The organism is Nostoc sp. (genome assembly GCF_036917095.1).
Lineage (GTDB): Bacteria > Cyanobacteriota > Cyanobacteriia > Cyanobacteriales > Nostocaceae > Nostoc.
On the sequence record NZ_JBALFH010000003.1, the window covers coordinates 1 to 94,391 of the forward strand.

The window sequence follows — 94,391 nt, forward strand, 5'->3', positions numbered from 1 at the left end:
GCTTCGGTTTCAATCAACGAACCGCACAATCTGGGCGTGCGACTTTCACCGCACCCAGCTTCCGATGTTCTCAGCTTGCGCTTTTGCTCATGTGTTTGTAATCGTGGCAACTCTCATGAATTGCTTCAAGATTATTTCTCTTCCAGTTGGCGTGATTTCCATCGATGTGATGCAGATGAATCCGTTCCTCATCAGTGAATTTCAAACCGCAGGAAGCACATTTATGGTTTTGCTTCTTAAGGGCTTTAGAGGTTTCACCGTCGTAGAGTTTACTGTTACGTTCGCTCCAGTAGGCAGTGTCTCCGTCGTAAGGGGATTTTATTCCTTTGACTGAGATGTGTTTGTTTTCGGAGTTAGGAACTGATGGGAACGCCTTTTTAACTAGCTTTTCGCTAGATTGGCGTGTCTGTTTTGATTCCTTGTTGAATACCTTGTAAGTTCTATGGCTTAGGAACCAAAGGGAATGCCTTGATCCGTCCATCTTACAGAACTTGTGGTAATTCCTCCAACCTCTAACTACCGGGGCTAGTTTCTCAGCCTTTGTGGTAGCACCATAATTCGAGTTGTTGACGATGTTTTTTACTTTCTTACGGAATGTTTTGAAGTTATCCACTGAGGGGGTACTTCTGAATCTTCCGTTTCTCTGGACTTTAAAGTGCCATCCGAGGAAATCAAACCCATCTGTCGTGGCGGTAACTTTGGTCTTCTTTTGGCTTACATTCATTCCGCGATGGCGGAGGAACTCGCTGATTCTTTCAAGTATTTCTGTTGCATCATCTTCGGGTCGGAGTATGATAACCATGTCATCCGCGTATCGGATTGATGGCTCGACAATTTTCTTTTCTGGAGTGTTGTCTGTGATACTTTTACCGCAGCTGTATTCGTTGTGGTATCTGTGTATACTCTCGATTCCGTTTAGCGCGATATTTGCTAATAGTGGGCTGACCACTCCCCCTTGAGGTGTTCCCTGTTCGGGGAATTCTGGGTTTACTCCAGCCTTGAGGCATCGGAATATTCCGAGTTTTAAGCCTTTAGGAGCAATGAGTTCATCCATTATTGCTGAGTGATTAATCCTGTCGAAGCACTTTTCAATATCGAGTTCGATTACTCGTTTTTCTATTCCTTTGCAGGAAGAGCGTAGGTTATTGTAGATGTATCTTTGTGCATCATGAGCAGAGCGCCCAGTTCTGAACCCGTAACTCCTGGCGTGGAAAGTGGCTTCGTGTGCTGGTTCGAGTGCGTATTTTGCGAGGCATTGCCAAGCTCTATCTGCGATGGTTGGTATTTTTAGCATTCTGGTTGTCCCGTCCTTTTTGGGGATGGGGATTTCCCGTAGTCCTTGATGTTTCCAATTTCCGTTGTTCATTTTCAGTAGTTCTTCAAGGTTGAAGCGTTCTTCAAATGAGAGGGATTTCTTCCCATCAATACCAGCCGTCTTTTTACCAGCATTTAGCTGAGATACTTGTCTAATTGCAAGAAATCGAGCCGAGGTAGATTTTAGAATAAGCTTTTGGAGTAACCTAGCTTTCCGCTTGTCTCCAACTTGAACAGCTTTAAATACGCGCTTTTGAAGGCGGAAAAGATTTCTGCGGAATTTCTTCCACGGTAATGCTCTCCAAGATTCACTAGTATGTTTACTGTGTCTAATCATTTTCTCTTCTAGAGTTTGTATTTTCTGAACACCTCAGACCAATTACGGTCTGTCCTACCCGAATCAGAGGAGTTCCGTATCTCGTCTTACCTACCTGGGGTTCGACTTTCCCCAAGACCTTTGATTCGTTTTTATTCGTTCCCTCGGTGAGATTGATTGTTCCGTTAGATGTAGCCAATTCAACTACTGGATTCCCTAGACTCTTTGCCGATACTATGGAATTGTTCGGCGGGAATGCACTCCAGTGAGGTCAGGGGGTTTTGCGTTGCGCCCTGCCTGCTGGTAAGTCGCTTTTATAGGCTCTGTTTCATCATGGGAACTCCCTGTTAGCGCCAGTGTCAACCCGCAACGGTCGTCTGATTGCACCCTGTTCCCAGCTTCACTCTACAAGAACCGAGCTTGTTCGGTGTGGGCAGATAAGGAGTCAATTCTGAGTCTGAATGGTAGGGCTTTCACCTACATCAAACCGAGAGTTCAGCCTTTAGTGACAGTAATCTGCTGTCAGACTGGATTAGTTATTTACGGACTGAATGCCGTGATTCACTAATCAACGAATCGCACTTCCATTACAGCCCACACACCAAAACCGTGCTGTTGCCAGTGTGTAATAAAAAATTGTAATATTTCCTGGGTGACTTCTTTGACCCAATCTTTAGGTATAGCCCCTCTAGGTGAATACCTCATAACTGCTGGGTTGCTCGAAATGGGAGCAAGTTCATCTAGGTCTTGAGGAGTATAGGGTCTTAGTAATAGTCTTGCAGTTTCTATCTCAGGCATGGTATCAGAGTAGGAAGACAAACGCTACTTTAAACAAGCGTATTTTTTTACAAACATTAATATAATGCTCTTACTATGAGCATCTACCAATCTCTCAAAAAATCTTATACGCAACATCGTCGGAGTGAAAATGACTGGCGGTTGTTTTTGCGTTTAGTGCCTTATGCGCGTCGTAGCGGACGACTGTTAACGCTGTCGATGTGCCTACTCGTACCGCTGGCGCTAGCTAATGCCGTACAACCACTGTTGATTGGCCAAGCTATCTCCCTGATTCGCAATGAACCAAGCACTTACGAATTTCTCAGGAATCGCCCCTTGTCAGAAGGGTTAAATATCCTAGAGGGATTATTAGTGATTGCGATCGCAATCGGATTGATTTTGACAGGTTTCCAAGGTTATATAGTCCAAAAGCTAGGGCAACAAATTACCGCAGCAATTCGCCAAGACTTATTCCAGCATGTGACATCTCTAGCAGTACGCTTTTTTGACCGCACGCCCGTAGGTAAATTAATTACCAGAATCACCAGCGATGTGGAAGTGTTAGGCGATGTCTTTTCTACTGGGGCAATTGGCATAGTGTCCAATTTGTTTTCCATGCTGGTGACTTTGGGTTTCATGTTTTCCATTCAATGGCAACTCACTTGCTTGCTGCTATTGATGCTGATACCAGTTAGCTGGGTGATTGTTTCCTTGCAGAAACAGTACCGCCAAGCCAATTACAAAGGTCGGGAAGAACTTTCTATACTGAACTCACAACTACAAGAAAATGTACTTGGCATTAACGTAGTGCAGTTGTTCCGCAGAGAAAAATTTAATGCTGAATTGTTTCGCGCCACGAACCAACAGTACACTCAGCAAATGGATAAAACCATCTTTTATGATGCAGCGGTTTCAGCAACCTTGGAATGGATTGGACTGATTGCGATCGCAGGTGTTTTGTTGTTGGGTGGTTGGTTACTGTTGGGAAAAAGCTTGACTTTTGGAATATTATCTGCATTTGTCTTGTATGCCCAGCGATTATTCGATCCTTTAAGAGATTTTGCGGAAAAATTTACGGTAATTCAAGCTGGTTTCACAGCCATTGAACGCGTAGGCGATGTATTAGATGAACCGATAGAAATCCGCGATCGCGCCAATGTGCGCTTCTCAATATTTGATGCTAAATTCGGTTATATAGATGAGATACTTGCAAATCTAGAATCCCCAGACCTGACTTCCCCGCCTGAACTAGGAGAAATTCGCTTCGAGCGCGTCTGGTTTGCTTACAAAAATGATGATTACGTAATTAAAGACTTAGATTTTACCATTCATCCCGGTGAAAAAGTGGCATTAGTCGGCCCCACAGGTGCGGGTAAAACTTCGATCATCCGTCTTTTGTGCCGCCTCTACGAACCCACCCAAGGACGCATTCTCATAGATGGCGTTGATATTCGAGAGGTACCACAGGCAGAACTGCGGCGTTACATGGCAGTAATTCTACAAGAAGGGTTTTTGTTTGCTGGCGATGTAAAAAGCAACATTTCTTTAGGAGATGGTTATACCATTGAACAAATTCAACAAGCAGCAGAAGAAACCAACATTGCCCAGTTTATAGAAGAACTACCCCAAGGCTACGATACTCAACTTCGAGAACGGGGTACAAATATTTCTAGTGGTCAAAAGCAACTTTTAGCCTTTGCGCGGGCTGCCATTCGCAATCCTCAAATTTTGGTACTAGATGAAGCTACCGCGAGTTTGGATGTTGGTACAGAAGCTTTAGTTCAAGAGGCATTAAACCAGCTTTTGCTCAGACGTACCGCCATTATTATCGCTCATCGCTTGTCTACAATTCGCAATGTAGACCGGATTTTTGTTCTAAAGCGCGGCGAATTAATCGAACAGGGAAGTCACGAGCAACTACTAGAACAAGGAGGGCTTTACGCCACCTTGCATAACTTGCAGATGTTGGGAACTTAGGATATTCTCAGAATAATAATCCCAAGTTTGAGATTAGATTATCAATTTATTAGATAAATCAGGAATTTTGTTATTAAAAAAAACCCTACTATTGATTAATAGTAGGGCAAATTTTTTAATTTTGTCGTTTTCTCAAGCTTGCTAATTAAGTAAACATTTCAATTTAAAAAATTGCTAGATATTACATACAATTAATAATTGCCAGATAGACCATCTAATCTATCCCTCATACTTTCAAGCCTTCAGCTTATGTTTACTTTTTTAGGTATATATAGAGCTACAAAATTAAAATCCCCGATTCCGGATTATGCCCTCAATATATTAAAAGCAACTTGATGTCAGATAATTGTAAGCTGGGTTGAACGTAGTGAAACCCAACCTACATTTCCTTGTTCAATCAAATCTCTTGCCTTCATGGGACAGGCTTGCCTTCTACCTTACCGCCAAAGGCGGCGTTGATTGACCTACTACTTTTGGCGCATCAACTCGCAAACTCATCTGCTCGCAACGCACAGTTAACCAAGGCTGACCTAAACCTATTCCAGAAAAAGGACTTTCGGCGGGGATTTCTAATTTAGAACCAATCAAACCCAACACAGACTCAAATTCAGCAGGGAATATTAGCAAATCAGCACCCTTGGCGCTGAAAGCAGAGGCACTTAACCACTGTCTCCATGCCAAACTTTGTTGATTATATTTAAGACTACACAGCTTCTGGTTTCCCTGATGCACAGTAACATGCTTTCCTTGTTCCCAGGTAAATTCAGCTAGTTCCTTTGGTAGCCCCCAAATTTCTCGACCGCCAGCCATCGAATCAGCATTATCTACATAAATGTGAGAAATCCAACCACCGATTTTCCTTTGGTAATTAACCACAGCTGGGGCAATAATTAACTCGCTGTACTCCAGTACCGAGCCTGACCCATAATTAGATAAATAGACGCTAGCGAGAGTTTTACCAGGCCATACAGAAATAATTTCTAACTCTAAGGGAATCAAAGGGCGCACTTGGTCAATATTTACCAAATGCAGAGTTTGAATCGCATAGCCCTGAAGTGTCCAAGGTGCTTGTGGATATGGCATAAGAGATTAACCGGACTTTATATAATTCGTAACTCCGAACTCCTAAAAAAAAATCCCCACTCAGGGGTTTGCCTGAGTGGGTAATATGAGGTGGGACAAGATAATCTTCCCAAAAGAAGTAGGGAAATTATTTGCTCTCTGTAAAGTCAGCGTCAATCACATCGTCGCCGCTACCTGAACTAGAAGTAGAACCACCACCACCATCTTGAGGTTCAGCACCAGGTGTAGCACCACCACCAGCTTGTTGATAGATGTTGCTACCTACAGCAAATAGCGCTTGTTGCAATTCTGGGGTAAGCTTCTTGATTTGCTCATCGTCTTCTTTAGCAACTGCTTCCCGCAGTTCTTTCACCAAACCTTCAACTTTGGTCTTGTCAGCAGCGGGAACTTTATCGCCCAATTCTTGTAGCTGCTTCTCAGCTTGGTATGCCAAGGAGTCGGCTTGGTTCTTGCGTTCAATCTTCTCACGCCGCTCTTTGTCAGATGAAGCGTTTTGTTCGGCTTCTCTTACCATCCGGTCAACATCATTTTTATCCAGAGTGGAAGCGCCGGTGATGCTGATGGACTGTTCTTTACCAGTGCCTTTATCCTTAGCAGTCACGTTAAGGATACCGTTAGCGTCAATATCGAAGACCACTTCAATTTGAGGAACGCCACGTGGTGCAGGAGGAATACCATCAAGGCGGAAGGTTCCCAAACTCTTGTTATCGTTAGAGAATTCGCGTTCACCTTGAAGGACGTGAATTTCTACGTTGGTTTGTCCATCCACAGCAGTGGAGAAGACTTCCGATTTCTTGGTGGGAATTGTTGTATTGCGGGGGATAATTTTGGTCATCACGCCGCCCAATGTTTCCACACCCAAAGATAGCGGTGTCACATCTAACAGCAAGATGCCAGTTACATCACCAGCCAGTACCCCAGCTTGAATAGCTGCACCAACTGCTACGACTTCATCAGGGTTCACGCTTTGGTTGGGGTCTTTACCCAATACCTGCTTCACAATCTGCTGTACAGCAGGAATGCGGGTAGAACCACCAACTAATACCACTTCATCAATATCGCCTTTGTTTAACTTGGCATCCCGAAGGGCGTTTTCCACAGGAACACGACAACGGTCGATTAAGTCGGAGCAAAGTTCTTCAAACTGAGCGCGAGTCAGCGTTGTATCCAGGTGCTTGGGGCCATCCTGGGTAGCAGTGATAAATGGCAGGTTAATTTCTGCTTGAGTGACGCTAGAAAGCTCAATTTTGGCTTTTTCTGCGGCTTCAGTCAGACGTTGTAAGGCTTGTTTGTCTTTCCGCAGGTCAATACCTTCGGCTTTCTTGAACTTATCAGCTAAGAAGTCAACTATTTTTTTATCGAAGTCGTCACCACCAAGATGAGTATCACCAGATGTGGCTAGTACTTCAAAAACTCCATCTCCTACTTCCAGCACGGATACGTCGAAGGTACCACCACCAAGGTCAAATACGAGGATGGTTTCGTTACTCTTCTTGTCAAATCCGTATGCCAGAGAAGCAGCGGTAGGCTCGTTGATAATCCGTAAAACTTCAATCCCGGCAATTTTCCCAGCGTCTTTTGTCGCTTGCCGTTGGGAGTCGTTGAAGTATGCGGGAACGGTGATTACAGCTTGGGTTACGGTTTCGCCCAAGTATTTGCTGGCATCTTCAACTAGTTTGCGAAGAACTTTTGCAGAAATTTCTTCAGGAGCAAATGCTTTACCAGCGATTGGACAATCTAATTTGACATTGCCGTTATTGCTGAGGACTTTGTAAGAAACTTCCGTAGCTTCGTTACTCACTTCGTCGTAGCGGCGTCCGATGAAGCGTTTGACTGAGTAAAACGTATTTTCTGTGTTCATCACCGCTTGGCGTTTGGCGATTTGACCAACCAAGTTGTCGCCATTTTTCGCAAATGCTACTACTGAGGGCGTTGTCCGAAAACCTTCAGCATTAGCAATTACTGTGGGTTTCCCACCTTCCATCACTGCCACGCAGGAGTTCGTTGTTCCTAAGTCAATTCCAACTACTTTTGCCATTTTAGGTGCTGGCTCCGTATAACTACAAATGAATGAATGAATGAGAATATAAAGGACTAAATTTTGAACCAACCGGGTCAATAAGTCAGCCAGTTCAGCATCAATACCTTTGATTTGGCTTTTCTGGGGTTAAAACTCCAGATTATGCTGATATATATACTGAAGCTTAGTGTTAGCCAGTCCATGAAGGGTGGTTTCCCGAACCTTGCTTAGGACGGTTAAACTACCTAAATAGTTTTTTTAGTTGTTTCATGGATTTATTGCCTTCACTCTGTCTAATGTATGGGAATTAATACTTTCAGTAATTAGGGTGAACCGTAACGCTAGAGTGGTGTTTGCCGTCTTTAGAGGTAATAAACTACAGAAATACTGAGAATTGGGGATTGGGAATTGGGGATTGGGCATGGGGCACTGGATAAAATATGACTCAGCACTTAGCACTCACTCAAGCCCAGAGAAAAGAGTTTCCCAGCCAATCACAGGCGGTCTTTGTCCCTGGTTGACGATTTCAAAAATTTTCCTAGAAGTACTTGGGTGAACAAGGCATTCCACACAAGCGTTTGCTACATCAATCCGGCTGGTATCACCCGAAAGTGTATCCCCTGTACCTACTACCACACCGTATTTACCCCCTGTTTTTGCCTTCAGGAGGGTGTTGAGGTCGTATGAGGTATATGGCCCGTCAATGAGGCGTCCTGGGCGGATGATGGTGTAGGGCAATCCTGAATTAATAATGGACTCCTCGCCCTTCTGTTTGGCATCCAACACGCCAAAAGCATTAAGAATACTAAAAGGAAACTGATTTTTACGCTCAATTCCACAGGAAGAGACGAAAACGAATCGCTTCAAATTCCGGGGTGCTGCTGCTACTAGGTTACTTACACCTTGGGCATCGACCTTTGCCGGACTATTTTTTGCTTTTGCTTCACTAGATTTGGGGTTAAGGAAAGTTATTCCCCATTCAATCAAGTTCGGGGATTGCTCAAACTCCCATCGCGCAGAGGGAAAGGCAGTGGTTCCAGTACAACTAATGATGTGGCTTATATCTTGCGTTGCGGCTGGCAGTGTAGCTGGCTGGCGGATGTCACCAACGGCAATTTCCACTCTTTGGTTAAACATTTCTTCGGCTTTTGCGGCATTGCGTGTCAGGACACGAACCTTCAAACCCTTTTCTAGTAACTTGCCTACTACCAGTTGCCCCACTCCACCAGTAGCACCAGCAACTAGTACCAAATCTTCAACTGAATTAAAAGAAGTCATAAATTGCCTTTAAGATGGTCTATTGTTAATCTACTCAAAAAATGCGATCGCCTACGGCAGGGAGTAGCCTATCGCACATCGCTAAAAGAAACCCAGATTAAAGATTTTGCTAATGGCTGTTGACTCTGTAGCTTTCAGGCACACATGTGGGAATTTTAAAATCAGGGCAAACTCCCGAAAACTGATTCAGCACAGTAGCCAGCACTTGAGGTTTCGAGCAAGGAATGAAAATTAGTCAAAAATTAATTTCGGGTATTCTAGGAATGGCTACTCTGTCAGTAATAATTGGTGGGATTAGTGCTCATCAACAATTGAAAGTAGCTAAGTATCTTGCTCAACAAGAGGCTGAAGAAGTTGCTGGATTACTGGGATATTTGGTAAGTCATGAACTTGAATACCACGAAATGCGATCGCGTGAAAAAATGCTAGCCCATTTGCAACAGCATGTAGAATCGCTACACAAGCAACGTCAGCGGGATCTGGAGATTGTAGACCGTAATAAAATCATTCTGGCAGATGTAGTTGCAGAAGATATCGGTACGCGATTAGAGCACGATCGCAATAATGAAGTTGGTAGAACTATTCATGATGGTATACCCAGAACATATATTGAGACCAGTCCTGAGTACCCAAAGGGGATTCGATTGATTGCTGTTCCTTTCAAGACTGGTAAGGGTGAAATAATTGGTGCAGTCATTCTGGAATATACACCGCTTTATGAAACAGCCCTAGCAACAGCCCAAAAAAATATTGTTGCCACTTCTGTCATTAGTTTGGCATGTGGCATACTGTCACTATCAGTAGCTTATTTAATCTCTAGAAGCATCTCAAAACCAATTAAACAACTCCAGGAAGCTGTGGTAAATCTGGCTGAAGGTAAGCTGGATACCAGAGTTAATATTCGCTCTCAGGATGAAATTGGCGAGTTAGCTACCTCGTTCAACAAAATGGCAGACGATCTGCAACATTCTAGAGATGAGTTGGTCAATGCCAACGAACAACTACGAGACGAGATTATTGAGCGTCAGCAAGCAGAAGCAGAACTTCAGAAAGCTCTGAAAGAGCTGCAAAAAACCCAAATTCAATTAATTCAATCTGAAAAAATGTCGAGTTTGGGTCAACTAGTGGCGGGAGTTGCCCATGAAATCAACAATCCGGTTAATTTTATCTACGGTAACATCCAGTACACTGATGATTACAGCCAAAAGATGCTGTTTTTAATTAAGCTTTATCAGAAACATTACCCTAACCCAGAGCCAGAAATTCAAAAGGCTAACGAAGAAGCAGATATTGAGTACCTAACAGAAGATTTGCCTAAGATGTTAACCTCAATGAAGATGGGGGCTAAACGCATCCGGGAAATTGTTCTCAGTCTCCGAATTTTCTCTCGCTTAGATGAAGCTGAGTTTAAAACAGCTGATTTGCATGAAGGAATCGACAGTACGCTGTTAATTTTGCAACACCGGCTTAAGGCACAAACTAATCGTCCTCAAATTCAAGTAGTCAAAGAATATGGTGAAATACCTAAGATTCAGTGTTTTGCAGGGCAAATGAATCAGGTATTTATGAACCTCTTGGCAAATGCTATCGATGCTTTAGAAGAGTGTTTCCAAAAAGAACTTTGTCCAAATCCCTTGATTCGCATTTCTTCTGAACAGGTAAATGAAAATGTCGTCATTCGGATTATTGATAATGGATCGGGAATTCCAGAAGCAATCCAGTCGCGTTTATTTGACCCTTTTTTCACCACAAAACCAGTTGGTAAGGGAACTGGTATGGGATTATCGATCGGCTACCAGATAATTACTGAAAAACATGGTGGATCTTTGCAATGCATTTCATCACCGGGACAAGGTGCAGAGTTTGTAATTGCAATCCCGATTCGAGAAGCGAAATCAGCACAATCATCAATCTGCGATCGCCATGCCTATCGGTAAAAGTCAACGCAAGAGTTTTTCAGCCCATAAGTACGTAGGCGTAGCCCGTCGTAGACATCGCACTTAGAGGGGAAATTGCGCCCGAATTGTTCGGTTCTACCACTGTCATCAGTACACGAATAGCTATAACCTCTTAAGTAGTAGTGAAATGTCTACCCTAGACGCTGTTAGTCGCTCTTGAATTAAGGGGTGAAAGCCTGTGTACAAATGGATATTGCCAAGTCTGAGCGAAATCTTGGCTGAAAATCAATCAAGTGTAGCTGAATGTTCACCTGCTAAAGCAGAGCGGCAGTGGCGTGTCAGCCTAGCAGCGACAGAACATTTGCTATTAAATACTTTAGCAGCTGCTTCAGCTGACACAACTCAAGGATTAGTTTTAGCTGCACCAGCACCTTTATTTAGTCAGCCAAAAGTAACTCAAAGCTTACAAACAGTAACTTTTACGGCAAAACCATTTAATCCCTTGGCGCTGATGCCATTTCAGATGCCAGATGCAATCGCGTCTGTAAATGAAGAAATTGCTCCCCATGAATCGGTACTTCCCTTATTAGCTGCCGATCCGCTGGGAACAGAACAGTTTTGCTTGGTTTTTACAGATAAATTTAGATTAGTACTGGTTTTAGCAACACACAAAAACGGTAAAAAAACCTTTTCATTCTCTTTTGAGCCAGAAGTTGTACAACAGGCTTGGCGATCGCTAGGAGCAAGGGTAATGCTCGCTAATCCAGAGTTTTTTGCCCGCCTGGATGCATTAGTACAACAGTATTCTCCGGTAGCACCAGATTGCCGGATCGTGATTCAGTTTAGCCAGTTGTTGCTTCAGGAATTAACAGAAGCAGAAGAGACTAGGGACTCTTTACTAGGGACTGGGGACAAGGAGGACAAGGAGAATAACCCATGCCCAATGTCCAATGCCCAAACCTCAAATCCTGATGTGGAATTGCTCCAAGCCTTTGCTCATGAAGTTCGCACACCTTTAACGACTATTCGCACCATGACTCGTCTGCTGCTGAAGCGGCGAGACTTAGATGCCAGCGCGATCAATCGCTTAAAAGTTATCGATCACGAGTGTACTGAGCAAATCGATCGCATGGAATTGCTGTTTAAGGCAGCAGAACTGGAAACTACTGCTTCAGCAAAACCATCAAAGACTCAACTCACGCCGATGTCTTTAGATCAAGTGTTGCAGCAAAGCATTCCCCGTTGGGAACAAGCAGCGCATCGGCGGAACTTAACTTTAAATGTTGTTTTACCCCAGCAACTACCAACTGTGGTAAGTAATCCTATGATGCTGGATCAGGTACTCACTGGTTTGATAGAGAATTTCACTCGCAGCTTACCTGCTGGTAGTCATATTCAAGTACAAGTTATCCCAGCTGGAGATCAACTGAAGTTACAATTATCGCCCCAATTCGGCTGCAAAGATTCCAATAAAGCCGCCACGCCTGCAACGCCACCAATTCGCAAAGCGCTTGGTCAACTGCTGATGTTTCAACCAGAAACGGGTACGATTAGTTTAAATATCGCCGCAACAAAGCATTTGTTTCAGGCGATCGGTGGCAAACTGATTGTGCGCCAGCGTCCACACTATGGGGAAGTTTTGACGATTTTCCTGCCTTTAGAAGTTAGCAATAAACAGAAGTCAGCAGTTAAAACTTAGGAATTAAGAGCCATCAACTATTTTTGAAAATTATCGAAACAAGGTATGGGGTGTAGGGGAAAGACGAAATGCCCCATACCCCATTCAGTTAAGCACATTTATCTGTTAAGGCAGGCAGGGGGAGCAGGGGAAGCAGGGGGAGAGAATAAAAGCTAACTGTATTGCCCCATACCCTACAAGGTAAAAGCCCCTATTTTTAAATATGGAAAAAATAAATAAAGATGTGTTTCGGGATACGTAGTGCGTAGAAATACGACATCCATAGTTGAAACCCATAATTAAAATTATGGGGTTCCTGAACCTGCAACCCTATCCCCTACAGCTTCTTCATAAGAATTAACCTAAATTAACGTGAGTTCAACAAACGTCTCCCTGCCTTGAACTTGACTTCAAGTCTGTCCCTCTCCGAGTCGGAGAGGGACAGGTTTTACGTAGTAAAACCAGGGAGAGGTCTTTTTACTCGGCTAATTTATACGGACACAATCTAATACGTATAAATTACGTAAAGCTAAACAGTAATTCTGTATAAATAAGCATAGTAATAAAACCTTGACTTGTGTGAAAAGTCGGGCATATATCACCTAAGATTTTATATTTCATTAAGTTGACATATTTCTCTGAACACAGATAATTCATTTTCATCAAATAGACTTTCTTTAGCAATCTGATTAAATTTTCTGACTTGCCATCTGTAAAAATAAATGTCAAAAATGTAGAGAAATTCTGATTAAAAGCCAAGTATACATTTCTACAAAAATCAAAAGAAAAATTATGGCAAGTTTTGAAATAATAGAACGAGAAAGTTTACGTTTAGTTAAGGTAACTTTGCAAAACGAAACAGTCCGAACTGAATCTGGTGCTATGTACTATATACGTGGCAACATTCAGATGCAATCTAAAGCCCCTTCAGCAGGTGGATTTTTAAAATCCCTAGCCACGGGAGAAAACATTTTCCGTCCTACATATACAGGTACAGGTGAATTATATTTAGAGCCTTCTTTATCGGGATATCACATTCTAGAATTAGATGGTAGTGAATGGATTTTAGATAGTGGTGCTTATTGGGCCAGTGATGGCACTATAGAAGTAGGAGTTGAACGAAACAAATTTGTATCAGGCTTAATTGGCGGCGAGGGCTTGTTTCAAACAAAAGTCAAAGGTAGGGGTAGAGTGGTTATGGCAGCACAAGGCCCTGTAGAAATAATAAATTTGCAAAATGAGCGATTAGTTGTCGATGGAAATTTTGCGATCGCTCGCACAAATACCTTAAATTATCGCGTTGAAAAAGCTACCAAATCTCTTTTAGGTTCGATGTCCTCTGGTGAATTCCTCGTTAATACTTTTGAGGGAACTGGTACTGTATTGCTGGCTCCTATACCTTATTGGCAAGTCATGATGCTCCGCCAAATCACTGCCGCGCTACCAAAAACTTCTAGCTAACAATCATCGGTAAGCTTAACTCATCCTACGGCTAGCAAAAGATCATAAGTCTTTCTGGCACGCCTTTGCGATCGCTCGTTTTCTTGAATTGCTGTGGGTAAATCTAGTCATTTGTCATTAATCATTAGTGCCAATAACCAATGACAAATGACAAATGACTAAAAATTTTCATAATTCAAACAGGATTGCTATAGCACCAAAAAGTTAACTCAGGGGATAATCATAACTTATCAATCATTTTCTATTGCGATCGCTCTTGGGATATTGCCAACACTTGCCAGTTGTACTGTAAAGGTAGAACCTTCATATAATTTACTTTTCACAGAAATAGATCCGCCAGAGCGCAGCAGCAATTGCTGTACAATTGTTAACCCCAACCCAGCACCACCATAATCTTCAGTTGTTGATGTACGCACGCGATAAAACCGATCGAAGATTTTGGGAAGATCGCTTTCGGCAATACCCATACCTGTGTCGCGGAATTCTAATTGGACATAATCGCCTTGAGCACGGGCACGCACCCATACTTGACCACCATTAGGGGTAAACTTAATGCTGTTATGCAGCAGATTAATCACAATTTGCCTCAGACCACCGCTCACGCACCAAACAGATGGGAGTTCAGTTGGTACAGTGTAGGCTAGCATAATCCCTTTTTCTTGGGCTAGAGGTTGGTAGGTACTGGCTACTCCAGGCACAATATCTGAGAGACGCACCGACTCTAAAGCTGTTCCTTCTAAATTACGTTCCAGTTGCACCAGTTCCAACAAACCAGTAATCAGGGAATTTTGCTGATCGCACTGGGTATTTAACATCTGTAAATAACGTTGTCGCTGGGGGGGTTTAAGATTAGGGGAATTCAATAACGAAAGTGCTGTCTTCATGTGCGTCAAGGGTGTACGCAATTCCTGACAGACATTTCTTAAGTATTCATCTTTGAGTTGCTCTTTGTTTTGCAGTTCTTGATTTTGCTGCTGCAACTTGGTGGTGCGTACTGTGATGATTTGACGATTAATTTCATCTTGTCGCAAGAGTTGTTTTGCAAACAGTTGATTCATCAGTGCGCCTTGGGGCGCAGTTGGACAAATAAAATCAACAGGTATTGGGGATGATTCTGGCGTAATCGCTTGTTCTATACCATCTAATACTTGCTGAATTACTCTTCCCTCAAGAGTGTTTATAATCAGCAATGGCTGGTTTTTATTAGTATTTACCTTCCCCGATGTTGTCTTATTTTTGCGTTTTTTAAGTGGTCGATGAGCCAAAATTAAACTGCAAAACTGGGGCGATAACACCATCAGAAAGTTTTCCCGTCGCATTTGGCTATCTGGTGATAGGTAAACGGGGATGTGATGGGAAGATGAAAAGGATGAGGCAGATGAGGGAGATGAGGCAGATGAGGAGGTATTTAACCTTCCCTCTCCCTTGTTTCCCCCTACTTCCCCACCTTCCCCTGCTTCTTCATCTCCCTCTTTCCCACTCTCTTCAATCTGGCAAGTATAAACAAGACTAGACGCGCCTACCGAGGATTGATAACGCGCTAATTCTGATTGCCAAATTTTTTCTGGTGGTAGCTTCACCCATACAGTGGCTGCAATTTGCTGCTCAATTAGTAAGTCAATTTGCGCTCTCACCAGTGATAGCAGAATAGCAGGACTGAGGGACAATGGTTTAGGAGGCACTTGCACTCCCATAACCAGTTGATAAACAGACAGATCCTTAGCCAAAGAAACATTCATGAGTCAAGCACAAAAAGAATGAAGCAAGAAATAATTCTGTCTTCGATTTTCACCTTTATGCGTGCATTTTTTACAAAATCTCCACGGAAAAAAATATTAACTATGAAAAATTCTACGCACAGGGGGCAGGGAGCAGGGGGATGGAAAAGAGGAATTGGGGCAGGGTGAGCTTTGCAGGGGAAAAGTTTCCCCTTTTCCCCCTGCTCCCCTGCTTCTTCATTCCCCTCTGCACCCTGCACCCTGCCCCTCTGCCTCTTTTCAATGCCCAATGCTCAAATTAACGTTGTATCTTGAGTCTTTCGTGTAAAGCGTCGCGTGCGTGTTCTCGGTCGTCAAAATGGATTTTTTCAGTGCCGAGAATTTGATAGTCTTCGTGACCTTTACCAGCAAGCAACACTCCATCTCCGGGTTGTGCTTGTAAAATAGCGGTACGAATTGCGATCGCTCGATCGCAAATTACAGTTGGCTGAACTGTGTCAGGGATTCCCGCTAAAATATCTTGCAAAATCCGTTCTGGGTCTTCAGTCCGAGGATTATCTGATGTCACCACTGCAACATCAGCTAACTCAGCCGCAATTTTACCCATTTTTGGGCGCTTAGTGCGATCGCGATCGCCTCCACAACCAAACACGCAAATCACTTTTCCAGGTATAAACGGACGTGCAGCTTTCAGCAGATTTTCTAAACTATCGGGTGTGTGGGCATAATCCACAATTACGCTAATATCTTGGTCAGAACTAATCTGTACCCGTTCCATCCGTCCGGGAACTCCGGGAAACTCAGGTATTACAGAGGCTACTAACTGCAAATCTAGCCCTAAGTGTAAAACTGCTCCTACAGCTGCGAGAAGATTTTCTAAATTATATTGTCCAACTAGAGGCGATTGAAAAGCTACGTCACCTTTTGGTGTATGTAATGTACCACTGACACCATTCGGCTGGTAACTTAAATCACTCATCCATAAATCGGCGCTGTTGTCGTTGACACTGTAACTCCAAACGCGTTCGGAATCTAACGAGGCAATTAACCGCTTCCCGTAAGAATCATCAGCATTAATTATTGCCCGTCCTTTGAGATAATCAGGGCTAAATAACAACGCTTTGGCAGCAAAGTAATCTTCCATATCGGTGTGATAGTCGAGATGGTCTTGGGTAAGATTACTGAACACGGCTACATCAAATTGACAACCCAACACTCTACCTTGAGCCAAAGCGTGAGAACTTACTTCCATCACCCCGAACTCACTACCAGCCTTTACAGCCTCTGCTAGCTGCTGTTGCAGTTCTACGGCAAAGGGTGTAGTGTGGGCAGCAGTTTGCTCAAAACCTGCCCAACGAGTGTAGAGAGTTCCCATCAAAGCTGTAGCTAGATTAGCTTTAACGAGCAGAAATTCAATCAGATGAGTTGTTGTAGTTTTGCCATTTGTACCAGTTACACCCACCAGCTTGAGTTTTTGTCCCGGATAACCGTAAAAAGCACTAGCTATCTGGGCACAAGCTTGAGTTATGTTACTTGCACTGATTACCACAGCCTCATTTGTGGGAGGATTTTTTTGTGCAGCTTCAGGAGAAACGATCGCAGCTACAGCCCCCGATGCGATCGCACTTTGCCAAAATTCCCCACCATCAACCCGCGTTCCTGGCATCCCAATAAACAAATCTCCCACGCGACAAGCATGGGAATTCGTCTTCAAACCCCTAACTTCCACATCCTCCAAATTAGGATGGCTAGGCAATTGTTCTACACTGTCTACCGCCGTTAGTAATTCCCGCAATTTCATCTTGTGAACCTCGTCACCTTCTTGATCTTGCGCTTATTCTGCATTATTTTTTTCTAATTGGCTAAATACTTACGCAACATTTGCTCCAACTGCTGCACGCTAGCACGAGGTGAAGGACGCGGCAATGGTTTCTCACTCCCCTTTTCATCCTCTGCGTCCTCTGCGCCTCTGCGGTTCGATAAATAAAGTACGGGCACTTCATACTGATACTCAGCAAACCAATCTTCACGAGTCGTAATATCCCTAATTTCCAACTCGAAACTGAGATTTTGGATTTGTTCTAGCTTTTCTTGCAAGCCTTCACATAAATGACAATCGGGTTTACTGTATAAAATTAATCTCATTGTTTATTTAAGAAGTTATAAGTTTAGAATAACGAACCGCAGAGACGCAGAGGACGCAGAGAGATGAGAAGGGAAGGGTTTGATGTGGGTGAGTATGTCGATCAAATGGCGTTATTGTTGGATTTAGAGATAAGAGATGAGTATCGTGATGGGGTGGTGGCAAATTTTGAGAGAATTAGTGCGATCGCTAATTTGGTAAATTCTTTCCCTTTAGCGGAAGAAATTGAAGTAGCACCAATATTTGAACCATAATCGCTTCAAAAATAGCTATGTTAATGTTTTAGTAATTTTACTGAGTTTGCAATATAACTAACAATACTAAGATATTGACCGACTATACCTTGAAAAGATCGTATGAATAATTTCAATGCTACTAGTTCATTGAAGTCTGCGGGTGTCGGTAGATTGTTGGTGCGGTTGCTTTGGGTGGTGTTAGGATTTGGTATTGTTTCTACGCTATTATCCTTGTTGGAAGTAATAGCAAAGCCAGTTTATCGGCTACTTGCTTCTCTTGATGGACTAGTATCAATAGTTTCGTTTTTTATCAATTTAATTTCAATCGTTGTTTTTATGATTTGGCTATATCGTCTCCATGCCGATTTAAGGAATCTCTTCAAAGAATATCCGATTACGCCAGGAGGGGCGATCGCACGATTTTTAATTCCTATATATAGCTTTTGGGGAATAGCCAACACCTTGTCTACTTTTGCCGATCGATTTAAAGTGGAAGGTGGTGATTTAACAAGTTTGAGTGAAGAAGTGCGATCGTTAATCGGGCCGCTATATGGTTTTATGATCGGGTCAAATATTTTAAATCGGATCGCTCTTAAAGAAGCTGTTAAAAATCCTGAAGATGAATTTCTGCCCTTTTGGTTTTTATTCTCTTGTATTTTAGATTTAGGTCTTACCGCTATTTTGCTACAACTAGCAAAAACTATGCGAACTGCTATTATTCAAAAAGCTAAACGCGCTATCTATTAATATTTCAGCATGAATTTTGATTCAGCCGATGCCATAACAATATCAACTGCTGTACGCGAAGGTGAAGTTAGCGCAGTAGAAGTTACTAAAACTGCATTAGCAGCAATAGCAACGCGGAATCATCTATTCAATTGTTTTACGACTATAACTGCTGAGACAGCTTTAACGGATGCAGCCCGGATTGACAGGGAAATTGCCCAAGGTAATAATCCTGGAATCCTTGCTGGTGTGCCTTTTGCGGTGAAAAATCTCTTCGATGTCGCAGGTTTAACAACTCTGGCGGGATCGAAAATCAATGCAGAAAACCCAGCAGCAAGCCTTGATGCAACCGCAGTAGCGAAGCTGAAACAAGCGGGTGCTGTGCTAATTGGCGCTTTGAATATGGATGAGTACGCCTATGGGTTTGTGACGGAAAACTCTCATTACGGTGTTACTCACAACCCCCACGATTTACAGCGAGTTGCTGGTGGTTCATCGGGTGGTTCGGCGGCGGCTGTTGCTGCTGGGTTAGTACCGTTGACGCTGGGTTCTGATACTAATGGTTCAATTCGCGTTCCGGCGGCGTTGTGTGGCGTTTTTGGTTTTAAGCCGACTTATGGAAGGTTATCTCGTGCTGGGGTAGCTTTATTTTCTAGCAGTTTTGACCACATTGGCCCTTTTGCGCGTTCGGTGCAGGATATCGCTACGGTGTTCGATCTGCTTCAAGGAGAAGACGATCGCGATCCAGTTTGTACAAAGCGTCCGCCTCAATTGGTTTTATCACAACTCAAACAAGATATTTCTGATATCAGAATTGCAGTTGCTGCTGATTATTTCACCCAAGGTGCAGAACTGGAAGCTTTAGCAGCAGTCCAAAAAGTAGCTGATGCAATGAAAGTCACTGAATACGTAACCATACCAGAAGCACACCGCGCCCGTGCAGCAGCTTTTGTGATTACAGCTAGCGAGGGCGCAAATCTGCATTTGGATAAATTGCGATCGCGTCTTCAAGATTTTGATTCAGCAACACGCGATCGCTTTTTAGCTGGGGCGTTAATTCCTAGTAGCTGGTATCTCCAAGCACAACGCTTTAGAAAATGGTATCGCGATCGCGTTCGGGAAGTCTTTCAAAATGTGGATGTGATTCTCGCCCCAACTACACCAATTTCCGCACCCTTAATCGGTCAACAAACCATGATTTTGGATGGCGAAGAAATCCTTGTTCGTCCTCATTTAGGGTTATTTACTCAACCATTATCTTTTATTGGCTTACCCGTTTTATCAGTACCAATTCAGCGCCCAAATGCTTTACCTTTAGGTGTGCAATTGATAGCAGCACCATATAATGAAGCATTAATTTTACGGGTTGCGGCGGCGTTAGAGGCAAAGGGTATAGTTTCAGCAACCCCTAATTCGTGAAACTTGATGTTGGGTGTTGCAGGTCTATTGCTGAAGCAAAAACAGAACAAACAAAAATAAATTACACAAATCATCTTTGATCTCACAGCCGTTCTGTCATCTTAAGCTGTTGTTATAGATGCTCAAGCTGTGATTACAAACGCTCATGATGTCATAAGTAAACTTGAAGCTGTAGTTAATACAGCTTAAGCATTAATTATAAATACTCATGATTTTATAAATAAAATTAAAGTTGTAGTTAACACAACTTAAGCTGTGGTTATGAATGCTCAAACTGTCATTAAGAACCTATTTATAAAGTAAATATTAAGTATGGTGTGTTATGACTGTATCACAGCCACTGACCCCACCCCCAGCCCCTCCCCGCAGGCGGGGTGGGGTTCTTAAGGTTTAATAAGTAATCAAGCGGACATTGTATAACGCACCATTTCAGATATACCGCACACAAAATATAGAAATTAACAACTGTTGATTGTAAATATCTACGCAGGAATAATACTATACTCCATCAAAAGCAGCTGGATAAACAACCTTTCCCTTATACCTTTTTTGATAACTTTGCAGTGTTTTAACCATGAAAACATCCTCTGGTACTGGAAAAGGAGACTCGATTTCATAAACAACAGAAGGCTGAAAGCCAAAGCGAGTATAAAATTCGGGATGACCTAGTACAATTACTATGGCTTCTTTCTTTGCCTCTGCTATTTCTAACCCCGCTTTTATTAGTGCGCTACCAATACCCTGTCTTTGAAATTGTGGATGAACTGCCAAAGGTGCTAAACCGAGAACCTGTAGTGTTTCTTCGCCCACCAGTTCAATATAGCTGAATAAAATATGACCGACTACAACATTTTCAAACTCTGCAACCAGAGAAAGTTCGGGAATATAGCGGTCAGAAGAGCGAATTTCCTCTACAAGTTTAGCCTCGTTTTCTTGCCCAAAAGCTAATGTATTCACCTCAGCTATTACTGTGTAGTCTGAGAAAGTTTCACAACGGATATCGATCATTTTAAAACTAATTCCATAAAAACCCAGTTTGCTCGATGTTCTAAAGGAATCTCTGCTTTTTCTAAATACGGCTCGATATCCTGAAAGCCACATACACGATAAAGTGTATGTGCTTCCTTTGCAAAAGGGGCGCTGTCTAAACGAATCTTTGAGTAACCAATGTTAGAAGCTTCATTGATGATAGTTTCTATTAATGCTCTACCTATTCCTTTTTTGCGAAATTCTGGTCTTACATACATCCTTTTAATTTCGCCAATATCTTCACCAATTTTTCGCAAGCAAGCGCAGCCGGCTATTTTTGCCTCGTATTGTCCCAAAAGTAAGCGTCCTGAAGGGGGTATAAATTCGTGAAGTTGAGCCATATATTGTTCAAAGAATGTATTCACATCTAAATTAATGCTGAACTGATGGCTGAATATCAACTTAGTCTCGTTAAAATATTCCCAAAACAGTTCTTGTATATGAGATTTATGTTCGTCAGTCTCTACCTGCATAATTTTCAGCAAAGTTTATGCCTCCGCTAAGTAATTGAATAAAAATCGGTATAAAGAGAATTTACTTATAAGTAATTTGTGCTAATTAAAACTGAATATTGAGATCCTACCCAAGGGTGAGGGACATTATACATCATAAATTTATGTCGCAAATAGTACGGCCTATAGCTAGCGTAAAGTGGACAATTTGACAATCTTTAATACTCAAACCACTTGGCGTATAGTCATAATCTGTCCGCACGCAACAAGAACGCAAGACACTTAATATATGGTTCGAGAGCTAGAAAGAAAACGCCAGAGTGCAAAGTTTCCCGAAACAGCACCGGCTGCGAATCCCGTATTTTTTAGAACCTATAGCCGCCGCACAAAGGCGGGACTAAGGGAAACATGGGATGAGGTATGCGATCGCACTCTACTCGGCTTAGTTGAGTTGGGAAAGCTAACTCAAGAAGAAGCTGCCATACTGGATAAGATGCAGCGCAACTTGAAAGCTATGCCCAGTGGACGCTGGCTATGGGTTGGTGGCACAGACTGGATAACCAAACCAAAGAACTTTTCCGGCGCTTATAATTGCACCTCTACTAATCTCGAAGACTGGAGTGCCTTCGGATTAATGATGGATTTGGCAATGATGGGCTGTGGTACTGGAGCCGTCTTAGAACCACAATTTATTAACCAGTTGCCCGCCATCCGCAATCAACTGAATGTCACTGTACAAGGTGAGATTGGCAGCACTCCTGTGCAATTACGACGTGAATATACTCAAACTCATATAGAAGGCAATAACGTCACTATTCACGTTGGAGATAGCCGTGAAGGTTGGGTTGAATCATATCAAGCCCTATTGGAACTCTCCACTAACGAACAATTTTCAGCAGAAGTTGAAGTATTAGTTGATATCAGCGATGTCCGAAAAGCGGGAGAAACTCTCAACGGCTTTGGAGGAGTTGCTAATCCTGTAAAATTACCCGGACTTTATCAACGTTGTGCATCCATTCTGAATAAAGCTGTAGGACGACAATTAAATTCAGTTGAATGCTGTTTGTTAATCGATCAAGGTGCGGTAACAATTGTTGCCGGCAACATTAGGCGCTCAGCTGGCATGAGGCAAGGTTCTAGCGAAGATAGTTTGTTCGCCGATGCCAAAGATAACTTATGGCAGCAAGATGAAAATGGCAATTGGCGAATCGATCCAGAGCGCGATGCACTCAGGATGGCAAACCATACCAGAGTTTTTCACCGCAAACCCACCTTAGAAGAATGTGTTGGTGCTGTCCGCAAACAATATTACAGCGGTGAGGGAGCGATTCAATGGGCTGGTGAAGCCGTAGCGCGATCGAACATTGATTTGCTGCCAACACAAGCTCTAAAAGTTGAGTTTTTGCAAGCTTATGAACAAGGAACAGCAAAACAGTGGTTAGAAGAACGTTATTCAAATCTTGATGCTAATGAGTTAGAACATCGTCTAGCTCGCTATGGGCTAAATCCGTGTGGTAAGTGATTTTGCCTCACGTTAAAAACCTCGCAAAAACGGGGAAAGCTGAGATGCTAATCCCGTGGTAATCAAAGGAATTAAAAAGTCTTTGACACCGTACAGCGTAGAGAGTGAAACTAGATTACATGTAAAATTGTTCTCTAGAATATAATCTCTCCAAGAGTGCGGGGGTGGATGTGAAAAACACTTTTATTATCTGAAGTCACATCTGCAAAAGGTACGCGGAGCTACTGCAAATAATCAAGCAGTAGAACTAGGGGATAAAAAGCCTCTAGGGTAACAAAGAAAGGAAATCATCGGTAGTAACTTCCACTGCAATTTGTCAGAGGTTCACCTTAATCAAATCGACCCACGTAACTATAAAGAACAAGAGGAGGCTTTCACTGCTGGGGCGCTATCTGTCGCAGCACTTTTAAACCACAAATTCCTGGAACCACGCTATCAATACAGCCGGGAATTAGACCCGATTGTGGGAGTTTCTTTTACAGGTTTATTTGATTTCTTTGTCCATGCTTTTGGTGTTGATTGGCTGCGCTGGTGGGAACAAGGAAGACCGGCTACTGCACAAGGATTAGCTTTCAAGCGTGAGGAAGAAAAATATCTAAGTTTCTGGAAAGATATTGTACATCGGGTAGTTTGGGATTACTGCGATCGCCACAATTTCAAGCGTCCAAATCGTTGCACTACAGTTCAACCTAGTGGCACGAAAGCATTGTTAACTAATGCTAGTTCAGGATGGCATCCCCCGAAAGCGCAAAGATTTATTCGCCGTATCACCTTTGGCAAAAATGATCCAGTAGCCTTAGCTTGTATTGACTATGGTTACAACGTCATTCCCTCTCAATCAGATAAAGATGAACAGGGCAATTTGCTCAACGATCCCTTTGATTCACGGGTGAGTGAGTGGTTAGTAGAAATTCCTGTTTCTGTATCTTGGGCTGATTTACCAGGGGCTGATGAAATTGATGTTTCTAAGTTTTCAGTCTTAGCCCAATTTGATTTTGTCCTCCAGGTTCAACGTTGGTATGTGACTCACAACACATCAGCTACTTTGGAACTGCGTTCTGATGAAATCGAATCTTTAGGACAGCGGATCTACGAAACTATTCAGAGTGATGAGGGATATATTTCAGCAGCCCTTTTAGCTCGTTTTGATGACCTGCAATCATTCCCACGTCTGCCATTTGAACCAATAGACAAACCAACCTACGAGCGCCTGAACAGAGAGGTGAAAGCACGGCGCAAAACAGATGATTTCTGTGCAGTCTTAAGCCGCTACGATTTAGGTGAAATGTCAGAGGCTGGCCCTAGTGGTTGTGATTCTGATAAGTGTATGTTTCCCGATCAGCAACCAAGCTCATAAGGCGAAATAACATCAACTTAGGTTAGGCAATATTTATCTATTACAATAAAAAGCAGTGGTTTAATATGAAATTAAACCACTGCTTTTTATATGAATTTAAATTATCCCTTTTAACTCAATACGCTTGGGTTAAGCGCTACTTGTACAAAAACGTGGGTTTTGAGACGCGATAAATCGCCGTCTCTACAAGTGTTTTGGTCTTATCTGAACTGTATTGTCTTTTTAGTTCTTTCTTTCTTCGTGTCCTTTGCGTCCTTTGTGGTTCGTTTTTCTTCCTTCCTTCTTGTAGTTAGGTTTAGCGCATCTTCATACAGAATTGGTAACAGTAATTATTTTGCTATAAAAAAGCAACACAAAATTTCTCTACACTATTATCTTGGCAAAAGGAGTCCGCCAATGAAAGCTTACGAAATTCAAAGCAACGCCGGGATTGATGCCATCGCATTAGTCGATCGCTCTGAACCAAAACCAACTGCGGGACAAGTTCTGATTCAAGTCAAAGCAACATCCTTAAATTACCGCGATCTACTTGTCGCCCAAGGAGCTTATGGTTCTGGGCAGAAATATCCCTTAATTCCCCTGTCTGATGGCGCGGGAGAAGTTGTGGCGGTGGGGGAAGGTGTGACACGGGTTAAAATAGGCGATCGCGTCGCTGGTACTTTCTTCCAAGACTGGATTTATGGCTCTTTAACCAAAGAGAAAATGAAATCCGATCTCGGAGGCGGTATCGATGGAATGCTGGCTGAGTATGTCGTATTACACCAAGATGGTTTAGTAATATTACCTGACCACCTATCCTACATTGAAGGCGCAACCTTGCCCTGTGCAGCAGTCACAGCTTGGCACGCACTAGTGACAAAAGGCAATATTGGCGCAGGTAATAGTGTTCTATTACTCGGTACAGGGGGAGTTTCGATTTTTGCTCTCCAGTTCGCCAAGATACATGGTGCAAGAGCGATTATTACTTCCAGCAGTGATGAGAAATTGGCGCGAGCAAAACAGCTTGGTGCTGACGAAACAATCAACTACAAAACAACACCAGATTGGGAAAAGCAAGTTTATCAATTAACTAATCGCACTGGTGTAGATCATATAGTTGAAGTAGGCGGTGCAGGGACTTTGCCAAAATCATTACAAGCAGCCCGTATTGGGGGACGGATTAGTTTGATTGGCGTATTATCAGGCACAGGAAATCAAATTGACCCCATGCCAATACTTTTTAAGAGTTTAACAGTTCAGGGAATTTATGTTGGCAGTCGGGAAATGTTTGAGGCGATGAATCAGGCGATGCAACAGCATAAAATTAAACCGATTATCGATCGAGTTTTTGGTTTTGCTGAGGCACGAGAAGCTTATCATTATCTTAAAAGTGCGGCTCACTTTGGGAAAGTCGTAATTCGTAATTCGTAATTTTAAAGAGTTTAATTAATACTGTTCGGTTAAGGCAAGAGACGCGATGAATCGCCGTCAAGACAAAAGACTGATTATTGTAGAGACGGCGATTTATCGCGTCTTTGTGATGGTTTATCGGGTCTTTACGATCTAGAATTTCCATCAAAAAATATTAACCGAACCGTATTGAGTTTTTAATTCTATGTTTCAAGTGGGAATTTAAACCCCACTTGAAACATAGTTATGAATTACGTTTAAACCGCAGCGAGAGTAGGTGCAGCGAATTTGGAATATCGCTCGATGTAGAATTCCTTAGAATGAGCGATCGCTTTTACAGACTCACGCTCTTTCAAAGCATGTTTCCACTGGCGTAGACGGGTAAATTCCTCTGGTATTCCAAAGCCGCGATAATGCTTCAGTGCAGCCCAGCGCTCAAACCAGGGGAAATAGGTAAAATCAACCAAACTGATGGATTCACCAAACCAGTAAGGGCCTTCCCCAGAAAGCTTTGCTAAACCTTCCTTTTCAATGAATTCCAGGTGTTTAGATAGTTCTTGTTTAGCCTCTTCTTGTTTTTGGGGATCTGAACTCCGCAGCAGGGTAGAAAAAGCGGGAACGAACCTGGTGTTAGCAAAATCGATCCAGATGCGAGCCTGTGCCCTAGCAATGGGGCTGCTAGGTAACAGTGGTGGATTGGGAAATACCTCATCGAGATACTCGTTAATTACTGCTGACTCCCAAACTGGGTTATCACCATGAGTTAGTGCAGGCACTTTCCCATAGGGGGAAACTTTGGTAAACCCTTCAGGCTTATTCTGCAAATCAATCTCAATCAAATCGAAGTCGATGCCCTTCTCTTGAAGTACCAAGCGGGTACGGTGAGCATAAGGACAAACAACTGCACTGTATACTTTAATTTCAGCCATGTTTAAGTACCTTGGTAAATAGGACTTGTTAATCGGCATTGAGAATTGAATTTTCATCCAAAATCCCAAATCTTAAATTGTTAGTGTCACAAAACCTTTTTGAGGCGAATGTAGCGTGAAAAATTCTTGACACTAACCAAACTTTTAAATTTGACTATTAGGTAAAGTTGGGGATTGGGGGCTAGGGACTGCGTATAGGTCATTAATTATTTTCTCTCCCCCTGCCTCCCCTGCTTCCCCTGCTCCCCCTGCCTTCTCCTAAAGCCAGGGCACTTCTTCAGGTGCATAACGAAAGGCGCGGAAGACAGTATTTTGCTCTCCACGAGTTACAGGCGATTTCTCACCTGGAATATTCCGAGATGCAAAGTGGGGATTGATGTATTCCCAAACAATTTCTCCTGCAACTGTCACCTCGAATATTCGACCGTAAGCACCTTCTGTAATTAAGGTATTGCCATTCGCTAAACGTTGCGCTCCTGATATGTATGAACTAAAGAAATTTTGGGGCGGGTTGTCGGTGTATTCCCAAACTATCTCTTTTGTTTGACGGTTCACCTCAATCACACGGGAGAAATTGAGAGCGATGTTACGGCGATGTGCGCCATTGTCGAAAATCAGGATATTACCGTTAGCTAGTTCGTTCGGGAAATGCTGCTGTGCTAACACGTCATCGCCCAACGTCCAAATGATTTCTCCGGTTTTGCGATCGATAATGACAACTGTGGATATATTGCGAAAGCTCACTATAATGTTGCCATCGGCGAGTTCCCCGACGGTGTTCCCATGAGTCCATTCGTGTCGATGATCCTGGGGTGTAATCGTAAATATATCTGGATTGAGATGTTCGTGAGCGTGCCAAGTCCAAACAATTTCACCTGCTGGAGTCACTTCATAAAGCACATCAGCATAGATATCACCATCTGGTTCTGTACCTGGTACGCCGCCTTTTATCTGAGGAACCAAAGACTGGGGTATCTTTTCAATGGCGAGTAGAATTGTGTTGCCATTGGCTAGTCTGCGTCCATCGTGATGATGATCTGGATGCTTATACTCCCAGATAATATTTCCTTTGGGATCTGCTTCTAAAACAACGCCACTTTTGAATGCAGCCCACAAAGCAAAACGTAGTGGTTCTTCTGGTGGAGTCTTACCGTTATAAAAGAGGTTGCCATTAGGCAAAAGATAACCATATAAACCTGGTGGATAAGGCAGATTCCATTGGTGTACTACTTCTCCTTCGAGGTTCAGGAGGTAGACTTCACCTTGACCTGTCAGAGGCGTGAAAAGAGTATATCCTTTGAAAACTTTTTCGGGATTGTAAGCTCTTAAACCAGTACCCCGACGACGAATAGTATTCTGGTCAACTGATGTTGCTGTAAAAGTCATATTTTACCTACTAAATATCTAGTTTTGAATCTAAGAACTGGGACACAGTGCATCGCGCACTTCTACTCGTTTCTGAACAATTCCCTGTTGATATATCCAATCAGCAGCACTCTGTAAATCGGCAATCACTTTCGGTTCTAAGGGAAGCACTCCATCAACAGGTCGGCGCTCGAATGTACGCTTCACAACTTCAGGCGGTAATCCTGATACTTTTTGATATACTTTTTGATTTTCCTGGGGATGTTGATTTAGCCATTCAGCCTCTTTAGCAAGAATCGCAATAACTTCCCGAATCGCCTCAGATTTTTCTTTTAGTGCATCCCTATCGACCATATAAAGAGAGTAATGTGGCACTTGTGCAGGCAAAGGAATTTGCCGGGCATTGTACTTGAGTTCAGCGCTAGCAACCCAAGGGTCCCAAACGGCCCAAGCATCGACATGATTCGATGCCCAAGCGGGTAGGGCTTCATCGGGTTTCATGTAAACGCGACTTACTTTATCTTTGGGAATATTCTCTTTTTCTAATAGTTTTAATAGCAAATGTTCGCTGATTCCACCTCGGTTCACAATCACCTTTTTACCAATAAGATCGTCGAATTTGCGAATGGGAGAATCTGCATGAACTACAATCCCTTCTGAGTTGCGATTTGCCGGTCGGTAGGCAATGATGCAAGCATTAATCCCACCAGATAAAGCAGACAAACCAGCAATATCGCCGCCGGCTCCTAAATCAGAACTTTTAGCATTGATTGTTTCTAATACAGGTGCAAAAGATGGGAATGTACCAATCCACTCAACCTTAATATTCTTGGGAGTTAGTTCGCGTTCTAAAGTACCGCGTTCTTTTGCGATCGCAGACAAACTTCCCTTAATATAACCAATGCGAACTACTGTCTGTTTTTCAGGTACAGAACTTTGATGGTCGCTCACAGGCTTAACTGTGGAATTGACATTAGTTGGACTACATCCAGAAACTATTAAACTCAAGCTCGATTGGACTACCAATAGCCAAACTAATGCTTTTATTGAACCCTTCTGGCCAATTCTGAGCAAACTTTTTAAGGTACACAGCAAATGAGAATTTTTAAATTTACTCGCCAATGATTTACTGCTCCATAAAACTAAGACAATTCCAGACAAAATGCAAATTGCTAATGAGAGCCAGAGGCTTTCCGAAGGCGTTACCAAGCTGGAGCCTGGTAACGAGGTATTTTTAATTTTTAATTGTTAAGGTGCTGGGTTTGGAGACTGAGCATGAACTATATCCAACTCTTCCAAAATGTCTTTGTTGAGAACTACATTCACGCTTTCTAAATTTTCTTTGAGTTGTTCGAGTGTGGTAGCACCAATAATTGTGCTAGGCACAAACCAACGACTCCGTACAAATGCCAAAGCTAGATGCGCTGGACTGAGTTGATGGCGCTTGGCAATTTCCACATAAGCTGCTACTGCTTGATTTACTTTTGGTTTGAGATACCGCTGACCAAAATTTTCAAACAAAGTGACTCTTGCTTTCTCTGGTTTGCCGTTTAGATATTTGCCAGTCAAGAAGCCAAATGCCAAAGGACTATAAGCTAGTAACCCAATTTCTTCGTGATAAACTGCTTCTGCTAAGGCTCCGTCAAATACTCGATTCAGCAGGTTGTAAGCATTTTGAATGGAAACAACTTTCGGCAATCCCAATTGTTTAGCAGCGTTACTAAACTGGGCAACTCCCCAAGGGGTTTCATTACTCAAACCGATATAGCGAATTTTCCCAGCCTTAATTACGTCGTCAAAAACTGCTAGCTGTTCAGCAATGGGAACCGTTTCTCCCACCTGAGTCGGATCGAACACCGTTTGCCCAAACCGTGGCACATAGCGATCGGGCCAGTGGATTTGGTACAGATCGATATAGTCTGTCTGTAATCTTTTTAGACTATCGTCTACGGCTTGTTTGATATTATCACGGTCAATTGCTTTGGCTCCACCACGTACCCATTTAAAGCCTCGACCAGGGCCAGCTATCTTAGTAGCTATAATAAGTCGATCTCTTTGTTGACGCTTTAACCATTCCCCAATATAAGTTTCAGTTAATCCATAGGTTTCGCCACTTGTTGGCACAGGGTACATCTCCGCCGCATCAATAAAGTTGACTCCTTGGGCAATAGAATAATCTAGCTGTTCGTGGGCTTCTTCAATGGTATTTTGCTGTCCATAGGTCATGGTGCCCAGACAAATTTCAGAAACTTTTAAGTCACTCTTGCCAAGTTGGTTATACTTCATTTTTCTGCGTTGTTATTCAGTCGATTGAACAGTGATATTTTTGTTGGAGATTTTGCATTTTGTCAAGGGCGCTATTATTTTTGAGTAAATTAGCTCCAAACAACGCTGGATTTGGCACTAAGCCAATATAAATTTTTCAGCAAATTATTGATTTGCTAATACTACTAAAAACTGATAGATAAATCGTAGTTAATGGATATAGTTGTTTATTATTGCATAGATCAACCAGATAAGTAAGTTAGTTTGGAGTAATAAAAACTCTAAAATTGTAGTAAAAAATACTTCCTTTTATTGAGTATTTGTAAAATGGACTGTTTTAGCCTGAGTGCATACTACAGTAAATTAGTAGATTTACCGTAGTATGTCAAAAAATCTTAAGATTCTTCTAGGATTAAGTCTTAATAAATCTTTATACTTATATACTTGGTTCTAAGTAGCTTGTCTTCACGCAAATTAAAATATACAAAACTACTTGGGATAGTTCACCTCATATTCTGGAGGATTTGCTTTTGCTTATCTATATCAAAACGGTTGATAGCGCACTGAAAAGTTAAAGCCATTATCTTGCAGCGAACTACCGCGATCGCTTGTTCCCACCAATGGTACACCGTAGTCTGCACGCAATATCAAACCCCTAAAAGGTTGCCAGTTTAAGCCCAACCCTAAACTAGCAATAGTTTGCACATCGCCATTTATATCGCGGTTATTCCAAGCTGTACCGATGTCAAAAAATGGTATTAGCTGTAATGTTTCCACATTCGATGCTAGGGGAATACGAACTTCTACACCTCCAATTACCCCATTGTCAGCAACAAATTGATTTTGGTTATAACCGCGCACTGTATCAACTCCCCCAATGCTAATTTTTTCTAGCGAAAGTAAGGAATCAGGAGTAAGTTGAGTGTTAACTTTGGCCAGCATTAAGATGCGGGGAGATAGCTGTTGTACCCATTGGAATTGTCCTATCCAGCTAAAAAAACGCCCGTCAGTACCACTATTGTTGACAGTTGCATCTATTGCACCAATCCCAAAACTAAATTGCGATCGCGCCGCTAGGACACTGCTACCATTACGTTGTAACCAATCTTGGGAAAAGCGAATTACTGTAACTTTTGATTCCCCATCTTCGGGGCCTTCAGTAAAAGAGAAAGGGATATCATTGAGTATAAAGGTTTGACTGCGCCGTAAATCGAATGCCAAACCTAAAGCAAATTCTCTATTTGGGGTGTGCATTAGCGGTTGACGGACGTTAAAAGAAAGGGTTTCGGCTTCGCTGCGGATATTTAAATCACGAAATACGCTTTCAATAATGCGGCTAGCGCTGTTGCTGTAGCGAACACCAATAGTGCCATCTAGGGCATTGAAGGGAATAGAATAATTGATATTGTAAATGTCTAAACCTTCACTACCAGCATATTCAGCATTAAATTTATCCCCAAACCCTAAAAAATTATCGTGAGCAATAAAAACACTCCCTTGTTCTGAACCAACGCTAGGTGATTGGTTATTTGCAAAGCTCACCCCAGGGTGAAATGGTGGCGACTCGGTAATTGTCACCTGTAAAATATTATTTCCGGGAGTGCTACCTGCGGTTAACTCAGCATTAACTCGTTCAATCGCCGGATCGAGTTGTAATAATTGCAGCGCTTGTTTGAGGCTTTTTTGGTTTAAAGGTTTACCTGTAAAGCGTCTAATCCGGGAACGTACATATGAAGGATGTAGTCTTTGTAACCCTAAAATGGAAATTCCTTCGAGTTCGCCTTCCACAACTTGGATTTGCACAACACCGCTAGCGATATTTTGATTGTTGGGAATAAATGCACCACTGGTGATATAGCCTTTTTCAACATAGAGTTCAGTGATTTGCGATCGCAGTTGCAATAATTGCTCAAATGTGACTTTTTTATTTTCTAAGGGTTGTTTTAACTTGATGATTTCATCTTTTAAAACAGAATAGCCTGTGATTTGAATTTCTTTGACAAAGAAACTTTCACCGCTAGGAAAAGTTGTTTCGGGTAGATTTTCCTCTGGGGGTGGTGTGAGTACAGAAGGTTTTGGTGTCGCTGGTGTGGGAGGAAGGGATGGCGATGGTAATGGTTGAGGTATAGTTTCTTCCACCTTCCCTGGTGTATCGGGGGGAATTGTTACTCCGGGTGGGGGTATCGATTGTGCAAATACTGCGAGTGGAGTAATGCTAATGCAGGTAAATAATATAAAAAAAAGTTTTTGAAGCCAAAGGTAGGAACTCATTGTTTATCTACGATTTATAAAGTCCATGATTTTTCATTGGTAAGTGTTTTAGATAAATTTACGCTTTGTAATATACTTTTGTTTATTCCCACCAACTAATTTAGCGATCGCATTAATAACTTCAATATTTAACAAGTATTATCAATTTAATTAAAATACCATAATAGTTTGCTTGATGATTGGATATTTCTGCAATCATCAAGTTATGATTTGTTTATACTAATATTTAGAATTTACGCATTGATAAATAAGACAATAAATGCAGTAAGAAAAGAATACGCAATAGCGCAAGCACTGACTATGCAATATTTCTGTTTAACAACTTCGACTCAAGATTAATTGCCCATTGGGTAATCGATATACTCCCTGTGGCTCAATAATTGGATCGCCTTTTTTCCAGGGGCGCGATGTTGGTTTAACAGTACGCACATCACCAGTTGTGTAGGGTGAAACAAATCCATTACCGGGACTATAGCGTAAAGCACCGGAACCTGTGATCGTAAAAGAGTTTTCTTGCCGCTTTGTGCCGCGTGAAATGCAGCTATTGGCAATGAGGGCGTTGGTATCGATGACGTTTAGTGATAATCCGGTAAAGCTGTTTTGAATAAAACTGTTATCAGGTGCATTGATATTTGTGACACCCGAAACGCCTAATTCCGAACGTGCAGTAATATCACTATTCTGGGTTGGTATTGTCCGCGACTCGATACCGAAGATTCCTTGCGGCGAGTCGATTTTGATTTTTCCACCAGTTCCAGTGAAGGCGTTAGCGCTGATATCGCTGTTTTCATTGGGAACTGCAACAATAAATCTGGAGTTGATATTGATGTTACCGCCATCGCCACCTAATTTTTCTGTACCTGCGCTGGTGGAAATTTGACTGTTGCGACGGAGTAAAAGTAAATCGCTGTTGATGTTGATATTACCACCGTTACCGGATGCAGTTTGGGCGTTGAGTTCGCTTTGGTTGTCTAAGGTTATTTTAGGTGAGTTGATTTCAATATCACCACCCTTACCTTTACCTTGTGCTCCCACCCTGCTGAAGATACCAGCATTACCTGCAAGGGAAACAGCATTTTTTGCACTCACTATGACATTCCCCGCATTCCCTTCTCCTGAAGTTGAGGCAGAAAGTTGAGCGCGATCGCGTAATGAGAAATCACCAGAATCGATGTTAATCTTACCCCCATTGCCAACTGTTCCTATGTCCACAGTACTGCGAATCCCACTGTAAAAACCGTTTTTCTCCCCAGCAATATCAACGGCACCTGTTACTTTCACATTGACATTGCCTGCATCGCCGATTCCTGCTAGTTGAGTATTAGATGCACTACGAGTACTGGTTAGCAGTTGAGCACCATCCGTGAGTGACAGGCTTGCAGCATTGATGTCAATATTGCCACCCTTACCTTTACCTCCTGCTTCTACCCTGCTCACGATGGCAGCATTACCTGCAAGGGAAATAGTATTTCTTGCACTTACTGTCACATTCCCTGCATTCCCCACTCCAAAAATTAAGGCAGAAATTTCAGCGCGATCGCGTAATGAAAAATCACCAGAATCGATGCTAATGTTACCCCCATTGCCAACGGCTCCTGTGTCCACACTACTGCGAATCCCACTTTTAATACCGTTTTTCTGCCCAGCAATATCAATAGCACCTGTTACTTTCACATTGACATCGCCTGCATCGCCTATTCCTGCTAGTTGAGTATTAGATGCACTACGAGTACTAGTATTGAGTTGAGCACCATCTGTGAGTGACAGGCTTGCAGCATTGATGTTGATATTACCACCTTTACCTTTACCTACACCTCCTGTTTCCACCCTGTTGATGATGTAAGCATTACCTGCAAGGGAAATAGCATTTCTCGCACTCACTGTCACATTCCCCGCATTCCCCACTCCTGAAGTTGAGGCAGAAAGTATAGCGCGATCGCTTAAAGAGAAGTCGCCAGAATCAATAGTAATGTTACCCCCATTGCCAACAGCCCCCGTTTTCACATTACTGCGAATACTGCTATCAGAACCAGCAACTTTGATTTCTCCGGTAGCATTTAGCGTAATATTCCCTGCAACAGTCTCAGGTGTCCCCGAACCTTCAGAGATACCAGCATCAAGGCGACTTCCGCTTAATATCTCTATATTCCGGGCGTTGATAGCAATATTACCGCCACCAACAGTTACTACAAACACACCCGCTTGATTGCTTAATGATACATTTGCACGAGTCACATTAAGAGGGAATTTCAAGCTGAGATTCTCACCATTGAAAACAAGATTAATATTTCCAGGTGCGGCTAACCCTCCTAACTCAACTCGTCCACCGTAAGCATTTAATTGTCCCCTATTCATGATGACGTTACCACCTACCAGCAGTAAACTTTTACCATCTCCTACTCGTAAGCCAAATGCATCAAAACCTGCGAGATTTTTTTCTATTGGTGCTACTGAGTTATTTTGAATCTCTGCATTTTGATTAAGCTGATTAAACCACAACGCCGAAGGTTGAATTGTCAACAATTCTGGTGCTTTCGGGTTTGTGGCACTGAAAACACCTTGATTCCCAAACTGTACTCCATTGGCTGTTGTCCCGACAAAACTCCCCTGCACATCTAACCGTGCATTCTCCCCAAATAAAATTCCATTGGGATTAATCAGAAACAAATTTGCTGCACCATCAACTCCCAATGTCCCAAAAATATTTGACGCATTCCCACCTGTTACCCGCGTTAATATATTTTCTATACCAGCGGGGTTGGTAAAATACACGCGTTGCCCTTCTTTAATATTAAACTCGCTGAAACTATGAAAAAGATTGCTGCCGCGTGTTGCACCACCATTAATTATCAGATTTTGATTGAGTCTTGAAGCTTCTACACCGAGTGTGTTATCGGGTGTGATTTGTGCCTGCACTGGTGAAGCTTGGCTTAATGCAGTGGATATTATGTATAAAGAAAGAATAATTTTTATACTGGATTTTCCCAGATGATGTACTTGATTCATAAGTAATTTACCTCGGATAAATTAAAATAAAATTTACAATCGGGTAAACGACTGGGTAATAAAATCACCTTTCATGTAACTATATTTGCATGAATTGTATGGTGCGTTAGCGAAGCTCGCCGAAGGCATCGCATGATGGTGTATGCCATTTTGCAGAAAACTGCATACCTTTCAAAAGCTCAGTTTTCGATGCCTATTTCTGTTAACTTAAAAATAAAAACTACATCCGCATAAGTATTTCCTTTATGAATTGGCTGGGAATAACTGGCGATCGCCAAAACAACCTGTATAAAAAATAACTAACTTATACATTACTAAATTAAAATATGAAATTCCCAAAGAAATATCTCAAACCATTACTCTTTAAGCCTTTGCAACTATCGTTTGCGCTTTGCGTAAGGTTAATTCATTTCTTTACCCAGCAACACCAAAAACTAAATCGCGATCGATTTCTCAAAGTATTATTTTTGGCAACCCTCGTAATCTGTTTATTGTTTGGACAAGTTGTATCTGCACAAACTCAAAATGCTAGTGTACTGGTTGAACAAGGAATTAAAGATTATGATGCCGGAAATTTTCAAAATGCGGCAAAGCACTGGCAAGAGGCATTAAATCAGTATAAAAATAATCCATCAGGTACGGCAGTTGTAAATGAAAATTTGGCGCGTGTCTACCAACAACTAGGACAAAACAAAGAAGCTATTGAGTCATTATCGGCGGCAATTCGTGACTATGGAGCGGTGGGAAATATCCAGCAAGTGGGACGAATGCAGTCAGAACTTGCCCAAGTTTACAGCAATTTGGGACAACCTCGCAAAGCGATCGCGCTTTTATGCGGTCAACTGGTAGATAAGTCGAAAATCTCAGGAATTCAAGAAAGTCAGAAAATAGAATGCACTCCCGAAAGTGCCGAACAAATCGCCACCAAACACAACGACAAACGCGGTAAGTTTGCGGCTTTGGGAATTCTCGGTGAGGCATATCGGTTAATTGGAAATTATGACCAAGCAATTCAGTATTTACACGTGGCGCAACAAGTTTCTCCAGAATATGACTTTTTGGTGTTAAATAGTTTGGGTAATGCTTACAGAAGTCGCGCTCAATTGCATGAATTAGAAGCCAATTCTGCAAAGCAAGCTGGTATTGTTAGTAAAGAAAACGAATTTAGCAACAAGTCTGCGGCAGATTACAACCAAGCCCGCGAATATTTCCAAAATAGTATAAAACTTGCTCACCGCCAAAAACAACCTTTAGCAGAAATGCGGGGATTATTAAATTTAATTCAATTGGGTTCCCAAACAAAAGTTATCAGCGATGAAACCTTTAATAATGCTCATGAAGATGCTTTGAAGATTCTCAAAGATTTATCCGATTCAGCAACAAAAGTTTATGGAGCAATTGATTTAGCATACTTGCAGCGCCATTCTCAAGGAACTTCGCCCTTTACCGACTGTCAAAATCAGAAAGTTTCATCGGATAACGAAGCATTGAATTTGCTGAAAATCTCAGTATTAAGTAGTAATCACTTACAAGACAATCGCCTACAATCTTATGCGAATGGTGCTTTGGGACATTTTTGGGAATGCCGTCAAAATGAAAAACAAGCATTAAAATATACCCAATCTGCAATCATTGCCGCAGACAAAAACTTGAGTGCAAAAGATAGTTTGTATTTGTGGGAGTGGCAAGCCGGACGGATTTTAGATCGACAGAATCGCAAAGAAGAAGCGATCGCATCCTATCAAAGAGCATTTGAAACCTTGGAAGATATCCGCCAGGATATTTTGACCGCAGAGCGTGATGTCCAGTTTGACTTCCGCGATGTAGTTCGACCATTGTACCGCACATTGGCACAGTCGCGGCTCGATCTGTTGGAAGTTGGTGCAATTGCAGACAAACAACGTGCCAAGGAATTATCGCAAGTAGTCGAAACCATCGATGCGTTGAAACTGGCAGAATTACAGAATTATTTTGGCAATGATTGCATTTTGAGTGGGTTGAATCCCAAACCGGTAGGCGAACTCCTCGAAGAGAATAGTGCAGCGTTTAAGAATACGGGGTTTTTAAGTTCAATAATTTTAGATGGCAAAACCGGGATATTATTGCAATTACCCAATCAGACAACCAAATTTAAGTGGGTAAAAGACCCCAATCAAGAGGGTACAAATAAGATAGTTACCAACGACAAGCTACAGAAAAAAATTGCCGAGTTTCGTAGCGGACTAATTAGAGGAGAAATACAAGTTAACTACGATACAACAACTGCGGCACAGCTTTATGATTGGATAATTCGCCCTTTTGCTGAAGATATTAAACCTGAGACAATCAAAACCCTTGTGTTTATTCAGGATGGATTTTTGCGTAGTGTGCCAATGGCAGCACTTTACGATCGCCAAGAAAAGAAATACTTAGTCGAAACCTACGCAGTTGCTACAACTCCTAGTTTACGACTTACCACACCCAAAGTACGCGATCGCAGTACGCAAAAGGCATTAATTTTGGCTTTGACACAAAAAGCCACAATCGACGGAAAAGTTTTTGATGCGCTTTTTTCAGTTCCCGAAGAAGTCGGTGCAGTTAAAAGTCTATTTCCCAATTATACCGACCTGATCGACGATAACTTTGTCCCTGAAAGTTTTAAACAAAAACTTGAAAAAACAACATATCCCATTGTCCATATAGCTAGTCACGCTCAATTTGGTATCATTCCCAAAGACACCTTCATTGTCACAGGCAAAAACCAAAAACTCACCATCAATCAATTAGAAAACTCACTGCGAAACCTCAACAGCAAATCAGATAGCGTTGAACTTCTCGTACTGACTGCGTGTGAAACCGCAGTTGGCGACGATCGGGCTACACTAGGATTAGCTGGAGTTGCATTACAGGTTGGCGTTAAAAGTGCGATCGCATCTTTGTGGAGTGTCACAGATGCATCGACAGCCGAACTAGTCAAAACATTTTACACCAACTACCACAACGCGGGAATGAGTATTGCAGAAGCACTGCAAAAAGCCCAAATTAAGATGATTAATGCTAAAAAATTACCGGAATCTGAAGGTATAAATATTAAGTATGATAACCCAGTATATTGGGCACCAATGATTGCGATCGGTAATTGGCTTTGAAAAAGATCCCCTTATATCATGTCCGCATAATTAGTTATGATTCCCATAGTCATTGCACCCCACACGCCAGATGCTCCACTTGGGGAGACCCCAAGTGGAGCACTGGCTCCCCTTAATCCCCTCCCCGCTCTTCGGGAGGGGAGACAAAGCGTAGCTTTGGCGGGGTGGGGTTCTTCGGGTTTAGTAAGTAATCAGCCAGACATGATATTATTTCTCGCCGCCGGCGAGAATTACGAATTATTTTAATGACATTCTCGACTGAGAACCAACCGTCCATCAGCAAGTCGATAAACCCCTTGTGGTTCAACTATTGCATCGCCTTTTTTCCAAGTCCGCGATGTTGGTTCAACATTACGCACTTCACCAGTCGAATAGATTGAAATTAATCCATCTCCCGGAGTATTACGTAAACCACCAGAACCAGTAATGAAAAATGTGCCCCCTTGCTTGGAACTGCGTGAAACACAACTATTGGCGATGAGTGCATTAATATCAATGAAGTTTGGAGATGCACTAGTAAAGCTATTTTGAATGGAACTGGTATCGGGTGCATTAATATTTGTTATCCCTGAAATACCAAATTCTGAACTTGCAGTAATATCGCTTTTTTCGGTTAGTTTTGTCCGCGACTCGATACCGAAGATACCTTGCGAGTTGATTTGAACTCTTCCACCGGAATCTGTGTATGCATTGGCGCTGATGTCGCTGTTTTCTTTGGGGATGGCGACGATGAATTTAGAATTGATGTTGATATTACCGCCATCGCCACCAGCTTGGCTTCTACCTGCGGTGGTTGAAATTAAACCGCGATCGCGCAAAAATAATAAATCAGCGATATCGAGGTTGATGTCACCACCATTACCTGCATTTGTCAAAGAAGCGATCGCACTACCTTTACCAATAATTTCCAGAAAATTAGCCTTAATTCTAATATTTCCAGCGTCACCCGTACCGAGGCTGCCGGAGACAATTTCAGCATCATCACGTACACTAAGGCGATTGGTAGTAATATCTATATCGCCACCTTTACCATTAGCCCCTTCGTCAACTGATGATAGTAAGCCAGTTGCAGACTCACTGTCTGGACCAGTCAAGATAATGCTATCAGCTTTTACCGTTAAATTCCCCGCGTTTCCATTTCCCTGAGTTCCTGATGATATCTGTGATTCTTCTTGTACATTTAATAGTTGAGTTTTGATGCTGATATTGCCTGCATTGCCTTTAGCTTCACTGTCAACCTGAGTTGTGATATTACTACTTCCGCGTAAATCAATAAGATTAGCATTAATCGTAATATTTCCCGCATTACCTTGACCGAATGTAGAGGCAGAAATTTGTCCGTTATTGCTGAGGTTTAAGCGTCTTGTTGTCACATCAATGCTGCCCCCAGAACCAATACCTCCAGTTTGCAATTCGGCAAATACGGATGGTGCTGAACCATTTAATCCTTCTCCACCAAGCCCAGTAATATCAATAGAATCAGTGGCACGAACCACCAAATTACCCCCTTGTCCTTGCCCCAGTAATACTGAGGTTGATATGTTTCCACCATTACTCAACCGCAAGCGTTCTGTATCAATAGTTATTGTGCCACCCCGCGCATCGGTATTACTTCCCTGAACATTCGAGGATAAGTTACTCATCTCAGAAAAACCCCCAAACCGAGACAGAATTTCTTGTGTTAGAGGATCGGACAAAATTTCTTCCGCACCAGCTTGACCTAGTGGAGCCAAGTACTGTTCTTTGGGTACGAAAACAAACCCGTCCAATTCTACATCTTTGGCACGAATGTTAATATTCCCGGCATTACCACTGCTTTGAGTGGATGTGCTGCTTATATGTCCTCCTTGACTGACAGTGACTCGCGGTGTTTCAATCGTTACATTACCTCCATTTCCTGAGCCAGAAAATGTATCACTTGATACATAGCTAGAGAAACCGCTAATATCTACGTATTCACTAGCTTTAATAAAAATGTTAGCTGCATTTGCACTGCTAAAAGTATTCGTACTTATATAACCCGCATCTTTGAGATTGAGTCGCTGGGTTTCAATGGTGATATCCCCTGCTGTTGCTTGAGTTGTAGTTCCTCGTGGTATAGCAATACCCGTAGATATATTACTCTGAGTCACCTCAACCGCATTCCGAGCCTGAATAAAAATAGAACCGACATTTCCACCACCAGATGTAAATGCTGTCACTCCCCCTGTTGGGAAATTATTTTGGACTCGGAAAGTACCCGTTTCAATCCGCAGATTACCTGTTGAACCCGAACTCGAGCTTAGAAGTCCTAAAGAAGCTTGGTTAGTGATATTGACAGCATCTGTAGCTCGTATTGTCAAGTTCCCGGCGTTACCTACACCCCTAGATACAACAGAGACAAAGCCACCATTGATGTTAACGGACTCCGTAGTATTTAAAGTCAGGTTCCCTCCATTGCCTGTACCACGACTAGATGTAGAGATAATACCGCTATTTTGTCCATCTCCATCTCCAGTAATTGTGATTTTTCCGGCATTGATTCTAACATCACCACCCGCACCCGTAGCTGAACTACTACTGATGGAAAAAATCCCACTCCTGTTAGCAAGAGTTACTGCATCGCTGGCTTGAATTTGAATATCACCACCCTTTGCTGCACCAGAAGTAGCACTCTGAATTCCAGCGCCGTTATTTAAATTAAGTTGAGTCGCATCAACAACAATTGAGCCGCCATTGCTACCGAAAATAGACGAACCGTTTAGCCCAATCTCGCCCCCAAATAGTTCAATTGCACTATTGCCACTTGCAACGATGAAGCTACTATTCGTTAAGTTGATGGGTGCGCGTCCGAAATTTTCTGGAAACTGAAAACCCAATGAGGAGCGATTGACATTTAGCCCAACAGTTGTATCTCCAGTGACTGCTCCCAATTTCACTTGTCCATTTTGAGTAAACAAATAACTACTATCCAAGGTAATTTCACCGCCCATAAGTGCTAAAGTGCTACCAGATCCAACAGACAACTTATTCACTGCTTGACTAGTAATGCTTCCAGGTTGCGAACCAAACTGCAAGCCAATTGGTACATTGATAGCCAACAACGGCGGTGCTTGGGGATTTGTAGCGCTAAACTCTACGCCATTGGGAAATACTAAACTATTTGCTGTCGTCCCCAAAAAAGAACCTTGTAAATCCAAACTGGCATTTTTCCCAAACACAATGCCATTGGGATTTAGCAAAAACAAATTCGCATTACCTAATACTCCCAAATTACCGAAAATATTTGATGAGTTCCCACCAGTAACGCGAGAAAAAATATTTGTTATTCCTTGCGGATTGGCGAAATAAACACCTCGACCAACACCGACGTTAAAATCTTGAAAACTGTGAAATAGATTAGTACCACGAGCCGCACCGCCTACGATGCCGTCATTATTTTGATTAAGAGGAATGACTTGCGATCGCTCTATCCCAAGAGTGTTATCGGGAGTTAACTGAGCAAAAGCAGGATGAATAGAAACTGTGAAACCTATGGTTAGCTCGGCTAACGCTCCCACGCACCCTAGCAATCCTGCTACACCAAACCGCAAAATTTCCACCATTTCTATTCTTCCCACTCCCTCTATATTTTTTCGCTTGAAATTCTCTCGATATCTTCGATACGTTGCTTAATGATTTTGATATCGACTTCTCTTCCTGTGGGGATTTCAGACTGTGCGAGTTCTTGAACTAAAGTCGATCCAGTTTGACCCAATTTACCATTACTGGTTGCTTTCAATGCTTCTTCAAATGCTTCATACCACAGTTCATTTTCAGCATAATAATTTACGGTTTCTGGGATGCTAGCAAATCGATTTTTAGCAAGTGATTGAGGATTTATGACCGTAAATTCTGCATTACTAACAATTGGACGCGCTTCGCAGTTAATTGCGATTTGCCAGAAATATGTTTTACCTACAGTTAGTTCCGGATAATCGGTAGGAAGTTTTAGTTTGTTGATCCCGATTTTTGTTGGTATTTCTTTAATTTTGCCGATTTGTTTAACGGTTGTCGCTGAATCGAATTCAAAAATTTGGAATTGCACGGTTTGGGAACTTGACATATACCAAGCAAACATTGGACGGGTGGAAGCGGTTTTACCGATAAATGTCTGAGGTGCAAGCTGTGTCAAAGGGATACCGCTACTCGAACATCCGCGCGAACCACCCGCACGGGAATATCCACTGGCCGGTTTGCGATCGCGTGGTTTAAACTCAGCATAGGCAGGGACTGCGCTAATTAAAAAAACCACTCCCACAACTAAACTTGTAAGTCTGCGGCTGTTTTGCCAAAATCCTAAATATTGATGACTCATGGTAAATGCTGTTAATTTTATGGTTATTTACTAAAATCTTGACTTCTCGGTACCGGGTACTAAAGAAGAAATGATGAGTAAGATTTGCTTGGGGTATAAATCGCCAGCCCCCAATTCAAAAACTGAAATTACTTCGTAGGTTTCCAACTAAGTTCGCATATTGTCCCGCGAGGGGAAAGCGATTCTCGTCGAAACTCTCCTCCTAATTGTTTGGCGAGTAGTTTAGAATGTTTTGTCCCTTTATTTTCGAGATTTGATTGAATCCCAGAACCGTTATCTTGGACGGCCAATTTATATTTATTTGCAGCATAAACACCTGTTGCTTGAACACGCTTTACTCCTTGGGCATGTCTGCCAACATTACACAAAGCTTCTTCCAGAAAAAGGCAAATTTCCCGTTTTGATTCCCTACTTAAATACTTATCATCAATCGGGTCAAAATTGCGGATTTTTACTTTTAATGTTTTAAAATATTCAAAATCATTCCGATCTAATGTACTTGAATAAACTTCATATAACAAATCATGAAGCGGTCGGTTCAATTCGAGGATCAATCCGCTTCCTAAACGCAAACTCTCTTCCTTTGTTAATGTTTCAAGTTTGAGAAACTCGCCAATTCCCCGAATTTCTCGGTCGAGCTTTTCAAATTGTCCCAGCAGCTGTTCATAGGGTACATCTTTAGCACGCATGTGCTTTAATCCATAGGCGAGGGTTTGTAGAGGGCCATTATGAATTAGGGTAAAAGTGTGATGAATTGTGTTTTGACGTTCGTTAATTTGCGATCGCAAGAATTTATCGTGCTGGTAAAATGCAAAAGCACTCAAGGCAACCCCATTCACAGCTATCAAACTGGGTGCTACAGGAATCCATATACCCCACAACCACAGCATCACATACCCGCAGCTAAACAGACAAACTCCCGCGAGAGCAACACTAAGTAGATTTTTCCAGACAGATTGAGTCAGCCGTCCGATAACGATCGGCACAAAACCCCAAATAATTATCCATGTGTATTCTCCCATATCTCCCAAACTCTGCAACATTGGGCGACCATCGATTACAGTACTGAGAATTTGACTGATAACGTGAGCATGATAGTCAACACCGTAAATTTGACCCTTTAATTCTAATGTTGGCAAAGCAGAGGTATAAAAAATATCACCGCCGCTCAGATTTCGGTTGCCAACTAATACAATGCGATCGCGTAACAATTTTGCATAAACTCGATTGTTTTTATCATTGAGGATATCGCGCAGCGATACAACAGAAAAAGGCTGATAATTATTGCGGAAGTTCATCAAAATTGACAATCCCCCTTCCCCATGATTAATACCCACATATCCACCAAAATTATCAGTGATTCTGGGCAATTCAGTTCCCTGAATCATTATTGTATTCGGGTCATTTTTACCGGCTTTCAACTCAATATTTTTTGCTTTTAAGTACCTAATAACTAACTGTAATGCTAAAGAATATTTATCTTCATCGTCATTTTTTGGGTTTGTTGTATATAACAAATAGCTTCTAATTTTACTATCTGCATCATTAAATAAATCAACAAATCCAATTTGTTCGGGTGGCAAACTTCGGGGGGGAGGAATCTCTGCTGGTGGTAAGATTTTTTCAATACTAATAATATTAGTATTTTTCCGCAATACCTTGGCGAGTTGTTCGCCACCAGGTTCAACGGGAACATTTTTGAATATATCCAGCCCAATTGCTAGCGGTTTATAGGTTTCCAGTTTTGTGAGTAATTCTGCAATCTTCGCATCTGGAACTGGATATTGCTTAACCCATTCAATATCTTTTTCGTCAATCCCCACAATTACTACACGTTCATCGAGTTTTTCTGCGGGGCGCAGACGTAACATGGTATCGAGGAAAAGCCATTCCAAAGATTGCATTCCTCCAACCATACGGATCGAGATTACCAATATCAACACCAATAGTCCCGGAAGTGCAGCAAAAGACCATAATCCAAATTCCTGGTAAGTGCGATTCCAGATTCTCCTTCTCATCTAGTTTTTTCGGTTTAATTTTCCCCGCGCGGATTAATGCTCTTTTTTTACTCTCGTCAGATGAAATTTAAAACCCTATTTTCACTCGCGTTAATGGAACTTAGACAAAAAACATCGAAAAAAGAACCTCAAATCTATATACAGAAATACTTTGACATCGGTTTCCTCAGTTCCTTAATAGATCGATGTTTCAGCTATTTGTTATTGTACTTACCCTGCATGGGTTTAAGGCTTATTTCTCCCTCAAAAATGTTTAAGTTTCGTTAGTCTACCTGCGCGGACTTTGCCTGTGTAGCCGTGACTTCCAATCGCCTCGATTATTCTCTCTTCAGGTCAAAAAAGAGTATTAATCGATTAAACCTTCTTCACGGGAACGAACTTCAGTTTGGATTCGCATATTCTTACCACCTTGCTTGCAGTCTTCAGGATATACCCCCAAAACATCCTGGATCTTCGTCCAGTAAGTCCGCACTGCTCGTTCTGATTTATACATTCGATCGGCGATCGCTCTATCTGTTAAACTCTCTTCAAAAGCCAACCTCAACACCTCCAACCATTCCGGTTTAAGTTCGATCCCCATTTTGATATCTTTCGTATGAGTTGCACCATGAAGTGACAAATTAACCCGCATTAGCATTTTATCTTCGGGTAATCCTTTGTCTGCGATCGCAAACCCACCTTGATGATTATCAATCTCGTGTTTAATCCGAATTAAAGCTTTCACATAACTAGTTTGCACCATGAAATTCTGATGGGGATATTCTTTGAGCAAATTTTGCAACAGCTTAATTCCGGTATCAATTTCTGCTATATTCCCTTGGCGATCGGGAATTGATAAATCCATCACAATCAGGTCAAACTGATGACATTGAAGTTGATAAAGTGTCTCTTCTCCAGTCTGAGCTTTAATAATAGCAGCTTCGGGATACTCTCGACTTAATACATCGAAAGTACCAGTCAAAATTAATTGATGGTCATCGACAACAAGAATATCCAGTTTTTTTTCCAATGGTAAATGTCCATAAGCTCGATCTTCTTTCAAGCTTACCCCTACCGTATCTATACTTGTGTTCATTTAAACGAAAAGCTCCCTTAAGCTTTACAAAAAATCCTGTACTTTACGGTGTTTACCTTGAGATTCATATTTTGCGCTTTTTATCCCTAACTCTACTTGTTGAAGTATGCACCTATTTTAATTTGAGATCGATTTTCAAACTATGCACAAAAGTGCAAATCTAGACAGCAAGCCTAAATTCAAAGGGCAATGGGAGCAACGCGATTATGTGACATTGGTGGGATTTCTGGTTAGAAATGAAGCTCAGTATGGGTATGAACGATTAGCCATAGGGTAGTGAAGGCACTGCGGATTGGCTTGCCTAGCGCGAACATTTCCAATTTTACTGTAAATGTAAATGGTAGATACCGATAGTGTTGTCGAAAAATCTCAGCTAACCGCAAAAGCAACCAAAATTAAAGTCGCGATCGCTATTTCTGACTGGTAACGAGGCAGGGCAAGGCTTTTAGCTTAACAAGCCTGCACTGCATATGATAGTCAATGTGTAAAGTGCGTAAGTCCTACAAAATTTCCGCGCCGCTTGTAGTACCGCTGTGACAAATACTTGCGTCAGTCGCGTTTGGTATAATTTATCTAATACTCGAAGCTTTTGTTGTTTATTAAGACTAGATTCCTTCTTAAGGAATATATCTTTACCCTTAATCAATCGAGCTATAAATTATACCTAATTGGACTGACTTTATTTTTTCGGTAACTTTAATTGTTAATATAATTACTCGTTAACCTTCTTTATTACACGAAATATATCGATAATTACTCGTTAACCTTCTTTATTAGACGAAATATATCGTGTGTGTCAGCGTAGCTGGGATTATCTATCACAAACATTTTTTGAATTGGTATTACTTGAGAACTTAGGATAAATTTGGGAATGTGTTGGTGACTTACCAACTTAGCTAAATTATTCAATTTACCTAACTCATCAAATCTTCATGTATTTGAAGTATAGTTTATCTTTTACAGTAAAAATAATGGGAATAATAAAATAAATCGGATTAAGCAAATTAGTTAGCTATGAGCCAAATATGTCCTATCTCCAAAACCTGTGCTTGTCGCAATGTTGCACCCTGCCGGACTAAGGAGGCAGGTAGGCTCTTTCTCTGGTTCCCCGTTCCACATACCCTAAAAAAAGTCACCTCCTACCTACAGCAGTTTGCCCTTAAGTATGAACTGATGCACGAGCGACCAGGTTTGAGTTTGGACTGTAGACCCGGACAGTCTTTAGAAATTGCCTATAACCTGGCCCAACTACTTGCACCAAGAGAATTAAAAGAGACGCAAGTCCTTTTCATTCGAGGCGCTACCCAACCTCAACTCCACGATTTTAGCGACATAAGCTCATTACAACGCTTCATTAAGTTCAACCAATCCGACTGGCTGGTTGAAATGCTGGCAACGGAACGATTCACCAGTTACTTTCAACCAATTGTCTCAATTAACAATACATCGGAGATTTTTGGATATGAATCGCTCTTGCGAGGAGTGGATGAAAAAGGCAATTTAGTGCTACCGACACCAATTCTGGAATTAGCAACCGAAGCTGGACTCTTACCACAACTCGACCAAGTGGCTCGCCTCAGCACAATCACTCAATTCAGCCGCCATCAAGTGAGTGGGCATATCTTCATCAATTTTTCACCAACGTCACTTTATGACCCAGCTTTTTGCCTACGGACTACGGTAGAGGCAATTGATACTGCCGGCATTTCTCACGATCGGGTTATTTTTGAAGTCGTGGAGTCAGACAAACCTCAAGATTTAACCCATCTCAAGACAGTACTTAAATACTACCGAGATGCTGGGTTTTTAGTCGCCCTTGATGACCTCGGTTCTGGCTATTCTAGCCTAAACTTGCTGCATCAGTTACGTCCAGACTTTATCAAGCTGGACATGGAGTTAATTCGAGATGTGCATCAAAACCTGTACAAAGCCTCGATTACTGAGAAACTTCTAGAGATTACTCAAAAGTTAAATATCCAGACCGTTGCTGAAGGAATTGAGTGCATTGAGGAACTGAACTGGCTGCGAAACCGAGGTGCAACTCTTGCTCAAGGCTATTTGATTGGTAAACCCAGTGCAGTACCTGTCACTATAACTCCTCGCCTCGATCCGATCGCATTAATAGCATCAGCAAATTCTAAGGTGATTGGACAGCAAGTTCAACACCAAAGCGAGTCTGAGCGAATTGTTGCGGCTGTGACGCAGCGCATTCGACAATCGTTGGAGTTAGACGAGATTTTGCAAACCACAGCAGCCGAAGTCCGACAACTGTTTGAGGTAGACCGAGTGCTGATTTACCAGTTTCAGCCAGACTGGAGTGGGTTAGTTGCTGTAGAATCCTTAGCAGAAGAGTGCATGTCAATTCTGGGATTTCACGTCATGGATACATGCTTTCAATCCACGGGGGCAGCCTACTATCAACAAGGTAACACCAGAGCGATCGAAGACGTTGAAAATGCGAGACTATCGCCGTGTCATGTTGACCTCCTCCGAAGTTTGCAAATCCGAGCAAATCTTGTTGTGCCCATTTTGCAGCAAGAGCGTTTGTGGGGACTATTAATCGCTCACCAATGCCGTAGTCCCAGACAATGGCAGCAATCTGAGATTAACTTGTTTACCCAGTTAGCAGGTCAAGCTGCGATCGCTATTCAGCAATCAGAACTTTACCGCCAATTACAACAAGCAAACCAAGAATTACAGCGCCTTGCCTGTTCGGATGGTCTAACCCAAGTGGCAAATCGTCGCTGCTTTGATGACACGTTCAACGCCGAGTGGCAACGGTTGGCACGAGAGCAAGGTTCGCTATCTTTGATTTTGTGTGATGTCGATTACTTTAAGCTTTACAACGATACGCATGGACATCTGGCAGGAGATGATGCACTCAGACAGGTTGCCAAGGCAATCTCTCAGGCAGTTAAACATCCCGCAGATTTAGTTGCTCGTTATGGTGGAGAAGAGTTTGCAGTCATTTTGCCGAATACTGATATCGAAAGGGCGATCGCAGTTGCAAGAGATATTCAAACTAATGTTAGTGCATTACAAATGCCTCATCCCCATTCTCAGGTCAGTGAATTCATCACCCTAAGCCTTGGTGTGGCAACCATCACTCCTCGTAGCCAATTAGCTCCTGCAACCTTAATTGCTGCTGCTGACCAAGGACTCTACCAGGCAAAAGCACAAGGAAGAAATTGTGTGGTGCAGATGGACTGTGAGGATGCTGACTGAATAATTACTAATTCATAATTCATAATTTAAAGACATTGTACAGAGTGAGTATTGGCATAGAATTAATCGCACTCGAAAGAAAAGAACGGAAATAAGATGCGTTTCCCCTGTGAGCCGCCAAAGCATCTGTTCAAATTTGCAAATGCCGTCTATGATGCGGTAGTACTTGGAGTTGCTTTAAAATAGCAAAACTTGACTTGTTTTCCCAGGTTCCTAAGCCTTTTATACAGCAGCGCTCGTTATGATAAGCGAAATCGATCGACTCTTAGCTGACTGGAAAAATAAAATTCAAGTAGTTAGCCAAAACCTGTTTGATTTACAAGAACTCCCAGTATATCAACGCCTTTGTGGGAGTCCTGGTTTTCCTAAAGTTCATTTGACAGGCATTACTGCTCAAAAAGTGACTCCAGCGTTGTCGGCAATGAACGATTTATTTCAGTATTTTGACCTATTGGTGCAAACAATAGATCGAGCCAGTAGATTGCGGCAGCAATTACCACGATTTTTGGCAACAGAGCAAAAAATCGATGAAATTAAACAACTATTAACAGGCACTTCGATTCATCTGTCTGTTGTGCAAACGCCATTAGCACAGAGAGAATTACTGACTGCGACTCAACAAGCAAACGCGATCGCTCCTGCACAATTATTAGAAGTAATGACTCAGGCTTTTTCTGTAGCCAGAGATGCAGTTCTAGCGGTTGATGCCGCTTGGACAAATCTAGAATTTATACTCAAAGATGCAGAATCGCAAATTATCTTAGGGCAAAATTTAGCCGCATCACTCAATCAAGCCTCTAGAAGTGAACTGGTACAAGCTCATGAAGCGATCGCTTCCCTACGAGAAAGAATCGAGCAAGATCCTTTAGGAGTGAGCGCAGAGATAGATCGGCAAATCAAACCTTTGTTGGCACAAGTTAAACTAGTCTTAGAGCAAGCCCAGAAACAACAGGCTCAGATACAAGAGAAACTAGCGATCGCTCACAATTTATTAGAACAATTAATTAAACTTCACTCACAATCTATTGCTACTTTTACGGAAAGCCAAGAAAAAGTTTTGTATCTAACACAGCACGCTCCATTAGCCCAAGAGCAGATAGATGCCCTTAGCCAATGGCTCACCCGCTTACAAAACAAGCTAGAGGAGGGTTTAGTTAGTCCAATTATGCTCGGTTTAGATAATTGGATTGCCAAAGCCAGAGAATACATAACTGTAGAACAACAGACATACACAGCTAATAGTACTTTGTTACAAACTCGTCGGGAGTTACGCGGACGACTGGATGCCCTCAAAGCGAAAGCCTTAGCGCGGGGATTGATTGAAGATATTAACTTGGTTGATTTGGCCGAAAAAGCAACACAATTCCTCTATATGCGCCCAACTCCATTAGACAAGGCATCGGAATTAGTTTCCCAATATGAAAAACGTTTAAACAGCCAATTCTAGGGGAACAATAAAGCAGATATCTGGTGAAAAAGACCGGGAGAAGAATAGCCAATGATTTATGACTATAGATTTAGGAGACTTCAATGAACAGTCTTCGCTGTCTGCGGAATGGATGTACTGGCACTATTGAAGATGACTACTGTAATGTCTGTGGGTTAGCAGCATTAAAATCTCTTGATGTCAGCCAGAAGCAAAATGCCTCACAAACACTCAGAAGTTCGCCAATTACCACAGCCACAGGTTCCTCTCCATTAACCAATCGTTCCAAGGGTTCGCGGCGTACCAGTAGCACTTCTGCCCGTAATAGCCGCAGACAACTAGGAGCAGGATTAACTTCTGTACCAGAACTACCTTCAACAGAACCAGAAAACGCGATTATTCCTAACCCAATGGTGCCGGAGAATAAACGCTTTTGTAGTAATTGCAATCATTCTTTGCGACGAGAAAACGGATTTTGCAGCAAGTGTGGGCAGAAGTATTCTTTTATTCCAACTCTGAAGCCTGGGGATTTAGTTGTCGGGCAATACGAAGTCAAAGGAGCGATCGCCTATGGTGGTTTAGGATGGATTTATTTAGGCTTCGATAAAACTTTATCTCGCTATGTGGTGCTGAAAGGATTGCTCAACAGCGAAGACGCATCCAGTGCAGCCGTCGCTGTGGCAGAAAGACAATTCCTAGCAGTAGTAAAACACTCCAATATCGTGGGAATTTATAATTTCGTCAACCACGGTAACGAAGGTTTTATCATCATGGAGTATGTGGGCGGTAAAACCCTCAAAGAAATCCGCAAAACTCGCGGGGCGTTACCCGTCGCAGAAGCGATCGCATATATTCACCGCATCTTGGCAGCTTTTGCCTATCTACATTCCTTGGGGTTGGTATACTGCGACTTCAAGCCAGATAACATCATTGTCGAAGACAACGACGTAAAATTAATCGACTTGGGTGGCGTTCGTCGCGTTGACGATCCCGATGGTGATATTTACGGTACAGTCGGCTATAGCGCTCCCGAAGCAGGCGAAGGGCCAACAATCGTTTCCGATTTATTTACCATTGGCAGAACTTTGGCGGTGCTACTCGTCGAGATTAAAGGTTTTAGTAAAGAACATTTATACACACTTCCCAGCCCCCAAGAAGAACCTTTATTTGCCCAACAAGAATCACTGTATCGCTTTCTGATTAAAGCCACCGCCGAAAATCCTGATGACCGATTTCAGTCAGCCGATGAAATGGCAGATCAGTTATTGGGTGTACTGCGGGAAGTTGTCGCCATCTCAACCAATATTCCCCGTCCCGCCACCAGTAATCTGTTTGGCGGCGATATGTTGGCCATTACCCACAGTGGAAGTTTTGAACCAATTAAGCCAGAATATCAGCAATTACCTATACCAATATTAGATGCTAGCGATCCGGGCTTTAATGCAGTGCTAAATGCCAGCGCGATCGCCGATCCAGTCCATCGAGCCGTCGGTTTAGATGTTGTTGTCAAGCAATTCCCGAAATCAAGTGAAGCATTGTTGCGCTTGGCAAATACCTTAATTGATACCAATGATTATGAAGAAGCAGAACAAGCTATAGCCCAAGTCGTAGCCAAAGATCCTTGGGATTGGCGGATCTTTTGGTATCGCGGGCGATCGCTGATGGCGCAAAATAAACCCATAGAGGCGCAGAAAGCATTTGACCAAGTTTATTTTGATTTACCAGGAGAATTAGCTCCCAAACTGGCGCTGGCATTAGCCGCAGAACTTGCCGAAAATTACCAATTCGCAATTAAAATGTATAATTTGGTATCGCGCACCGATCCCAGTTATGTATCAGCAGCTTTTGGGTTAGCACGTTGCTTTTGTGCCACTGGAAATCGCAACGATGCTGTGGCAGCTTTGGAAAATATACCGCAAACTTCTAATTTACATACACGAGCGCGAGTAGAAATTGCCCGGACTTTAATTAATAGCGATCGCTCGGCTCCAAGTACTCAAGAACTCAAAGCCGCTTCTGTCGCCATTGAAGCACTGACTTTAGTTGGTAGCGATCGCTATCGTCTGACTAAACAAGTATTAGAAACTGCTCTCAATTTAATCGCCTCACGCCAACTCCAAGCTACTGCTGATTTAACAATTTTGGGACAGCCATTACAAGAAGTACATCTGAGAAAGGGATTGGAAAAAGCCTTACGCGATATGGCGCACCTCGCAACTCAAGACGAAAAAATCTCTTTAGTCGATGAAGCTAATCGGGTACGTCCCAGAACCCTAATTTAAATAATTCGTAATTCGTAATTCGTAATTCGTAATTAAATTTTTCTTCTTTCCTTCTTCCTTCGCGCTCTTTGCGTCCTTTGCGGTTCGTTCCTTTTTTCATCTGTATTTGACAGACCACTAATGAGGGGAAATTATGCAGTGTATATGCGGTGCATCCATCTTAGCTGATGATAAATTTTGTGAAGAATGCGGTACGCCCTTAACGGCTAGCAAACCGCCAACTGCGATCGATAAATGTGAAAAATGTGGTGCAGGAATCGATCCTGAAGGCTACTGTTGCCAATGTGGATTTCGTCAAGAACCACCAGTACATGATTGGTTAGAAGTAATAATTAATTCACAGCTAGCCGGAATTAGCGATCGCGGACTCAAACATAACCGCAATGAAGATTTCCTCGCTTTACAACAACTCAATGGCAGCCAGCCAAATATTCTCGTAGTTTGTGATGGAGTTTCTAGCTCCGAAAAACCTGACTTAGCAGCTCAAACTGCTGCTGAAAGTACCTGTCTAGCTCTAGCTAAGGCGTGGGAAACCGGGGAAAATCCCGATTCGGCAATTAAATCAGCTTTTGCTACTGCTTTAGCCAATGTATGTAATATTTCTTATAGAAATAGTGGAGATTTAGAACCGCCATCTACCACTATTGTGGCGGCAATTGTTCAACAAGACATCGCGACTATTGGCTGGTTAGGTGATAGTCGCGCTTACTGGATTTCTGCTCGCAGTTACCAACAATTGACTCAAGATGATTCCTGGTTAACTGAAGTAGTCGCAGCCGGAAAAATCAGCGAAGCAGAAGCTAGACAATCTTCCAAAGCTCACGCAATTACGCGCTGGCTGGGAGCCGATGCTGTTGAGGATGCTGTTCCCTCAATTGTGAAGTTTACTATTCCTGGTTCTGGATATCTGATTTTGTGTAGTGATGGATTGTGGAACTATACCTTAGATGCAGCACATTTAGCTAACCTAGTGCAGCGATCGCCCGATAAAGATGCGCTTGGCATATCTCGCACTCTTGTAGAGTTTGCTCGTAATCGTGGTGGACATGACAACATTACCGTTGCTGTTCTCTGTTTATGAATTAAACTCTCATACTCATAAAACAATACAGTTCAGTTGAGTATTTTTTCCTTCTCTTCCTCCTCTCTCTGTGTCCTCTGCGCCTCTGCGGTTCGTTAAAAAAACCCTATTCAAACAAACAAAACACTATGTCTCATCAATTTAAAGCCGAAGTTTTTCAAAACCAATATCTACCCCAAGGAGCCAGAGAAGTTGATGCCATTATGACTATTACCGTCGAAAAAGGTGATAGTGCGATCGCAACTGAACGCAATGGCAGACTTTTTGGCATCATCTGCGACACATCCGGTTCAATGGGAGGTGACAAGATATATGCAGCCAAAGATGCAATGACCAAAATTGTAAAATTGCTCCCAGAGGATGCCCATTTCTTCATCGTCACCGGTGCTGGTAAAGCCACTGTAGTTTTTCCTGTTTCTCCAGCCACGACAGAAAAAAAGCAAGAAGCGATCGCAGCTATTAAGAGTACTGTAGCTAATGGTGGTACTCTCATGTCTACTTGGTTGGCTCAAGCCTTAACACAATTTAAAAAGATGCCTAGCGCAGTTCGCCAAGCCCTACTACTCACCGATGGGCAAAATGATGACTCTGATGAGAAATCCTTGAAGAAAGTTTTACTTGAATGTGAAGGTGTCTTTCAGTGCGACTGTCGGGGAGTCGGAACTGATTGGCGAGTTGTTCAACTTCAAGAAATTGCCAGCAAACTTTTAGGGACAACCGATATTATTCCCAACGCCGCAATGATTGAAAGTGACTTTCGTGCCATTTTGGAAAAAGCCATGAGTAAAAATGTCAGCGATGTCGCTTTACGTTTATGGACACCGCAAGGAGCCAAAGTCTTGTTTTGTAAACAAGTTAGTCCCGATATTGTTGACCTTACCCACCGCCATAAACCTGTCAAGCCTCAGATGGTTGATTACCCCACTGGAGCTTGGGGAAGTAACGAGTCTCGTGATTACCACTTCTGTATCGAAGTCAATCCAGGTAATATCGGCGATGAAATGTTAGCAGGTCGAGCTAGTTTAGTATACACCCTCAACGGCATAGAAACTAAAGTTGCAGAAGCACGTATTTTGGCAACCTGGACTGATGATGAAGCCAAATCTACCAAAATCGATCGGCGAGTTGCTCACTATACTGGACAAGCAGAACTGGCTCAGTCAATTCAAGAAGGATTGGAAGCTCGTGCTAGAAATGATATTGAGCTTGCTACTGCCAAATTAGGCAAGGCAGTAAAACTAGCCCATGAATCAGGGAATGAAGCCACAGCCAAACTGTTGAAAACCGTAGTTGAGGTAGAAGATGCACCGACAGGAACAGTCCGGTTGAAGCGAGAAGTAGCCAAAGAAGATGCAATGGCATTGGAAACACGTTCTACAAAAACTACTCGAATTTCTAAATCTCCGAATTAGTTGTTATTGGTAAATCCAAACGACTTATGCCAGGTTAAAAAATTACTTCAGTAACTATGTCAATCTATAAATGTCCTAAAGGACATGAATCAACTGAATTAGATTTTTGTTCGGAGTGCGGTACTAAAATTTTGGGTGTACCTGAACTTCAATTCGCCCAAACAACAATTGACTCAACAGTAACGCCAACCAAAGCCACAGAAACTTGTCCAGATTGTAGCACCGTCCATGAATCAAACAGTGGCAATTTTTGTGAAATTTGTGGTTACAACTTCGTCACTGGGGCGCATGGTGAAGTACCCATTGTCAAACCCACCCAAGAAGAAATGGGTACGATGCGACAGGCGAATACCAATAGTTCTGGTTCTGCATCAATAGATTCCCAATTGTCAGTAGTTGATTGGGAGGTAGTTGTCTGTATCGACCCATCTTTACGCCATCCCGAAAGTCCAGAACCACCGATAAATCAACCACCAATTACATTTCATCTTAATAAGGCAATTAACCTAATTGGTCGCAATAGTCAAGTCAGAGCAATTCATCCAGAAATTGCTTTAGATTTTGATGATGCTGTCTCACACCGCCATGCCTTGCTTACCCTGGAGACAGACAATACATTAACACTGCGTGATATTGGTTCTTCTAATGGTACGCAATTAAAAGCTGTGGAATTGAAGCCGATGGTAGACGTAAAAGTTCAGGATGGAGACGAATTTACCCTTGGACATTGGACTCGGATCGCGGTGAAAGCTGTTCGGAAATTAGGATAAACCTGCAAATAAAATATATGAGTAAAATCATTGCTCTTTTAAGTAAGAAAAATTATAAATTGACGACTCCAGAACGGCTCAAGATCGGATTATACTTAACCGGAGCAACCAGTTTACTGTTACTAATTGCTATTATTAGCGCAGTTCAAGGGCAAAGACACGCGATCGCAACCGTTGGTGAAAATTCCACACCCAGCATCGTCACTGCTCAACGTCTCAAGGACGCATTTACCGGTATGGATGCTAACGTCGCTGATGAACTTTTAGTACCACCAGGACAAAATCAAGATGCAGTCAAAGGTTACGAAGAGCGATACCAAAGAGCTGCTGAAAGATTAGTCACTGCTGCTGAGAATATCAGCTACGCAGATAAAGAGCGAAAACCCATTCAGACGATGCAACTCGGCTTAGGTAACTATATAGCCCAAATTCAGCAGGCACGAGATTTTCACGCCCGCGGTGATACTAACGCTATGCTGGTTGCTTACCGCGCATCTGCGGAACTTATGGATAAAACGTTACTGCCAGCAGCTGACGAGTTAGATAAAGTAAATATACAAATTTTAGAAGAAACTTATACCAAACAAAAGGCTGTTGCTAATAATTCTTCGATCTTAATTTTTGTTGCTGGTGCAGCACTGCTGATTGTGCTAATAGGGATTCAGATATTTCTGAGTCAAAAGATGCGCCGCACGCTCAATCCTATGTTGTTGGCTGCGACAGCGATCGCCTTGGCTTTATTAACTCATACAACAGGAACGTTGCAGACTGCTGCGGAAAATCTCAGGACGGCTAAAGAAGATGCGTTCAATTCTATGCACATTCTCCGACAAGCTCGTGCTGCTGCCTACATCGCTAATACTGCCGAAAGCCGCTATTTGCTTGACCCTGCTTTTGCTACCACCTACGAACAGGCTTTTTTCAGCAATATAGCTCAAATTGCCCAAATACCACAGGGACAAACTGCTGAAACTATAGCATCTGCCTATAATTCTCAGGGTAAAAATATAGATGGTTTTAAAGGTTACATTGCTGACGAACTAAATAATATCACCTTCCCAGGCGAGAAAGAAGCCACACTCCTCAGTCTCGTTACTTTGGGTAAATACCTTGCTATTGACCAACAAATTCGCTTGTTAGAGCGCAGTGGCAAACATCAAGACGCGATCGCTCTGTGCGTAGGAAAGAAGCCTGGACAGTCCAACTGGCTGTTTGAAGAGTTCAAAAAAGCTAATGGAAAGACATTTGATATCAACCAAGCAGTCTTCGATCGGGAAATTCAGCAAGGTTTGAGCAATATAGATGGTTTTGAGATTAAAACAGCGATCGCAGTCAGTACAGTTGTGCTTCTAAGTTTCTTTGGATTGTTACCGCGTCTCAAAGAATACTCAAATTGAGATGATAATAAACGGAATCCCAATGTACCATCAATAGAACTCGTTCCTAATCGGAATCTGGATCTGAAACTCTGTGCCTTGAAGTGGTTGTGTAATACACTTCAACTGACCACCATGCTTGTCTACAATTTGATAGCTAATTGACATTCCTAAACCTGTACCTGAACCAACAGGTTTAGTTGTAAAAAACGGGTCAAAGATTTTTTGCCTTATTTTTTCTGTCATCCCACAGCCATTGTCAATAAATCGAATCAATACTTTATTACTATCTAAAACTTCAGTAGCAATGCGGATTTGGGGATTGTTATTCGTTGGCTGCTTATTTGCAGTTTTTATAATATTGCTCTCTGGCAATGGACAACCGACTACTGAGTCTCTTAAAGTATCAATGGCATTAGTTAGAAGGTTCAAAAATACCTGATTAAGTTGCCCAGGATAGCAATCGACTTCAGGAAGATCGGCATATTCTTTAATAACTTCAATATCTGGATATTTGCCTTCACTTTTTAATTTATTTCCCAAAATTAAGAGAGTACTATTAATACCTTCATGAAGATCGACTCTTTTTATGTCGGCTTCATCTAGCCTCGAAAAATTCCGTAATGATAAAACAATCTCGCATATCCGTTCAGATCCTATTTTTATTGAAGATAAGATTTTTGGTAAATCTTCTTTAACAAAGTCGAATTCTATTGTCTCAGCTAAAATCTGAGCTTTTGATAGGGGTTGTGGGTAGCATTCTTGATAAACTGAGATTAATTTAAACAAATTCTCAGTATATTCATTGGCAATGGAAATATTACCATAAATGAAACTAACAGGGTTGTTAATTTCATGGGCAATGCCTGCAACTAACTGCCCTAAAGAAGACATTTTTTCAGTTTGAATAAGTTGAGTTTGCGTATCTGCAAGTTCTTTCAGAGTAAGTTTTAGTTGACTGTTAGCTACTTCTAGTTGTGCTGGACTTGGCAAAGCTAGCGCCTGGGGAATTATCGGGACTAATGTGAAAGCTGTATAAACCGATATCAAAGCAGTCAAAGCTTTTATAAAACCAGATAGCCAATAAGTTGGATGCCAAAGCGTCCAAATTTCCATTATGTGGGTTGTACCACAAAAGATAATGAAAGCTCCAAATAATAAAAGTATTGATTTAAAGGGTAAATCCTCACGCTTTCGGACAAAGTAAACAAGGGCTATGGGAATAGAGAAATAAGCAAGAGCAATTAAAGAATCTGATATAATGTGTAACCAAACTAAGTCTGTCTTCCAGAGGTAACAATGTCCATGTGGAATAAATAACCTATCTGTAAAAAAGTTTTGTAATAGTTCCCGCATATCTTAATTTTATATAATAAATTTCTTAAAAGATTAACAATAAATTATACATCCTAGATATAGAATTGTCTCTACTAGTAAAATAGAAAGCAGTAAATTATTTAATTATTGCTAGTTGCTATATCCAATGCGGTTCAGTTAAGGCTGTGCAATGCTTATTACGAGGAAAATAGCAGGATTATTTTGTGTTCCAGTACCTCTGTGTGGTATGCAATTGGCTGGCGGTGGTTAACTGAAATCACACTTTAGATCCAGTTAATTATGAATCTGGGTCAGGTTCGGTAAGCTAATCACAAATTTTGTTTCTTCGCCAGGGATAGAATTCACATCCAAAGTTCAATCATATTTTTCTACAACAATAGATTGAGCGATCGCTAACATCGGATCTTCCAACTTTGCCAGATACCACTCAACTTCTAAGCCGACAATATACTCCAAACCTCTTTGATGTAACTCTACCAATAATTGCCGCAAAATACCGCGACTGGAAAAGGGCATTGCCTGACCAGTTTGAAAGTACTCGTCACAGAGGATAAAACCAGTGCGTTTTGCCCAAGGCACAATTTTGAAGGTATGAGGGTCAGGAACAGCCACAAGATTTGGCGCACCTGTCATCTGAGACATATCTAAGCTACCGCCCTTCACAAAGGGGTTAAATACTATTGCACCACCAGTATCAAACAGAAATGTCCCTGTGCTGATTTGCATACCGTTTTCTAAGGCGCTTAAAAATGCCTGGGGTAAGAGCGACTTGCTGCGAACAATGCCATGCTGGTCTGCCCAAGCGGTACGAATCAACAATAGATCCCGTTCTTTGACAACAGCCTCGATTTTTTCAGATGCTTCTTTTTGGATTTCTGTCCACAGGTGATGACGCTCAATAAATCCAGGTCTTTTCATTTACATTGCCTAATCATGTTCAACTGTTTGTGCCGTTAGTTTGAAATTATCTTTTATCAGGCGCTTCCATTCTTGGCGAGCGTGATTTGATTTTCGGGCAGTGGTTAAATCGGGATGAGGCATTAAACTATGATTCTGTGTTAATCACTAATAATATAGTGTCGAACACACCAGTCATTGACACCTTGACACAATCCACACTTAAGAAAGAAGCTGAAAATCATTTATGATTATACAATAATTTTATTGGCTGTATTTATAGAAGATTAGAAAAAGCTGAAAATGGCAAATTTAACTGAATTTACATTATTTGCTCCTCGCAACAAAGGAGCAGCTTTAATTGGGTCTTTTTCTGATTGGAAAGAAATCCCAATGTCGAAAGGTGAAGATGGATATTTCCGCACTCAAATAAAACTGGAAGATGGCATTTATCAATATAAATTTCGCGTTCAAACCAAAAGTCCAAATTTTAAACCTGATGAATGGATAGATGTCATCGATCCGAAAGCAACAGATGTAAATGAAACAGAAAAATACAGCATAGTCCGTGTTAAAGATGGGCAACGAATTGTTGATACTTACGTTTGGCAATACGATAAAATGCCGTTGCCTGACAATCGGGAATTAGTCATATATGAAATGCACGTTGCTGATTTTACTGGCGATGAAGTTGATTCTGACAAACGAGGCAAATATCCTGGAATAATTGCTAAGTTAGATTATCTTTGCGAATTGGGAATTAATGCAATTGAATTAATGCCAGTTAATGAGTACCCTGGTGATTATAACTGGGGTTATAAAGTTCGCCACTTCTTTGCTACAGAATCTAGTTACGGTTCAACAGAAGATTTAAAGCAGTTAATTGACGAGTGTCATGGTAGAGGCATTCGCGTATTCATGGATGGAATTTATAACCACACAGATGAAGAATGCCCCTTAATGCTGATTGACCGAAATTACTGGTACTACGAACACAAGCATTATCCTGAAGACCCAGATAATTACTGGGGGCCAGAGTTTAATTATGATAATTATGACAAAAAGTTAAATTTTAAGCCTGCATGGGAATACATCGGCGATGTGGTAAAATTTTGGATTCAGGAGTATCACATTGATGGCATTCGCTTTGATGCAGTGCGCCAATTGGCTAACTTTGAATTTCTCAATTGGCTGACTAAGCAAGCAAAAGATCGTGCTGCACCCAAGCAGTTTTACAACATTGCTGAACACATTCCCGATACAAAGACTGTAGTCAAACCAGATGGGCCATTAGATGCTTGTTGGCATGAGAGCTTTCGCTACTTTATAGTTCCATATATTTGTGGGAAATCATTTGAATTAGAACAACTCAAGCAGATTTTAGATCCCAAACAGCAGGGTTATGCGATCGCTACCAATGTGATAAATTATTTGGCAACCCACGATCGCGAACGTGTATTACGAGAATTAGGCAATTGCGGCATCTTTGATGCAGCCGCATTTGAACGAGCGAAGTTAGCAGCTACTCTGTTAATGACAGCGATGGGTATACCGATGCTATGGATGGGAGAAGAGTTTGGCGAATACCAGCAAAAAAGCGAAGATGTTACTAAGCCGCAGAAGATTACTTGGTCTTTGTTGTCAGGCGACCAGAATCATGATTTATTTGAGTATTATCAAAAGCTTATTGCTCTACGCAAGCAAACCCCAGCTTTGCAAAGTGACAATATTAACTTTTTCTACGAAAATGCGGCTCACAAAGTGCTGGCTTATACCCGTTGGGATGAGCAAAATTCTCATGTCATCGTCGTGGTAAATTTCTCCGAGCAGAATCTAAATCAATATAAAATTTCCGACTTCCCAAGTACTGAGTATTGGCGAGATTGGGTTGGTAATCGGGAAGTAGAATCTGGAGAAGATGGTTTAGTCACTGACTTACCAAGCTATACAGCTAAGATATTTGTTAATCAACTGTGAAGGGGTAACTGAAATCAAAATAGAAAGAAAAGGGTATGATTGATCGCGATGGGAGCATCTCACCTTTGCAAATATACTTGGCGATTAGAAATCGCGGCTACACAAACCAAGTCCGCCTGCGCGGACTCAAGAAATTGGAAACCCACGGAGGTGGGTTTTGTTTGTATAGCCGCGAATTCTATTCGCCAGGTCTAGATATATTTTTACGAAAGTGAGATGCTCCCGATCGCGATCGCCTTTTCAAAGAATTACTATCTACATTTTTTGTTGAGTTTCTCGATTTATTTCTACCTCAAGTAGCCAGCCAAATAGACTGGAGTTCTATTCAGTTTTTACCCCAAGAAGTGTTTACTGATGTCACCTTTGGCGAAAAGAAGGAAATTAAGTTACTGGCTCAGGTGCGTTATTCGCAGCAAACTTGTTTTTTAATTCAGCTTGAAAATCAATCTTACACTGATAAGTAGGTAGACATAATTAAATATAAAATAAATTCCTAGTTTGCAGTGAGCGATTTATCGCTCAGAGCAAGGATTACCAGGACTAAAGTCCTTACTACAAACTTTAAATTTATTTATGCCTAGATACTTACAGCATTTGCAAAGCGGATATTTAAGTATTTTGCACGTCTGCATGAAAAATATGATTTAGCAATTTACCCATAACTCTCTATAAAAGTAGCCGAAGAACCACAAAAGTTCTCTGGTAACATTCAACATTCATGCTTCTGTGATTTTGATTCCCAAACACAAATCTACCAAGCACGATAATGGCTAATGGTACGATAACATCAGCATGAAAGCGTGAATACAAAACTCCTCATCTCTCCTCAACAACTCACGTCTCTGTTAGCCCAAAATTCATTACAGACTGTCATTATCGATACGCGAACTCTAGAAGAGTATGCTATTTCTCATATTCCTCAATCCATAAACATTAGAGATTTTTTTACCTATCTTTTAGACAGTTCCTACCCAGCAGGATTAAAAAAATTACAAGAGTATTTTGCAGAAATTATGAGCAACCTGGGAATATCGGGTGCGGAACAGTTGATTGTCTATGAAGATACTTTAAATAAAGGTTATGGTCAATCTTGTCGAGCAGCTTTCTTACTGAAATATTTGGGTTGTGCTCAGGTATCTATCTTACACGGAGGATATAGAGCATGGCTCAGGGCGGCATTACCTACTACCGATGAAGTACCATTACGTGAAAGCAGCATATTTAGATTGCATCCCAACGCTGACATAATGGTGACTACCGCCGAGATGTTAGAAGCAATCGACAATCCAGCAATTATTAAATTAGATGTGCGCGACAGCTCAGAATGGCTTGGGTTGAGTTCTTCTCCCTATGCTGTTGATTTTTGTCCTCGCAAAGGGAGAATACCTAACGCTGTATGGCTAGAATGGCATCGTCTAATGACATCTGATTCGGAAATCCCCACGTTTCGATCGCCAGATGAAATCCGAGAAATTTGCCACTCAGTAGGTATTACTTCCGAGTCCATTGTGTACATTTACTGCTTTAAGGGTTCAAGGGCTGCTAATACATTGATAGCCCTTGAAGAGGCGGGAATTTCCGCCAGAAATTATTTTGGCTCTTGGAATGAATGGTCTTGCGATTTTTCACTACCGATTGATAGCAGAGTCATACAATGAGCGTGTAAGCTTGCTGATAATTAGCGGTGCCTACGCTCTTTGGGCTTTCCTTTAAGAAAAATTGAAGTTACACCGCCATGTTTCAAGGTTCTGGCAATTTGGCATCACAACTCTCTGAATTGCCGTTTAAATGAGATATCAACAGAACAGAACAGCCACAAATCGCCAGTTGTTGATCCAACGCTGTAGAAGAACAAGAGCAGCCAACTTACAGCGCTCGGTCATCGCTTCATTACAACTGGTTAGTAATGTACTAGAAAATAAATAGTAAATGTACAATGGCGTGCCCGCCCAATTCAAGCGCATAGCTTACCGCCTTCGGGATTGCTGTTGAGTTTTCCTCGCTTGATTAGAGCGATCGCGGGAGCATCCTCTAAGAACAGGGTGGGGCGCGATCGCGTACCCACCCGCAGCCTGACTTTTCACGGTATCTGGAAAACCTCACTTCTATTTCTCTCGTCCTTTAAGGAGAGAGACTTTGAATTTTCCCCCTTCCCGCGACGAGTTGGGGGTTAGGGGGTTAGGTCAATCGTTGGCTTTTCCACATAACGTGAAAAGTCAGACCCGCAGCAAGCATTGCATCGGTGGTTCTTGGAGTTTTTCGTGAAAGCAGTAAAGTGGGTGCAACCACACCCCCACTGTCTGCTAAACTCTGCTTCTAGGAAACCCAGATATCCAAATATTGATAATGTCGTTAATTCCAAATACATTAGCAACCTTTGTGGCTCTTTTCCCAATCGCCAATCCAATCGGTGCAGTTCCGGTTTTTTACAGCTTAACAGCGAGGGAAACATCATCTGAGCGTCATCAGCAGGCGATACAAACTGCCATAAATGTAGTCTTAGTTTTAGCTGTATTTTTACTAGCTGGCAGGTGGATTCTAGAATTTTTTGGAATCTCATTAAATGTGCTACGGCTGGCAGGGGGATTACTTGTTGCTCATACAGCCTGGGAAATGGTTACAGCCCGTCAACGACTAACTCCATCAGAAAATGATGAGGCTATAGATAAAGAAGATATTTCTTTTACACCAATGGCAGTGCCATTAATCAGTGGGCCTGGAGCAATTGGGGTAGTAACGAGTTTATCGATTAGTTTTAAGCATTGGGTAGACTATCTTGAGTCTTTAGCGGGAATTATTTTAATAGGTATAAGCCTTTATCTGTGCCTGTCCTTAGGAGAACCACTTATTAGGAAGTTAGGAAAAAATGGTGTGGGAGCCTTAAATCGAGTTTTTGGTTTTTTCATCTTAGCAATTGGTGTGCGGTTTATTGCCGATGGCTCTATTTCCTTGTTGAAAGAGGCGTTCCATATTCAAATAAAATAGTCTTTAACTATAATGCTATAAAATACTGGACAAAATTATTGAAAATTAAACCGACACATACCCTCATATTCAACAATTAATGTTTGATTATTTTTGTAGATATTACAATAATTATAAATTGACAATAAATGTTAAAAATTACGCAAAAACTTACAATTTATAGCTTAAGTTTAGTTTTATGTATATGCTTACTTTGCTTATTTTATTGGCAATCTATAGAGGTTGATTATATTAAACTAGAACGTCTACTTTCAAAAGGACAATGGATGAAAGCAGATCGAGAAACTAGTAAAATCATGACTAAATTGACCAAAAAGGCAGTAGATGAGCGAACGTTTTTTGGTTATTCCACCTTAGACTTTCTTGGAGGAAGAAGATATGGTATTGCTTATTCAGGTCTTTACTTATGTCAAGACCTACAAAAAGTGGACGAACTTTGGTCAAAATATAGCCAAGGAAACTTTGGCTTTAAAGCACAAAGTAAAATTGCTCTGTCTTTTGCACCAAATTTCCATCAATTATCTAATGAAGGACGACCACTAACTCAGCAATTTGAGAAACAAGTAGGTTGGGAAGATAAAAAATATATTCGCACTAAACAATGGTATAGCCAATTTCAAAAACCTGAAAAAGCCAAAGGTTCTTTACCCTCAATAATTTGGTTACTGGACATACGGCAAAATATAAAACCCCTCAAAACTTACAATGTCATTTTAACTGTAGAACGTTTTCGCAATTGTAAGTAAGCAAGTAGCAATTGCTGCCCTCTGATTTCATTTGCAGTTCGTCTTCCTGTTCAGGCAATGACTCACGCTGAACTTTTACTGGAGAAATCTCAATGACCAATGATTAAAGCAAAGGAGTCAGCAATCGAGAGACTCTCACAGCTAATTTGAACCAAAAAGGTTTTTTATCATACTCATCAAGATCGACAGCAACACAGACAGCTAAATCATCCTCTAACATCTTTTTCACGCTTTGGACAAACCCAGGCTCGGTAACAAAACCCATAACTTCAAAGTTTAGGGAAAAAGAGCGATTATCTAAGTTAACAGTTCCAATTCCTGCTAAACTTTCATCAATGACTATAACTTTCTGGTGCATAAACCCATTTTTGTAACGATACAACCTGATACCAATTGTTTCCATTTCGGTGTAGTAAGAAAAGGAACATAAATAAACAAATAAATGATCGGGTCGATTTGGTAAGATAATTCGCACATCTACACCTCGCATTGCTGCCAGTTTTAATGCTGATAATGTTGCCTCATCCGGCACAAAGTATGGACTAGCAATCCAGAGGTGAGTTTTAGCTTGATTAATTAGTTCAACGAAAAAAAGCTTACAAGCCGGCAGACGATCTGCGGGGCCTGTAGGAAGTATGAATGCAGTTTGATTCGTTTCTCGGTTAATTTTTACCTGCCAGTTAACTGAGAGAAGTTTTCGAGTTGCCCAATACCAATCTCGCACAAAGGAGTTTTGTAGGCTTTGTACAGTTGGGCCTTCGAGCATCATGTGAGTGTCGCGCCAGGGACTCAAGCGAGGATTTTTTCCTAAATATTCGTCACCAATATTCAGTCCACCTACAAATGCTATTTCTCCATCCACCACCAAAATTTTTCGATGATTGCGAAAATTAAATTGGAACCGATTACCCTGACCTTGGGTGGTGTTAAATGCACTCACTGCAATTCCATGCTGTTCTAGAGACTGGATATAAGCCAGAGATAGTTTCTGCGAACCAATTTCATCGTAGAGAAAGTAGATGCTTATTCCTTGTTTGGCTTTCGTAATCAACGCTTCTTTAAACTCATTACCTGATTGGTCATCGTTAACAATATACGATTGCAACAAAATATAATTTGTCGCTGACGCAATCTTTTTCAGCATCGCTTCATAGGTTTGCTGACCATCAATCAGTAATTCGGCAGCATTACCTGATGTGAAAGAAATTTCGGTCAATGCCTCTGCTAATGGTTGCAACTCGGCTAAATTATCTGGTGGCGCAACTTGAAATTTAATAAGTTCACTATAAGTTGGATGAAAAAGCTTGTAGTGTTGTGCATAGACTGAGCGCAGTGTTTCAGCATATCCATGAAATTTAGTTCTTCCTAAAATCCAATACAACGGAATCGCTAGCCAGGGAAAGGTAATTAGAGAAATGCTCCAGGCAATTGCCCCTTGGGAAGAACGCACATTCATCACTGCATGGGCTGCATGTGTAACTCCCACGAGATGAACAACAACTGTAGCTGTGCTAAAAATAGCTAGAACACCACCATCTACAAGCATTTTAATTTTTTTGAGTATTGGTATAAGTAAATTCTGCCAGTAATGGCTTGTGATCTGATGAACAAATTTGGTCTAGCACTTTAGCACTAGCTTTCTTCACACTGATATCTCGATAAAAGATATGATCTAAAGGGGGTGATAACAGGAAGCGTTTAATTTTCTCCTTTTCATCAGGTGCGAAAATGACAGGTGTTAAACCTAATTGAGTTGTTACTTGATTGAGGATAACTGCTCTTTTTCGGCTCCAAGTATTGAAATCTCCTGAAAATATTAGTGGGCCACGATGTATAGATAACACCAGCTTTAATTCATTTAATTGTATTTTGAATTTATTTAAATCTACAAAATTTATCAGATGACTATTGATTGTTAGGAGAGTTGTGCTTTGCTCAGATAACAGATACTCAGTAATTAAAGAAATTTTAGGAGTTCTAACAATCGGCTCATAATGTTTAGTAGTTATTACTTTTTTACTGAGTGGACTAATTGTAGCTGCTGTAAAAATCCCCGAATATGCTTGATGATAAATATCTACAAAATTAGGAGCAAAGCACCAATTCATTTTCAGCCATTTTTGCCATTCATTTGCTTCTAATTTGAGAGAAAATTCTTGGAGGAATATGAGGTTTGGTTGATAAATCTCGATAATTTTAGAAAAATCTTTTACCCAGTTTTTATTATAGTTTTGTTTCGCAATATTCCAACTAAGAACTTTAATTGATTTACTATCAATTTCTGTTTGGAGTGAATTATTTTTATCAATTGTGACTTCTTGTAAACTAATAAATCTATAACCTGGAACAAATTTTGTAATCAGACTGTTTACGTGTTCTTGAATATTAGACATCACTAATATTAAAATGGATTTATTCTAGCTTAACGGTATTACACAGTCGTTACAAAATAATTGCACGCTTGTAAAGCGATTGAACAGGGGAGGGATGGATCGGACATCGAATGCCACGCTTGAAAACCGTAGCCTAGTCAGGGCAGGGTGTTGGGTGTACCATTGGAATAGTTACCAAGGGTTGAATGAATCTCGGAAACTTTGCGATGCTCATAGTTTAACCGTGGTTAGAGTATAGGATAGATTCTCATTCAGCACTTAAAAGCCTTGGAGAAAACGTAACCGTTCACACTTCCCCATACTGCTCAAAGAAAAACCAAGGGTTTCGACAATTTTGTCTTGGGGAGAGTGAATAATTACCCGAAAACTCTCCAAGGGATTTCTCGGTTAGGTTTTAAGTAACATTACGTAAAAGAAAGCAATCTGTTCTTTATACGCACAGATATTATAGAGGGAATCCGTGCAATTACATTATTGAACAAAAAAGACTTATTCTCGTCAATTATGGCTCTGTTTGCGAATTGCAATTTCTGGTGTAAGCAGCTACGACATTTCAAGGCTGTGAAGATAGCGATCGCATTTCGCAACCAGGAGTTGGCGCTGAGTTTATTATTCGTATCCCCCTGATTCAACTTGTGTCAAATTTCTAACACCAGTGTCATTGAAACTATGATAGATGATGATTTGCCTAATCAGTAGGAACGCGATCGCTATTATCCCCAATGCAATCTGAAAACTGGATGCCAAAATTATTTTCACAAGATTTTTGTTAAAAAAGCTGTTGTTGAGGGAAAACTTAAAATAAGACCTGTGTTGAATAAACTGATGAAATTCATATTACAAAATATCGAGGTTTTATTCTCACTCAACAACTTCAATCAAGATGAAAGTATTACCCTACGATAGCTTTACAATTTTGACACCCGATCCACTGCCTGTAGTTTTGCAACGGCTAAATGCAAAAGTTGAACCTACCAGAATATTTAGATTTTCTACAAAACACGCCCCTTATGAAGGAAGTATTTCTGAGTCAGGCTTTCAAATCAGCCGCATAATTCACTACCGCAACTCATTTTTACCAGTGATTCGAGGGCACTTTGAAGTAAAATCTCATCAAACAGTGATTCATGTACAAATGAACACACATCCTTTTGTGATGGCATTTTTAGGATTCTGGTTTTTCTGCTGGTATAGTGCAGTTATTCCAATAACATTAGCAGGTGCTATGCCTAACAATATGGCTGTATTATTTATAGGTATGCCTATACTAATGTTAATTATTTTTGGGTTAGCTTTTTGGTTAGAAGCAAATCGTAGCCGCAATGAATTAACTCAAATTATTCAGGGACAAATAGTGTCACAGTAGTGTTTATGATGTTGACTTGCTCGTCTCTTGTGAAAGTATTTCATGAACGAGTAAGCTTTTTCTAGCTCCAAAAGCTTTTGGACAACCGTACATTATCTCTCCATTCGCGATCGCCTCGGCATTTAAAGCTATAGCCGAATGGCACTAAGAAAAGGGAAAATCGTTGAGGCAGCAGGAGTGCAGAGGAGCGGGGGAGAAAGAAGAAATTTTAGGCATTGCGTTCAGATATTTAGAAATTCCCCTCTGCCCCCCTGCTCCCCTGCCCCTGGAGCATCCCTACGCCGCTTACCTTTCAGCTTAACTTAGTGCCATTCAGCTATAGCCCTTATTCCACAAGGCTTAGAGCTTTTTTAGTGCCATTCAGTTATATCCCAAGATTTAGAGATGCCCTACGCTACTGTGAAAACTTACGTAAAGTTAGCTCGACAGGCGCTCAAGGATAATGTCAATCAACCTTAATTGCAAGTACGCTTTTCTTCTGCACCGAAGTTTACTTGAGCAAAATACAGAGGATACAATTCTCACGGAAATTAACGCGATCGCTCCTCAGTTTCACCAAACTTATATTTTCTAATTTATAAACGAGTATAGATTCTAATTTTACAGGATCTTGTGCAGGAATTAATTGTTTAACTACAGCATACCATCCAGTTCTGGCTCACCTTGAAGTGCTGCTAAGAGCCGTGGTAAGTGGCCGTTATAAATTTGTGACTTATTTCCTGTTGCACTTGGCAAGGTGGCTTTGCTCCTGACTAGTGACTTTTTTTCAACAACTTATTTGAAATTCCAATACTTGAAGTAGACACCAATGAATTATCCTCTCATTGCCCAAGCGGCAAAATCTGTATCAAAAGCTAGCGTAGTACCACCCCAAACTTTACCAACGGGCGCACAAATTAGCTCTTTTTTCTATACATTCGGCGTATCCATAGTTGTTGTCTTCACACTCTACATATTACTATTCCATCTACTGCGATCGTTTCTCCGCCGTACAGAAAAAGATACAGCCCAGTTCATTCTTGGTATTTTACAAATCCCTGCGATCGCTATTTTTATCCTTGTCGGTCTAAAAGTCTCGTTGTCCCAATTAGGAGCAGGGAAAATTATTAATTGGATCGATCGAGGACTCACAGCTTTCCTAATTGCTGCTTTTACTTACGGGATAACTGTGTTATTTACAGAAGCAGCAGTCTACTACTTAAAAGACTACGCCCGTAAAACTGAGGCTGTTTGGGATGACGTATTAATCCCACTCCTCCAAAATTTTATTCCAGTCATCACTTACCTAATTGGAATATCTCTCTTTTTCAGTACCCTTGGGGTTGATTTAACAGGAATCGGGTTAGCTTTAGGTAGTATTACTATAGTGTTAGGATTGGCAGTAAAAGATATTTTAAGCGATTTTTTTAGCGGTTTGGTTTTGTTAGTTGATACACCCTTTAGATTTGGTGATGTCATCTCCATGCCAGATGGTTCAATTGCAATTATCAAACACATTGGTATCCGAGTGACAAAACTATATATGATTAACGAGCATTGCGAGGTATATACACCAAACACGACTTTGGGAGGTCAAAATATAGTCAATCTCAGTCGTCCTACAACTCACTACGCTTATACAATTCAAGTATCAGTTAGAGTTGATGCTGATGCAGTTGTAGCAACAAAAATTCTGCAACAAATTATCGTTGGACATCCAGATACATTGGGTAATATTGATGAAAAAATTGAGCATTTGGACAGTTTTGCTGCATTGAGAGAAGCAGAAGGCGATAAACTATCAAAAAAAGAAGCTGGACGGCTGCGTTTATTAGTTGAAAAAGATGTGAACAGCCAAATGCAAAAAATTGAACAAGCATTTGAAGGTTTTATTAGAGAAGTTAAGCAGCTAGAAAAGGGTGGATTGAATTTAGAAGAACTAAAACTTATACAGAAAAACTATCTAGAAATATTGAACCTTGTGGGGCTGGTAGTCACCTCAGAACGTAAGGGCAAGCGTCTGCGATCGCGGCTAGAAGAACAAGAAAAGACTGATAAACCAACTCTGATTAGCTTAATTCGCCAATGGTATCAAACTTGGTTAAAAGATCCCGATTTAGTACTTGAAGACCAACATCTTTTGCCGGACGAATGGGAGCAAAAAATTGAACTCTTGAAAATAAAACTGAATAAATTATTCCAGAAAATCTTAAATCCAGGAGTAGCTGAAACTAGATTAGATGACTATTCATTAAAATTTGTCGAATGGCTACATGATAGTTTTAAAGAGTCTAATACTGCTTGGAAAGAACCACAAGTCCAGCTAACTGATATTCAAGGCTCTGCTATGCAATTTTCTGTGAGGTTCTATGTTGATAATATTCAGTTAGAACACTGGCGGCGTGGAAACCGCATCCAAAATGAAGTGCGTCGAGAGATGGTACGGCGTTTAAGACAAGCTTATATCTACACGCTAGGGTGATAAATTTTAGGTATCAAATAATTGTAAATATGTTGCAGTGTAACGTCTTTACTATGGGTAGTAGAAACCTAGTACCCAAAAAATTGTGTCCACTTATACAACAAAATAGTAACAATTGTTATAGGCTTAAAAAGCCCTTTACTTTTATACTTTTGGCGAAACTTCACCGCCAAAGAAGCACCAGAGCGATAGGAAATTACCTGTGACCAAATGCAAATCTGGTTAAGTTGAACATATTCATGTCAGCAGCATAGGTGACTTCCTACGCCCTGGTTATTTATTTTAATTATTTTAGGTCAACGGGGCTTCAGGCGATATCTACGCCGCAATATGCTTAGGTTAAGACTCGATCTTCTGACTATCAAGATGTAGATGGTTAAAGGGGGCTTTTTGCTCCCGCAGCTAGCCCCCCTATCTGGAAAATAGTCAAAGGATGCAGAAATTTGCATCTGCGATCGCTATAGTTTTATCATCCAGATGAGCATACCATCAGCCTAACCAATTAATTTCTGCCAGCTAGCAGGGCCGACAATTCCATCGGCATCTAAACCATTTTGCTTTTGAAAGTTCTTAATTGCAACCTCTGTTTGCGGGCCGTAGACGCCATCATTATCAACATTTAGACGATATTGCAAGTATCTGATAACTGCATTACCAGCATGGTTTGGTCTGAGCACTCGTTTTGCCAAAATTAGATTTATGGCATTCCATGTAGCTGAGTCAGCAATTCCAGTCGGCTGAACTCCGACAATAGTCTGAAATTTTTCTACAGCAGATTTGGTGTTAGCCCCGGTGAAGCCATCTTCCACTAACGCCTTACCATTTTTATCAGTTATTTTGAGTCGATTTAAGGCCTTTTGCAGTCTAAGTATAGTGGTATCTACATTCTCTTCTTCATCTGGTACGGGGTTAACAGGAGCAGTTGGCACTTTACCAGTTAAGCCTTTGACAATCGCATTAGCCATTGCTTCCGGATTAAAAAGATTCATATCTTTTTGCGAATCGACAAAGCAACCTTCTACAAGAATCGCAGGCATATCTGTATTTTTCAGAACGTACAAGTGAGAACCACTCTTAACGCCGCGATTAAAAAATCCTAATTTTACGATTTCATCTAATACAGGTTTAGCAATTTTTCTACCTGTATCACTAGTAGCAAATACTTCTGTGCCATTAGCTTGCCCGTTAAAGGAGTTAAAATGAATCGAGACGTAAATATCTACTTTACTCGAATTAGCTGTAGAACATCTTTTTGAGAGTGAGTCACGTACTGTACTAGCACTACTTGGTTTACATACTACGACTTCATTCCCCAAAGCTCTTAACTTGGCTATCACTCTATTAGCTACATCTAGAGTTAAATTATCCTCAAATTTAATTCCTCTAGCCCCTGTGTCTGGTGGACAATTGTGCCCGCTATCAATTCCGAATTTCATAATTTCATCCTCAACTTTCTTGTTTTTACACTACTTCAAACTATGGAGACAAAATTTTGCTAATCAATTTTTTGAAGTAGTTTTTGGTAATGTCCGCGTTATTTTAAGCATTACTACGCTGTTAGACAAAATAAGCTTTTGTGCGAAAATGAATAGCAAATTTTATTTGGTAAAATTCACTAATTCAAAGGTTGATTGTCACCAAAAACACAACCATTATAATTTATCCAAATTGGGAACAACCAGTTAATTTTTGCAATAAACTGAAATGCAGCAATTGCCTCCATTATTCAGATAATAACCTTTTGTAAAAGTAGAAAGCTATGACAAATGTACCTAGTACATTATGGCGTCACTTCGTCTACCTTTAAAGCCCCAAATCTTGTTAATTGAGATGGTAGCTGGATTTACGCGCCCGTTGTCCTAGTTCGATACCCAAATCCCTAAACCAAACGCACCCCCTGAAGCTTACAAATAAAGTCGTAAACATTCTAGCTACAGTCCGGTGGACTATGGAAAGAAAATTTGAACTACTACTGACAGGTATGGGATTACAGCATGATTGCAGGATTTTTGGCGAACGACGGGCTATGCCTACGCATTTGATGTCTTTGCGAAGCGTCAAGATAGAGAGTTGTTTTCGCTTCTACATCTGACTTATCACATCACAACTTTTTTGAAATCAAAATATCCCAAAGCCATTGGTGATAGTGAAGCCCTAACTATTTCAAGGAACTACTGACCGGAATCTATCGGTAGATATTTAACAATCAGTCTGAAAGCGAGTTTAAAATTTAAGTAAAGAAATATTTCGTAGCTTACAGGCATGAAACGCATCGTCTTGATTGCTGGGTTTGAATCATTCAACGCTGACTTGTACAGAAAAGCAGCCTTTTTGGCTAACTCTCGCTGTCCTGAGTTGGATATTCGGGTATTTAGCGATCGCGATCTTACCAACAAACGCACTGAGGTAGAAGCAGCACTCGATGGCGCTGATGTGTTTTTCGGTAGCCTCCTATTTGATTATGACCAAGTTGTGTGGCTTGGCGATCGCATTGCCCAAATTCCCATCCGCCTAGTTTTCGAGTCAGCCTTAGAATTGATGAGTTTAACCAAGCTGGGTGACTTTGCCATTGGCGACAAACCCAAAGGAATGCCCAAACCAGTTAAATTCATCCTCGACAAATTTAGCAACGGACGAGAAGAAGACAAACTCGCTGGTTACATCAGCTTCTTAAAAATTGGCCCCAAACTACTGAAATATGTCCCAGTGCAAAAAGTCCAAGACTTACGCAACTGGTTAATTATCTATGGTTACTGGAATGCTGGCGGCCCAGAAAACGTCGCTTCATTATTCTGGACACTGGCAGAAAAATATTTAAATTTAAAAGTCGGCGACATTCCCCCGCTAATTGAAACCCCCAACATCGGATTACTCCACCCCGACTATCAAGGGTTTTTTGAATCACCCCGCGACTATTTAGAATGGTATAAAACCCATTGTAGAGACGCGATTCATCGCGTCTTCCCAATAGACGCGATGAATCGCGTCTCTACAAAACCAGTTGTAGGAATTCTCCTCTACCGCAAACACGTCATTACCAAACAACCCTACATTCCCCAACTAATTCGCAGTTTTGAAAAAGCCGGTTTAACTCCTTTACCCATCTTCATCAACGGCGTAGAAGGACATGTAGCGGTACGAGATTTGATGACAACCGACTATGAAATTCAGCAACGAAAACTAGGTAATATAGAAACTCCCTCACTATCAAGTGAAGCAGTAAAAGTAGATGCGATCGTTTCTACAATTGGCTTTCCTCTGGTAGGTGGCCCGGCTGGTTCAATGGAAGCTGGCCGTCAGGTGGAAGTAGCAAAGCGTATCCTCACTGCCAAAAATGTACCTTATATTGTTGCTGCACCACTATTAATTCAAGATATTTCCTCATGGACGCGTCAAGGTATCGGCGGCTTGCAAAGTGTCGTATTGTACGCCTTACCAGAATTGGATGGGGCTATTGATACCGTTCCCCTCGGTGGTTTGGTGGGCGAAAATATTTATCTGGTTCCCGAACGAGTGGAGCGATTAATTGGTAGGGTAAAAACTTGGGTGGCTTTGCGGCAAAAACCTGCATCGGAACGCAAGATTGCCATCATTTTATATGGGTTTCCCCCCGGTTATGGTGCTGTGGGCACAGCTGCATTATTAAATGTGCCGCGTAGCTTGCTGAAGTTTCTCCACGCTCTCAAAGAACAAGGTTATACCGTGGGAGATTTACCAGAAGATGGAGAAGAATTGATTCGCTGGGTAAAAGAGGCGGATGAAGCTAATCCTCTTGTGGGGCAGTCGTCTCGCCTGCCCCTTGATAATGGCGCTCATGTTGCCCACCCCACAAATAGTGTCAATATTCGCACTTTAGAAAAATGGTTGGGATATCTGCAAACCTCCCGCATTGAAAAACAATGGAAATCTCTCACGGGAACTGGAATTAAAACTTATGGCGACGAATTCCAGATTGGCGGTGTGCAATTAGGAAATGTCTGGATAGGTGTACAACCACCTTTGGGGATACAAGGCGACCCGATGCGCTTAATGTTTGAACGGGATTTAACGCCTCACCCGCAATATGCTGCTTATTATAAATGGTTGCAAAATGAGTTTGAAGCTGATGCTATAGTTCACTTTGGAATGCATGGAACGGTGGAATGGTTGCCTGGTTCTCCGTTGGGGAATACGGGTTATTCTTGGTCGGATATTCTGTTAGGAAATTTGCCTAATCTATATATATATGCGGCGAATAATCCGTCTGAATCGATGTTGGCAAAACGTCGCGGTTATGGTGTGTTGATTTCTCATAATGTACCTCCTTATGGTCGTGCGGGTTTGTATAAGGAATTGGTGGCGTTGCGAGATTTGATTGCGGAGTATCGGGAAGATCCGCAAAAGAATTATGTGCTGAAGGAAGGGATTTGTAAAAAAATTGTTGATTCTGGGTTGGATGCAGATTGTCCGTTTGAGGATGCTAAACGGTTGGGGATTGCGTTTACGCCGGAGAATGTGCGGATGTTTAGCGGTCATGCTTTTGATGATTATTTGGTGGAGTTGTATGAATATTTGCAGGTTTTAGAGAATCGGTTGTTTTCTTCGGGGTTGCATACTTTGGGGGAAGCGCCGAATGAGGAGGAGTTGGGGGCGTATTTGGAGGCTTATTTTGGGGGGGAAGAGGAAGAAAACGAACCGCAAAGGCGCAAAGGACGCGAAGGAAGAGAGGAGGAGGAAAGGCTAATAAGGGATTTGTTGATGCAATCTACGGATGAGTTAACAAATTTGTTAAGGGGGTTGAATGGGGAATATATTCCGCCTGCGCCTGGGGGGGATTTGTTGCGGGATGGGGCTGGTGTTTTGCCTACGGGGAGGAATATTCATGCTTTAGATCCTTATCGGATGCCTTCGCCTGCGGCGTATGAACGAGGGCGAGAAATTGCTCAAAAAATTATCGCGCAGCATTTGGATGAATATGGGAAATATCCGGAAACGGTGGCGGTGATGCTTTGGGGATTGGATGCGATTAAAACTAAGGGTGAATCTTTGGGGATTCTTTTGGAGTTGGTGGGGGCTGAACCTGTTAAGGAAGGAACTGGCAGAATTGTTCGTTATGAATTGAAGCCGTTGGCGGAGGTTGGACATCCCCGCATTGATGTGTTGGGTAATTTGTCTGGAATTTTCCGGGATAGTTTTGTAAATATCATCGAATTGTTGGATGATTTGTTTCAACGGGCGGCTGATGCTGACGAACCGGACGATCGCAATTTTATTAGAAGACACGCTTTAGCTTTAAAAGCCCAAGGTGTGGAAAATGCATCGGCGAGATTGTTTTCTAATCCTGCGGGTGATTTTGGTTCTTTGGTGAACGATCGCGTGGTTGATGGTAACTGGGAATCTGGTGAGGAGTTGGGGAATACTTGGCAAAGTCGCAATGTATTCAGCTACGGGAGAGAAGATAAAGGTCAAGCTAGACCGGAAGTGTTGAATACGTTGTTAAAAACTAGCGATCGCATTGTTCAAGAAATCGATTCGGTAGAATATGGTTTAACTGATATTCAAGAATATTACGCTAATACTGGCGGTTTGAAAAAGGCAGCAGAAAAACAAGGCGGTAAGAAGGTTACAACCAGCTTTGTGGAAAGTTTCTCGAAGGATACTACACCCCGCAATTTAGATGATTTGCTGCGAATGGAGTACCGCACTAAGTTGGTAAATCCCAAATGGGCGCAAGCAATGGCGAATCAAGGTTCTGGTGGTGCGTTTGAAATTTCCCAACGGATGACAGCGTTGATTGGTTGGGGTGGTACTGCCGATTTTACCGATGATTGGGTTTATGACCAAGCGGCTGATACTTATGCCTTAGATGCAGAGATGGCGGAGAAATTACGGAAAGCAAATCCTGAAGCTTTTCGCAATATTTTAGGCAGAATGTTAGAGGCGCATGGGCGGGGTTTCTGGGAAGCTGATAGTGATAAGTTAGATAAGTTGCGGCAATTGTATGAGTTGACAGATGAGGAGTTGGAGGGTGTGACAGCTTAGTAAATAGGGATAAATTATGAAGTTTCTGATTACTATCTTTTCCGATGAAGATGGGTTAAGGAAAGACGCAACAAGAAGCTGAGTAAAATATTCAATAGACAATAAAAGAATGTTTAGAGGTAAGGGCTGAAAAGGAGATTGCAATGACTCAGACAATTATTGGAAAGTTTTTCAGTATTAACGACGATGATTTGGAGGATACAATCGACTACCTCAAACAATTAGGTATGACCTTTGGTAATGGTATAGAAAAAAACTTGTTTTATATAGAATTGAAACAACTACCGGAAATATTGTTCAAATTACAGGAAAGGGGCTACTTGGAGATTTACTCAAGGGAAGCATGGGATATCATAAAAATTTCCGTTGAGGGTGTAGTTTTATTTATTGTTGAAGAATATGGAACTGGTTATGTCTTTTTACCCAAAGAGAATATAGTTTCTATCCATACTATAGAGGAAGAGTTTCTAGATGCGATCGTGCAAAAGAATCAACTACGAAAAATAAAGGCAACATATTTTGATAAGCAAGCAGAAACCGACACTGAAGCCACTAGATAAAAAGCAAATTCTGGCTTATTATCTTAGTTATACAAGGTAAAATATAGACTTTGGTTATGAAGCATCCAACAATGGAAAATTCTTTTACTGCTGTATACGAAAAGTTAGATGATTGGTATATCGGCTATGTCCAAGAGTTACCCGGCGCTAATGTTCAAGAGAGAACTCTGGAAGAAGCTAGAGAAAGTCTACGGGAAGCGATAGAGTTGATTCTAATCTCAAATCGGGAACTCGCAGAGCAACAACTCTCCGGTAAAGATGTCGTGCGCGAACAGATTACTGTCAAATTATAGTGAAAAGACGTGAATTGATTCGTCATTTGGAAAAGAACGGCTGTTTGTTTCTTCGGGAGGGTGGAAGGCATACGATTTATTACAATCCATCAAATAACAGAACCTCCGCAGTTCCAAGGCATACTGAGATTGTGGAGATTCTAGCTATCAAGATTTGCAAAGATTTGGAGATTTCCCCACCCTAGTGTTGTAAATGTGTTATCGCTTCCGCAGGGTATCGAAAATCGATAAATTATTCAATCTTGTAGGCTGGGTAAGTTGAAAAGCCCGTTTTTGCCTCCGGGCGGGCTTTTTGTCCTACCCTCCAATCAATAGTAATGACATACTTGTAAATTTTCCCACTCACTTACTTAATTGTTTCGGCTAACAATGCGATTGTTTCGGCTAACAATGCGATTGTTTCGGCTAACAATGCCATTGTTCCGGCTGACAATGCGATTGTTTCGACTAACAATGCGATTGTTCCGACTAACAATGCGATTGTTCCGGCTAACAATGCCATTGCATCGACTTGCAAAAATTAGCCCACGTCTCTTTAACCTTGTTCTATCTAAAAATCTCACTTACTGTTATTTTTTTTGTTGCAATGGGCACATTAAACTTATCCCTTACAACAGTATGCATATATGCCTACCCAAGATAAAACACGCCGTTTACCCTCTCAATCAATTAGTCAAGATATAACCTCATTACACGGTTTGCAAACCATCAGCACATACAATACAACCCGTGCTGATGCCTCTGTTACAAACTTACAGCAAGCTTATCAGACTATGTTGGCGCAGCAACAAGCCGAAACCGAGAAACTAACTTTATACCGTGCTGCTGCCGATGCTGCGCGATTAGCAGAATGGGAATTTCACAATGCTGTATTAGCCATGAAAGAAGTAATACGCGGACAATATGGCTCAGATAGCGATCAAGCCCAAGCGGTTGGACTAAAGAAAAAATCAGATCGCAAGCGTCCTAGTCGTAAAAGGTCAGTTGCGATGGCATAACCGTCCCCTGGAAGCGATCGCAAGTTAATCAATAAATAAGTAGTCGGACAGAATTAATTACATAATGTCAAACCGCAACCCCTTGCGATTGCTTCACTTCCTACCCTTCTCTACGAGAGGCTACGCCAATGGGAACGCAATGACTGTAAATATTTTTGTCCAGCTACTTAAAAGAGATGTGCCAAACCCACCTATACTGCAATTGCAATACGGTTCGGTTAAGGCAAGAGACGCGATAAATCGCCGTCTCTACAAAGGACTGATTATTGTAAAGACGGCGATTTGCGATCTAGGGCGTGTCATCAAAAAACCTTAGGCGAACCGTATTGACCTATACTGCTGGTTCACTACATCTTTTTTAGTAGCAACACTCTACTTGGAGAGACGCTGCACGAACGCAATAGCGAACTTCTCTCCTGCGTTGTTTGTTGAGAAATTTTAATTTCCCCCGCTATCATTAGAGTTAGTACGCATTACGGGTGCAAACCGGAATATAAAGTAACTAATTCAAAACAACAACCTAAAAGCTAAATTTGATTATTATCTCTACAACCAAAATACTGTTTTGGTTATTAACGCTAAACAGACTAACCTCGCTAAAAGTTTTAAACTGGCAGTAAAACCGATCGCCCTCAGTCAGCAGCCAGGCTCAACTCAGCTTCACTAACCTCTATTCTATGCACAATCAGTACTGGGGACATTCAACAGTTACATAACCATGTACTCCAAGCTAATTCAGATAATCTAAGATTTGTTGCTAGAGGGAATATCAGAAAACCTAGAAGCACTGATGAGAGTTAAAATCAATTTTCTGCATTTAGAAAACCTTTTTTAAACACGAAAACCTAGTAAATTCTTTAAAGATAAGGCTATGGCAACCGAACAGTTAACTAGAGACAGTGACAATCTAGATTTAAATCAGCTACTAAGAACGCTGAATGCTGTTAAACAGGGTGATTTCTCTGCTCGGATGCCCATAGACCATACTGGTGTAGCTGGTAAAATAGCTGATACGCTCAATGATATTATTGACCAGAATGAGCGGATGGCGGCAGAACTACAACGGATTGGTAACGTTGTCGGCAAAGAAGGCAAAATTGCTGAACGCGCCTCTCTCGGAGACGTTCGGGGTTCTTGGTCAAATTGTGTTACTTCTGTCAATACTCTAATTACAGATTTAGTCCAACCAACAGCTGAAACTACTCGTGTAATTCGGTCAGTCGCCAATGGGGACTTATCTCAAACGATCGCTACAGAAATTGAAGGCAGACCTCTCCAAGGCGAGTTTCTCCAAACTGCTAATATCGTTAACACGATGGTAGATCGGCTTGGTTCCTTTGCATCGGAAGTAACGCGAGTTGCCCGTGAGGTGGGAACTGAAGGTAAGTTGGGCGTTCAAGCCGAAGTGCAAGGTGTGGCTGGCACTTGGAAAGATTTGACGGATAACGTTAACTTGATGGCGGGTAATCTCACCGGACAAGTTCGCAACATTGCCGAAGTTGCAACTGCGATCGCAAATGGTGACTTATCCAAAAAAATCACTGTGGATGTCAAAGGCGAAATTCTGGAGTTGAAAAACACCGTCAACACGATGGTGGATCAGCTTAATTCTTTTGCATCGGAAGTGACGCGAGTTGCGCGTGAAGTGGGAACTGAAGGGAAGTTGGGCGTACAAGCCGAAGTTAAAGGAGTGGCAGGGACTTGGAAGGATTTAACTGACAACGTTAACTTGATGGCAGGAAATTTAACTGCCCAAGTCCGTAACATTGCGGAAGTGACAACGGCGGTAGCGAATGGCGACCTTTCTAAGAAAATCACTGTTGATGTCAAAGGCGAAATTTTAGAGTTGAAAAACACCGTCAACATCATGGTGGATCAACTCAATTCTTTTGCGAGTGAAGTAACAAGAGTTGCGCGTGAGGTGGGTGCAGAAGGTAAATTGGGCGGTCAAGCAGAAGTTCGCGGGGTAGCAGGTACGTGGAAAGACCTTACCGACAGCGTAAATTTCATGGCGGGAAGCTTGACGGCACAGGTGCGGAATATTGCGGAAGTGACAACGGCGGTAGCAAATGGCGATTTATCCAAGAAAATTACTGTCGATGTGAAAGGCGAAATTCTGGAGTTGAAAAACACCATCAATACAATGGTGGATCAGCTTAATTCTTTTGCAAGTGAAGTGACGCGAGTTGCGCGTGAGGTGGGAACTGAAGGGAAGTTAGGCGTACAAGCAGAAGTCCGGGGAGTTGCAGGGACTTGGAAAGATTTAACTGACAACGTTAACTTAATGGCGGGTAATCTCACCGGACAGGTGCGAAATATTGCCGAAGTTGCCACTGCGATCGCAAATGGCGATTTATCTAAGAAAATCACCGTCGATGTTAGAGGTGAAATTTTTGAACTGAAAAATACCATCAATATAATGGTAGATCAACTCAGTTCCTTTGCAAGTGAAGTAACAAGGGTTGCTCGTGAAGTGGGCAGTGAAGGTAAACTGGGCGTGCAAGCCGATGTGCGCGGCGTGGCTGGCACTTGGAAAGATTTAACTGATAGCGTGAACTTCATGGCGGGAAGTTTAACGGCACAAGTGCGGAATATTGCCGAAGTAACTACAGCCGTTGCAACAGGCGACTTATCCAAGAAAATCACTGTCGATGTCAAAGGTGAAATTCTGGAGTTGAAAAATACCATCAACACAATGGTGGATCAACTAAATTCCTTTGCATCAGAAGTAACAAGAGTTGCCCGTGAGGTGGGAAGTGAGGGTAAACTGGGCGTGCAAGCAGAAGTGCGCGGCGTGGCTGGCACTTGGAAAGATTTAACCGATAGCGTAAACTTCATGGCGGGAAGTTTAACGGCGCAGGTGCGGAATATTGCCGAAGTAACTACGGCGGTTGCAACAGGCGATTTATCCAAGAAAATCACCGTTGATGTCAAAGGTGAAATTCTGGAGTTGAAAAATACTATTAATACAATGGTGGATCAACTCAGTTCCTTTGCAAGTGAAGTGACGCGAGTTGCGCGTGAGGTGGGAACTGAAGGTAAATTGGGCGTACAAGCGGAAGTGAAAGACGTTGCTGGTACTTGGAAAGATTTAACCGACAGCGTAAACTTCATGGCGGGAAGTTTGACGGCACAGGTGCGGAACATTGCCGAAGTTACAACTGCGATCGCCAATGGTGACTTATCCAAGAAAATTACTGTTGCCGTCAAAGGCGAAATTCTCGAACTCAAGAATACCATCAATATAATGGTGGATCAACTCAACTCCTTTGCAAGTGAAGTGACGCGCGTGGCGCGGGAGGTGGGAAGCGAAGGTAAATTAGGCGTACAAGCAGATGTGCGCGGTGTAGCTGGAACTTGGAAAGATTTAACTGACAGCGTGAACTTCATGGCGGGAAGTTTAACGGCACAGGTGCGAAACATTGCTACAGTCACAACGGCGGTGGCAAATGGCGACCTCTCGAAGAAAATTTCCGTTGATGTCAAAGGTGAAATATTGGAACTCAAGAACACCATCAATACGATGGTGGATCAACTCAACTCCTTTGCAAGTGAAGTGACGCGGGTGGCGCGGGAGGTGGGAACTGAGGGTAAATTGGGCGTACAAGCAGAAGTTAAGGGAGTAGCCGGTACTTGGAAGGATCTCACCGAAAGTGTGAACTTCATGGCGGGAAGCTTGACGGCACAAGTGCGGAACATTGCCGAAGTTACCACGGCGGTAGCTAACGGCGACTTATCCAAGAAAATCACTGTCGATGTGAAAGGTGAAATTCAAGAGCTTAAAAACACCATTAATACAATGGTGGATCAGCTAAATTCTTTTGCATCAGAAGTTACCAGGGTTGCCCGTGAGGTGGGAACGGAAGGTAAACTTGGCGTGCAAGCTTACGTCAGAGGAGTGGCTGGGACTTGGAAAGATTTAACAGATAACGTGAACTCGATGGCGGGGAACCTCACCGGACAAGTTCGCAACATCGCGGAAGTTACCAAGGCGGTAGCAAATGGCGACTTATCTAAGAAAATTACCGTCGATGCCAAAGGCGAAATTTTGGACTTGAAGAACACCACCAATACAATGGTGGATCAACTCAGTTCCTTTGCAAGTGAAGTAACGCGGGTGGCGCGGGAAGTGGGAACTGAAGGGAAGTTAGGCGGACAAGCGCAAGTCCAAGGTGTTGCAGGAACTTGGAAGGATTTAACAGATAACGTTAACTCGATGGCGGGGAACTTAACGGCACAAGTACGCGGTATCGCCAGAGTTGTAACGGCGGTTGCTAACGGGGACTTGAAACGGAAACTGATGTTAGATGCTAAGGGAGAAATTGAAACCTTGGCAGAGACAATCAACGAGATGATTGATACTCTAGCGACATTTGCCAATCAAGTAACCACAGTAGCGCGGGAAGTGGGAATTGAAGGGAAGTTAGGCGGACAAGCTAGAGTCCCTGGCGCGGCTGGAACTTGGAAAGATTTGACGGATAATGTAAATGAACTTGCTGCTACACTGACAACTCAATTAAGAGCGATCGCAGAAGTTGCTACAGCTGTAACTAAGGGCGATTTAACTCGTTCAATTGCCGTCGAGGCACTAGGGGAAGTAGCGATACTCAAAGACAACATCAACCAGATGATTGCTAATCTGCGCGAGACAACGCAGAAAAATACCGAACAAGATTGGTTGAAAACTAACCTAGCCAAGTTTACCCGAATGCTGCAAGGGCAGCGAGACTTGGAAACCGTATCTAAACTAATTCTCTCAGAACTAGCACCCTTAGTAGGAGCGCAACACGGCGTATTCTTCCTGATGGAGTCTGGGGAAAATATACCGTATTTGAAATTAATTAGTAGCTACGCTTACCGCGAACGCAGACATTTGGCTAACCGTTTTCACTTGGGTGAAGGTTTGGTGGGACAATGCGCTTTAGAAAAAGAGCGAATACTGTTGACAGATGTGCCAAGTGATTATGTCAGAATTGCCTCTGGTTTAGGAGAATCGTCTCCACTTAATGCCGTAGTGTTACCTGTACTCTTTGAAGGACAAGTGACAGCAGTCATAGAATTAGCGTCCTTCCGGCGCTTTAGCGAAATTCATCTGACATTCTTCGACCAGCTTACCGAAAGTATAGCGATCGTCCTCAACACGATCGCAGCATCCATGCGAACTGAAGAATTACTCAAGCAGTCGCAATCTCTGGCTGAAGAACTCCAAACCCAGCAAAATGAACTCCGGGAAACCAACAAGCGCCTAGAACAACAAGCCCAATCACTCAAAACCTCAGAAGATTTACTCAAAGGACAGCAAGAAGAACTGCAACAAACCAATGCTGAGTTAGAAGAAAAGGCAGAGTTGTTAGCCATACAAAAGCAAGAAGTCGAGCGCAAAAATCGAGAAATTGAACAAGCAAGACTCTCTTTAGAAGATAAGGCTGAACAACTCGCCCTTTCTTCAAAATACAAATCAGAGTTTCTCGCCAACATGTCCCATGAACTGCGGACGCCGCTAAACAGCTTGTTGATTTTGGCGAAGTTGTTGTCAGATAACATCGATCGCAACCTCAGCGCCAAGCAAGTCGAATACAGCCAAACAATTTACTCAGCAGGTAATGATTTGTTGGCGTTAATCAATGACATTCTGGATCTCGCGAAAATTGAATCTGGAACTATGTCGATTGACATGACGCAAATGCCATTGACAGAATTGGGCGATCAGATTGAGCGCACCTTCCGACAAATCGCTCAGAGCAAAGGACTTGCTTTCACAATTGAATTGACTCCAGAATTGCCCACAACCATCTATACAGATGTCAAACGCTTACAACAGGTATTGAAAAATCTTCTCTCCAACGCTTTTAAATTTACAGAAAAAGGGGAGGTACGCTTACAGATTGCGGTGGCGAAGCAGGGATGGAGCAAAGACCAGTTAACTTTGAATCGCGCCCAAAATGTCATCGCCTTCTCAGTCAGCGATACAGGCATTGGCATTGCTCCCGACAAGCAGAAAGTGATTTTCGAGGCATTTCAGCAAGCCGATGGCTCTACCAGTCGGAGATACGGCGGCACCGGATTGGGCTTATCAATTAGCCGTGAAATCGCCCGTCTCTTTGGCGGCGAAATTAAATTAATCAGTCAACCCGGTCAAGGTAGCACCTTTACGTTCTTTTTTCCACAATTGATTCCTGAATCACGAGTGCTGAGTGCTGAGTCAACATCAACTCAATCCAGCACAGACGCGATTAATCGCGTCTCTACCCACTCCTCACTCCCCACTCCTAACTCCTCACTCCTCACTCCTCACGGGCTAAACGCCCCGCTAACAACAGCACTCCTAAATGACGATCGCACCACTATCGGCGCAGGCGATCGCGTGTTACTAATTGTTGAGGATGACGTTAATTTTGCGCGTATCCTGCTACAGATGGCGCAACAGCACGGATTCAAGGTAATTACTGCCCAAACAGGCACTACAGGTTTGATGCTAGCGCAGCAATTCCTCCCTTCAGCCATTTTGCTAGATATCAGGTTGCCAGAAATGGATGGTTGGACTGTATTAGATCGTCTGAAGCATGACCCTAATACCCGCCACATTCCTGTACATATCATGACCGTTGAGGAAGGGAGACAGCGCGGTTTGCAACTAGGAGCGATCGCATATTTGCAAAAACCCTTAACCAGCGAGACAATATCTGAGGCGTTGGCCAAAATTAAAGGTTTTGTTGAGCGCCAAGTGAAAAATTTGTTGGTAGTCGAAGACGACGACAATCAAAGGCTTAGTATTGTTGAGTTGATTGGCAACAGCGATGTTTCTACCACAGCAGTGAGCACTGGTGCAGCAGCTTTAGAAGCTATTCGCTCCCAGCATTTTGATTGCCTGGTTCTCGATTTAGGGTTACCCGACATGACCGGGTTTGAACTGATCGAGCAGATAAAGCTTTTACCTCACGGCAAAACTTTACCAATTATTGTCTACACAGGTAGAGAAATTAGCAAAGCTCAAGAAACGGAACTCAGACGGATTGCCGAAACAATCATCATTAAAGATGTGCGATCGCCCGAACGTCTGCTTGATGAAACAGCATTATTTTTACACCGAGTCCAAGCAAATTTACCTGCACCCAAACGACAAATCCTTGAACAACTGCATTCCATAGACTACTTACTCGCTGGCAAGAAAGCGCTAATTGTAGACGACGATGTACGTAATATCTTCGCGCTGACAAGTATGCTGGAGCGTTATCAAATACAGGTTTTATATGCTGAAAACGGCAGGGAGGGAATTACCCTGTTGGAAACTACACCAGATATTGATGTCGTTTTGATGGACGTAATGATGCCAGAAATGGACGGTTACGAAACAACACGCTTAATCCGCCAAAACGAGCAATTTAAATCTTTGCCGATTATTGCACTGACAGCTAAAGCCATGCAAGGCGATCGCGAGAAGTGTATTGAAGCCGGTGCATCAGATTACATCACCAAACCCGTAGATACTGAGCAACTGCTTTCACTATTGCGTGTTTGGCTATACCGTTGAGGCGAGCAAGGGAGGCAGGGCTGTTTCATCCTAACTCTTGCTCTATTAACAACTATCTGTGCTATAAATTTACGCTTGCTAGCTCCTTTTAATTGCTCCTAACAAAAGCCCAGTCATCCCGGCTGGGTTTTTGAGTGCCAAAGCGATCGCAGCCCTTGAGTAGAGGAGAAAATGCTTTCAAACAGCCGAAACTAAGAAAATTCAATCCTCATTTTCTTAGTTTGGTGGCTACAGCCTGGGTATATCAATGATTTTGGTTGCCAATGCGGTGTAACCTTCTTGCCGAGTCGCGGCTAACCAATTATGTAAGTAATTTACGGAATGTTTATTCTGCCAAATTCTTGGGAAGTATTAGATTTATAACCTTCCTCTAGACATTTTAACTTGATACTATGACACTGGCAGCAATCCCCTACTCGAATCCATTGCCGCACCTCCCTGGTTATGCCATTGTTGAGCAACTCTATGCAGGTTCTCAGACAATAGTTTATCGAGCAGTGCAGGAGTCAAGTCAGCGTCCAGTGGTGATTAAACTATTACAGCAAGACTACCCCACCTTTAGCGAATTATTACAGTTTCGTAACCAGTATACAATTACTAAAAATCTTAACATTCCTGGCATAGCCCACCCCTACAGCCTAGAAGCCTACGGTAACAGCTATGCTTTAGTGATGGAAGACTTTGGCGGCATTTCCCTACGGGACTATACCCAAAATTATTCCCTGTCTTTACGGGAAATCTTAGAAATTGCCCGACAAATTGCCGATATTCTCCATGATATCTGCCAGCATCGAGTCATCCACAAAGATATCAAACCCGCCAACATTCTGATTCATCCAGAATCGCAACAAGTCAAGCTGATTGACTTCAGCATTGCCTCCCTCCTCCCCCGCGAAACCCAGGAAATCCAAAATCTCAATGTGTTGGAAGGAACCCTTGCCTATCTTTCCCCAGAGCAAACCGGACGAATGAATCGCGCCATTGATTACCGCAGCGATTTTTATGCCTTAGGGGTGACATTGTACGAACTTTTGACTGGACAATTACCCTTTCAGTCCAATGAACCGATGGAGTTATTGCACTGTCATTTAGCCAAGCTCCCACTCGCTCCACACAGCATTAATCCAGAAATTCCCGCGATCGCCTCAGAGATAGTATTGAAGTTGATGGCGAAAAATGCCGAAGATCGGTATCAGAGCGCCTTGGGTTTGAAGCATGACTTAGAATGCTGTCTCAATCAATGGAAAGCAACGGGTAGAATAGAAACCTTTATCCTGGGACAACGGGATGTGTGCGATCGCTTCATTATCCCCGAAAAACTCTATGGGCGAGAAACAGAAGTTGCAACCTTGCTGAAAGCTTTTGAGCGCGTCGCTAATGGCAGTTCAGAAATGATGCTAGTAGCAGGATTTTCCGGGATTGGTAAAACTGCGGCGATCAATGAAGTCCATAAACCAATTGTCAGACAACGCGGTTACTTCATCAAAGGCAAATACGATCAGTTCCAGCGTAATATTCCCTTCAGTGCCTTTATGCAAGCCTTTCGTGATTTGATGGCACAACTGCTGAGTGAGAGTAATTTCCAATTGGCGGCGTGGAAAGCGAAAATTTTGGCGGCTGTGGGTGAAAACGGACAAGCGATCGTTGATGTGATTCCTGAACTAGAGCGAATTATCGGTCAACAGCCGCCAGTCCCAGAACTATCTGGTAGTGCTGTCCAAAATCGTTTCAATTTGCTCTTTCAGAAATTTATCCAGGTTTTCACCACCCCTGAGCATCCGCTGGTGATGTTTCTAGATGACTTGCAATGGGCAGATTCGGCTTCTTTGAACTTACTGCAATTATTGATGAGTGAAGCCAGTTCTGGATATTTACTTATTCTGGGTGCCTATCGAGATAATGAAGTGTTTCCGGCTCATCCCTTGATGCTGACACTGGAACAGATTCAGCAAGCCGAAGCTATCGTCAATACGATTACCCTGGAACCCTTGGTGGAAATAACGGTAAATCAGTTGGTGGCAGACACGTTAAGTTGTCCCCAGGAACTGGCTCAACCCCTGACGGAATTGGTATACCAGAAAACCCAAGGGAATCCCTTTTTTACAACCCAGTTTCTCAAAGCACTGCACGAGGAGGGTTGGATTCAGTTCCAGCCAGAACTGGGTTACTGGCAATGCGATCTGGGTTCGGTGCGGCAGTTGGCATTGACCGATGGAGTGGTAGAGTTCATGGCATTGCAGTTACAGAAACTTCCGGTGGAGACACAGGAGGTTTTGAAACTGGCGGCTTGTATTGGCAACCAATTTGATTTAAAGACCTTGGCAAGGGTTTCTGAAACATCACTTGTTGATATGGCGGGCAACCTATGGACGGCGTTACAAGAAGGGCTGATTCTCCCCATTAATGAAACCTACAAGTTCTTCCAATCAAATAACTCAGACAACATCAATCGCGGTGGTGAGATTGTCGTTCCTTATAAATTCTTGCACGATCGCGTCCAACAAGCTGCCTACGGTCTGATTCCAGAAGAGCGAAAACAGTCTACCCACTTCAAAATCGGGCAACAACTGTGGGCAAATACGCCTGAAGCCGAGCGGGAAGGGAAAATTTTTGAAATTGTCAATCAATTGAATTACGGTCTGAGATTAACGGCTCAAAACACTTCTCCCGGATTGTTGAATGCACAAAATGGTGACGAAATCTCCAGACTGCAAGAATTGGATCTAGCTCAACTGAACCTGCAAGCAGGACAAAAAGCCAAGGCTGCAACCGCCTATGAAACGGCAAGTAAATACTTCACAGCAGGGCTGGCAGCGCTCCCAGAAAACGGTTGGGAAGATCGTTACGACCTAACCCTTGCCCTTCATACAGAAGCAGCTGAAATTGAGTACCTGACTGCCCATTTCGAGCAGGCAGAACAGCTTTCAGAAATTGTTCTTCAGCACGCCCAGGATTTGCTGGAAAAGGTGAAGATGTATGAAATCAGGATCTATTTCTACATTGCTCAAAATCAAATGCTGGCAGCGATCGACATCTGTCTACAAGTGCTGGAGTTTTTGGGCGAACCGCTGTTTAAAGAACCCCCACAGGAGTTAGCGATCGAGGATTTGATGAACCTGCCAGAGATGCTCGATCCGCACAAGTTAGCAGCCATGCGAATTGCGATCGCAATGGTCACTCCCAGCCTGAATGCTAAACCAGATTTGTTACCACTGATTGCTTACACACTAGTGAACCTATCGATTCAATTTGGCAACTCGGCATTTTCGGCATTTGGCTACACCGTTTATGGTCTGGTTTTATGTGATAGCCCAACCGGAATTGAAAGAGGCTATCGGTTTGGACAATTAGGATTAAAATTGCTGGAGCGCTTCAACGACAGGAAATTGTATGCAAAAGTGATTAACATTTTTGATGTGTTTGTGCGGCACTGGCGGGAACCCGCTCGCAATACGATCGCTCCCCTACGTGAAGCTATTCAGGTTGGATTAGAAATGGGTGATGTAGAGTATGCCTGCTACAACGCCGCCTCCTATTGCAACTATCTTTTCTTCGTCGGTGAAACACTGGAGCAGGTGAATCAGCAACAGCAAAAATACATCGATCTGTTGTTGAAATTCAAACAAGAGTATCAAATTTACTTCGGGCAGATTTGTCGTCAGCTCGTGTTGAATTTGATGGGAGCAGCGGAAGATTCCCTAATATTGGTTGGGGAAAGTTTCGACGAGCGGAAAATGCTGCCGATTTTAATTGAAACTCAAAACGGAACTCTCCTGTTCCTGCTCCATCTGGCAAAGACCATTCTTCTGTTCATCTTTAAGGACTATCAGCAGGCACTGATCCATGCTAGAGAAGCCGAAAAATACCGAGGAAACATGGTTGGTTTCTTGCAGTTTGCGGAACATAATTTCTACTACTCCCTCGCTCTCCTGGCTACCTGTTCAAATGGCAATGAGGTAGAGCAACAATGGGCACTAGAAAAAGTTGCAGAAAACCAGAAATTGATGAGTCAGTGGGCGTTCCACGCTCCCGCCAATCATCAACACAAATACGATTTAGTTGAAGCAGAGCGGGCAAGAATTTTGGGTCATGTAGACGCAATGACTTATTATGACAAAGCCATTCAGGGGGCAAAAGAAAACGCCTATATCCAAGAACAAGGACTCAGCAATGAGCTGGCCGCCAAATTCTACCTCGGTTGGGGCAAAGAGAAGCTGGCCGCAGACTATATACAACAAGCCTACTACTGCTACGCCCATTGGGGTGCAAAGGCGAAAATCGCCCATTTAGAACAAGAATATCCGCAACTACTAACAACCATTCTCCAACCGGCTAATCTTGCCATCACATCTGCAACAACCATCCCCTTAACTTTGATGAAAGGTGTAACTAAAAGCTCTAGCAACCAAAATTTATACTTAGATTTGCAAGCGGTGATGAAAGCCGCACAAGCCATCTCTGAAGAAATTGAATTAGAGAAACTGTTGGCAACCTTGATGCAGATTACGATCGCCAATGCTGGCGCACAAATCGGTCATTTAGTTCTTCGCCAAGATGAACAATGGTTAGTTGTAGCTCAAGCCGATCGACAAGAGGTAAAAACTTTAGAAATTCCCCTGGAGCAATACTCAGAAATTCCCCAAAGTTTGATTTATGCAGTAGCAAGAACTCAAGAGACGGCTGTGTTTGAAGACTTGAGTACAGCAGTGCAATTTGCCAGCGATCGCTACATTATCGCTCACCAGCCCAAATCTGTTTTATGTACTCCCATTAGTCGCCAAGGAAAACTCAGCGGTATTTTGTACTTAGAGAATAACTTAACTTTAGGCGCTTTTACCAGCGATCGCATCGAGATTCTCCAACTTCTAACTAGCCAAGCCGCCATCTCGGTGGAAAATGCCCGTCTGTATCAACAAACCGAAAACTATTCTTGCACCCTAGAAGCAGAGGTAAAACACAAAACCCAAGCTCTCAACCAAAAAGCCCAAGATTTAGAGCAGACCTTGAAAAAATTGCAGCAAACTCAAGGACAATTAATTCATAGCGAAAAAATGTCATCCCTCGGCCAATTGGTAGCTGGTATTGCTCACGAAATTAACAATCCAGTTAATTTTATTAAGGGTAATCTCACCCATACAGAAAATTATATCGCAGACATGATGAGTTTGCTGATGCTTTATGAGCAGGAATATCCTCAACCTAGTCGAGCCATTCAAGATAAGCGGGAAGAAATTGACCTCGATTTTCTGTTTGAAGATGCCAATCAAACCTTAGAATCTATGAAGCTTGGTAGTCATCGCATCAGCCAAATTGTCCAGAGTTTACGCAACTTTGTTCGCTTAGATGAAGCCGAAATCAAAGCTGTAGATTTACACAGTGGTATTGAAAGCACGCTGTTAATTTTGCAACATCGCTTACAAGCTTCTGAAAATCAACCCGAAGTGCGCGTCATTAAGGAGTATGGCGATCTACCTTTAGTTACTTGCTATCCTAGCCAGTTGAATCAAGTCTTCCTGAATCTTATTAACAATGCCATTGATGCGATTCGAGATAATCCCCAAAGCAGCCAACACCCAGAAATTCGGATTTGTACTGGAGTAATAGATCGTGAATGGTTACGAATTGCGATCGCCAATACAGATAGTACAATTCCTGTGAGTCTGCAAGAGCGGATTTTTGAACCATTTTTCACCACAAAGCCCGTTGGCCGTGGTCAAGGTTTGGGGTTATTTGTTAGCTACTCTATTATCCAAAAACATCGCGGCACATTAACTGTGCGTTCTCAGCCCACTGAGGGAACTGAATTTGAGATTGTTCTCCCTATCTATTGAACAATTCTCATGAAATGCCCACTCTGCCTTCATCCTCCCTAAACTCATCCCAAGTAGAAACATTACACGTAATTAGTCAAACGTTGAATAGGCAATTGAAAATGCTTCTACAAGAGCAATGAAGTATTGGCTCTTGAGCAAGCTCGTCAGCACTTGACACACATCTATGAACCTGTGCCAGCTTCAGCGAAAGCTGTCCCTATATCTGGTTTGACTTCTTTTGCTTTTTTCTCAAAAAGTTGGATTCCTGCGTCAACCATCTCAAAGCCGTTTTCTGTTCGTTGGCCAAGCTTGCCCGGTACAGTCCAGCCTAACCTGCGAATTCTGAGGCGCTAGTTTCAGCCAAACGAGAAGCTTTTTGCGTTAACTTAAGCACTGAAGACTATACCGTTCTGGTCATTAAACTCGATTTCCACTGTTTTGTTCGCTGCTGGTTTGGCATCAGGCAGTGACCCGCTAAATTCTAGCGTAACCTAGCTTTTCGCTACCATAACTTACCCCTGGTTGATTAAAAATTCAAATTTTCCGCTCCTGATAAAATCAGGCTTAAGGTTGACCACCACAAATTCGGTGTGCGGTATCTATCCGTTCGGACAAAGCTGATGCTGATTGAGAATGCAAAACTGCTCTCTTGTCAAAGCTTGAGAGCAGCTTTAGCTCTCGCTAGATGTAGCGACCTGCAATGCTAATGGTTCAAACCTGCACTTATCGGTATATTCAAACCAGGATTTGCAACTATACTATAATTTTGGTTCAGATGTAGAGCAACAAATTATTTGACCACAGCGACAAATAACACCTTCATTTCTTGGAGCTTGTAAGCTTTACTGACTTTTCACGGGATGTGGAAAGTCGAGCCAGTAGAGGCGATCGTCGGTCACCTCCGCCCTGTTGAACCACTACAGCACCTTAAAGAGCTTCGCCGATTTAAGCGAGTCCTCAATTTCCGGGTCAACCTTTTAGTTTAACTTTCGGTATCACTGCTCATTTCACCTCTTAATGGGAAGTAGCCAGCAACGCAACAGCCACTTTAAAAGCAGTCTGGATAGCAAAAGACCAAAGTCGGTTACAACCAGAATTTTATCCAGAAATGCTTAAAGTAAAACCCTTGCAATTTAAGGACTACATCTCCATCCACAAACAGTCCCAAAATATTTTGGGAAAAATAGTTGACATAAAGAGGTGGGTTCGTTATATTGAATAAGTGCCTGAAACGGAGCGCGAAAGAGCGACGTT

The 94,391-nt window shown here is 42.1% G+C and carries 60 protein-coding genes and 2 pseudogenes; 36 read left to right on the plus strand and 26 right to left on the minus strand.

The genetic code is table 11. The features are described 5' to 3' along the window. Positions 1-70: 70 nt before the first annotated feature. On the minus strand, positions 71-1,651 hold the full coding sequence (locus V7L01_RS00935) for a group II intron reverse transcriptase/maturase (RefSeq protein WP_335031043.1): 1,581 nt from the start codon (positions 1,649-1,651) through the stop codon (positions 71-73). Between the two features lie 543 nt (positions 1,652-2,194). Continuing rightward, positions 2,195-2,449 (minus strand): GNAT family N-acetyltransferase, encoded by a 255-nt coding sequence (locus V7L01_RS00940; protein ID WP_335031045.1) that lies wholly within the window; start codon positions 2,447-2,449, stop codon positions 2,195-2,197. Positions 2,450-2,503: 54 nt separating this feature from the next. Here V7L01_RS00940 and V7L01_RS00945 point away from each other — a divergent pair, with 54 nt between their 5' ends. Further along, on the plus strand, positions 2,504-4,384 hold the full coding sequence (locus V7L01_RS00945) for an ABC transporter ATP-binding protein (protein WP_335031047.1): 1,881 nt from the start codon (positions 2,504-2,506) through the stop codon (positions 4,382-4,384). A 432-nt stretch (positions 4,385-4,816) separates the two neighbouring features. Here V7L01_RS00945 and V7L01_RS00950 read toward each other — a convergent pair whose 3' ends face one another. The 3 genes from V7L01_RS00950 to V7L01_RS00960 form a co-directional block, all read right to left on the minus strand. Next, positions 4,817-5,467, minus strand: a complete 651-nt coding sequence (locus V7L01_RS00950; protein ID WP_335031049.1) for an acetoacetate decarboxylase family protein — start codon at positions 5,465-5,467, stop codon at positions 4,817-4,819. A gap of 127 nt (positions 5,468-5,594) precedes the next feature. Then, entirely contained in the window at positions 5,595-7,505 is a 1,911-nt protein-coding gene (gene dnaK, locus V7L01_RS00955; protein WP_335031051.1) for a molecular chaperone DnaK, read from the minus strand. Positions 7,506-7,946: 441 nt separating this feature from the next. Beyond that, positions 7,947-8,765 (minus strand): SDR family oxidoreductase, encoded by an 819-nt coding sequence (locus V7L01_RS00960; RefSeq protein WP_335031053.1) that lies wholly within the window; start codon positions 8,763-8,765, stop codon positions 7,947-7,949. Positions 8,766-8,989: 224 nt separating this feature from the next. On the opposite strand from V7L01_RS00960, the gene V7L01_RS00965 reads away from it, so the two are divergent. From V7L01_RS00965 to V7L01_RS00975, 3 genes are all read left to right on the plus strand, one after another. After that, complete coding sequence (locus tag V7L01_RS00965) at positions 8,990-10,702, plus strand: ATP-binding protein (RefSeq protein ID WP_335031055.1); 1,713 nt, start codon at positions 8,990-8,992, stop codon at positions 10,700-10,702. A 199-nt stretch (positions 10,703-10,901) separates the two neighbouring features. After that, on the plus strand, positions 10,902-12,362 hold the full coding sequence (locus V7L01_RS00970) for a sensor histidine kinase (protein WP_335031057.1): 1,461 nt from the start codon (positions 10,902-10,904) through the stop codon (positions 12,360-12,362). A gap of 771 nt (positions 12,363-13,133) precedes the next feature. After that, positions 13,134-13,802, plus strand: coding sequence for an AIM24 family protein (locus V7L01_RS00975; RefSeq protein WP_335031059.1), 669 nt, complete (start codon positions 13,134-13,136; stop codon positions 13,800-13,802). Positions 13,803-14,032: 230 nt separating this feature from the next. Here V7L01_RS00975 and V7L01_RS00980 read toward each other — a convergent pair whose 3' ends face one another. The 3 genes from V7L01_RS00980 to V7L01_RS00990 form a co-directional block, all read right to left on the minus strand. Then, on the minus strand, positions 14,033-15,541 hold the full coding sequence (locus V7L01_RS00980) for a DICT sensory domain-containing protein (protein ID WP_335031061.1): 1,509 nt from the start codon (positions 15,539-15,541) through the stop codon (positions 14,033-14,035). Positions 15,542-15,818: 277 nt separating this feature from the next. Then, the gene (locus V7L01_RS00985) at positions 15,819-17,321 is read right to left on the minus strand and encodes a UDP-N-acetylmuramoyl-L-alanyl-D-glutamate--2,6-diaminopimelate ligase (RefSeq protein WP_335031062.1); all 1,503 of its coding nucleotides are present in this window, start codon (positions 17,319-17,321) and stop codon (positions 15,819-15,821) included. 53 nt (positions 17,322-17,374) lie between these two features. Then, positions 17,375-17,665, minus strand: coding sequence for a glutaredoxin family protein (locus V7L01_RS00990; protein ID WP_335031064.1), 291 nt, complete (start codon positions 17,663-17,665; stop codon positions 17,375-17,377). Positions 17,666-17,728: 63 nt separating this feature from the next. Here V7L01_RS00990 and V7L01_RS00995 point away from each other — a divergent pair, with 63 nt between their 5' ends. The 3 genes from V7L01_RS00995 to V7L01_RS01005 all read left to right on the plus strand — a co-directional run bounded on the left by V7L01_RS00995 (position 17,729) and on the right by V7L01_RS01005 (position 20,044). Continuing rightward, positions 17,729-17,917 carry a DUF4089 domain-containing protein gene (locus V7L01_RS00995; protein WP_335031066.1) on the plus strand — a complete coding sequence of 63 codons (189 nt, stop codon included), beginning with the start codon at positions 17,729-17,731 and terminating at the stop codon, positions 17,915-17,917. 102 nt (positions 17,918-18,019) lie between these two features. Next, a complete protein-coding gene (locus tag V7L01_RS01000; protein WP_335031068.1) occupies positions 18,020-18,646 on the plus strand; it encodes a DUF4328 domain-containing protein in 627 nt (208 codons plus the stop codon). A 9-nt stretch (positions 18,647-18,655) separates the two neighbouring features. Then, positions 18,656-20,044 carry an AtzE family amidohydrolase gene (locus tag V7L01_RS01005; protein ID WP_335031070.1) on the plus strand — a complete coding sequence of 463 codons (1,389 nt, stop codon included), beginning with the start codon at positions 18,656-18,658 and terminating at the stop codon, positions 20,042-20,044. Positions 20,045-20,542: 498 nt separating this feature from the next. Here V7L01_RS01005 and V7L01_RS01010 read toward each other — a convergent pair whose 3' ends face one another. Together V7L01_RS01010 and V7L01_RS01015 are read right to left on the minus strand one after the other, a co-directional pair. Then, a complete protein-coding gene (locus V7L01_RS01010) occupies positions 20,543-21,052 on the minus strand; it encodes a GNAT family N-acetyltransferase (RefSeq protein WP_335031072.1) in 510 nt (169 codons plus the stop codon). Continuing rightward, positions 21,049-21,558 carry a GNAT family N-acetyltransferase gene (locus V7L01_RS01015; RefSeq protein WP_335031074.1) on the minus strand — a complete coding sequence of 170 codons (510 nt, stop codon included), beginning with the start codon at positions 21,556-21,558 and terminating at the stop codon, positions 21,049-21,051. Before V7L01_RS01015 ends, V7L01_RS01010 begins: the two co-directional genes overlap by 4 nt. Positions 21,559-21,814: 256 nt before the next feature. Between V7L01_RS01015 and nrdJ (V7L01_RS01020) the strand changes: the two are divergent. From nrdJ (V7L01_RS01020) to V7L01_RS01030, 3 genes and pseudogenes are all read left to right on the plus strand, one after another. Beyond that, positions 21,815-23,044, plus strand: a pseudogene (gene nrdJ, locus V7L01_RS01020) (ribonucleoside-triphosphate reductase, adenosylcobalamin-dependent); the annotation flags it as partial. A 286-nt stretch (positions 23,045-23,330) separates the two neighbouring features. Further along, positions 23,331-24,404, plus strand: a pseudogene (gene nrdJ / locus V7L01_RS01025) (ribonucleoside-triphosphate reductase, adenosylcobalamin-dependent); the annotation flags it as partial. Between the two features lie 396 nt (positions 24,405-24,800). Beyond that, a complete protein-coding gene (locus tag V7L01_RS01030; protein WP_335031076.1) occupies positions 24,801-25,814 on the plus strand; it encodes a zinc-dependent alcohol dehydrogenase family protein in 1,014 nt (337 codons plus the stop codon). Between the two features lie 236 nt (positions 25,815-26,050). On the opposite strand, the gene V7L01_RS01035 is transcribed toward V7L01_RS01030, so the two are convergent. The 3 genes from V7L01_RS01035 to V7L01_RS01045 form a co-directional block, all read right to left on the minus strand. Then, positions 26,051-26,722, minus strand: coding sequence for a glutathione S-transferase family protein (locus V7L01_RS01035; protein ID WP_335031078.1), 672 nt, complete (start codon positions 26,720-26,722; stop codon positions 26,051-26,053). A 258-nt stretch (positions 26,723-26,980) separates the two neighbouring features. Then, on the minus strand, positions 26,981-28,108 hold the full coding sequence (locus V7L01_RS01040; protein WP_335031080.1) for an aryl-sulfate sulfotransferase: 1,128 nt from the start codon (positions 28,106-28,108) through the stop codon (positions 26,981-26,983). Positions 28,109-28,138: 30 nt separating this feature from the next. Beyond that, the gene (locus V7L01_RS01045; RefSeq protein ID WP_335031082.1) at positions 28,139-29,038 is read right to left on the minus strand and encodes an aliphatic sulfonate ABC transporter substrate-binding protein; all 900 of its coding nucleotides are present in this window, start codon (positions 29,036-29,038) and stop codon (positions 28,139-28,141) included. 10 nt (positions 29,039-29,048) lie between these two features. On the opposite strand from V7L01_RS01045, the gene V7L01_RS01050 reads away from it, so the two are divergent. After that, entirely contained in the window at positions 29,049-29,186 is a 138-nt protein-coding gene (locus V7L01_RS01050) for a hypothetical protein (RefSeq protein WP_335031083.1), read from the plus strand. A 149-nt stretch (positions 29,187-29,335) separates the two neighbouring features. On the opposite strand, the gene V7L01_RS01055 is transcribed toward V7L01_RS01050, so the two are convergent. From V7L01_RS01055 to V7L01_RS01065, 3 genes are all read right to left on the minus strand, one after another. Continuing rightward, complete coding sequence (locus V7L01_RS01055; RefSeq protein ID WP_335031084.1) at positions 29,336-30,373, minus strand: NADP(H)-dependent aldo-keto reductase; 1,038 nt, start codon at positions 30,371-30,373, stop codon at positions 29,336-29,338. A gap of 522 nt (positions 30,374-30,895) precedes the next feature. Beyond that, positions 30,896-32,623, minus strand: a complete 1,728-nt coding sequence (locus tag V7L01_RS01060) for a ShlB/FhaC/HecB family hemolysin secretion/activation protein (RefSeq protein WP_335031087.1) — start codon at positions 32,621-32,623, stop codon at positions 30,896-30,898. Positions 32,624-32,938: 315 nt separating this feature from the next. Next, positions 32,939-35,629 carry a two-partner secretion domain-containing protein gene (locus V7L01_RS01065; protein WP_335031089.1) on the minus strand — a complete coding sequence of 897 codons (2,691 nt, stop codon included), beginning with the start codon at positions 35,627-35,629 and terminating at the stop codon, positions 32,939-32,941. Positions 35,630-35,955: 326 nt separating this feature from the next. Here V7L01_RS01065 and V7L01_RS01070 point away from each other — a divergent pair, with 326 nt between their 5' ends. Further along, positions 35,956-38,757 (plus strand): CHAT domain-containing protein, encoded by a 2,802-nt coding sequence (locus tag V7L01_RS01070; RefSeq protein ID WP_335031091.1) that lies wholly within the window; start codon positions 35,956-35,958, stop codon positions 38,755-38,757. 242 nt (positions 38,758-38,999) lie between these two features. Here the strand turns inward: V7L01_RS01070 and V7L01_RS01075 are convergent, their stop codons facing one another. The 4 genes from V7L01_RS01075 to V7L01_RS01090 all read right to left on the minus strand — a co-directional run bounded on the left by V7L01_RS01075 (position 39,000) and on the right by V7L01_RS01090 (position 46,186). Continuing rightward, complete coding sequence (locus V7L01_RS01075; RefSeq protein WP_335031093.1) at positions 39,000-42,341, minus strand: two-partner secretion domain-containing protein; 3,342 nt, start codon at positions 42,339-42,341, stop codon at positions 39,000-39,002. Between the two features lie 20 nt (positions 42,342-42,361). Beyond that, positions 42,362-43,093, minus strand: a complete 732-nt coding sequence (locus V7L01_RS01080) for a DUF928 domain-containing protein (protein ID WP_335031095.1) — start codon at positions 43,091-43,093, stop codon at positions 42,362-42,364. Between the two features lie 128 nt (positions 43,094-43,221). Continuing rightward, positions 43,222-45,111 (minus strand): CHASE2 domain-containing protein, encoded by a 1,890-nt coding sequence (locus V7L01_RS01085; RefSeq protein ID WP_335031097.1) that lies wholly within the window; start codon positions 45,109-45,111, stop codon positions 43,222-43,224. Between the two features lie 346 nt (positions 45,112-45,457). Next, on the minus strand, positions 45,458-46,186 hold the full coding sequence (locus V7L01_RS01090; protein WP_335031099.1) for a response regulator transcription factor: 729 nt from the start codon (positions 46,184-46,186) through the stop codon (positions 45,458-45,460). A 1,014-nt stretch (positions 46,187-47,200) separates the two neighbouring features. Between V7L01_RS01090 and V7L01_RS01095 the strand changes: the two genes are divergently transcribed. The 7 genes from V7L01_RS01095 (at position 47,201) to V7L01_RS01125 (ending at position 57,779) form a co-directional block, all read left to right on the plus strand. After that, positions 47,201-49,411 carry a bifunctional diguanylate cyclase/phosphodiesterase gene (locus V7L01_RS01095; RefSeq protein WP_335031101.1) on the plus strand — a complete coding sequence of 737 codons (2,211 nt, stop codon included), beginning with the start codon at positions 47,201-47,203 and terminating at the stop codon, positions 49,409-49,411. Between the two features lie 241 nt (positions 49,412-49,652). Next, positions 49,653-50,858 (plus strand): hypothetical protein, encoded by a 1,206-nt coding sequence (locus V7L01_RS01100; protein ID WP_335031103.1) that lies wholly within the window; start codon positions 49,653-49,655, stop codon positions 50,856-50,858. An 83-nt stretch (positions 50,859-50,941) separates the two neighbouring features. Next, the gene (locus tag V7L01_RS01105) at positions 50,942-53,119 is read left to right on the plus strand and encodes a serine/threonine-protein kinase (RefSeq protein ID WP_335031105.1); all 2,178 of its coding nucleotides are present in this window, start codon (positions 50,942-50,944) and stop codon (positions 53,117-53,119) included. A gap of 133 nt (positions 53,120-53,252) precedes the next feature. Continuing rightward, positions 53,253-54,200, plus strand: coding sequence for a PP2C family serine/threonine-protein phosphatase (locus tag V7L01_RS01110; protein ID WP_335031107.1), 948 nt, complete (start codon positions 53,253-53,255; stop codon positions 54,198-54,200). 128 nt (positions 54,201-54,328) lie between these two features. After that, positions 54,329-55,612, plus strand: coding sequence for a vWA domain-containing protein (locus tag V7L01_RS01115; protein ID WP_335031109.1), 1,284 nt, complete (start codon positions 54,329-54,331; stop codon positions 55,610-55,612). Positions 55,613-55,668: 56 nt separating this feature from the next. After that, positions 55,669-56,382 carry an FHA domain-containing protein gene (locus V7L01_RS01120; RefSeq protein WP_335031111.1) on the plus strand — a complete coding sequence of 238 codons (714 nt, stop codon included), beginning with the start codon at positions 55,669-55,671 and terminating at the stop codon, positions 56,380-56,382. 17 nt (positions 56,383-56,399) lie between these two features. After that, positions 56,400-57,779 carry a hypothetical protein gene (locus tag V7L01_RS01125; protein WP_335031112.1) on the plus strand — a complete coding sequence of 460 codons (1,380 nt, stop codon included), beginning with the start codon at positions 56,400-56,402 and terminating at the stop codon, positions 57,777-57,779. Between the two features lie 30 nt (positions 57,780-57,809). Here V7L01_RS01125 and V7L01_RS01130 read toward each other — a convergent pair whose 3' ends face one another. Together V7L01_RS01130 and V7L01_RS01135 are read right to left on the minus strand one after the other, a co-directional pair. Next, positions 57,810-59,114: a sensor histidine kinase gene (locus tag V7L01_RS01130; RefSeq protein WP_335031114.1), complete on the minus strand. Its 1,305-nt coding sequence runs from the start codon at positions 59,112-59,114 to the stop codon at positions 57,810-57,812. Positions 59,115-59,450: 336 nt separating this feature from the next. Then, complete coding sequence (locus tag V7L01_RS01135) at positions 59,451-60,014, minus strand: hypothetical protein (RefSeq protein ID WP_335031116.1); 564 nt, start codon at positions 60,012-60,014, stop codon at positions 59,451-59,453. 282 nt (positions 60,015-60,296) lie between these two features. On the opposite strand from V7L01_RS01135, the gene V7L01_RS01140 reads away from it, so the two are divergent. The 6 genes from V7L01_RS01140 (at position 60,297) to V7L01_RS01165 (ending at position 65,701) form a co-directional block, all read left to right on the plus strand. Then, positions 60,297-61,970: an alpha-amylase family glycosyl hydrolase gene (locus tag V7L01_RS01140; protein WP_335031118.1), complete on the plus strand. Its 1,674-nt coding sequence runs from the start codon at positions 60,297-60,299 to the stop codon at positions 61,968-61,970. A 35-nt stretch (positions 61,971-62,005) separates the two neighbouring features. Further along, positions 62,006-62,185 carry a hypothetical protein gene (locus V7L01_RS01145; protein WP_335031120.1) on the plus strand — a complete coding sequence of 60 codons (180 nt, stop codon included), beginning with the start codon at positions 62,006-62,008 and terminating at the stop codon, positions 62,183-62,185. 585 nt (positions 62,186-62,770) lie between these two features. Continuing rightward, a complete protein-coding gene (locus tag V7L01_RS01150; RefSeq protein WP_335031122.1) occupies positions 62,771-63,628 on the plus strand; it encodes a sulfurtransferase in 858 nt (285 codons plus the stop codon). A 330-nt stretch (positions 63,629-63,958) separates the two neighbouring features. Then, positions 63,959-64,144, plus strand: coding sequence for a hypothetical protein (locus tag V7L01_RS01155; protein WP_335031124.1), 186 nt, complete (start codon positions 63,959-63,961; stop codon positions 64,142-64,144). Between the two features lie 172 nt (positions 64,145-64,316). After that, a complete protein-coding gene (locus V7L01_RS01160) occupies positions 64,317-64,955 on the plus strand; it encodes a MarC family protein (protein WP_335031126.1) in 639 nt (212 codons plus the stop codon). Between the two features lie 128 nt (positions 64,956-65,083). Then, positions 65,084-65,701: a GUN4 domain-containing protein gene (locus V7L01_RS01165; protein ID WP_335031127.1), complete on the plus strand. Its 618-nt coding sequence runs from the start codon at positions 65,084-65,086 to the stop codon at positions 65,699-65,701. A 103-nt stretch (positions 65,702-65,804) separates the two neighbouring features. Here the strand turns inward: V7L01_RS01165 and cls are convergent, their stop codons facing one another. Together cls and V7L01_RS01175 are read right to left on the minus strand one after the other, a co-directional pair. Then, a complete protein-coding gene (gene cls / locus V7L01_RS01170; protein WP_335031128.1) occupies positions 65,805-67,247 on the minus strand; it encodes a cardiolipin synthase in 1,443 nt (480 codons plus the stop codon). A gap of 1 nt (position 67,248) precedes the next feature. After that, on the minus strand, positions 67,249-68,094 hold the full coding sequence (locus V7L01_RS01175) for an endonuclease/exonuclease/phosphatase family protein (protein ID WP_335031129.1): 846 nt from the start codon (positions 68,092-68,094) through the stop codon (positions 67,249-67,251). 883 nt (positions 68,095-68,977) lie between these two features. Here V7L01_RS01175 and V7L01_RS01180 point away from each other — a divergent pair. Next, a complete protein-coding gene (locus V7L01_RS01180) occupies positions 68,978-69,460 on the plus strand; it encodes a hypothetical protein (RefSeq protein WP_335031130.1) in 483 nt (160 codons plus the stop codon). Positions 69,461-70,268: 808 nt separating this feature from the next. Continuing rightward, positions 70,269-71,921, plus strand: coding sequence for a mechanosensitive ion channel family protein (locus tag V7L01_RS01185; protein ID WP_335031132.1), 1,653 nt, complete (start codon positions 70,269-70,271; stop codon positions 71,919-71,921). A 494-nt stretch (positions 71,922-72,415) separates the two neighbouring features. Here the strand turns inward: V7L01_RS01185 and V7L01_RS01190 are convergent, their stop codons facing one another. Continuing rightward, positions 72,416-73,357 carry an N-acetylmuramoyl-L-alanine amidase gene (locus tag V7L01_RS01190; RefSeq protein ID WP_335031134.1) on the minus strand — a complete coding sequence of 314 codons (942 nt, stop codon included), beginning with the start codon at positions 73,355-73,357 and terminating at the stop codon, positions 72,416-72,418. Between the two features lie 826 nt (positions 73,358-74,183). On the opposite strand from V7L01_RS01190, the gene bchH reads away from it, so the two are divergent. The 4 genes from bchH (at position 74,184) to V7L01_RS01210 (ending at position 78,980) form a co-directional block, all read left to right on the plus strand. Beyond that, the gene (gene bchH, locus V7L01_RS01195) at positions 74,184-77,942 is read left to right on the plus strand and encodes a magnesium chelatase subunit H (RefSeq protein WP_335031136.1); all 3,759 of its coding nucleotides are present in this window, start codon (positions 74,184-74,186) and stop codon (positions 77,940-77,942) included. Positions 77,943-78,085: 143 nt separating this feature from the next. Further along, complete coding sequence (locus V7L01_RS01200; protein ID WP_335031138.1) at positions 78,086-78,502, plus strand: hypothetical protein; 417 nt, start codon at positions 78,086-78,088, stop codon at positions 78,500-78,502. Between the two features lie 56 nt (positions 78,503-78,558). Further along, the gene (locus tag V7L01_RS01205; protein ID WP_335031140.1) at positions 78,559-78,795 is read left to right on the plus strand and encodes a type II toxin-antitoxin system HicB family antitoxin; all 237 of its coding nucleotides are present in this window, start codon (positions 78,559-78,561) and stop codon (positions 78,793-78,795) included. Next, entirely contained in the window at positions 78,795-78,980 is a 186-nt protein-coding gene (locus tag V7L01_RS01210) for a type II toxin-antitoxin system HicA family toxin (RefSeq protein ID WP_194043187.1), read from the plus strand. The genes V7L01_RS01205 and V7L01_RS01210 overlap by 1 nt, the downstream gene beginning before the upstream one ends. Positions 78,981-79,141: 161 nt before the next feature. Here V7L01_RS01210 and V7L01_RS01215 read toward each other — a convergent pair whose 3' ends face one another. Continuing rightward, positions 79,142-79,312, minus strand: a complete 171-nt coding sequence (locus tag V7L01_RS01215) for a hypothetical protein (protein WP_335031142.1) — start codon at positions 79,310-79,312, stop codon at positions 79,142-79,144. A 109-nt stretch (positions 79,313-79,421) separates the two neighbouring features. Here V7L01_RS01215 and V7L01_RS01220 point away from each other — a divergent pair, with 109 nt between their 5' ends. The 5 genes from V7L01_RS01220 to V7L01_RS01240 all read left to right on the plus strand — a co-directional run bounded on the left by V7L01_RS01220 (position 79,422) and on the right by V7L01_RS01240 (position 94,123). Beyond that, positions 79,422-79,793, plus strand: coding sequence for a hypothetical protein (locus V7L01_RS01220; RefSeq protein WP_335031144.1), 372 nt, complete (start codon positions 79,422-79,424; stop codon positions 79,791-79,793). A 139-nt stretch (positions 79,794-79,932) separates the two neighbouring features. Then, on the plus strand, positions 79,933-80,109 hold the full coding sequence (locus V7L01_RS01225) for a hypothetical protein (protein WP_335031146.1): 177 nt from the start codon (positions 79,933-79,935) through the stop codon (positions 80,107-80,109). Positions 80,110-80,664: 555 nt separating this feature from the next. Beyond that, positions 80,665-87,324 (plus strand): HAMP domain-containing protein, encoded by a 6,660-nt coding sequence (locus V7L01_RS01230; protein ID WP_335031148.1) that lies wholly within the window; start codon positions 80,665-80,667, stop codon positions 87,322-87,324. A gap of 392 nt (positions 87,325-87,716) precedes the next feature. After that, entirely contained in the window at positions 87,717-93,155 is a 5,439-nt protein-coding gene (locus V7L01_RS01235; protein WP_335031150.1) for a trifunctional serine/threonine-protein kinase/ATP-binding protein/sensor histidine kinase, read from the plus strand. A gap of 842 nt (positions 93,156-93,997) precedes the next feature. Beyond that, positions 93,998-94,123 carry a hypothetical protein gene (locus V7L01_RS01240; RefSeq protein WP_335031152.1) on the plus strand — a complete coding sequence of 42 codons (126 nt, stop codon included), beginning with the start codon at positions 93,998-94,000 and terminating at the stop codon, positions 94,121-94,123. Positions 94,124-94,391: the final 268 nt, after the last annotated feature.

Coding starts and splice junctions, on each gene's coding strand:
- V7L01_RS00935 (WP_335031043.1), bottom strand. CDS start 1,651: ATGATTAGACACAGTAAACATACTAGTGAATCTTGGAGAGCATTACCG.
- V7L01_RS00945 (WP_335031047.1), top strand. CDS start 2,504: ATGAGCATCTACCAATCTCTCAAAAAATCTTATACGCAACATCGTCGG.
- V7L01_RS00950 (WP_335031049.1), bottom strand. CDS start 5,467: ATGCCATATCCACAAGCACCTTGGACACTTCAGGGCTATGCGATTCAA.
- dnaK (WP_335031051.1), bottom strand. CDS start 7,505: ATGGCAAAAGTAGTTGGAATTGACTTAGGAACAACGAACTCCTGCGTG.
- V7L01_RS00960 (WP_335031053.1), bottom strand. CDS start 8,765: ATGACTTCTTTTAATTCAGTTGAAGATTTGGTACTAGTTGCTGGTGCT.
- V7L01_RS00965 (WP_335031055.1), top strand. CDS start 8,990: ATGAAAATTAGTCAAAAATTAATTTCGGGTATTCTAGGAATGGCTACT.
- V7L01_RS00975 (WP_335031059.1), top strand. CDS start 13,134: ATGGCAAGTTTTGAAATAATAGAACGAGAAAGTTTACGTTTAGTTAAG.
- V7L01_RS00980 (WP_335031061.1), bottom strand. CDS start 15,541: ATGAATGTTTCTTTGGCTAAGGATCTGTCTGTTTATCAACTGGTTATG.
- V7L01_RS00985 (WP_335031062.1), bottom strand. CDS start 17,321: ATGAAATTGCGGGAATTACTAACGGCGGTAGACAGTGTAGAACAATTG.
- V7L01_RS00990 (WP_335031064.1), bottom strand. CDS start 17,665: ATGAGATTAATTTTATACAGTAAACCCGATTGTCATTTATGTGAAGGC.
- V7L01_RS00995 (WP_335031066.1), top strand. CDS start 17,729: ATGAGAAGGGAAGGGTTTGATGTGGGTGAGTATGTCGATCAAATGGCG.
- V7L01_RS01000 (WP_335031068.1), top strand. CDS start 18,020: ATGAATAATTTCAATGCTACTAGTTCATTGAAGTCTGCGGGTGTCGGT.
- V7L01_RS01005 (WP_335031070.1), top strand. CDS start 18,656: ATGAATTTTGATTCAGCCGATGCCATAACAATATCAACTGCTGTACGC.
- V7L01_RS01010 (WP_335031072.1), bottom strand. CDS start 21,052: ATGATCGATATCCGTTGTGAAACTTTCTCAGACTACACAGTAATAGCT.
- V7L01_RS01030 (WP_335031076.1), top strand. CDS start 24,801: ATGAAAGCTTACGAAATTCAAAGCAACGCCGGGATTGATGCCATCGCA.
- V7L01_RS01035 (WP_335031078.1), bottom strand. CDS start 26,722: ATGGCTGAAATTAAAGTATACAGTGCAGTTGTTTGTCCTTATGCTCAC.
- V7L01_RS01040 (WP_335031080.1), bottom strand. CDS start 28,108: ATGACTTTTACAGCAACATCAGTTGACCAGAATACTATTCGTCGTCGG.
- V7L01_RS01055 (WP_335031084.1), bottom strand. CDS start 30,373: ATGAAGTATAACCAACTTGGCAAGAGTGACTTAAAAGTTTCTGAAATT.
- V7L01_RS01060 (WP_335031087.1), bottom strand. CDS start 32,623: ATGAGTTCCTACCTTTGGCTTCAAAAACTTTTTTTTATATTATTTACC.
- V7L01_RS01065 (WP_335031089.1), bottom strand. CDS start 35,629: ATGAATCAAGTACATCATCTGGGAAAATCCAGTATAAAAATTATTCTT.
- V7L01_RS01070 (WP_335031091.1), top strand. CDS start 35,956: ATGAAATTCCCAAAGAAATATCTCAAACCATTACTCTTTAAGCCTTTG.
- V7L01_RS01075 (WP_335031093.1), bottom strand. CDS start 42,341: ATGGTGGAAATTTTGCGGTTTGGTGTAGCAGGATTGCTAGGGTGCGTG.
- V7L01_RS01080 (WP_335031095.1), bottom strand. CDS start 43,093: ATGAGTCATCAATATTTAGGATTTTGGCAAAACAGCCGCAGACTTACA.
- V7L01_RS01085 (WP_335031097.1), bottom strand. CDS start 45,111: ATGAGAAGGAGAATCTGGAATCGCACTTACCAGGAATTTGGATTATGG.
- V7L01_RS01090 (WP_335031099.1), bottom strand. CDS start 46,186: ATGAACACAAGTATAGATACGGTAGGGGTAAGCTTGAAAGAAGATCGA.
- V7L01_RS01095 (WP_335031101.1), top strand. CDS start 47,201: ATGAGCCAAATATGTCCTATCTCCAAAACCTGTGCTTGTCGCAATGTT.
- V7L01_RS01100 (WP_335031103.1), top strand. CDS start 49,653: ATGATAAGCGAAATCGATCGACTCTTAGCTGACTGGAAAAATAAAATT.
- V7L01_RS01105 (WP_335031105.1), top strand. CDS start 50,942: ATGAACAGTCTTCGCTGTCTGCGGAATGGATGTACTGGCACTATTGAA.
- V7L01_RS01110 (WP_335031107.1), top strand. CDS start 53,253: ATGCAGTGTATATGCGGTGCATCCATCTTAGCTGATGATAAATTTTGT.
- V7L01_RS01115 (WP_335031109.1), top strand. CDS start 54,329: ATGTCTCATCAATTTAAAGCCGAAGTTTTTCAAAACCAATATCTACCC.
- V7L01_RS01120 (WP_335031111.1), top strand. CDS start 55,669: ATGTCAATCTATAAATGTCCTAAAGGACATGAATCAACTGAATTAGAT.
- V7L01_RS01125 (WP_335031112.1), top strand. CDS start 56,400: ATGAGTAAAATCATTGCTCTTTTAAGTAAGAAAAATTATAAATTGACG.
- V7L01_RS01130 (WP_335031114.1), bottom strand. CDS start 59,114: ATGCGGGAACTATTACAAAACTTTTTTACAGATAGGTTATTTATTCCA.
- V7L01_RS01135 (WP_335031116.1), bottom strand. CDS start 60,014: ATGAAAAGACCTGGATTTATTGAGCGTCATCACCTGTGGACAGAAATC.
- V7L01_RS01140 (WP_335031118.1), top strand. CDS start 60,297: ATGGCAAATTTAACTGAATTTACATTATTTGCTCCTCGCAACAAAGGA.
- V7L01_RS01145 (WP_335031120.1), top strand. CDS start 62,006: ATGATTGATCGCGATGGGAGCATCTCACCTTTGCAAATATACTTGGCG.
- V7L01_RS01160 (WP_335031126.1), top strand. CDS start 64,317: ATGTCGTTAATTCCAAATACATTAGCAACCTTTGTGGCTCTTTTCCCA.
- V7L01_RS01165 (WP_335031127.1), top strand. CDS start 65,084: ATGTTAAAAATTACGCAAAAACTTACAATTTATAGCTTAAGTTTAGTT.
- cls (WP_335031128.1), bottom strand. CDS start 67,247: ATGCTTGTAGATGGTGGTGTTCTAGCTATTTTTAGCACAGCTACAGTT.
- V7L01_RS01175 (WP_335031129.1), bottom strand. CDS start 68,094: ATGTCTAATATTCAAGAACACGTAAACAGTCTGATTACAAAATTTGTT.
- V7L01_RS01180 (WP_335031130.1), top strand. CDS start 68,978: ATGAAAGTATTACCCTACGATAGCTTTACAATTTTGACACCCGATCCA.
- V7L01_RS01185 (WP_335031132.1), top strand. CDS start 70,269: ATGAATTATCCTCTCATTGCCCAAGCGGCAAAATCTGTATCAAAAGCT.
- V7L01_RS01190 (WP_335031134.1), bottom strand. CDS start 73,357: ATGAAATTCGGAATTGATAGCGGGCACAATTGTCCACCAGACACAGGG.
- bchH (WP_335031136.1), top strand. CDS start 74,184: ATGAAACGCATCGTCTTGATTGCTGGGTTTGAATCATTCAACGCTGAC.
- V7L01_RS01200 (WP_335031138.1), top strand. CDS start 78,086: ATGACTCAGACAATTATTGGAAAGTTTTTCAGTATTAACGACGATGAT.
- V7L01_RS01205 (WP_335031140.1), top strand. CDS start 78,559: ATGAAGCATCCAACAATGGAAAATTCTTTTACTGCTGTATACGAAAAG.
- V7L01_RS01220 (WP_335031144.1), top strand. CDS start 79,422: ATGCCTACCCAAGATAAAACACGCCGTTTACCCTCTCAATCAATTAGT.
- V7L01_RS01225 (WP_335031146.1), top strand. CDS start 79,933: ATGACTGTAAATATTTTTGTCCAGCTACTTAAAAGAGATGTGCCAAAC.
- V7L01_RS01230 (WP_335031148.1), top strand. CDS start 80,665: ATGGCAACCGAACAGTTAACTAGAGACAGTGACAATCTAGATTTAAAT.
- V7L01_RS01235 (WP_335031150.1), top strand. CDS start 87,717: ATGACACTGGCAGCAATCCCCTACTCGAATCCATTGCCGCACCTCCCT.
- V7L01_RS01240 (WP_335031152.1), top strand. CDS start 93,998: ATGTGGAAAGTCGAGCCAGTAGAGGCGATCGTCGGTCACCTCCGCCCT.